The sequence below is a fragment of the Variovorax sp. MPBD4-3 genome (genome assembly GCF_058809745.1).
Window position 1 is genome coordinate 1 of sequence record NZ_JBXASW010000012.1, and the last position, 108,395, is coordinate 108,395.

At 68.3% G+C, this 108,395-nt stretch carries 115 protein-coding genes and 1 tRNA gene (1 of these 116 running past the window's edge); 41 read left to right on the plus strand and 75 right to left on the minus strand.

Annotated elements, in window-relative coordinates:
• Window positions 1-97: 97 nt before the first annotated feature.
• The 5 genes from AC1RVW_RS09660 (at window position 98) to AC1RVW_RS09680 (ending at window position 5,982) form a co-directional block, all read left to right on the plus strand.
• Window positions 98-1,027, plus strand: coding sequence for a branched-chain amino acid ABC transporter permease (locus tag AC1RVW_RS09660; protein WP_285414046.1), 930 nt, complete (start codon window positions 98-100; stop codon window positions 1,025-1,027).
• Between the two features lie 3 nt (window positions 1,028-1,030).
• A complete protein-coding gene (locus tag AC1RVW_RS09665) occupies window positions 1,031-2,095 on the plus strand; it encodes a branched-chain amino acid ABC transporter permease (protein ID WP_081267466.1) in 1,065 nt (354 codons plus the stop codon).
• A 63-nt stretch (window positions 2,096-2,158) separates the two neighbouring features.
• Complete coding sequence (locus tag AC1RVW_RS09670; RefSeq protein ID WP_285414045.1) at window positions 2,159-3,490, plus strand: ABC transporter substrate-binding protein; 1,332 nt, start codon at window positions 2,159-2,161, stop codon at window positions 3,488-3,490.
• 97 nt (window positions 3,491-3,587) lie between these two features.
• Entirely contained in the window at window positions 3,588-4,400 is an 813-nt protein-coding gene (locus AC1RVW_RS09675) for an ABC transporter ATP-binding protein (protein WP_081267464.1), read from the plus strand.
• 331 nt (window positions 4,401-4,731) lie between these two features.
• A complete protein-coding gene (locus AC1RVW_RS09680; protein WP_493199549.1) occupies window positions 4,732-5,982 on the plus strand; it encodes a phenylacetate--CoA ligase family protein in 1,251 nt (416 codons plus the stop codon).
• Here the strand turns inward: AC1RVW_RS09680 and AC1RVW_RS09685 are convergent.
• Complete coding sequence (locus AC1RVW_RS09685) at window positions 5,973-7,010, minus strand: hypothetical protein (protein ID WP_493199551.1); 1,038 nt, start codon at window positions 7,008-7,010, stop codon at window positions 5,973-5,975. The genes AC1RVW_RS09680 and AC1RVW_RS09685 overlap by 10 nt on opposite strands.
• Before the next feature lie 90 nt (window positions 7,011-7,100).
• Window positions 7,101-8,222: a citrate synthase/methylcitrate synthase gene (locus AC1RVW_RS09690; protein WP_493199553.1), complete on the minus strand. Its 1,122-nt coding sequence runs from the start codon at window positions 8,220-8,222 to the stop codon at window positions 7,101-7,103.
• Between the two features lie 82 nt (window positions 8,223-8,304).
• Here AC1RVW_RS09690 and AC1RVW_RS09695 point away from each other — a divergent pair, with 82 nt between their 5' ends.
• Entirely contained in the window at window positions 8,305-9,549 is a 1,245-nt protein-coding gene (locus AC1RVW_RS09695) for a citrate synthase (RefSeq protein WP_493199555.1), read from the plus strand.
• Here AC1RVW_RS09695 and AC1RVW_RS09700 read toward each other — a convergent pair.
• A complete protein-coding gene (locus AC1RVW_RS09700) occupies window positions 9,494-10,063 on the minus strand; it encodes a type 1 glutamine amidotransferase domain-containing protein (RefSeq protein WP_106936495.1) in 570 nt (189 codons plus the stop codon). The two genes, AC1RVW_RS09695 and AC1RVW_RS09700, sit on opposite strands and share 56 nt — an antisense overlap.
• A gap of 253 nt (window positions 10,064-10,316) precedes the next feature.
• Here AC1RVW_RS09700 and AC1RVW_RS09705 point away from each other — a divergent pair, with 253 nt between their 5' ends.
• Window positions 10,317-11,291, plus strand: coding sequence for a tripartite tricarboxylate transporter substrate-binding protein (locus AC1RVW_RS09705; RefSeq protein ID WP_081267459.1), 975 nt, complete (start codon window positions 10,317-10,319; stop codon window positions 11,289-11,291).
• Window positions 11,292-11,380: 89 nt separating this feature from the next.
• On the opposite strand, the gene AC1RVW_RS09710 is transcribed toward AC1RVW_RS09705, so the two are convergent.
• Window positions 11,381-13,525 (minus strand): carboxypeptidase regulatory-like domain-containing protein, encoded by a 2,145-nt coding sequence (locus AC1RVW_RS09710; RefSeq protein WP_493199558.1) that lies wholly within the window; start codon window positions 13,523-13,525, stop codon window positions 11,381-11,383.
• A gap of 193 nt (window positions 13,526-13,718) precedes the next feature.
• Here AC1RVW_RS09710 and AC1RVW_RS09715 point away from each other — a divergent pair, with 193 nt between their 5' ends.
• On the plus strand, window positions 13,719-14,699 hold the full coding sequence (locus tag AC1RVW_RS09715) for a helix-turn-helix transcriptional regulator (RefSeq protein ID WP_106936493.1): 981 nt from the start codon (window positions 13,719-13,721) through the stop codon (window positions 14,697-14,699).
• A 14-nt stretch (window positions 14,700-14,713) separates the two neighbouring features.
• Here the strand turns inward: AC1RVW_RS09715 and AC1RVW_RS09720 are convergent, their stop codons facing one another.
• Window positions 14,714-16,828 (minus strand): PQQ-dependent dehydrogenase, methanol/ethanol family, encoded by a 2,115-nt coding sequence (locus AC1RVW_RS09720; protein ID WP_106936492.1) that lies wholly within the window; start codon window positions 16,826-16,828, stop codon window positions 14,714-14,716.
• Window positions 16,829-16,961: 133 nt separating this feature from the next.
• Between AC1RVW_RS09720 and AC1RVW_RS09725 the strand changes: the two genes are divergently transcribed.
• Window positions 16,962-18,242 carry a helix-turn-helix domain-containing protein gene (locus tag AC1RVW_RS09725; protein WP_493199561.1) on the plus strand — a complete coding sequence of 427 codons (1,281 nt, stop codon included), beginning with the start codon at window positions 16,962-16,964 and terminating at the stop codon, window positions 18,240-18,242.
• 4 nt (window positions 18,243-18,246) lie between these two features.
• Here the strand turns inward: AC1RVW_RS09725 and AC1RVW_RS09730 are convergent, their stop codons facing one another.
• The 6 genes from AC1RVW_RS09730 to AC1RVW_RS09755 form a co-directional block, all read right to left on the minus strand.
• On the minus strand, window positions 18,247-19,410 hold the full coding sequence (locus AC1RVW_RS09730; protein ID WP_493199563.1) for an ROK family transcriptional regulator: 1,164 nt from the start codon (window positions 19,408-19,410) through the stop codon (window positions 18,247-18,249).
• A gap of 1 nt (window position 19,411) precedes the next feature.
• Complete coding sequence (locus tag AC1RVW_RS09735) at window positions 19,412-20,206, minus strand: ATP-binding cassette domain-containing protein (RefSeq protein ID WP_493199565.1); 795 nt, start codon at window positions 20,204-20,206, stop codon at window positions 19,412-19,414.
• A 303-nt stretch (window positions 20,207-20,509) separates the two neighbouring features.
• The gene (locus AC1RVW_RS09740; RefSeq protein ID WP_106936488.1) at window positions 20,510-21,700 is read right to left on the minus strand and encodes a sugar ABC transporter permease; all 1,191 of its coding nucleotides are present in this window, start codon (window positions 21,698-21,700) and stop codon (window positions 20,510-20,512) included.
• 109 nt (window positions 21,701-21,809) lie between these two features.
• Window positions 21,810-22,832, minus strand: a complete 1,023-nt coding sequence (gene xylF / locus AC1RVW_RS09745; RefSeq protein ID WP_493199567.1) for a D-xylose ABC transporter substrate-binding protein — start codon at window positions 22,830-22,832, stop codon at window positions 21,810-21,812.
• A gap of 185 nt (window positions 22,833-23,017) precedes the next feature.
• Window positions 23,018-23,521 carry a ferritin-like domain-containing protein gene (locus AC1RVW_RS09750; protein ID WP_081267450.1) on the minus strand — a complete coding sequence of 168 codons (504 nt, stop codon included), beginning with the start codon at window positions 23,519-23,521 and terminating at the stop codon, window positions 23,018-23,020.
• Between the two features lie 131 nt (window positions 23,522-23,652).
• A complete protein-coding gene (locus AC1RVW_RS09755; protein ID WP_493199570.1) occupies window positions 23,653-24,339 on the minus strand; it encodes an alpha/beta hydrolase family protein in 687 nt (228 codons plus the stop codon).
• 125 nt (window positions 24,340-24,464) lie between these two features.
• Here AC1RVW_RS09755 and AC1RVW_RS09760 point away from each other — a divergent pair, with 125 nt between their 5' ends.
• Window positions 24,465-24,896 carry a surface-adhesin E family protein gene (locus AC1RVW_RS09760; protein WP_493199572.1) on the plus strand — a complete coding sequence of 144 codons (432 nt, stop codon included), beginning with the start codon at window positions 24,465-24,467 and terminating at the stop codon, window positions 24,894-24,896.
• On the opposite strand, the gene AC1RVW_RS09765 is transcribed toward AC1RVW_RS09760, so the two are convergent.
• The 4 genes from AC1RVW_RS09765 to AC1RVW_RS09780 form a co-directional block, all read right to left on the minus strand.
• Window positions 24,893-26,173, minus strand: a complete 1,281-nt coding sequence (locus AC1RVW_RS09765) for a phospholipase D-like domain-containing protein (protein ID WP_493199679.1) — start codon at window positions 26,171-26,173, stop codon at window positions 24,893-24,895. The genes AC1RVW_RS09760 and AC1RVW_RS09765 overlap by 4 nt on opposite strands.
• A 31-nt stretch (window positions 26,174-26,204) precedes the next feature.
• Window positions 26,205-26,837 carry a response regulator gene (locus AC1RVW_RS09770; protein WP_081267540.1) on the minus strand — a complete coding sequence of 211 codons (633 nt, stop codon included), beginning with the start codon at window positions 26,835-26,837 and terminating at the stop codon, window positions 26,205-26,207.
• Window positions 26,838-27,014: 177 nt separating this feature from the next.
• Entirely contained in the window at window positions 27,015-27,812 is a 798-nt protein-coding gene (gene map / locus AC1RVW_RS09775; protein WP_493199574.1) for a type I methionyl aminopeptidase, read from the minus strand.
• Window positions 27,809-28,087, minus strand: a complete 279-nt coding sequence (locus AC1RVW_RS09780) for a ParD-like family protein (protein WP_493199576.1) — start codon at window positions 28,085-28,087, stop codon at window positions 27,809-27,811. Before AC1RVW_RS09780 ends, map begins: the two co-directional genes overlap by 4 nt.
• 150 nt (window positions 28,088-28,237) lie before the next feature.
• On the opposite strand from AC1RVW_RS09780, the gene AC1RVW_RS09785 reads away from it, so the two are divergent.
• Genes AC1RVW_RS09785 through AC1RVW_RS09795 form a run of 3 tightly spaced genes read left to right on the plus strand, consistent with a single transcriptional unit; the run spans window position 28,238 to window position 30,659 of the window.
• Complete coding sequence (locus tag AC1RVW_RS09785; protein WP_493199578.1) at window positions 28,238-29,254, plus strand: thiamine pyrophosphate-dependent dehydrogenase E1 component subunit alpha; 1,017 nt, start codon at window positions 28,238-28,240, stop codon at window positions 29,252-29,254.
• On the plus strand, window positions 29,245-30,213 hold the full coding sequence (locus AC1RVW_RS09790; RefSeq protein WP_493199580.1) for an alpha-ketoacid dehydrogenase subunit beta: 969 nt from the start codon (window positions 29,245-29,247) through the stop codon (window positions 30,211-30,213). The genes AC1RVW_RS09785 and AC1RVW_RS09790 overlap by 10 nt, the downstream gene beginning before the upstream one ends.
• 23 nt (window positions 30,214-30,236) lie before the next feature.
• Window positions 30,237-30,659 carry a MarR family winged helix-turn-helix transcriptional regulator gene (locus AC1RVW_RS09795; RefSeq protein WP_409194455.1) on the plus strand — a complete coding sequence of 141 codons (423 nt, stop codon included), beginning with the start codon at window positions 30,237-30,239 and terminating at the stop codon, window positions 30,657-30,659.
• A 128-nt stretch (window positions 30,660-30,787) separates the two neighbouring features.
• Here AC1RVW_RS09795 and AC1RVW_RS09800 read toward each other — a convergent pair whose 3' ends face one another.
• Entirely contained in the window at window positions 30,788-31,567 is a 780-nt protein-coding gene (locus AC1RVW_RS09800) for an SDR family oxidoreductase (protein ID WP_493199582.1), read from the minus strand.
• Window positions 31,568-31,691: 124 nt separating this feature from the next.
• On the opposite strand from AC1RVW_RS09800, the gene AC1RVW_RS09805 reads away from it, so the two are divergent.
• Both AC1RVW_RS09805 and AC1RVW_RS09810 read left to right on the plus strand, forming a co-directional pair.
• Window positions 31,692-32,630: a LysR family transcriptional regulator gene (locus tag AC1RVW_RS09805; protein WP_493199584.1), complete on the plus strand. Its 939-nt coding sequence runs from the start codon at window positions 31,692-31,694 to the stop codon at window positions 32,628-32,630.
• 62 nt (window positions 32,631-32,692) lie between these two features.
• Window positions 32,693-33,721 (plus strand): Bug family tripartite tricarboxylate transporter substrate binding protein, encoded by a 1,029-nt coding sequence (locus tag AC1RVW_RS09810; RefSeq protein WP_493199586.1) that lies wholly within the window; start codon window positions 32,693-32,695, stop codon window positions 33,719-33,721.
• 123 nt (window positions 33,722-33,844) lie between these two features.
• On the opposite strand, the gene AC1RVW_RS09815 is transcribed toward AC1RVW_RS09810, so the two are convergent.
• Window positions 33,845-34,168: a DUF1840 domain-containing protein gene (locus tag AC1RVW_RS09815; RefSeq protein WP_081267439.1), complete on the minus strand. Its 324-nt coding sequence runs from the start codon at window positions 34,166-34,168 to the stop codon at window positions 33,845-33,847.
• Window positions 34,169-34,179: 11 nt separating this feature from the next.
• Entirely contained in the window at window positions 34,180-35,448 is a 1,269-nt protein-coding gene (locus AC1RVW_RS09820) for a class I SAM-dependent methyltransferase (protein WP_493199588.1), read from the minus strand.
• A gap of 132 nt (window positions 35,449-35,580) precedes the next feature.
• Between AC1RVW_RS09820 and AC1RVW_RS09825 the strand changes: the two genes are divergently transcribed.
• The 6 genes from AC1RVW_RS09825 to AC1RVW_RS09850 are packed head-to-tail and all read left to right on the plus strand — an operon-like array spanning window position 35,581 to window position 42,512.
• Window positions 35,581-37,959: a bifunctional salicylyl-CoA 5-hydroxylase/oxidoreductase gene (locus AC1RVW_RS09825; protein ID WP_493199590.1), complete on the plus strand. Its 2,379-nt coding sequence runs from the start codon at window positions 35,581-35,583 to the stop codon at window positions 37,957-37,959.
• Window position 37,960: 1 nt separating this feature from the next.
• Window positions 37,961-38,440 (plus strand): MarR family winged helix-turn-helix transcriptional regulator, encoded by a 480-nt coding sequence (locus AC1RVW_RS09830; protein WP_081267436.1) that lies wholly within the window; start codon window positions 37,961-37,963, stop codon window positions 38,438-38,440.
• Window positions 38,437-39,291, plus strand: coding sequence for an enoyl-CoA hydratase family protein (locus AC1RVW_RS09835; protein ID WP_081267435.1), 855 nt, complete (start codon window positions 38,437-38,439; stop codon window positions 39,289-39,291). The genes AC1RVW_RS09830 and AC1RVW_RS09835 overlap by 4 nt, the downstream gene beginning before the upstream one ends.
• Before the next feature lie 4 nt (window positions 39,292-39,295).
• Window positions 39,296-40,489 (plus strand): acyl-CoA dehydrogenase family protein, encoded by a 1,194-nt coding sequence (locus AC1RVW_RS09840; protein WP_493199592.1) that lies wholly within the window; start codon window positions 39,296-39,298, stop codon window positions 40,487-40,489.
• A 5-nt stretch (window positions 40,490-40,494) separates the two neighbouring features.
• Window positions 40,495-42,117, plus strand: coding sequence for an AMP-binding protein (locus tag AC1RVW_RS09845; RefSeq protein ID WP_493199594.1), 1,623 nt, complete (start codon window positions 40,495-40,497; stop codon window positions 42,115-42,117).
• On the plus strand, window positions 42,114-42,512 hold the full coding sequence (locus AC1RVW_RS09850; RefSeq protein ID WP_081267432.1) for a RidA family protein: 399 nt from the start codon (window positions 42,114-42,116) through the stop codon (window positions 42,510-42,512). The genes AC1RVW_RS09845 and AC1RVW_RS09850 overlap by 4 nt, the downstream gene beginning before the upstream one ends.
• Before the next feature lie 111 nt (window positions 42,513-42,623).
• Here AC1RVW_RS09850 and AC1RVW_RS09855 read toward each other — a convergent pair.
• The 18 genes from AC1RVW_RS09855 to rplN all read right to left on the minus strand — a co-directional run bounded on the left by AC1RVW_RS09855 (window position 42,624) and on the right by rplN (window position 51,541).
• A tRNA-Met gene (locus AC1RVW_RS09855) sits at window positions 42,624-42,700 on the minus strand.
• A gap of 18 nt (window positions 42,701-42,718) precedes the next feature.
• A complete protein-coding gene (gene rplQ / locus AC1RVW_RS09860) occupies window positions 42,719-43,117 on the minus strand; it encodes a 50S ribosomal protein L17 (protein WP_081267431.1) in 399 nt (132 codons plus the stop codon).
• A gap of 91 nt (window positions 43,118-43,208) precedes the next feature.
• The gene (locus AC1RVW_RS09865) at window positions 43,209-44,198 is read right to left on the minus strand and encodes a DNA-directed RNA polymerase subunit alpha (RefSeq protein WP_009124827.1); all 990 of its coding nucleotides are present in this window, start codon (window positions 44,196-44,198) and stop codon (window positions 43,209-43,211) included.
• Between the two features lie 142 nt (window positions 44,199-44,340).
• Window positions 44,341-44,964, minus strand: a complete 624-nt coding sequence (gene rpsD / locus AC1RVW_RS09870; protein WP_009124826.1) for a 30S ribosomal protein S4 — start codon at window positions 44,962-44,964, stop codon at window positions 44,341-44,343.
• A gap of 131 nt (window positions 44,965-45,095) precedes the next feature.
• A complete protein-coding gene (rpsK, locus tag AC1RVW_RS09875) occupies window positions 45,096-45,500 on the minus strand; it encodes a 30S ribosomal protein S11 (RefSeq protein ID WP_009124825.1) in 405 nt (134 codons plus the stop codon).
• 12 nt (window positions 45,501-45,512) lie between these two features.
• Complete coding sequence (gene rpsM / locus AC1RVW_RS09880; protein WP_013544105.1) at window positions 45,513-45,878, minus strand: 30S ribosomal protein S13; 366 nt, start codon at window positions 45,876-45,878, stop codon at window positions 45,513-45,515.
• 23 nt (window positions 45,879-45,901) lie between these two features.
• Window positions 45,902-46,015, minus strand: a complete 114-nt coding sequence (rpmJ, locus tag AC1RVW_RS09885) for a 50S ribosomal protein L36 (protein WP_013544106.1) — start codon at window positions 46,013-46,015, stop codon at window positions 45,902-45,904.
• Window positions 46,016-46,079: 64 nt separating this feature from the next.
• Complete coding sequence (gene secY, locus AC1RVW_RS09890) at window positions 46,080-47,393, minus strand: preprotein translocase subunit SecY (RefSeq protein WP_009124822.1); 1,314 nt, start codon at window positions 47,391-47,393, stop codon at window positions 46,080-46,082.
• A 27-nt stretch (window positions 47,394-47,420) separates the two neighbouring features.
• On the minus strand, window positions 47,421-47,852 hold the full coding sequence (gene rplO / locus AC1RVW_RS09895; protein WP_009124820.1) for a 50S ribosomal protein L15: 432 nt from the start codon (window positions 47,850-47,852) through the stop codon (window positions 47,421-47,423).
• Between the two features lie 11 nt (window positions 47,853-47,863).
• Window positions 47,864-48,046, minus strand: a complete 183-nt coding sequence (gene rpmD, locus AC1RVW_RS09900) for a 50S ribosomal protein L30 (RefSeq protein WP_019653974.1) — start codon at window positions 48,044-48,046, stop codon at window positions 47,864-47,866.
• Window positions 48,047-48,070: 24 nt separating this feature from the next.
• Window positions 48,071-48,589 carry a 30S ribosomal protein S5 gene (rpsE, locus tag AC1RVW_RS09905; protein ID WP_081267430.1) on the minus strand — a complete coding sequence of 173 codons (519 nt, stop codon included), beginning with the start codon at window positions 48,587-48,589 and terminating at the stop codon, window positions 48,071-48,073.
• An 18-nt stretch (window positions 48,590-48,607) separates the two neighbouring features.
• On the minus strand, window positions 48,608-48,973 hold the full coding sequence (gene rplR, locus AC1RVW_RS09910; RefSeq protein WP_081267539.1) for a 50S ribosomal protein L18: 366 nt from the start codon (window positions 48,971-48,973) through the stop codon (window positions 48,608-48,610).
• A 14-nt stretch (window positions 48,974-48,987) separates the two neighbouring features.
• Window positions 48,988-49,521 (minus strand): 50S ribosomal protein L6, encoded by a 534-nt coding sequence (rplF, locus tag AC1RVW_RS09915; protein ID WP_081267429.1) that lies wholly within the window; start codon window positions 49,519-49,521, stop codon window positions 48,988-48,990.
• 24 nt (window positions 49,522-49,545) lie between these two features.
• Entirely contained in the window at window positions 49,546-49,941 is a 396-nt protein-coding gene (rpsH, locus tag AC1RVW_RS09920; RefSeq protein ID WP_081267428.1) for a 30S ribosomal protein S8, read from the minus strand.
• 20 nt (window positions 49,942-49,961) lie between these two features.
• Window positions 49,962-50,267, minus strand: a complete 306-nt coding sequence (rpsN, locus tag AC1RVW_RS09925) for a 30S ribosomal protein S14 (RefSeq protein ID WP_081267427.1) — start codon at window positions 50,265-50,267, stop codon at window positions 49,962-49,964.
• 8 nt (window positions 50,268-50,275) lie between these two features.
• Window positions 50,276-50,815 (minus strand): 50S ribosomal protein L5, encoded by a 540-nt coding sequence (gene rplE, locus AC1RVW_RS09930; protein WP_081267426.1) that lies wholly within the window; start codon window positions 50,813-50,815, stop codon window positions 50,276-50,278.
• Between the two features lie 11 nt (window positions 50,816-50,826).
• On the minus strand, window positions 50,827-51,159 hold the full coding sequence (gene rplX / locus AC1RVW_RS09935) for a 50S ribosomal protein L24 (RefSeq protein ID WP_056592808.1): 333 nt from the start codon (window positions 51,157-51,159) through the stop codon (window positions 50,827-50,829).
• A gap of 13 nt (window positions 51,160-51,172) precedes the next feature.
• Window positions 51,173-51,541, minus strand: a complete 369-nt coding sequence (gene rplN / locus AC1RVW_RS09940; protein WP_009124801.1) for a 50S ribosomal protein L14 — start codon at window positions 51,539-51,541, stop codon at window positions 51,173-51,175.
• 215 nt (window positions 51,542-51,756) lie between these two features.
• On the opposite strand from rplN, the gene AC1RVW_RS09945 reads away from it, so the two are divergent.
• Together AC1RVW_RS09945 and proC are read left to right on the plus strand one after the other, a co-directional pair.
• Window positions 51,757-52,917, plus strand: a complete 1,161-nt coding sequence (locus tag AC1RVW_RS09945) for an esterase-like activity of phytase family protein (RefSeq protein WP_493199599.1) — start codon at window positions 51,757-51,759, stop codon at window positions 52,915-52,917.
• Window positions 52,918-52,928: 11 nt separating this feature from the next.
• Window positions 52,929-53,786, plus strand: coding sequence for a pyrroline-5-carboxylate reductase (gene proC, locus AC1RVW_RS09950; protein ID WP_409194459.1), 858 nt, complete (start codon window positions 52,929-52,931; stop codon window positions 53,784-53,786).
• A gap of 2 nt (window positions 53,787-53,788) precedes the next feature.
• On the opposite strand, the gene AC1RVW_RS09955 is transcribed toward proC, so the two are convergent.
• The 10 genes from AC1RVW_RS09955 to AC1RVW_RS10000 form a co-directional block, all read right to left on the minus strand.
• Window positions 53,789-54,271, minus strand: a complete 483-nt coding sequence (locus tag AC1RVW_RS09955; protein ID WP_409194460.1) for a MaoC/PaaZ C-terminal domain-containing protein — start codon at window positions 54,269-54,271, stop codon at window positions 53,789-53,791.
• 5 nt (window positions 54,272-54,276) lie between these two features.
• A complete protein-coding gene (ubiA, locus tag AC1RVW_RS09960) occupies window positions 54,277-55,137 on the minus strand; it encodes a 4-hydroxybenzoate octaprenyltransferase (RefSeq protein WP_409194461.1) in 861 nt (286 codons plus the stop codon).
• Between the two features lie 74 nt (window positions 55,138-55,211).
• The gene (locus AC1RVW_RS09965; protein WP_081267422.1) at window positions 55,212-55,787 is read right to left on the minus strand and encodes a Dps family protein; all 576 of its coding nucleotides are present in this window, start codon (window positions 55,785-55,787) and stop codon (window positions 55,212-55,214) included.
• 141 nt (window positions 55,788-55,928) lie between these two features.
• Window positions 55,929-56,894, minus strand: coding sequence for a LysR substrate-binding domain-containing protein (locus AC1RVW_RS09970; RefSeq protein ID WP_493199602.1), 966 nt, complete (start codon window positions 56,892-56,894; stop codon window positions 55,929-55,931).
• 312 nt (window positions 56,895-57,206) lie between these two features.
• The gene (locus AC1RVW_RS09975) at window positions 57,207-58,940 is read right to left on the minus strand and encodes an acetyl/propionyl/methylcrotonyl-CoA carboxylase subunit alpha (protein ID WP_409194462.1); all 1,734 of its coding nucleotides are present in this window, start codon (window positions 58,938-58,940) and stop codon (window positions 57,207-57,209) included.
• A 14-nt stretch (window positions 58,941-58,954) separates the two neighbouring features.
• The gene (locus AC1RVW_RS09980; RefSeq protein WP_493199681.1) at window positions 58,955-60,541 is read right to left on the minus strand and encodes a 5-oxoprolinase subunit B/C family protein; all 1,587 of its coding nucleotides are present in this window, start codon (window positions 60,539-60,541) and stop codon (window positions 58,955-58,957) included.
• 2 nt (window positions 60,542-60,543) lie between these two features.
• Window positions 60,544-61,317, minus strand: coding sequence for a LamB/YcsF family protein (locus AC1RVW_RS09985; protein WP_106936472.1), 774 nt, complete (start codon window positions 61,315-61,317; stop codon window positions 60,544-60,546).
• 50 nt (window positions 61,318-61,367) lie between these two features.
• Entirely contained in the window at window positions 61,368-62,048 is a 681-nt protein-coding gene (gene pcp / locus AC1RVW_RS09990; RefSeq protein ID WP_493199605.1) for a pyroglutamyl-peptidase I, read from the minus strand.
• Window positions 62,049-62,057: 9 nt separating this feature from the next.
• Complete coding sequence (locus tag AC1RVW_RS09995) at window positions 62,058-63,014, minus strand: DUF979 domain-containing protein (protein WP_493199607.1); 957 nt, start codon at window positions 63,012-63,014, stop codon at window positions 62,058-62,060.
• A gap of 2 nt (window positions 63,015-63,016) precedes the next feature.
• On the minus strand, window positions 63,017-63,754 hold the full coding sequence (locus tag AC1RVW_RS10000) for a DUF969 domain-containing protein (RefSeq protein ID WP_081267416.1): 738 nt from the start codon (window positions 63,752-63,754) through the stop codon (window positions 63,017-63,019).
• 271 nt (window positions 63,755-64,025) lie between these two features.
• Between AC1RVW_RS10000 and AC1RVW_RS10005 the strand changes: the two genes are divergently transcribed.
• Window positions 64,026-64,730 carry a GntR family transcriptional regulator gene (locus AC1RVW_RS10005; RefSeq protein ID WP_493199609.1) on the plus strand — a complete coding sequence of 235 codons (705 nt, stop codon included), beginning with the start codon at window positions 64,026-64,028 and terminating at the stop codon, window positions 64,728-64,730.
• A 95-nt stretch (window positions 64,731-64,825) separates the two neighbouring features.
• Window positions 64,826-65,458 carry a LysE family translocator gene (locus tag AC1RVW_RS10010; RefSeq protein ID WP_493199610.1) on the plus strand — a complete coding sequence of 211 codons (633 nt, stop codon included), beginning with the start codon at window positions 64,826-64,828 and terminating at the stop codon, window positions 65,456-65,458.
• Window positions 65,459-65,464: 6 nt separating this feature from the next.
• Here AC1RVW_RS10010 and recG read toward each other — a convergent pair whose 3' ends face one another.
• The 3 genes from recG to AC1RVW_RS10025 are packed head-to-tail and all read right to left on the minus strand — an operon-like array spanning window position 65,465 to window position 69,767.
• Window positions 65,465-67,588 carry an ATP-dependent DNA helicase RecG gene (gene recG, locus AC1RVW_RS10015; RefSeq protein ID WP_493199612.1) on the minus strand — a complete coding sequence of 708 codons (2,124 nt, stop codon included), beginning with the start codon at window positions 67,586-67,588 and terminating at the stop codon, window positions 65,465-65,467.
• Between the two features lie 11 nt (window positions 67,589-67,599).
• Complete coding sequence (locus AC1RVW_RS10020) at window positions 67,600-69,096, minus strand: TIGR01777 family oxidoreductase (RefSeq protein WP_493199614.1); 1,497 nt, start codon at window positions 69,094-69,096, stop codon at window positions 67,600-67,602.
• Window positions 69,093-69,767 carry a DUF4166 domain-containing protein gene (locus AC1RVW_RS10025; RefSeq protein ID WP_081267411.1) on the minus strand — a complete coding sequence of 225 codons (675 nt, stop codon included), beginning with the start codon at window positions 69,765-69,767 and terminating at the stop codon, window positions 69,093-69,095. The genes AC1RVW_RS10020 and AC1RVW_RS10025 overlap by 4 nt, the downstream gene beginning before the upstream one ends.
• Before the next feature lie 147 nt (window positions 69,768-69,914).
• Between AC1RVW_RS10025 and queA the strand changes: the two genes are divergently transcribed.
• Window positions 69,915-70,958 (plus strand): tRNA preQ1(34) S-adenosylmethionine ribosyltransferase-isomerase QueA, encoded by a 1,044-nt coding sequence (queA, locus tag AC1RVW_RS10030; RefSeq protein ID WP_493199616.1) that lies wholly within the window; start codon window positions 69,915-69,917, stop codon window positions 70,956-70,958.
• A gap of 10 nt (window positions 70,959-70,968) precedes the next feature.
• Entirely contained in the window at window positions 70,969-72,141 is a 1,173-nt protein-coding gene (gene tgt, locus AC1RVW_RS10035; RefSeq protein ID WP_081267535.1) for a tRNA guanosine(34) transglycosylase Tgt, read from the plus strand.
• 13 nt (window positions 72,142-72,154) lie between these two features.
• On the opposite strand, the gene AC1RVW_RS10040 is transcribed toward tgt, so the two are convergent.
• A complete protein-coding gene (locus AC1RVW_RS10040; protein ID WP_493199618.1) occupies window positions 72,155-72,532 on the minus strand; it encodes a hypothetical protein in 378 nt (125 codons plus the stop codon).
• A 113-nt stretch (window positions 72,533-72,645) separates the two neighbouring features.
• On the opposite strand from AC1RVW_RS10040, the gene AC1RVW_RS10045 reads away from it, so the two are divergent.
• A complete protein-coding gene (locus AC1RVW_RS10045) occupies window positions 72,646-73,428 on the plus strand; it encodes an SDR family NAD(P)-dependent oxidoreductase (protein ID WP_493199619.1) in 783 nt (260 codons plus the stop codon).
• 126 nt (window positions 73,429-73,554) lie between these two features.
• Here the strand turns inward: AC1RVW_RS10045 and AC1RVW_RS10050 are convergent, their stop codons facing one another.
• The 7 genes from AC1RVW_RS10050 to AC1RVW_RS10080 form a co-directional block, all read right to left on the minus strand.
• Window positions 73,555-73,950, minus strand: coding sequence for a DUF3597 domain-containing protein (locus tag AC1RVW_RS10050; RefSeq protein WP_081267408.1), 396 nt, complete (start codon window positions 73,948-73,950; stop codon window positions 73,555-73,557).
• 60 nt (window positions 73,951-74,010) lie between these two features.
• Entirely contained in the window at window positions 74,011-75,096 is a 1,086-nt protein-coding gene (locus tag AC1RVW_RS10055) for a serine endopeptidase (protein WP_493199621.1), read from the minus strand.
• Window positions 75,097-75,115: 19 nt separating this feature from the next.
• Window positions 75,116-75,859: a DUF2145 domain-containing protein gene (locus tag AC1RVW_RS10060; protein WP_493199683.1), complete on the minus strand. Its 744-nt coding sequence runs from the start codon at window positions 75,857-75,859 to the stop codon at window positions 75,116-75,118.
• A 56-nt stretch (window positions 75,860-75,915) separates the two neighbouring features.
• Window positions 75,916-76,395 (minus strand): hypothetical protein, encoded by a 480-nt coding sequence (locus tag AC1RVW_RS10065; RefSeq protein WP_493199623.1) that lies wholly within the window; start codon window positions 76,393-76,395, stop codon window positions 75,916-75,918.
• A gap of 27 nt (window positions 76,396-76,422) precedes the next feature.
• The gene (locus AC1RVW_RS10070) at window positions 76,423-76,932 is read right to left on the minus strand and encodes a YiaA/YiaB family inner membrane protein (RefSeq protein ID WP_285413989.1); all 510 of its coding nucleotides are present in this window, start codon (window positions 76,930-76,932) and stop codon (window positions 76,423-76,425) included.
• 116 nt (window positions 76,933-77,048) lie between these two features.
• The gene (locus AC1RVW_RS10075; RefSeq protein ID WP_493199625.1) at window positions 77,049-79,010 is read right to left on the minus strand and encodes an MFS transporter; all 1,962 of its coding nucleotides are present in this window, start codon (window positions 79,008-79,010) and stop codon (window positions 77,049-77,051) included.
• A gap of 13 nt (window positions 79,011-79,023) precedes the next feature.
• A complete protein-coding gene (locus tag AC1RVW_RS10080) occupies window positions 79,024-79,878 on the minus strand; it encodes a hypothetical protein (protein ID WP_081267403.1) in 855 nt (284 codons plus the stop codon).
• Window positions 79,879-80,022: 144 nt separating this feature from the next.
• Here AC1RVW_RS10080 and AC1RVW_RS10085 point away from each other — a divergent pair, with 144 nt between their 5' ends.
• A complete protein-coding gene (locus AC1RVW_RS10085) occupies window positions 80,023-80,757 on the plus strand; it encodes a helix-turn-helix domain-containing protein (RefSeq protein ID WP_081267402.1) in 735 nt (244 codons plus the stop codon).
• Window positions 80,758-80,763: 6 nt separating this feature from the next.
• On the opposite strand, the gene pyrF is transcribed toward AC1RVW_RS10085, so the two are convergent.
• From pyrF to AC1RVW_RS10110, 5 genes are all read right to left on the minus strand, one after another.
• The gene (gene pyrF / locus AC1RVW_RS10090) at window positions 80,764-81,588 is read right to left on the minus strand and encodes an orotidine-5'-phosphate decarboxylase (protein ID WP_454905587.1); all 825 of its coding nucleotides are present in this window, start codon (window positions 81,586-81,588) and stop codon (window positions 80,764-80,766) included.
• Window positions 81,589-81,599: 11 nt separating this feature from the next.
• Window positions 81,600-82,439, minus strand: a complete 840-nt coding sequence (locus AC1RVW_RS10095) for a uracil-DNA glycosylase family protein (protein ID WP_493199627.1) — start codon at window positions 82,437-82,439, stop codon at window positions 81,600-81,602.
• On the minus strand, window positions 82,436-82,978 hold the full coding sequence (gene rimI, locus AC1RVW_RS10100) for a ribosomal protein S18-alanine N-acetyltransferase (RefSeq protein WP_493199629.1): 543 nt from the start codon (window positions 82,976-82,978) through the stop codon (window positions 82,436-82,438). Before rimI ends, AC1RVW_RS10095 begins: the two co-directional genes overlap by 4 nt.
• Window positions 82,975-83,703: a tRNA (adenosine(37)-N6)-threonylcarbamoyltransferase complex dimerization subunit type 1 TsaB gene (tsaB, locus tag AC1RVW_RS10105; RefSeq protein ID WP_106936463.1), complete on the minus strand. Its 729-nt coding sequence runs from the start codon at window positions 83,701-83,703 to the stop codon at window positions 82,975-82,977. The genes rimI and tsaB overlap by 4 nt, the downstream gene beginning before the upstream one ends.
• 114 nt (window positions 83,704-83,817) lie before the next feature.
• Window positions 83,818-84,582, minus strand: coding sequence for a DeoR/GlpR family DNA-binding transcription regulator (locus AC1RVW_RS10110; protein ID WP_409194474.1), 765 nt, complete (start codon window positions 84,580-84,582; stop codon window positions 83,818-83,820).
• A gap of 80 nt (window positions 84,583-84,662) precedes the next feature.
• Here AC1RVW_RS10110 and AC1RVW_RS10115 point away from each other — a divergent pair, with 80 nt between their 5' ends.
• From AC1RVW_RS10115 to AC1RVW_RS10125, 3 genes are all read left to right on the plus strand, one after another.
• On the plus strand, window positions 84,663-85,250 hold the full coding sequence (locus tag AC1RVW_RS10115; protein ID WP_493199632.1) for a GDP-mannose pyrophosphatase: 588 nt from the start codon (window positions 84,663-84,665) through the stop codon (window positions 85,248-85,250).
• 7 nt (window positions 85,251-85,257) lie between these two features.
• On the plus strand, window positions 85,258-86,682 hold the full coding sequence (dacB, locus tag AC1RVW_RS10120; RefSeq protein ID WP_081268812.1) for a D-alanyl-D-alanine carboxypeptidase/D-alanyl-D-alanine endopeptidase: 1,425 nt from the start codon (window positions 85,258-85,260) through the stop codon (window positions 86,680-86,682).
• A 170-nt stretch (window positions 86,683-86,852) separates the two neighbouring features.
• Window positions 86,853-88,439 (plus strand): alpha/beta hydrolase family protein, encoded by a 1,587-nt coding sequence (locus AC1RVW_RS10125; RefSeq protein ID WP_205367682.1) that lies wholly within the window; start codon window positions 86,853-86,855, stop codon window positions 88,437-88,439.
• A gap of 12 nt (window positions 88,440-88,451) precedes the next feature.
• On the opposite strand, the gene AC1RVW_RS10130 is transcribed toward AC1RVW_RS10125, so the two are convergent.
• From AC1RVW_RS10130 to purE, 3 genes are read right to left on the minus strand one after another with little or no spacing between them, the layout of a single operon-like run.
• Window positions 88,452-89,453, minus strand: coding sequence for an L-threonylcarbamoyladenylate synthase (locus AC1RVW_RS10130; protein WP_081268810.1), 1,002 nt, complete (start codon window positions 89,451-89,453; stop codon window positions 88,452-88,454).
• On the minus strand, window positions 89,450-90,640 hold the full coding sequence (locus AC1RVW_RS10135) for a 5-(carboxyamino)imidazole ribonucleotide synthase (protein ID WP_493199635.1): 1,191 nt from the start codon (window positions 90,638-90,640) through the stop codon (window positions 89,450-89,452). The genes AC1RVW_RS10130 and AC1RVW_RS10135 overlap by 4 nt, the downstream gene beginning before the upstream one ends.
• Window positions 90,637-91,188 carry a 5-(carboxyamino)imidazole ribonucleotide mutase gene (purE, locus tag AC1RVW_RS10140; protein WP_106936457.1) on the minus strand — a complete coding sequence of 184 codons (552 nt, stop codon included), beginning with the start codon at window positions 91,186-91,188 and terminating at the stop codon, window positions 90,637-90,639. The genes AC1RVW_RS10135 and purE overlap by 4 nt, the downstream gene beginning before the upstream one ends.
• 36 nt (window positions 91,189-91,224) lie before the next feature.
• Between purE and AC1RVW_RS10145 the strand changes: the two genes are divergently transcribed.
• Window positions 91,225-92,145 (plus strand): tetratricopeptide repeat protein, encoded by a 921-nt coding sequence (locus AC1RVW_RS10145; protein ID WP_081268807.1) that lies wholly within the window; start codon window positions 91,225-91,227, stop codon window positions 92,143-92,145.
• Between the two features lie 134 nt (window positions 92,146-92,279).
• Entirely contained in the window at window positions 92,280-92,735 is a 456-nt protein-coding gene (locus tag AC1RVW_RS10150; RefSeq protein ID WP_409194481.1) for an META domain-containing protein, read from the plus strand.
• 11 nt (window positions 92,736-92,746) lie between these two features.
• Here the strand turns inward: AC1RVW_RS10150 and AC1RVW_RS10155 are convergent, their stop codons facing one another.
• The 4 genes from AC1RVW_RS10155 to AC1RVW_RS10170 all read right to left on the minus strand — a co-directional run bounded on the left by AC1RVW_RS10155 (window position 92,747) and on the right by AC1RVW_RS10170 (window position 96,349).
• Window positions 92,747-93,652 (minus strand): phosphoribosylaminoimidazolesuccinocarboxamide synthase, encoded by a 906-nt coding sequence (locus AC1RVW_RS10155; protein WP_081268805.1) that lies wholly within the window; start codon window positions 93,650-93,652, stop codon window positions 92,747-92,749.
• Window positions 93,653-93,759: 107 nt separating this feature from the next.
• Window positions 93,760-94,824, minus strand: coding sequence for a class II fructose-bisphosphate aldolase (gene fba, locus AC1RVW_RS10160; protein ID WP_081268804.1), 1,065 nt, complete (start codon window positions 94,822-94,824; stop codon window positions 93,760-93,762).
• A 65-nt stretch (window positions 94,825-94,889) separates the two neighbouring features.
• A complete protein-coding gene (locus AC1RVW_RS10165; protein ID WP_081268803.1) occupies window positions 94,890-95,828 on the minus strand; it encodes an alpha/beta hydrolase in 939 nt (312 codons plus the stop codon).
• 35 nt (window positions 95,829-95,863) lie between these two features.
• Window positions 95,864-96,349, minus strand: coding sequence for an Lrp/AsnC family transcriptional regulator (locus AC1RVW_RS10170; RefSeq protein WP_081268802.1), 486 nt, complete (start codon window positions 96,347-96,349; stop codon window positions 95,864-95,866).
• A 136-nt stretch (window positions 96,350-96,485) separates the two neighbouring features.
• Between AC1RVW_RS10170 and AC1RVW_RS10175 the strand changes: the two genes are divergently transcribed.
• Window positions 96,486-97,502, plus strand: a complete 1,017-nt coding sequence (locus AC1RVW_RS10175; RefSeq protein WP_106936453.1) for a 1-aminocyclopropane-1-carboxylate deaminase — start codon at window positions 96,486-96,488, stop codon at window positions 97,500-97,502.
• Window positions 97,503-97,522: 20 nt separating this feature from the next.
• On the opposite strand, the gene pyk is transcribed toward AC1RVW_RS10175, so the two are convergent.
• The 3 genes from pyk to AC1RVW_RS10190 all read right to left on the minus strand — a co-directional run bounded on the left by pyk (window position 97,523) and on the right by AC1RVW_RS10190 (window position 101,248).
• Window positions 97,523-98,971, minus strand: a complete 1,449-nt coding sequence (gene pyk / locus AC1RVW_RS10180) for a pyruvate kinase (RefSeq protein WP_081268800.1) — start codon at window positions 98,969-98,971, stop codon at window positions 97,523-97,525.
• An 86-nt stretch (window positions 98,972-99,057) separates the two neighbouring features.
• Window positions 99,058-100,251, minus strand: coding sequence for a phosphoglycerate kinase (locus AC1RVW_RS10185; RefSeq protein WP_493199640.1), 1,194 nt, complete (start codon window positions 100,249-100,251; stop codon window positions 99,058-99,060).
• Window positions 100,252-100,342: 91 nt separating this feature from the next.
• Window positions 100,343-101,248 (minus strand): LysR family transcriptional regulator, encoded by a 906-nt coding sequence (locus AC1RVW_RS10190; RefSeq protein WP_493199642.1) that lies wholly within the window; start codon window positions 101,246-101,248, stop codon window positions 100,343-100,345.
• Between the two features lie 95 nt (window positions 101,249-101,343).
• Here AC1RVW_RS10190 and AC1RVW_RS10195 point away from each other — a divergent pair, with 95 nt between their 5' ends.
• From AC1RVW_RS10195 to AC1RVW_RS10220, 6 genes are read left to right on the plus strand one after another with little or no spacing between them, the layout of a single operon-like run.
• Window positions 101,344-101,883, plus strand: coding sequence for a VOC family protein (locus tag AC1RVW_RS10195; RefSeq protein ID WP_106936448.1), 540 nt, complete (start codon window positions 101,344-101,346; stop codon window positions 101,881-101,883).
• Window positions 101,876-102,997, plus strand: a complete 1,122-nt coding sequence (locus tag AC1RVW_RS10200; protein WP_081268796.1) for an alpha/beta hydrolase family protein — start codon at window positions 101,876-101,878, stop codon at window positions 102,995-102,997. Before AC1RVW_RS10195 ends, AC1RVW_RS10200 begins: the two co-directional genes overlap by 8 nt.
• 7 nt (window positions 102,998-103,004) lie before the next feature.
• The gene (locus AC1RVW_RS10205; protein ID WP_493199644.1) at window positions 103,005-104,654 is read left to right on the plus strand and encodes an FAD-dependent monooxygenase; all 1,650 of its coding nucleotides are present in this window, start codon (window positions 103,005-103,007) and stop codon (window positions 104,652-104,654) included.
• Complete coding sequence (locus AC1RVW_RS10210) at window positions 104,651-104,857, plus strand: DUF2783 domain-containing protein (RefSeq protein WP_285413972.1); 207 nt, start codon at window positions 104,651-104,653, stop codon at window positions 104,855-104,857. Before AC1RVW_RS10205 ends, AC1RVW_RS10210 begins: the two co-directional genes overlap by 4 nt.
• Window positions 104,854-105,831: an MBL fold metallo-hydrolase gene (locus AC1RVW_RS10215; protein WP_285413971.1), complete on the plus strand. Its 978-nt coding sequence runs from the start codon at window positions 104,854-104,856 to the stop codon at window positions 105,829-105,831. The genes AC1RVW_RS10210 and AC1RVW_RS10215 overlap by 4 nt, the downstream gene beginning before the upstream one ends.
• Before the next feature lie 44 nt (window positions 105,832-105,875).
• The gene (locus AC1RVW_RS10220) at window positions 105,876-106,847 is read left to right on the plus strand and encodes a Bug family tripartite tricarboxylate transporter substrate binding protein (RefSeq protein WP_493199685.1); all 972 of its coding nucleotides are present in this window, start codon (window positions 105,876-105,878) and stop codon (window positions 106,845-106,847) included.
• A gap of 9 nt (window positions 106,848-106,856) precedes the next feature.
• Here the strand turns inward: AC1RVW_RS10220 and AC1RVW_RS10225 are convergent, their stop codons facing one another.
• The 3 genes in view from AC1RVW_RS10225 to fmt are tightly spaced (at most 23 nt apart) and all read right to left on the minus strand, a layout consistent with a single transcriptional unit that may run on beyond the window.
• Window positions 106,857-107,168, minus strand: a complete 312-nt coding sequence (locus AC1RVW_RS10225; protein ID WP_285414058.1) for an AzlD domain-containing protein — start codon at window positions 107,166-107,168, stop codon at window positions 106,857-106,859.
• Window positions 107,169-107,191: 23 nt separating this feature from the next.
• Window positions 107,192-107,932, minus strand: a complete 741-nt coding sequence (locus AC1RVW_RS10230) for an AzlC family ABC transporter permease (protein ID WP_081268791.1) — start codon at window positions 107,930-107,932, stop codon at window positions 107,192-107,194.
• Window positions 107,932-108,395: the end of a methionyl-tRNA formyltransferase gene (gene fmt, locus AC1RVW_RS10235; protein ID WP_493199648.1), read on the minus strand. 493 nt of this gene lie beyond the right edge of the window; the window shows 464 of its 957 coding nt (coding positions 494-957); its start codon lies off the right edge, out of view; its stop codon occupies window positions 107,932-107,934. Before fmt ends, AC1RVW_RS10230 begins: the two co-directional genes overlap by 1 nt.

Below are 108,395 nucleotides of genomic sequence, written 5' to 3' on the forward strand. Positions count from 1 at the left end.
GGGCGGGGGCCACGCGGAGCGCCCGACAGATACGCCGCCTGCCCCCACCCCAACCCTCCCCCGAAAGGGGAGGGAGAAAAACAAGAAAGACACTGACATGGGCTTTTTCCTCGAAACCCTTTTCGGCGGCCTCATGGTCGGCATGCTCTATTCGCTGATCGCCATCGGCTTCGTGCTGATCTACAAGGCCTCCGGCGTCTTCAACTTCGCGCAGGGCGCGATGGTGCTGTTCGCCGCGCTGGCCATGGCGCGCTTCTCCGAGTGGTTCCCGCAGTGGTTCGGCTTCCAGAGCCAGATCCTCGCGAACATCCTGGCCTTCGTCGCGGCCATGGCCGTGATGGTGGTGGTCGCCTGGCTGATCGAGCGGCTCGCGCTCAGCAAGCTGGTGAACCAGGAAGGCATCACGCTGCTGATGGCCACGCTGGGCATCGCCTACTTCCTCGACGGCATGGGCCAGACGCTGTTCGGCAACGACATCTACAAGATCGACGTGGGCATGCCCAAGGAACCGCTGATGGTGCTCGAAGGCACCTTCCAGGGCGGCCTGCTGCTGAGCCAGGAAGACCTGATCGCCGCGCTGGTGGCGGCCGGGCTGGTGGTGGTGCTGGCCATCTTCTTCCAGAAGACGGCCACCGGCCGCGCCCTGCGCGCGGTGGCCGACGACCACCAGGCCGCGCAGTCGATCGGCATTCCGCTCAAGCGCATCTGGGTGATCGTGTGGTCGGTGGCCGGCTTCTCGGCGCTGGTGGCCGGGATCATCTGGGGGTCGAAGCTGGGCGTGCAGTTCTCGCTGTCGCTGGTGGCGCTGAAGGCGCTGCCGGTGGTGATCCTCGGCGGGCTCACCTCGATACCGGGCGCCATCATCGGCGGCCTGCTGATCGGGGTGGGCGAGAAGCTGTCCGAAATCTATCTCGGCCCCATGCTCGGTGGCGGCATCGAGATCTGGTTTGCCTATGTTCTTGCACTGGTCTTCCTGCTCGTCCGGCCCCAGGGGCTGTTCGGCGAGAAGATCATCGATCGGGTCTGAGCGATGTTCTACAGAGAAAACGGCCAGTTCAAGTCGAGCTACAGGGCCGACCAGCAGATCTTCCCGATCGCGCAGGACCGCATCGCGATCCTGGTGCTGCTGCTCGTGGCGTTCGTGGTGGTGCCGCTGGGCGTGTCCGACTACTGGATGCGCGCCATCCTCACGCCCTTCCTGATTCTTTCGCTCGCGGCGCTGGGGCTGAACATCCTGGTGGGCTACTGCGGCCAGATCTCGCTGGGCACCGGCGCCTTCATGGCGGTGGGCGCCTATGCGGCCTACAACTTCCAGGTTCGCATCGAGGGCATGCCGCTCATCGCGTCGCTGCTGCTGGGCGGCCTGTGCGCCACGGTGATCGGCGTGCTGTTCGGCATTCCGAGCCTGCGCATCAAGGGCCTGTACCTTGCGGTGGCCACGCTGGCGGCGCAGTTCTTCACCGACTGGGCCTTCCTGCGCATCCAGTGGTTCACCAACAATTCTTCGTCGGGCTCTGTGAGCGTGGCGGGGCTCAACGTGTTCGGCGTGCCGATCGAATCGCCGGTGCAGAAGTATCTGTTCTGCCTGGCCTTCGTGGTGGTGTTCGCGCTGCTGGCCAAGAACCTGGTGCGCAGCGCCATCGGCCGCGAATGGATGGCGATGCGCGACATGGACGTGGCCGCCGCGGTGATCGGCATCCGCCCTGTGTACGCCAAGCTCACGGCCTTTGCGGTGAGCAGCTTCATCGTCGGCGTGGCGGGCGCGCTGTGGGGCTTCGTGCACCTGGGGGCGTGGGAGCCGGCGGCATTCAGCATCGACCGCTCGTTCCAGCTGCTGTTCATGGTGATCATCGGCGGGCTCGGCTCGATCATGGGCAGCTTCTTCGGCGCTGCGTTCATCGTGCTGCTGCCGCTGTTCCTGAACCAGCTGCCGGCGTGGCTGGGCTTCTCGATTTCGACCGCGCTGGCCTCGCACCTGGAGACCATGATCTTCGGCGCGCTGATCGTGTTCTTCCTGATCGTCGAGCCGCACGGGCTGGCCCGGCTGTGGTCCACGGCCAAGGAGAAGCTGCGGCTGTGGCCCTTCCCGCATTGATCCGTTTCGAAAGTTCCCGTTCGTAAAAGCCCGGCACCGAGGTGCCCACAAAAGGAGACAGGCATGAAACTGAAATCGCTCGCTCTGACCGCCGCCCTGGTGGCCAGCACCCTCGGCGCCATGCTCGCGCCATCGGTCGCCCAGGCGCAGGCCAAGGAACAGTTCTTCCCGCTGCTGGTGTACCGCACCGGCCCCTACGCGCCCAACGGCACGCCCTGGGCCAACGGCAAGCAGGACTACCTGAAGCTGGTGAACGCGCAAGGCGGCATCAACGGCGTGAAGATCACCTTTGAAGAATGCGAAACGGGCTACGCCACCGACAAGGGCGTGGAATGCTACGAACGCCTGAAGGGCCGCCCCGGCGTTGCGTTGTTCGACCCGCAGGCCACCGGCATCACCTTCGCGCTGACCGACAAGGTGCCCACCGACAAGATCCCGCTGGTCACGCTGGGCTACGGCCTCGCGGCCTCGCAGGACGGCGGCGTCTTCAAGTGGAACTTCCCGCTGATGGGCTCCTACTGGACCGCGGCCGACATCCTGATCCAGCACCTGGGCAAGAAGGAAGGCGGCATGGACAAGCTCAAGGGCAAGAAGATCGCCCTCGTGTACCACGACTCGCCCTTCGGCAAGGAACCGATTCCGCTGCTGCAGGAGCGCGCGAAGATGCACGGCTTCGACCTGTCGCTGATTCCGGTGACGGCGCCGGGCGTGGAGCAGAAGTCGGCCTGGCTGCAGGTGCGCCAGCAGCGCCCCGACTTCGTGCTGCTGTGGGGCTGGGGCGTGATGAACTCCACCGCGCTGAAAGAGGCCGTGGCCACCGGCTACCCGCGCGAGAAGATGTACGGCGTGTGGTGGGCCGGCGCCGAGCCCGACGTGAAGGACGTGGGCGCCAACGCCAAGGGCTACAACGCGCTGGCGCTGAACGGCTCCGGTCCCGACAACAAGGTGATCCAGGACATCATCAAGCAGGTGCACGACAAGGGCCAGGGCACGGGTCCGAAGGAAGAAGTGGGCTCGGTGCTCTACACGCGCGGCGCGATCATCTCGATGCTCGGCGTCGAGGCGGTGCGGCGCGCGCAGGAGCGCTTCGGCAAGGGCAAGGTCATGACCGGCGAGCAGGTGCGCTGGGGCCTGGAGAACCTGGCGCTCGACCAGAAGAAGCTCGATGCGCTGGGCTTCGCGGGCGTGATGCGCCCGGTGAGCACCTCGTGCCAGGACCACATCGGCTCGACCTGGGCGCGCATGGAAACCTGGGACGGCGCCAAGTGGAACATCGCGCCCGACTGGTACCAGGCCGACGACCAGATCATCAAGCCGATGGCCAAGGCAGCGGCCGACAAGTACGCAACGGAGAAGAAGCTGACGCGCCGCGAGGCAGCCGACTGCCAGTCCTGATGCACCGCTGAGTTCCGTGGGGGGGGGCTCGCAAGACCCGCCATTCGACAGCGCGACGCCTTTTGCCGCGCCGTTGTCGAATGCTTCGGACCACACCATGAGCGAACCCAACATCCTCCTCAACGTCAACGGCATCGAGGTCATCTACAACCACGTGATCCTGGTGCTCAAGGGCGTCTCGCTCACGGTGCCCGACGGCGGCATCGTGGCGCTGCTCGGCGGCAACGGCGCGGGCAAGACGACCACGCTGCGCGCGGTGAGCAACCTGCTCGCGGGCGAACGCGGCGCGGTCACCAAGGGCACCATCGAGCTGCGCGGCGAGCGCATCGAGGCGCTGTCGCCTGCGGAGCTGGTCAAGCGCGGGCTGATCCAGGTGATGGAAGGCCGTCATTGCTTCGCGCACCTGACGATCGAGGAGAACCTGATGACCGGCGCCTACACGCGCACCGACGGAAAGGCCGCGGTGCAGCAGACGCTGGAGAAGGTGTACGCGTATTTCCCGCGGCTGAAGACGCGGCGCACTTCGCAGGCGGCCTACACATCGGGCGGCGAGCAGCAGATGTGCGCCATCGGCCGTGCGTTGATGGCCAACCCGACGATGGTGCTGCTCGACGAACCCTCGATGGGTCTCGCCCCGCAGATCGTGGAGGAGGTGTTCGAGATCGTGAAAGACCTCAACACCAAGGAGCGCGTGACTTTCCTGCTGGCCGAGCAGAACACCAACATGGCGCTGCGCTATGCCGACTACGGCTACATCCTGGAGAACGGACGCATCGTGATGGACGGCGAGGCGAAGAGCCTGCGCGAGAACGAGGACGTGAAGGAGTTCTACCTTGGCGTAGGCGGCGCGGACCGCAAGAGTTTCCGGGACGTGAAGAGCTACAAGCGGCGCAAGAGGTGGCTGGCTTGAGGCTTCTTCGTGTTGTGCTTCGCTGTTCGGGGCGCGATCAGGCCGACGGGGTACCTTGCTCCGCGAATGTCCCCCGGCCTGCGGCCTCCTCCTTTATTTCGCTGCGCAAGGCACCCCATCGGCCTGATCGTTCAGAGCACTGGTTGATCGGCCGCAAACCAACAGGGTGCCCTGTGCACAGGGCGTCGGGTGCTCCCCGCAGCGAAATAAAGGAGGAGGGGCGCAGCCCCGGGGGACATTCGCGGAGGGGAGTACCCGATGGCCTGTGCACACGTCCCGAACAAACACCGCTCGGTAAAGAACTGAACTGAACAGATTGAAGGGTACGGACATGACCGACCACTACGACAAGCTAGAAATCCGTGACCCCGCCGAACGCGAACGCGACCTGCTGGCCGCCTTGCCCAGGCAGATCGCGCAAGCCCAGAGCGCCGCACCCGCGTTCGCGAAAATCCTCGACGGCGTCAAGCCCGCCGACATCACCACGCGCGAAGCACTCGCCAGACTGCCCGTCACCCGCAAATCGGAACTGCTCGAACTGCAGAAAGCCCGCCGCGCCGACGACCCCTTCGGCGGGTTCTCATCGATCGCACGCGGCCCGCGCATGCCCCGCGTGTTCGCGAGCCCCGGCACCATCTACGAACCCGAGGGCGAAGCGCGCGACTACTGGCGCACCGCTCGTGCATTGCATGCGGCGGGCTTTCGCGGCGGCGAGCTGATCCACAACAGCTTCAGCTATCACATGACGCCCGCCGGTTCCATCATGGAAAGCGGCGCGCACGCATTGGGCTGCAGCGTCTTCGCGGGCGGCACCGGACAGACCGAACAGCAGCTCGAAGCCATGGCCGACCTCAAGCCCGAAGGCTACGCGGGCACGCCCAGCTTCCTGAAGATATTGCTGGAGAAGGCCGAAGAGAAAGGACTGAAGCTGCCCTCGCTCACCAAGGCACTCGTCTCCGGCGAAGCCTTTCCGCCGAGCCTGCACGACTGGATCGCCGCGCATGGCGTGAAGGGCACGCAGTGCTACGCCACGGCCGACCTGGGCCTCATCGCCTACGAGACCAGCGCGCGCGAAGGGCTGGTGATCGACGAGGGCGTGCTGGTCGAGATCGTGCGGCCCGGCACCGGCGACCCGGTGCCCGACGGCGAAGTCGGCGAGATCGTCGTCACCACCTTCAACCCCGACTATCCGCTGGTGCGCTTCGGCACCGGCGACCTGTCGGCGGTGCTCGCGGGCACCTGCCCCACGGGCCGCACCAACAAGCGCATCAAGGGGTGGCTCGGCCGGGCCGACCAGACCACCAAGGTGCGCGGCATGTTCGTGCATCCCTCGCAGGTGGCCGAGATACTGCGGCGCTTTCCCGAGGCGCGGCGCGCGCGGCTGGTGGTGTCCGGCGAGATGGGCGACGACCGCATGACGCTGCAGCTCGAATGCGACGGCGTCGTGCCCCAGGGGCTGCAGGCGCGCGTGGGCGACGCGATACGCGAAGTGACCAAGCTGCGCGGCGAAGTCGTGGTGGTGGGCGCGGGCGAACTGCCCAACGACGGCAAGGTGATCGAGGACGCGCGCAGCTACAAGTAGCGGCGGTACAGCCAGCGCGTGGCGGCGCGCATGAGCATCACCACGTGTATCGCATAGACCAGCGCGAACGCCAGCACGAAGCCGATGAGCCCTCCGAGGCCGTTGAGTCCGGAGGTGCTCGACGCGATGTACAGCCACGCGATGGCGATGACGATGCAGCTCACCTGCACCAGCACGAAGGCCAGCACCGAAGCGGCCACGGCCCTGAACGGCCGCGCCCTGGCGAGCCCCGGCGCGGCGCCGAGCCAGCCGCCCCAGAACGCGAGCGCGAAGACCACCAGCGGCGGCACCATCCAGGCGAAGAGCAGCTCGGGGCCGTCCACGCCGCGCCCCATAGAGCTCCAGCGGCTCATGGCCACGCCGCCCCACATCTGCAGCGCCGCGAACATCGCGGCGCCCACCAGCGCCACCGCGCGGCGTGGCGACGCACCGTCCAGGTCTTCCACACTGCCCGGCGCTTCGGCGGCGGGCTCAAGCTGCGCGGCACGCCCGGCGCGCAGCGCGACCCACGCCGCGGCCCACACGCCCAGCACGAGCACGATCAACTGCGCGATGGACTGCAGGAACACGAACACCGCCATCACCGTGCGAATGGAAGCCGGCTCGACAGCCTCGTGCAGGCGGCCGCCGGGCATGAAGAGCAACTGCACCTCGTACAGCAGCGGGCTCAGCGCATAGAAGTTGAGCAGCAGCACCACCAGGTACGCGGCGGCATAGCGCAGGCGCGGCCGCGCGAGCCGCGAGACGCTGTCGACGCCGCGCTTCTCCAGCGCATTGCGCCCGTGGCTCCAGGCCAGCGCCGCCGCCAGCACCCACGCCATGCCGATGCTGCACACCATCGGGATCCACACGCCCGGCAGCGCGTAGGTACCGCGCATCTGCGCGCCCTCGGGCGTATCGGGGGCGAGCTGCACAGCCAGGTTGACGAGCACCATGACGGCATCGATGGCCACGGTGACGAGCGCGAGGTCGCGCGGCAGTCGCCGTGCGGACTCGTGCGTCGGGGGATGGAGGGAGGTCGCCGTCATGGGGGAATACTTTCGCTTTGCATTGCGCATGCCGTGGCATGCGAGGAACAAAGCGAGCGTATCGGATGACAGCGCCCGCGCCCTGTAGGCTCAGTGCGCGAGTGCGGCTTCGCCCGCCTCCTCGGGCTCGGGCCCCACGTAGACCGACTGCGGACGGATCAGCCGCCCCTTCTTCACCTGCTCGCGCGCATGCGCCACCCAGCCACCCACGCGGCCGGCCGCGAACACGCAGGTGAAGCTCTCGCGGCCGAAGCCCAGCGCCTCCAGCAGCAGCGCGGTGTAGAACTCCACGTTGGTCTCCAGCGCGCGGCCCGGCTTCTTTTCGCGCAGGATGGCCAGCGCGGCCTGCTCCGCCGCCTCGGCCAGCGCGAAGCGCGCGGCATTGACGCTGCCCTCCTTGCCGAGCCGCCCGAGCGCGCCCTTGAGCGCATCGGCGCGCGGATCGCGCACGCGGTAGATGCGATGGCCGAAGCCCATCAGCCGCTGCCCCTCGGCCACGGCCTGCTCCAGCCATGCGCGGGCGTTGCCGGCGCTGCCGATGGCGTCGAGCGCATCGAGCACCGGGCCGGGCGCGCCACCGTGCAGCGGCCCCTTGAGCGCGCTGATGCCCGCGATCACGGCGGAGGCCAGGCCGGCGCCGGTGGATGCGACCACGCGCGCCGCGAAGGTCGAGGCGTTGAGGCCGTGGTCGCACACGGTGACGAGGTAGGTGTCGAGCGCGGCGCTCTGCGCCGGCGTGGGCGCACGGCCATGCAGCATGCGCAACATGTCGGCGGCGTGCGGCAGCGCCTCGTCGGGTGCGAGCGCCTGCACGCCCAGGCGCCAGCGGATCACCGCGGCGGTGTACACGGCGGGCGCGGCCACCAGGCGCAGCGCGGTCGGCAGGTCGTCGCCGTCCGGCAGCCGTGCCAGCAGCGCGCGCACCGCCTCGATGGGCGGCAGCCGGCGCAGCACGGCGTCGTCGTTGGGCTGCAGGCGCTCGAAGGCTTCGCGGCGCGCGCGGCCAATGGCGGTGCGCAGGCCTTCGGCGGCGGGCAGCGTGTCGAAGAAGCCTTCGAACAGCAGGCCCACCACGTCTTCATAGCGCCAGCGCTGCGCGATCTCGTCCAGCGCATGGCCGCGGATCACGAGCCGGCCGGCCTCGCCGTCCACCTCGGACAGCACGGTATGCGCGGCCACCACGCCTTCGAGGCTGCCATCGTCGTTGTTCATCGCTCTTTACTCCTGGGTTGTCACGATGACATTGATTCTGGCCCGATGGATATTGACGTCAATCTTGATCTATTCTGTCAACATGACGACGAAGAGAACCGCGCCGCTGTGGCTGCCGGCCGCCGAAGCCCTCGAACTGATGCAGGTGCGCCCGCAGACGCTCTACGCCAGCGTGAGCCGCGGCCGCATCCGCGCCAAGCCCGATGCCGCCGACCCGCGCCGCAGCCTCTACCACCGCGACGACGTGCAACGCATCGCCGCGCGCGCACGGGGCCGCCGCAGCAGCGAGGCGGTGGCGAGCGAAGCCATCCAGTGGGGCGAACCGGTGCTGGCTTCGGCTGTGTCCACGGTGGCCGAAGGCCGGCTGCTGTACCGGGGGCACGACGCCTGCGCGCTGTCGGAGCACGCCACGCTCGAGGAAGTGGCGGGGCTGCTCTGGGAAAGCGCGCCGCCGCACTTTCCGGCTTCCGCGGTGCCGGTGGCCTCGCAAGGCAATTCGTCACCGCTCCAGGCCGGCCTGCTCGCGCTGGCGGCGCGCGCCGCCACCGACCTGCCCGCGCGGGGCCGGTCACGCAACGTGCTGCAGGCCGAGGCTGCGGAAGCGATCGGCGCGCTGGCCGATGCATTGCTGGGCACCGCACCCGCACCCGCACGCGCCGTGCCGCTGCACATGCGGATGGCCTCGGCATGGCGCCGCCCGCGCGCCGCCGACGATCTGCGCCGCGTGCTGGTGCTGCTGGCCGACCACGAGCTCAATGCGTCCACCTTCGCGGCACGCGTGACGGCGTCGACCGGCGCGTCGATGGCGGCTTGCCTGCTCACCGGACTCTCGACCCTGACGGGCCCGCTGCATGGCGGCGCCTCCGCGGCGGTACAGGCGCTGATGCGCAGCGCGGCGGCCATCGGCACCGAAGCGGCGGTGCGCGAGTGGCTCGCGCACGACCGGCCGCTGGCGGCCTTCGGGCATCCGCTCTATCCGGATGGCGATGCACGCTGCCGCGCGCTGCTGGCCAACATCGAACTGCCGCCGGCATTCCGCGAGCTGCGCGATGTCGGTGAGAAGCTGCTCGGCGACGCGGTGAACGTCGACTTCGCGCTCGCAGCGCTGGCGGCGGTACACAAGCTGCCGCCGGGCGCGCCGCTCATGCTGTTCGCGCTTTCGCGCACCGTCGGCTGGACGGCGCACGTGCTGGAGCAGCAGGGCAGCGGCCAGCTGATCCGCCCGCGTGCGCGCTACACCGGCCCCACGGCCGATGCGGCCACGCAGGAGCTCAGTGAATCGACGCCTCGTGCGCGATCTCGAATGCCTTCGTCATCTCGCGGTTGAAAGCCGGCAGATCGTCGGGCTTGCGGCTGGTGACGAGGCTCTGGTCGACCACCACTTCCTTGTCGCTCCAGCTGGCGCCCGCGTTCTTCAGGTCAGCCTGCAGCGACGGCCACGAGGTCATCTTGCGGCCCTTCACGCCGCCCGCGTCGATCAGCGTCCAGGGCCCGTGGCAGATGGCCGCGATGGGCTTGCCCGCCTCCACGAAGGCGCGCACGAACGCGACCGCCTTCTCGTCGATGCGCAGGGTGTCGGGGTTGACCACGCCGCCGGGCAGCAGCAGGGCATCGAAGTCTTCGGGCTTCGCGCTCTGCAGCGGTACGTCGACCTCGAAGCTGTCGGCGGGGTCGTGGTGGTTCCAGCCGCGCACGCGGCCTTCGACCGGCGAGACGATCAGGGTCTGCGCGCCGGCATGGTCGAGCGCCTTGCGCGGCTCGGTCATCTCGACCTGCTCGAAGCCGTCCGACACGAGGATGGCGACCTTCATTCCGTCGAGGGAAGAAGAGGTGATGGGCATGTGTGAATCTCCTTTGGGGTGAAAAAAACCGGCAATGAAGGTTCACCCTAGGGCCTGCGTGCGGCAGCCGCATCGTCCGGCGCCGGCTCCGCCTGTCGGACAGTTCGACGGGCGGCCGATTTCAGCCGCGCACCCGTGCCCGGCATGCACCGGCAAGGGGCGGATCGTGCTTCCCGCATAAGGGCTATTGGGTATAGGTCAGCTTGCAGTCAGCCCTTAAGATCGCGGCCTTTTTACCCCTCTCGGAGACGAAATGAAGAAACTGTTCGCCCTCGCGGCGATTGCCGCCGCAGCAGCCGGTGTTCACGCCCAGGACTTCCCCGGGAACAAGACCGTCACGCTCGTGGTGCCTTTCGCGGCCGGCGGCCCGACCGACCGGGTGGCGCGCGACCTCGCCGAAGCCATGCAGAAGACGCTCGGCACCACCATCGTGGTGGACAACACCGCGGGCGCGGGCAGTTCCATCGGCACCGCCAAGGTGGCGCGCGCCAACCCCGACGGCTACACGCTGCTGCTGAACCACATCGGCATGTCGACGATGCCGGCGCTCTACCGCAAGCTGCCCTTCAACGTCGAGACCGACTTCGAGTACCTCGGCATGGTCAACGAAGTGCCGATGACGCTGATCGGCAAGCCCGGCCTGCCCGCCAACAACTACAAGGAACTGACGACCTGGATCGCCGCCAACAAGGGCAAGATCAACCTGGGCAACGCCGGCCTGGGCGCCGCGTCGCACCTGTGCGGCCTGCTGTTCCAGAGCGCGATCAAGGTCGAGATGACGCCCGTGCCCTACAAGGGCACGGCCCCGGCCATCGCCGACCTGCTGGGCGGCCAGATCGACCTGCTGTGCGACCAGACCACCAACACCACGTCGCAGATCGAGGCCAAGAAGGTCAAGGCCTATGCGGTGACCACGGCCAAGCGCCTGACCACCCCGGCGCTGAAAGACCTGCCCACGCTCGACGAGTCGGGCCTGAAGGGCTTCGAAGTGACGATCTGGCACGGCGTGTACGCCCCCAAGGGCACGCCCGCGCCGGTGCTGAAGAAGCTCAACGAAGCCATCAAGGCCGCCATGAAGGACCCGGGCTTCATCAAGCGTGAAGAAGCGCTGGGCGCGGTGATCACCACCGACAGCCGCACCGAGCCGGCCGAGCACAAGAAGTTCGTCTCGGCCGAGATCGCCAAGTGGGGCCCGATCATCAAGGCCGCCGGCGTGTACGCCGACTGATCGCCCTTCGGCTTCCTTCCATAGCCAACGAAAAAGCCGCCGGCCCTTCGGGACCGGCGGCTTTTCTCTTGCGCGGGCAACCTGCAGGATCAGGGCTGCGGCGTCACCGTCCACACTTCGAAGCTCTTGCGCTGGTCGACCTGGCGCGCGCTGCGCGCCGTGAAGATGAAGCTGCTGACCGAGCTGCCCTCCGCGTACTGGTAGGCGTTGGCCCCCACCTGCGCGCAGTGGTTGTCGGAGGATGAGTTCGCCACCGGCTGGCAATAGATGACGGCCTTGCGCGCGGTGTTGCGCAGCGTCACCGAATCGGCGAAGCGGTTGTTGTTGGGACCGCGGCCGCTGACGATGAACGTGGTCGGGGCGAGCGCGCCGGCGGGTACGAGCCAGCCGTCGAGGTTGCCCTCGGCGCTGAAGTCGATGTTGTTGGCGCCCGGATCCGAGGGAACCGGGGCCGGGAACACGATGCCACGACCCACGCCTTGAGTTTCCTGGAACAGTTCGGCGCGCAGCGCGGGCGTCATCTCCACCAGCGGCACTTGCGCTGCTTCCGCCATGCTCGGCGCGCGAGAGAAGGTGCGCACGTACTGCACCACGTTGTCGCCACCGGCGGCGTGGAAGAACTCCATGCGCCAGACCGTCTGGTCGGCGATTGCGCTCAGCTGGGTGTCCGTGTACGGCGGCGAGGCGAACAGGTTGCCGTTCTCGAAGGTCTTCGGCTCGGGCTGCTGCGCCGGCTCGACATACCGGGTCGCCATGCGCCAGATGGCGGAATTCATGGCCGTGCCGGTGGCCGTGCCATCCGCGGTGAGCACCAGCGTGTTGAGGCCGGCACGCGGCACGAGCACCAGTTGGCGGTCTCCCAGCACGCTGCTGGTCACCACCACCTTCGAGAATTTCGAGCTGCCCTGCTCCACCACGTTGTCCACGTTCAGGGTGTATCCGGACGCGCGGTACAGCAGGCTCGGATGCTTCAGGAAATCCTTCATCTCGAGCAGCGGCCGCACGGAGGCGCGGTAGGGGTTGCTGCTGCCGGTGAGCTTGAGCGCACCGCCCACGATCTTCGCGTTGAAGACGTCGTTGTCGGTGTTGCCCACGACGTCGGTCCAGCGGTAGGTCAGTGCGATGTCGCCGTTGGGATAGAAGTATTCGAAGTTGCCGCGGTCGTGCTTCAGGTTGGTGGGGCCGGTGCGGAACAGGCTCTCGAACGGGCGGCGCGCGCCGCTGCTGTCGCGGCCGATGGTCGCGCCGCCGGCCGAGACGTAGCTCGCCGGGTTGTCGTCCACGAACAGGCTGCGGCAGGCCGGCGCGACCACGTTGGCCGCCGTGCCGAAGGCGTTGCCGTCGCCGTTGATGGTGCTGTCCACGCGCTGCGCGAGCGGCAGCGCATAGCAGGCGTTGATGCGCTCGAGCAGCTCCTGCACCATGGCCGGCGTGGGCGGCTGCACGAGCGCGGCGGCGTCGACCGCCGGCAGCGGCGCGATGGTGGCGTCACCGCTGCGGAACACGATGGACACCGGCGGGCTGTCGTCCCCGGCCGGCTGCGCCTTGACGGTGATCTCGATGTTGGCGGCCGCGCCGTCGGGGCGCACCGACACGTTGATCGTGTCCAGCACGCGGTCCTGCCCGGTGCCGTTGGCCTTGAACTCTCCGCTCATCGGGTCGATGCTCATGTTGAGCGCATCCAGCAGCGGCTGCAGCGCGGACACGAGCTTCTTCACCTGGTCGGTGATCGCCCCCGCGGTCACAGCGCCGGGGTCGGCCTGGATGGCGGCGGCCAGCTTCGACGGGTCGCCGTTGGGCGCGAGCTGTGCCACCACGATGGTGGTCAGCGGCGTCACGTTGGTCGTGCCGGTGGCGGTGCTGGCGGTGGTGCTGTAGAGCGTGAGGTCGTCGCGCACGGCCTGGATCACCAGCGGCGCCTTGGTGCCGGCGGGCAGCGTGCAGCTGTAGGTGCCTTCGGCCGAGACTTTCACTTCGCAGACCTTGGCGCCGGTCTGGTCGAACACGGTGAGCGCCGCGTCCGCGAAGGCGGCACCGGTGGCGACCGTGCCGCTCAGCGTGGTGGCAGGGGCCGTGGTGTCGGCGGCAGGGGCGGCGGGCTGCTGGCCGCCGCCGAGCGAAACCGGCAAGCCGCCGATGCCGCCGCCGCCCCCTCCACCGCCGCCGCACGCGCCGAGAAGCGCGAGCGTCACAGCGGACAGGGCAACGGGAATTTTCTGGATGAATGCGGGCATGTCTGGTTCTTCTCCAAGGGGTTGGACCTCGCTTGACCGGAGGTTCCGCAAACCATAGCTTTCACTTTTGTGGAAACAAATGATGCAAATGCACCATTCTTGAAACGCCACGACGGGGTAACTTCCGAGCGGGCCACGGAAACCACCAGAACATGGGATGCGCGCTGCGCGGGAGCGAGGGAAAAAAGGCCAGATGAAAAAACCGGTCGCATTGCAAGACTTCAGCACGCTGCTGCTGCAGCTCTATCGGCTATCGCACGAGTTGCCGATAGACGCATTCCAGGACGCCGCGCTCGACCTCATCAAGCCGGTGCTGCCATTCGACTCGTCGATGTGGGGCACGGCCACCAGCACTTCCAGCGGCATCGACATCCACACCATCCACCTGCACAACCAGCCGGCGGAAATGCTCACGGCTTATGAAGAGGTCAAGCACCTCGACACCGCGGCGGTGGAAGTGGGGAAGCGGCCGACCTCGACGCTCGCGTTCAACGCCGACGCATGGTTCCACCGGCCGGACCAGTCGCAATTGCGCGACTACGGCCGGCGTTTCGAGCAGGCCAACTTCTTCATCAGTTCCGACGTGAACCGGCAGACCAACTTCGTGCACTGGGTCAGCCTGTTCCGGGCGGACCCCGACGCCCAGGGCACCGAAGACGAACGCCAGCTGCTCGCCAGCCTGATGCCGCACGTGATGCAGGCGCTGGCGCTCAACCGCATCGTGCACCTGGACCGGCTGGAACCCGGCGGGCCGCCGGCATGCGGCTCGGCCATCGGCGACCTGCGCGGCGTGCTGTATCACGCCGACGGTCTCTTCGAAGCCGCGCTGAAGGCGGAGTGGCCCGCGTGGCACGGGCGCACGCTGCCCGCGCCGCTGCTGAAGCACTTCCTGGAAGGGCACGCCCGCTACGGCGGCCACGGGATCGTGGTGACGCACCACGTCGAGCAGCGCCTGCTGTTCCTGAAGAGCCGCACCCGCTGCCGCGCGGACAGCCTCTCGCCGCGCGAGCGCACGATTGCCGAGCTGCTGGCGCGCGGCGACACGCACAAGGACATCGCCACCATCCTGAGCCGCTCGCCGGCCACGGTGCGCAATCACATCCAGTCGATCTACGACAAGCTGGAGGTGAGCAACGTGGCCGGGCTGATCCAGGAGCTGCGGCTCGCGGGCTGAGCCCTCCCTTCCCGCTACTTGGGCCGGATCGCGTCCGCCGTCCCCTGGATGAACGCCTTGATGCTCTCGATCTCCTCGCCCGAGAGCTTGCCCGTGAAGTCGGGCATGCCGCGCGACATGGCCGGGCCCTTGAGGATGAACTTGTCGAGGTTCTCGATGTAGGCCGCGTCCATGTAGCCGAGGTTGGGAATGTTGCCGCCGCGGTCGACGCCCGGCACGCCGTGGCAGAAGACGCAGTTGCTCACGTAGAGCATGGTGCCGGCCTGGACCTTGGCGGGGTCGTACTTGACGCCCTGCACCAGCTTGTCCATGCGGTACTGCACGAAGTCCGGCATCTTGGCCGTGCCGCCCACCGCGAAGGTGTAGACGGTGCCCGGCCCCTGCCGCTCGGTGGCACGCTGCGCGAGGCCGTACACGCCGCCCCAGCCCACCGCCACCGACACATATTGCTTGCCGTCCACCATGTAGGTGGAGGGTGCCGCCACCACGCCGGTGCCGGTGGGCGTTTCCCAGAGCTTCTCGCCGGTCTTGGCGTTGTAGGCCAGCAGGCGGCCGTCGGCCGTGCCCTGGAACACCAGGTTGCCGGCTGTGGTGAGCGTGCCGCCGTTCCAGGGCGACACATAGTCCACGCCCCAGGCTTCCTTCTGCGCCACCGGGTCCCAGGCCACGAGGCGGCCGAAGGGCTTGCTCTTGGGCGGCTCCACGTTGGCGAACTTGGCCAGGTTCCAGCCCAGGCCCGCATGCGGGCGGCCCGGCACGTCCTCGTTGAACTTCCAGTCCTTGTCGTCCATGAGGTTGATCGGCACATGCTGCGCCGGCAGGTAGGCGAAGCCGGTCTGCGGGTTGAACGACATCGGGTGCCAGTTGTGCGCGCCGAAGGGGCCGGGGATGGCGTCGTTGGGCTTGGTGCCGTCGCGCGCGGCGGCCACGCCGATCGGGCGGCCGTTCTTGTCGTAGCCGGTGGCCCAGTTCACTTCGGTGAAGTTCTTCGCCGAGATGAACTTGCCGTTGGTGCGGTCGATGACGAAGAAGAAGCCGTTCTTCGGCGCATGCAGCAGCACCTTGCGCGGCTTGCCGTCCAGCTTCATGTCGGCCAGGATCATCGACTGGGTGGAGGTGTAGTCCCAGTTGTCGCCGGGCGTCTCCTGGTAGTGCCACTTGTACTTGCCGGTGTCGGGGTCGAGCGCCACCACCGAGCCCAGGTAGAGGTTGTCGCCGCCCTTGGGGCTGCGCGCCTTGTGCGACCACGGCGAGCCGTTGCCGGTGCCCACGTACATCAGGTTGAGCTCGGGGTCGAAGGCGAAGCTGTCCCACGCGGTGCCGCCGCCGCCGGCTTCCCAGTACTTGCCGCTCGGGTCCCAGGTCTTCGCGGCCTTGGCCATGGAAGCGTCTTCGAAGGGCTTGCTCGGGTCGCCGGGCACCACGAACCAGCGCCACTTCTGGTCGCCGGTCTTCGCGTCGTAGGCGGTGACGAAGCCGCGCACGCCGTACTCGGCGCCGCCGTTGCCGATGATGACCTTGCCCTTGAAAACCCGCGGCGCGCCGGTGATGGTGTAGCTGCCCTTCTGGCCTTCGAGCGTGTCCTTCTCCCAGACCTTCTGTCCGGTGGCGGCGTCGAGCGCGATCAGGCGCCCGTCGTAGGCGGCCACGTAGACCTTGCCCTCATGGATGGCGACGCCGCGGTTCACCACGTCGCAGCAACCCTTGAAGCCCTTGGACTTGTCGACCTGCGGATCGAAGGTCCACAGCTTCTGGCCGGTGCGGGTGTCGATGGCGTGCACCACGCTCCACGAGGCGGTGACGTACATGATGCCGTCCACCACCAGCGGCGTGGCCTCCACGCCGCGCGTCGACTCGAGGTTGTACGACCAGACCAGCCCCAGGTCCTTCACGTTGCCGGTGTTCACCTGGTCGAGCCTGCTGAAGCGCGACTCCGAGTAGTCGAGGCCGACGCTGGGCCAGTCGGGGGTTTTCTTCTGCGCCGCGTTGGCGCGTATGAAATTGCCGTCGACGCGCGCGGTGGCGGCCGCTGCGCGCTCCTGTGCGTTCTGGGCCGTGGCCGCCGTCGATGCGCCCAGGCACAGCAGCGCGCCGGCGAGCATGAGCAGCCCGGAGTGTGTTCTTTTCATCGCAGGTCTCCTTTGTGCCGCAAGGATCGTTCGCGCCGGCCTCGCGTTCACCTTCGGGATTTCCCCAATCCGTCGCTGTTCCATTGCGGAACACATTCGCTGCTGGTCCCGAATACAGGGAGGCGGCGAACCCATGTCCCAAGGCAAGTTCGACAGCAGGCTAGGCACGGCGGATGCGCCGCGCCAGCTCTTTGCCAGCACGCCGGCGCAGCGCGTGGCGCTCGCGCGGCGGCAGTTCTTCGAAGAAGGCGTGCGGCCCTCGGGCCTGGTGGGCGAGGCGGTGATCCAGTCGTGGCTGCGCTGCAGCCGCACGCACACCGACCGCCAGCGCATCGTGCCCTTCGACGCGGTCACGCCGAGCCGGCTGCACGCCACGCTGGCGCGCAACCGCGAGCTGCTGGAGGTGGCACGACAGGAACTCGCGCAGATGGAGAACATGCTCGCGGGCACCGACTGCCGCGTGATCCTGACCGACCGCGACGGCGTGCTGGTGCACGTCACCGACCAGCCCGCCGCCGCGCACCAGCCGGTGCTGCGCAAGACCGCGCGGGTGGGCGTGAACATTTCGGAGCGCGTGGTGGGCACCACCGCGCCGGGCATCGTGGCCAGCACCGGGCAGGCCTGCACGGTGGACGGCGCGGAGCATTACTTCGACGTGCTGTGCCACATGCAATGCGCCGCCGCGCCGATCCGCGACGTCACGGGCCGGCTGGCCGGCGTGCTCGACCTCACGGTGGAGGCGCGGCGCTTCGGCTTCGATGCGGCGTCGATGGTGGCGCTCTACGCCACCACCATCGAGAACCGGCTGCTGCAGGCGCAGTCGCGCGACCACCTGATCCTGCGCTTCCAGGCGAGCCCCACGCTGCTGGGCACGCCGCTGGAGGCGCTGGCCGGCATCGCGCCGGACGGCACCATCGCCTGGCTCAACAACGCGGGCGCGCGGCTGCTGGGCCGGCTGCCCGAAGCGGCGGACGAACGCGATGTCGAATGCCTGCTGGGGCACGACCTCGCGAGCCTGATGCGGCTCGGCCGGCGCGAGGCGGCGCAGCCGCTGCGCCTGGCGAGCGGGCTCGGCGTGTGGGTGCAGGCGCAGCTGAAGGGCGCGAACGGCGCGGACTTCCGCCATGCCGTGGCGATGCCCGGAGAGACGGCGCCAGCGGCCCTGGAACGCATCGCGGTGCCGGCCATTGCAACCACCGCCACCGAAGGCCAGGCGGGCACCGACACCGCGGAGGCTGCGTGGCCCGCCGGCACGCTGCGCGAGCACAGCCGCAAGCTGATCGAGGACACGCTCGCCGCGCACGGCGGCAACGTCTCGCAGGCGGCGCGGCAGTTGCGCGTGTCGCGCGGCACGCTGTACCGGCGGCTGCGCGGCTGGCATGACGACGCCGCGCAGGCCGCCGCGGACGACTGAGCGTTCAGACGGCGGCGCGGGCCAGCGCGCGCGCGCGCCGCGCCTTCGCGTCGGGCTGCAGCGGCCGCAGGTATTCGTGCAGCGCCAGCGCGGCGGCGCCCACCGCCGGTGCCAATGCGTCGTAGCGCGCGGTGCGCAGTTCGGGTGCCGGCATGCCGGCGCGGTCGGCGTGCCGGTGGACGCTCTCGAACGCCGCCTGCACGAAGTCGCGGTGATCGGTGCAGGCCTTGCCGCCCAGCACGATCGCGCGCGGGTTGAAGGTGACCCACAGGTTCTGCAGCATCACGCCGAAGAAGGCGGCGGCGCGCTGCATGTCGCGGCCCTCGCGCAGCAGCACGCGCGAGCCGAAGAAAGCCTCGGCGCAGCCGCGCCGCCCGCATGAGCAAAGCGGCCCGTCGAGCTCGAGGATGGTGTGGCCGATCTCTCCGGCCATGCCCTGCGCGCCGGTGAAGAGCCGGTCGTTCAGCACCACGCCCGCACCCACGCCCACGTCGCAGTTGACGAAGATCAGCGGGTCTTCGCCCTCCTGGCCTTCCATCGCCGCGAACTCGTATTCGCCCAGCACGGCGGCATCGGCGTCGTTCTGCAGCTGCACGGTGACGCGCGGCAGGCCCACGGCGGCAAAGGCTTTCTCCAGCGCGGGCAGCAGGCTCACGTTGCGCCAGCCGAGGTTGGGCGCGAAGCGGACCACGCCTGTGCAGTCGTCCACCGCGCCGGGTATGCACACGCCGATGCTCGACAGGCGCAGGCCGAGCTGCTCGAGCCGCGCATGCGCGACCGAGGCCATGCGCGCGACCTGCGCGCAGACGCCGGCGGGCGCGCTGTCGGCCAGAGCCCGGGTGTCCGAATACAGCACCTCGCCCTGCAGCGACATGCACACGAGGCGCACCGTCTCCACGGCGATCTCCACGCCCATGAGCGCGCGCACGCCCACGTTGATGCGCAGCGGCGTCGAAGGCCGCCCCAGGCCGTCGGCCACGGCCGCGCCCGATTCGCTGAGCCAGCCCTCGTCGATCAGCTCGCGCACCAGCAGGCTCACGGTCGACTTGGTAAGGCCGCTCTCGCCGGCCAGCCGCGCGCGCGAGAGGCCGGGCCGCGCGCGCAGCAGCCGCAGCAGGACGCTGCGGTTCATGCGCTTCACGAGCTGCTGGTCGCCGATGGTGGTCACATCAGGCGGCCGCGGTGTGGGCGTGATGGGCCTGCTCTTTGCCTTCGGGCCGCTTGCCGGCAATGATCATGCCGAGCACTTCGTCCTCGGTGACGTCGGCGGTGCGGTAGGTGCCGACCAGCTTGCCGTTCTTCATCACGGCGAGGCGGTCGCTCAGCGAGAACACGTCGGGCATGTCGTGCGTGATGAGGAAGATGCCCACGCCGTCGGCCTTGAGCCGCTTCACGAGGCCGCCGACCATCGCGGTCTCCTCGGGGCCGAGCGCGGCGCAGGGCTCGTCCATGATGAGGATGCGCGCATTGAAGTACAGCGCGCGAGAGATGGCCACCACCTGCCGCTGTCCGCCGGAGAGACGACGCACGGGCACGCGGATGTTGGTGAAGTTCTTGTTGAGCCGGTGGAACACCTTGCGCGCCTGCACTTCCATGAAGTGGTCGTCCAGGGTGTTCCAGCGCGTCATCTTCTCGCGGCCGAGGAACAGGTTCGACACGGAGTCGAGGTTGTCGGCCAATGCAAGGGTCTGGTAGATGGTCTCGATGCCTTGCGCCTGCGCTTCGGCGGGCGTGCGGATGTTGACTTTCTCGCCGGCTATCAGGGTGTCGCCGGAGTCGATGGGGTAGGCGCCGGCGAGCATTTTCATGAGCGTGGACTTGCCCGCGCCGTTGTGGCCGAGCAGCGCGACCACTTCGCCAGGGTAGAGGTTGACGCTCACGCCGTCCACGGCCTTGACGCCGCCGAAGGACTTGCGGATCTCGCGCAGTTCGACGAGGGGTTTGGAGGTGTCGATGTCTGCCATTTCAGTGCTCTGCCTTGGTTTGGCGTTCTTGTTCGGGGCGCGTGCGAATGACACCGGGTACTCCCCTCCGCGAATGTCCCCCGCCTTCGGCTCCTCCTTTATTTCGCTGCGGGGAGCACCCGGCGCCATTCGCACAATGGGCACTGCCGCAATGCCGGCCGCGCGAGCGCTGCGTCCATCGATCACGCTGGCGGGGTGCCTTGCGCAGCGAAATAAAGGAGGAGGCCGAAGGCCGGGGGACATTCGCGGAGCAAGGTACCCCGTCGGCGTGAGCGCGTCCTGAACAGCAATGCAAGTTCATCCCTAGTTCTCCCCAAACTTGCGCCGGTAGAGAACGTCGAACACCACGGCCACGATCAGCACCTGCCCGATGATGACCATGCGCTTGCCGATGGGCACGTCGAGCAGCAGCATGCCGCTGTCGAGCGACTGCATGATGAGCGCGCCCAGCACCGAGCCGAAGATCGAGCCGCTGCCGCCCGCCAGCGCCGTGCCGCCGATGACGGCCGCCGCGATCACGTACAGCTCCATGCCCGTGCCCAGCGAATTGGTGCCCGCGTTGAGCCGCGCGATCGACACGATGGCCGCGATGGTGACCAGCACCGCCAGCAGCGCGAACAGCATCAGCGTGACGCGCTTGACCGGAATGCCCACCAGCGCCGCCGCGTCGGGGTTGCCGCCCATCGCGAACACGTAGCGGCCGAAGCGGGTGCGGTGCACGATGAACGACAGCACGATGGCCACCACCGCCCAGATCAGCACCGGAATCGGAATGCCCTGGGGCGCGTCCTTCGAATCGATCTTGTAGTGGTTCATGACCGCCGCGAACCCGATCACCACCGCCGCCGGCACTGCGGTGAGCAGCAGCTCCAGCCACAGCGGCTCGTTGGGCATCTCGTGGCGCGCGCGCGCCGCGCGCTTCTGGAACATGCGCGCGAACAGCACCACCGCCACCAGCCCGGCGATCACCCAGCTCGCGGTGACGCCGATGCCGCCGTCGTAGCCGCCGCCCAGGCGCTGGAAGAATTCGTCGTTCACCGGCTGCGTCTTGCCGTCGGCCACCAGGAAGGCCGCGCCGCGGAACGACATCAGCCCGCCGAGCGTGACCACGAACGAAGGCACGCCCAGCATCGCCGTGAGCCAGCCCTGGTAGATGGACACCAGCAGCGCCACGGCCAGGCCCGCCAGGCAGGCCGTGGGCCACGACCAGCCCGAGGTGTATTGCAGGTACGCGATGAGCACGCCGACGAAGCCCATCACCGAGCCGACCGACAGGTCGATGTGGCGCGCCACGATGATCAGCACCATGACGGTCGACACGATGCCGACCACCGCCGTCTGCTGCGCGACGTTGTAAAGGTTCTCGGGCGACAGGAACACGCCGCCCGACATGACGCTGAACACCACCGCCATCACGACCAGCAGCACGCACATCAGCACGAGGCGCAGGTCGATGCCCGTGCGGCGCCACCAGCCCGGTGTTGGATTGCTCATTTTTCAGACCCCCTTCGGGACAAAGACAGGAGCGCGCCCACCTCCGGCCGGGCCCGTGGACGGCCGGCCGATGGCGCGTTGCGCGGGTGATCCGTGCTGGCTTGCTTGCCTACTTGCAGGCCGCGGGCGCGCTGGCGCCCGTCACGCCCTTGCAGAGCTCGTCCTTCTTGATCCAGCCGGCCTTGACCACGACGTCGAGGTTGTCGCGTGTCACGGGCACCGGAGTCAGCAGGCGCGATTGCAGCGAGACCTTCTTCGGACCGGAGTTCCAAGTGCCGGCCTTTTCGACCGGCTTGCCCTGCGACAGCGCGATGGCCGCGGCGGCGGCTTCGCGGCCGAGTTCGCGCGAGTCCTTGAAGATGGTCGCGGTCTGGGTGCCCAGCGCGATGCGGTTGAGCGCCGCGAAGTCGGCGTCCTGGCCCGACACCGGAATGCCGCGCAGGCCCTTGGCCGTGAGCGCCGCCACCGCGCCGCCCGCCGTACCGTCGTTGGCCGCCACCACCGCGTCGACCTTGTTGCCGTTCTTGGTGAGGATCTGCTCCATGTTCTTCTGCGCGACTTCGGGCTTCCAGCCTTCGGTGTATTCGTCGCCGACGATCTTGATGTCGCCCTTCTTGATGGAGGCGTCGAGCACCTCCTGCTGGCCGGCGCGCAGGAAGTCGGCGTTCGGGTCGCTCGGCGAGCCCTTAATGATCACGTAGTTACCCTTGGGCTTGACCTTGAGCACCTCGCGCGCTTCCATGCGGCCGACCTCGACGTTGTCGAAGGTGATGTAGAAGACGCCCGGCGCCTCGATCAGCCGGTCGTACGCCACCACGGGCACCTTCTGGCGCGTGGCCTTGGTCACCGCCGGCAGGATGGCGTCCTTGTCCATCGCCAGCACGATGAGCGCCTTGGCGCCCTTCGACATCAGGCCCTCGATGTCGCCCAGCTGCTTCTCCGGAGAGCCGCCCGCATCGGCACTGATGTACTTGGCGCCGAGCTTCTCGAGTTCGGCCTTGATGGCAGCCTCGTCGGTCTTCCAGCGCTCTTCCTGGAAGTTGGACCAGCTCACGCCGACCACGGTCTGCGCCATCGCGCCCACGGCCGTGAGACCGAAGGCCATGGCGGCCAGGGTGTGTTTCAGTTGCATCGATGTCTCTCCTGAGTTGGTGCGCCCCACAGGGATAAGCCGTGTAAGAAATTAGTTAGTTTGAAGGGCGAACTAACTATCCCATCGCGGCAAGGTGCTGGGCATCCGGGAATTCCCGGAGCGCGGGGCGCCCATGAAAAAAGGCCGGGCAAGCCCGGCCTTCATGCGCTGGAGCGCGTGGGCGATCAGTCGCGGGCGCGCGCGGCGTTGCGCAGGTCGCGGATCTGGTCGTGGTTGCGCTGGGCGCCTTCTGCCTGGGCAGCAACCACGCTGCGCACGTCGGCGGGCAGGTTCTGCTTCAGGGCCTTGCGATAGCGCGCGACACCGGTGTCTTCGCCGCGCTCGCACGATTCGAGGATCGAGAGTTCGCTGTTGGCGCCCAGCGAGCCCTTCACGTGTACCCAGCCACGATGCAGCGCGCCGCTGGCGGTGCCGCCATCGGCCGGCTTGCCGCCGTAGGCCGTGATGAGCGCCATCAGTTCGCTGCCGGCCTTGCGGCACTCTTCCGCGCGGTTGGCGAACAGTTGCTTCGCCGCCGGGCTCTCCACTTCGTCGGCGCAGGCGCGGAAGCCGTATTCGCCGTCGCGCGAGTTCTCGAGCAGGTCGTTGAGCACGTCCACGACTTCGTCGTTGGCGAGCGCGGGGCCGGTTGCCTGGAGGGTGTCGAGGGATGCGTCTGTGTATGCCATGTCGGTGATCCTTTCAATTGATGATCTGTTTGCCGTCTGTCGAACACACATCGTTGAAAGATCCGCGATGCCGCGGCGTCGTCCCATCGGGCGACACGGCGTAGGCGAAGGACGACCCGCGCCGCCCGGCTTCAGCCGATGCGCCAGGCCTGCATCCACACGGCGATGCCGTCGAGCATTTCGTCCAGCGCCTGCTCGTCGGTGCGGCCGGTGCGCCTGAGCACGTGGAAGGAATGGTCGGCGCCCTCGATCTCCAGCACGGTGGCGATCGGACCCAGCGCCTGCACGGTGTCGTCGAAAGGCGCGGGCTCGGCCAGCGTGTCGCGCGGCCCGTGCGCGAAGAGCATGGGCACGTCCACCTCGCGCAGATGCGCCGCGCGCCCGGCCGCCTTCGCGGGCGCGCCCGACGGGTGCAGCGGAAAGCCCAGGAAGACCAGCCCTTCGACGGCCGCGAGCGGCTCCAGCGCCTGGGCCTGCGACGTCATGCGCCCGCCGAACGACTTGCCGCCCGCGAAGAGGCGCACGCCCGCAAAGCGCGCCGAGGCGCAGGCCACGGCCGCGCGCACCGTGGCATGCGCCAGCGGCGGTGCGTCCGTGCGCTTGCTGCCCTGCTCCATATAGGGGAACTGGTAGCGCAGCGTGGCGATGCGCCGCTCGGCAAGGCCGTCGGCCACGGCCTGCATGAACGGATGCGCCATGCCCGCGCCGGCGCCGTGCGCGAGCACCAGGCACGCCTCGGCCGAGGGTGGCGACATCGCAAGGGCCGACACCGCAGTGCCGGGCCTCACGTTGATGGAAAGTCTGTGCGGGGTGGTCATCGCGCGAGTTTGCCCCCGCGCGCCCGTCGTTCGGCACGGACCTTCGGCGTCGTCCGACACGCGAAGGGCCGGTGGCCAATGTAAATTCATGTTTCACCCTTTTCTTCTTTTCCTGGAGTTCCGTCGTGAAGCACTGGCTGTTGGCTATCGGCATGGTCGGCTGCATCGCGCATGCGCAGCCCGGCTGGTTCACGGTGACGGGAGATCCGCAGGACAAGCTGGCAGACACGGTCCAGGTCGACCCCGACCGCGTGACGCTCCAGGACACGCCGGGCGACGCCTCCAAGGCCATGAACTTGCGCGTGAGCCGCGCGGCGCAGCGCGTCAACTGGGACGGCATTCCGTACCGTTCGTACGAGTCTCGCGTGGTGTTCGACTGCCAGGCGGGCCGCGCCAGCTACGTGGCGGCTCGCTTTTACGCGCAGCCGCTGTGGCAGGGCGAGCCACACCGCAGCGCGGACTACAGCGACGCCCCCAAGCCGGTGCGCTTCCTGGACATGAAGCCCAACCCGACGGGGCGCATCGTGCGCGCGGCCTGCCGCCCGCGCAGCAGCTAGAGCTGCGACGACAGCAGCGCCGCCAGGTGCTCCATCGCCTTCTCGTGCAGCGGGCGATCCTTCCAGGCCTCGTACGTCAGGCGCTTCGACTGGCGCAGGTCGGCCTCGAACTGCGCGGTCTGCTCGGCGGCGAAGGCCTCGTCGTAGATGTTGAGGTTGGCCTCGTCGTTCAGGCGGAACGAGCGGTTGTCGAAGTTGGTGGAGCCCACCGACACCAGCAGGCCGTCGACCGTGAAGACCTTGCAATGGAACATGGTCGGCTGGTATTCGCTGATCTCGGCGCCCGCCTCCAGCAGCGGGCCCCACGCCGCGCGCGAGGCACCGCGCACGGTCTTCGAATCGATGATCGGGCCCGGCGTGATGATGCGCAGCCGTACGCCGCGCTTCATGGCCGCGACCAGCGCGCCCACCGTCAGGTCGTCGGGCACGAAGTAGGCGCTCGACAGGTCGATGGTCCTGGTGGCCGCCGCGATCGACAGCAGGTACATGAGATGCATGCTCTCGCTGCCGCCCGAAGGCGAACTGCTGAACATCTGGGCGCGTCCGTCGCCCATCGAGGGAATCGGCGGAAAGTAGGTTTCGCCGTGCAGCACGTCGCCCGACACCTTCACCCAGTTGTCCATGAACACGGCCTGCATCTGAGCCACCACCGGCCCTTCGACCTTGTAGTGCGAGTCGCGCCAGTGCTCGGCGTCCTGTGCGTGGCCGGTCCATTCGGGCGCGATGCCCACGCCGCCGGTGAAGCCGGTGCGGCCGTCGACCACCAGCAGCTTGCGGTGGGTGCGGTTGTTCATGCGCGCGATGTCGTACCAGTTCGGCTTGTGGAACTTGCGGATCTGCACGCCGGCGCTTTCCATCTCGCGGATGAAGTCGCCATCGACCTTGGCGCTGCCCACCCAGTCGAGCAGCACGTGCACCTTCACGCCGGCGCGGGCGCGCTCCGAGAGCGCGTCGGCAAACTCGCGCCCGATGTCGCCCGACCAGTAGATGTAGGTCTCGAAGGTGATGCTGCGCCTGGCGCCGCGGATGGCGGCGAGCATCGGCGGAAAAATCCGGTCGCCGTTCTGGAAGGCCTCGAAGCGGTTGCCGCCGGTGATGGGCGGCCCGAGCATCACGCCCAGTGCGCGCTGGTACTGCGCATCGTGCAGCGCGTACTCGCGCTTGACCTGCTCGTCGAGCTTCTTCTCCCCGCTGGTGAAGTTGAGCACCAGCAGCGTGGCGGCCAGCGTCAGGACGAAAGTCCAGACGATGGTCTTGAGCGTCCCTCGGCGCTGCACGTGAGGACGCGAAGGCTTTGTGCTCAAGCGATCAGTCGATCAGCTGCGTCTTGATCGCGTAGTAGGTCAGGTCGCTGTTGGTGGAGAGGTTCATCTTCTCCATGAGGCGCGTGCGGTAGGTGCTGATGGTCTTCACCGACAGCGACAGCGCCTCTCCGATGCTGCCCACCGACTCGCCCTTGGCGAGCTTCAGGAACACCTGGAACTCGCGCTCCGACAGGTGCTTGTGCGGCGGCGCGTTGTCCTTGCGCTCCAGCTGGCCGGCCAGCAGCTCCGCCACCGAGGGCGAGATGTAGCGGCGGCCCAGCGCCACCGTGCGGATCGCCTTGGCGATTTCCTCGGGCTCGCATTCCTTGTTGAGATAGCCCGACGCGCCCTGGCGGATCAGGTTCACCGCGTAGTGTTCCTCGGGATAGCCGCTGAGGATGAGCACGCCCAGGTCGGGCGCCTTGGCGCGCACCATGGCGAGCGCGTCGATGCCGCTCTGGCCGGGCATCGAAAGGTCCATCACGAGCACGTCGATGTCGGCCGTGCGAACGAGGTCGATGGCCTCGCGGCCGGAGCCGGCCTCGCCGACCACGCGGAAATCGACGAAGGTGGAGAAGAACGCCTTGAGGCCTGTGCGGACGACGGCGTGGTCGTCGACGATGCCGATCTTGATCATGGTGTTGTTCCTGCTTGAAGCGATGCGCGCCAGGAGGCGGCGCGACAGGGGAACGAAGATGCCACAGCCATCGGCCCGCAAGACACCCGAAAAGCAGGACGCGGCGTTGTCCTGCACGGCAATGCAGGATTGCCTGTCGCCCGCGTCGGACGGAAACGACGCGGGAGCGCCGCCCTCTCAGGCAATGGCGGGATAGCGCCCCGTGCCTTCGGGCCAGGGCGTCAGCACCTCGAAGCCGTCTTCCGTGACCGCGACCATGTGCTCCCACTGCGCCGACAGCGAATGATCGCGCGTGACCACCGTCCAGCCGTCGGGCAGTTCGCGGGTCTCGCGGCGGCCGGCGTTGATCATCGGCTCGATGGTGAAGACCATGCCGGCCTCCAGCCGCAGGCCCTGGCCGGGCTGGCCGTAGTGCAGCACCTGCGGATCGTCGTGGTAGATCTGGCCGATGCCGTGGCCGCAGTACTCGCGCACGACGCTGAAGCGCTCGCGGTGCGCAACGCTCTGGATCGCATGACCCACGTCGCCCAGCGTGGCGCCGGGACGCACCTGCAGGATGCCGGCGCGCATCGCCTCGTAGGTGGTGTCCACCAGGCGGCGCGCCAGCGGGCTGGGCTCGCCGACGAAGTACATGCGGCTGCAGTCGCCGAACCAGCCGTCCTTGTTGACGGCCACGTCGATGTTGATGATGTCGCCCTTCTTCAGCACCTTCTGCGCCGAAGGCACGCCGTGGCAGACCACGTGGTTGACCGAGGTGCACACCGTCTTGGTGTAGCCCTGGTAGCCGACGTTGGCGGGCACCACGCCCTGCACATTGACGATGTGGTCGTGGCAGATGCGGTCGAGCTCCTCGGTGGTGACGCCGGGCTTCACATGCTCCCCGATCATCGCCAGCACCTCGGCGGCGAGCCGGCCCGCAGCGCGCGCCATCGCGATTTCGTCGGGCGACTTGAGCGGTGCGGCGGCGGTCCTCATGCGCGCGCCCCGGCCAGCTTGCGTGCGGCGGGCGCGGCAGCGGGCGCGGGCGGCGGTTCGACGAGGCCGGAGACGGTGGCCAGGTCGAAGCCGCCGGCCTGCTCGGCGCGGATGAGCAGCTGGCAGATCTCGCGGTGATCGAGCTCGGGGTGCAGCTCGGCCAGCATGCCGATGCGCATCCAGTGCTCGGCCTGCGCGTTGATGGAACGGCTCAGCGCATTGCCCGCGACGCGCAGGTTCTCATGCATGAGGTCTGAAATCTTGACGATGCCCATGGTTTGTTTCTATATACGAAATGTATATGAATCATATCAAACCGGGCGGCGGGCTTCAACACCGCGACGGGGGTAAGCCCGGTGAAGCGGTTCGATCTCGTTTGATACGATTTTTCGCAAGGCGCCCACCTCGAGCGCGTTGGAGACAAGATGGACCCGAGCAGATCCGATGCGCAGGCGCTGTACCGCGTCATGGTGCGCATCCGCGCTTTCGAGAACGCCGCCGAAGCGGCCAGCCAGGGCGGCGTGAGCGCCTATGGCCAGCAGGCCGCGGGTGCCGCCAAGGTGCGCGGGCCGCTGCACCTGTCCACCGGCCAGGAGGCGGTGCCGGCCGGCGTGTGCGCCCACCTGCGCGCCAGCGACTACCTCACTTCCACCCATCGCGGCCACAGCCACACGCTGGCCAAGGGCGCGGACCTCGCGCGGATGATGTGCGAGCTCTTCGGCAAAGCCACCGGCTTCAACGGCGGCAAGGGCGGCTCGATGCACATCGCGGACTTCTCGGTCGGCATGCTGGGCGCCAACGGCGTGGTGGCGGCAGGGCTGCCGATTGCCGTGGGCGCGGCGCATGCGCAGAAGCTGCTCGGCAAGGGCGACGACATCACGGTCTGCTTCTTCGGCGACGGCGCCATCAACCGCGGGCCCTTTCTCGAAGCGCTGAACTGGGCGCGGGTGTACGAGCTGCCGGTGCTCTTCGTCTGCGAAGACAACCGCTGGAGCGCGACCACCGCGAGCGGGCCGATGACGGCGGGCGACGGCGCTTCGGTGCGTGCCGAGTCGCTCGGCATCGCCGCCACGCAGGTCGACGGCAACGACGTGTTCGCCGTGCACGAAACCGCCGCGCGGCTGGTGAGCGAGGTGCGCGCCGGCGGCGGCCCGCGCCTGCTGCATGCGCTGACCTACCGCGTGAAGGGCCACGTGTCGGTCGACCTCGCGGCCTACCGCGACCCGGCCGAACTGGCGGCGGCGCTGGAAACGGACCCGATCGCGCGGGCGCGCGGCCATCTTCTTTCGGCGGGCATCGCCGCCGCCACGCTCGACGCCATCGAGAACGCCGCGCGCGACGAGGTCGACACCGCGCTGGCCGTCGCCGACGCCGCGCCCTGGCCCGACGCCGGCGCCGCCTTCACCGACGTGCAGACCACCGGAGCCGGCCAATGGCATTGACGAAGCAGGACCTGAGCTATTCCGAAGCCGCCCTGCTCGCGCTGCGGCGCGAGATGGAGGCCGACCCGCGCGTGGTCGTGCTCGGCGAGGACGTGGGCCGCGGCGGCATCTTCGGCCAGTACAAGGGGCTGCAGCAGCACTTCGGCACCGGCCGCGTGATCGACACGCCGATCAGCGAGGCCGCGATCATGGGCGCCGGCGTGGGCATGGCGCTCGCGGGGCTGCGGCCTGTGGTCGAGATGCGCGTGGTCGACTTCGCGCTGTGCGGCATGGACGAACTGGTGAACCAGGCCGCCAAGAACCGCTTCATGTTCGGCGGCCAGGGCCGCGTGCCGCTGGTGGCGCGCATGCCGGGCGGCATCTGGGATGCGTCGGCGGCGCAGCACTCGCAATCGCTGGAGGCGTGGTTCGCGCACCTGCCGGGCGTGGTGGTGGTGTGCCCCTCGACGCCGCAGGACAACCACGGCCTGCTGCGCGCGGCGCTGCAGTGCGGGGACCCGGTGGTCTACATCGAGCACAAGACGCTGTGGGGCGTGCGCGGCGAGATCGACGAAAGCATCGCGGTGCCGCTGGGCAAGGCCGCGCGTGTGCGCGAGGGCGATGCGCTCACGCTGGTGAGCTGGAGCCGGCAGATGCAGGCCTGCGCGGACGCCTGCGATGCGCTGGCCACCGAAGGCATCGCTGTCGACCTGATCGACCTGCGCACCCTGTGGCCGTGGGACCGCGAGACGGTGCTGTCGTCGTGCGCGCGTACCGGCCGTCTGCTGGTGGTGCACGAGGCGGTGCAGGCGGCGGGCTTCGGCGCCGAGATCGCGGCCAGCGCGGCGGAGGCCACCGGCTGCCGCGTCGCGCGGCTGGGCGCGCCGCGCATTCCGGTCGGCTATGCGCCGGTGCTGGAGGCGCAGTCGCGCGTGGGCGTGCCGGCCATCGTGGCCGCCGCGAAGAAGCTGGCCGGCTGAGGTCCGGCCGCAGCGCAGGCGCGATGGACCCGCTCTTCTTCAAGCTGGTGCGGGTGGTCAACCTCACGGCGCGGCCTTTTCATGAGCGCGTGGGCCGCGAGCACCAGCTCACGCTGAACGAGTGGCGCACGATGGCCGTGCTCGGCGCCCAGCCCGGGCTCAACGCCACGCAGGTCGCCGACCAGACCGGCCTGGACAAGATGGCGGTGAGCCGCGCGCTGGCCGGACTCAAACGCCACAAGCGCGTGCAGCGCCATGAAGACCCGACCGACCAGCGCAGCAGCCGCCTCTACCTGACCGCGACCGGCAAGGCGCTGCATGAGCAGGTCGCCGCCCTGGGCCGCGAGCGCGAGGCAGCACTGTTCGCCGGAGTCGATGCCACCGAACTGGCCCAGCTGGACGCAACCCTGGACAAACTCATCAAGGCCGTCCAGCGCAGCAATTGACGAAGGCACGCCAGCCGTGCCCCCTTCCAGAACACCGAGGAACCGGCTCCGCCGGGCCTCAGGTGTTGCCCCCGGCAGGGGGAAGGCGAAGCGACACGAAGTGCGCGCAGCCTGGGGGCGAGCCAGTGTCATGCGGCAAAGCCGCCGTCGATGTTCAGGCCCGCGCCGGTCACGAACGCGGCTTCGGGGCTGGCCAGGTAAGCCACCATGCCGGCGATCTCGTCGGCGTGGCCATGGCGGCCGATGGCCATGAAGCCGTGCATGGTGGCGGCCATCGGGCCGCTGGAGGGGTTCATGTCGGTGTCGACCGGGCCGGGCTGCACGTTGTTGACCGTGATGCCGCGCGGCCCCAGGTCGCGCGCCAGGCCCTGCACCAGCCCGGTCAGCGCCGACTTGCTCATCGCATACACGCTGCCGCCGGCAAAGGGCATGCGCTCGGCGTTGGTGCTGCTGATGTTGACGATGCGCCCGCCCGTGCCCATGTGCGCCAGCGCCGCCTGGATCGCGACGAACACGGCGCGCACGTTGACCGCGATGGTGCGGTCGAAATCGGCCAGCGAGAACTGCTCGACGGGGCCGAGGTGCAGCACGCCCGCGTTGTTGACCAGGATGTCGATACGTCCGCCGAAGTACCCGGCGGCCCGGTCGATGCCGGCCTTGAGCGCGTCGGCGTCGGCACTGTCGATCTTCAGCGCGAGGGCGCGGCCGCCCTCGGCCTCGATGGTGCGCACCAGTTCGTCGGCCGGCGCGCCGGAACTGGCATAGCTGAAGGCCACGGCGGCACCGTCGCGCGCCAGCCGGCGAACGATGGCGGCACCGATGCCGCGCGAACCGCCGGTGACGAAGGCGACCTTGCCGGCCAGGACGGGGGAAGAAGAAGAAGCAGAAGAGACGTTGCTGGAAGCCATGATTTTTTCCGATCTGTTGGAGGAAGAAGGCCTCCAGTCTCTGCCTTTCATTGCATTGCCGGTAGCCGGCAATCGCGTCAATCAAATTCAACTGAAAGTTGAAAATCGGCATGAAAATGCGCGCATGGAACCGCTCAATCACCTCGAATCCTTCGTGCAGAGCGCGGAGGGCGGCAGCTTCTCGGCCGCGGCCCGGCGCCTGGGCCTCACGCCGGCGGCGGTCAGCAAGAACGTGGCGCGGCTCGAGGCGCGGCTGGGCCTGCGGCTGTTCCAGCGCAGTACGCGCAGCCTCACGCTGACCGAGGGCGGCGAGCGCTTCCTCGCGCAGATCGGCGGCGCGCTCGCCACGCTGCGCGAGGCCGTGGCCGGCATCGACACCGACGACGGCCAGCCCGCCGGCACGCTCAAGGTGAGCATGGGCCAGGCTTTCGGGCGCGCGCATGTGCTGCCGATGCTGGGCGACTTCATCGCGCGCTACCCGGCCATCGTGCCGGACTGGCATTTCGACAACCAGCAGGTCGACCTGGTCGGCGAGGGCTTCGACGCGGCCATCGGCGGCGGCATCGAACTGTCGGCGGGGCTGGTGGCGCGCGAACTGGCGCGCGTCCACCAAGTGGCGGTGGCGTCGCCGCGCTACATGGAAGGACGCAACATGCCCCGGCAGCCGTCGGACCTGGCGGCGCTCGACGCCTTGCTGCGCCGCTCGTCGCCCACGGGCCGCGTGCGCGGCTGGACGCTGCAGCGCGTGCGCGCCAACGCCCGCGAGGCCGAGATCACGGTCGAGCTGCCCCGCCCGCGCGCCGTCTTCAACGACCCCGAAGCCCTGGCGCAGGCCGCGCTCATGGGGCTGGGCGTGGCGATGCTGCCGATGCCCTTCGTCGAGCGCAGCCTGCGCGGCGGCGAGCTGGTGCGGCTGCTGCCCGAGTGGTACCAGGACACGGGCGCGGTGTGGCTCTACTACCCGAGCAAGAAGCTGCTGCCGCCGAAGACGCGGGTGTTCGTCGACTTCGTGCTCGAGCGTTTTCGCAGCGAACGCTTCGCCCAGCGCATGCAGGTGGCCTGACCGTTGCGCCCACGGGGTTTTCACCCGCGACGCAGGCAGCGCCCCCATGTACAAACGCGCGCATGACTTCTTTCTCTTTCCTTTCCTCGCCTTCCAATCGCCGGACCGCGCTCGCGGCCTCGGTCGCCACCGCACTCGCCCTCATGGCCGCACCGTCCTGGGCCCAGAGCAACTGGCCTACCAAGCCGGTGCGCATCGTCGTGCCGTTCGCGGCGGGCGGCACCACCGACATCCTGGCGCGCGCGATCGCGCCGGAGCTCTCCAGGGCCCTGGGCCAGCAGTTCATCGTCGACAACCGCGCCGGCGCGGGCGGCAACCTGGGCGCCGAGATCGTGGCGCGCGCGCCCAACGACGGCTACACGCTGCTGATGGGCACCGTGGGCACGCACGGCATCAACCGCGCGCTCTATCCCAAGCTGGCCTTCGACCCGATCAAGGACTTCGCGCCCATCACGCTGGTGGCCGCCGTGCCCAACGTGATGGAAATGAACGCCGACAAGGCCAAGGCGCTGAACATCCACAACGTGCAGGACTTCATCAAGTACGCCAAGGCCAACCCCGGCAAGCTGAACATGGCGTCCAGCGGCAGCGGCACGTCGATCCACCTGGCGGGCGAGCTGTTCAAGAGCATGACGGGCACCTTCATGGCGCACATCCCGTACAAGGGCTCGGGCCCGGCGCTGCTGGACATGGTGGGCGGCAACGCCGACGTGATGTTCGACAACCTGCCTTCGTCGATGGCGCAGATCAAGGCCGGCAAGCTCACCGCGCTGGCCGTGACGAGCGCCCAGCGTTCGCCGGCGCTGCCGGACGTTCCGACGGTGGCCGAGGTGGGGGGCCCGACGCTCAAGGGCTACGAGGCGAGCTCGTGGTTCGGGCTGCTGGCGCCGGCCGGCACCCCGCCCGAGATCGTGAACCGCATTCAGCAGGAAGTGGCCAAGTCGCTGGGCACGCCGGCCATCAAGGAGAAGATGCTCGCGCAGGGCGCGCTGCCGAGCGGAAATTCACCGGCCGACTTCACGAAGCTCATTGCGAGCGAACACGTGAAGTGGGCGAAGGTGGTGAAGGACTCCGGCGCCAAGGTGGACTAACCCCCAGGCTGCGCGCACTTCGTGTCGCTGCGCCTCCCCCTTGCAGGGGGCGACGCCTGCGGCCCGGCGAAGCCGGTTGTGCGGCGTTTCACGACGAAGACCGGGCGCGCGGCTGGGCTGGGATCAGGTCTTCCAGGTCACGTCCTTCTTGTCGGCCAGCGAATCCTTGAGCATGTGAAGCAGGGGGGCTGCACGCTGGTGCAGTCCCACATGCTGCTTCTCGGCCTCGTTGGCATGGCCCTCGACTGCGTAGTCGTCGTGGTTGTGGGCATTGCCGCCTTCGCGGGCCAGTGCGGCCTCCAGCGCGGAAATGGCGCCTGGGATCTGCTCGACGGTGATGATGCCTTGCGGCGCGGCCGGCTTGCCGACGATGTCGAGCAACTGGCGCGCGTGCACTTCGAGCATCACGAAATCGGCGGAAGCCCGGGACTGGAATCGATAGAGCATGGTGTTCTCACTTATTTGTAGATGTAATCACGGGCAAAAGGGTACACCGATTGCGCACCGCGCAAGACGCCATGCGCGACATTGCCGTCGGGCTTGGTCGACAGCATCTGGTGCAGCGAAATCCAGCCCTGCTCGAAGCTCATGGCCGAGCCCGCCAGGTACAGGCGGTAGGCCCGCAGCACGCGTTCGGCGTTCTCGCCCTGGCGGCCGCCGCTGCGCCTGAGCACCTCGCGCGCGGTGTCGAGCTGCGCTTCGAGCGCGTCCGACCAGGCCCACAGCGTGCGCGCGTAATGCGGGCGCAGGCTTTCGGTGTCGACCATCTCCAGGCCGGCCGCGGCCGTCTCGCGCAGCACGTGCGTCACGTGCAGCAGCTCGCCGCCGGGGAAGATGTATTTCTCGATGAAGTCGCCCATGCCAGCGCCGAGCTGGCGGTAGTTGAGCTCCCCCGAGGTGATGCCGTGGTTCATGACCAGGCCGCCCGGCTTGAGCAGCGAATGAATCTTCCGGAAGTAGGTCGGCATGTTGGCCGCGCCCACGTGCTCGAACATGCCGACCGACGAGATCTTGTCGAAGGGCTGCTCGGCCGACAGCTCGCGGTAGTCGCGCAGCTCGACGCGCACCCGGCCCTGCAGGCCCTTTTCCTCGATCAGCCGCTGCACGTGCGCATGCTGGTTCTTCGACAGCGTGATGCCGGTGGCATCCACGCCGTAGTGCTCGGCGGCCCACAGCAGCAGCGCGCCCCAGCCGGAGCCGATGTCGAGGTAGCGCTCGCCCGGCTGCAGCATGAGCTTGCGGCAGATGTGGTCGAGCTTGGCTTCCTGGGCCTGCGCCAGCGTGAGGTCGGGGGTGCGGTAGTACGCGCACGAATAGACCCGGCGCGGGTCGAGCCACAGCGCATAGAAGTCGTCGGAAACGTCGTAGTGGAACTCGATCTGGGCCGCGTCCTTGCGCAGCGAGTGCGAGCCGTGCGACTTGGCCATGTGCTGCAGGCGGCTCCACCAGCCGGTGTCGGTCTCGGCCGGGTTGCCCGGCAGCATGCCCACCGTGGCGTCGATCAGGTCGCGCATGGCGCCTTCGATCTGCACCTTGCCCTCGACGTATGCCTCGCCGATGGCCCCCACCTGCCGGGCCGCCAGCTTGGCAAGCACCGCCCACTCCTTGAAAGCGAGCGTGACGCGGGCCCCCGCCTGGGCGACGCGGCGGCCATCGGGCAACTCCAGCGCGATTGGAACAGGCAGCGAAGCCAGCTGCGACTCGATCTTGGGTATCAAGTGTTGCATGGGCCGATGGTATTGATTTTTCCAAGTTTTTGCATGGCTGCCCGTGTCGGCGGAAGCCTCGAAACGGTGCGCCCTGCCGTTGGTTGCCAACCCGCATTGACAGCAGATTGTTTATGTCTAAACTATTGAAACATGAACAGCCTCAACCCGGTTCAATCCGTCCGCCCCGCTCCAGCCGCGGATCTCCAACGCATCCTGTGCATCGGCGGCGGTCCGGCCGGGCTGTACTTCGCCCTGCTGATGAAGGCGCGCAACCCGGCGCTGCAGATCACGGTGGTGGAACGCAACCGCCCCTTCGACACCTTCGGCTGGGGCGTGGTGCTGAGCGACCAGACGCTGGGCAACCTGCGCGCGGCCGACGCCGAAACCGCGGCGCTCATCGGCAACGAGTTCCATCACTGGGACGACATCCAGGTGTTCTTCAAGGGCCGCCAGGTGCGCTCGGGCGGCCACGGCTTCTGCGGCATCGGCCGCAAGCGGCTGCTCAACATCCTGCAGGAACGCTGCCTGGCGCTGGGCGTCGACCTGGTGTTCGAGACCGACGCCACCGACGACCAGGCCATCGCCGCGAAGTACAAGGCCGATCTCGTCATAGCCAGCGACGGCCTCAACAGCCGCATCCGCCAGCGCTATGCCGACGTGTTCAAGCCCGACATCGATCTGCGCAACTGCCGCTTCGTGTGGCTGGGCACGCACCAGACTTTCGACGCCTTCACCTTCGCCTTCGAACAGACCGAACACGGCTGGTTCCAGGCGCATGCCTACCAGTTCGACGACAAGACCTCGACCTTCATCGTCGAGACGCCCGAGGCCGTATGGAAGGCCCACGGCCTCGACCAGATGGAGCAGCCGGAGGCCATCGCCTTCTGCGAGAAGCTGTTCGCCAAGTACCTGGGCGGCCACTCGCTGATCAGCAATGCCACGCACCTGCGCGGCTCGGCGAACTGGATCCGCTTTCCGCGCGTGGTGTGCGAACGCTGGACGAACCGCATCGAGGTCGACGGCCGCTCGGTTCCCGTCGTGCTGATGGGCGACGCCGCGCACACCGCGCACTTCTCGATCGGCTCGGGCACCAAGCTCGCGCTGGAAGACGCCATCGACCTGGCCAACGAATTCGCACAGGGCGGCACCGTCGACCATGTGCTCGAAGGCTACGAGGCACGCCGCAGCGTCGAGGTGCTGAAGATCCAGAACGCCGCGCGCAACTCGACCGAGTGGTTCGAGAACGTGCCGCGCTACACCGGCATGGAGATCGAGCAGTTCGCCTACTCGCTGCTCACGCGTTCGCAGCGCATCAGCCACGAGAACCTGCGCGTGCGCGACACGCAATGGCTCGGCGGCTACGAGCAGTGGCTCGCGGGCGGCAAGGCCGTGCCGCCGATGCTCATGCCCTACAAGGTGCGCGGTCTCACGCTGAAGAACCGCATCCTCGTGTCGCCCATGGCCACCTACAGCGCGGTCGACGGCGTGCCTCAGGACTTCCTGCTGGTGCACCTGGGCGCGCGCGCGCTCGGCGGCGCCGCGATGGTGTTCGTCGAAATGACGAGCCCGACGCCCGAAGGCCGCATCACCCCGGCCTGCACCGGCCTCTACAACGACACGCAGCAGGCCGCCTTCAAGCGCATCGTCGATTTCGTGCACACGCAGTCGAGCGCGAAGATCGCGATGCAGCTCGGCCACAGCGGCCCCAAGGGCTCCACGCGCGTGGGCTGGGAAGGCACCGACGAGCCGCTCGAAAGCGGCAACTGGCCGCTGCTGGGCGCCAGCGCCGTGCCGTACGGCGAACAGAACCAGCTGCCCGCCGCCATCACGCGCGCCGAGATGGACACGCTGCGCGACCAGTTCGTCGCCTCGACGCGCCGCACGCTGGAAGCCGGCTTCGACTGGCTGGAGCTGCACTGCGCGCACGGCTACCTGCTGTCGGCCTTCATCAGCCCGCTCACCAACCTGCGCACCGACGAGTACGGCGGCGACATCGAAGCGCGCTGCCGCTATCCGCTCAAGGTGTTCCGCGCCATGCGCGCCGTGTGGCCCGCGGACAAGCCCATGAGCGTGCGCATCTCCGCGCACGACTGGGCGCCAGGCGGCAACACCGACGCCGACGCGGTGGTGGTCGCGCGCCTCTTCAAGGAAGCGGGTGCGGACTTCATCGACGTTTCGTCCGGGCAGACGACGCGCGCCGCCAAGCCGGTGTACGGCCGCATGTACCAGACGCCCTTCTCCGACCGCATCCGCAACGAAGTGGGCATCGCGACCATTGCCGTGGGCGCCATCACCGACGCGGACCAGGCCAACAGCATCATCGCGGCCGGCCGCGCCGACCTGTGCGCCGTCGCGCGCCCGCATCTCGCCGACCCGGCCTGGACGCTGCACGAAGCCGCCAAGCTGCAGAGCCGCGAAGTCGACTGGCCGAAGCAATACCTGAGCGGCCGCGACCAGATGTACCGCGAGATCGCCAAGCAGCAGCAGATGGCTGCGGCAGCCGCGGCGAACCCCGAGGAGACGCACTGACATGGACCTCGAAGCGCGCGCGCACAGCGAACACCCCGAAGCCCTGCGGCTCTGGCTGCGGCTTCTCACCTGCACCCAGCTGATCGAGAAGCAGGTGCGCAACGAACTGCGCTCGCAGTTCGCGACCACGCTGCCGCGCTTCGACCTGATGTCTCAACTCGAGCGCTCGCCCGACGGCCTGAAGATGAACGAGCTCTCGCGCCGCATGATGGTGACGGGCGGCAACGTCACCGGCATCACCGACCAGCTCGTGACCGAAGGGCTGGTGGAGCGCATCAATGTCGAGGGCGACCGCCGCGCCTGGCGCGTGCGCCTCACCGCGCGCGGCCGCAAGCTCTTCAACGAGATGGCGCAGCAGCACGAAGACTGGATCGTCGAGGCCTTCGCGGGCCTCAGCGGAAAAGAGATCGCGCAGCTGCACAAGCTGCTCGGCAAGGTCAAGCAACACTCACACAACCAATCGATGGCGGAGACGGAATGAAGCACTACATTGGCGCAGGCAACCCCATGCGCGCGCAATTCGAAGCGAAGGCTGCCTACAAGGCCGAGCACTTCGCATGGAGCTACGAGGCGGGCGTCGGCACCATCACCCTGAACCGGCCCGAGCGCAAGAACCCGCTCACCTTCGACTCGTATGCCGAGCTGCGCGACCTGTTCCGCGCGCTGGCCTACGCGACCGACGTGAAGGTGATCGTGGTCACCGGCGCGGGCGGCAATTTCTGCTCGGGCGGCGACGTGCACGAGATCATCGGCCCGCTGACCGGCATGCGCATGCCCGAGCTGCTGGAGTTCACGCGCATGACGGGCGACCTGGTGAAGGCCATCCGTTCGTGCCCGCAGCCCATCGTCGGTGCGATCGACGGCGTGTGCGCCGGTGCGGGCGCGATGATCGCGCTGGCCTGCGACCTGCGCTACGGCTCGCCCGCCACGCGCACCGCATTCCTCTTCACCCGCGTGGGCCTCGCTGGCGCGGACATGGGCGCCTGCGCGCTGCTGCCGCGCGTGATCGGCCAGGGCCGTGCTTCGGAACTCCTGTTCACCGGCCGCGCCATGACCGCGCAGGAAGGCCACGCCTGGGGCTTCTTCAACGCGCTGCACGAAAGCGATGCGTTGCTCGAGGCCGCCACCAAGGTGGCGCGCGAGCTGGCCGAAGGCCCCACCTTCGCGCACGGCATGACCAAGACCATGCTCGCGCAGGAATGGTCCATGACCATCGACCAGGCCATCGAGGCCGAAGCGCAGGCACAGGCCATCTGCATGCAGACCGAAGACTTCAAGCGCGCGTACGAAGCCTTCGCGGCCAAGCGCAAGCCGGTGTTCGGCGGAGACTGAAGCCATGATGACCAAGGCACCTGCCCCACCGTCGACAGTGCACCTGGCGCTGCCGTTCTTCGACGACGCGCATCGCGCGCTGGCCGAAGGCCTCTTGCCCTGGGCTGCTGCGCAGGAGGTCGACGAGCACGACGACCGCGCCGCCTGCCGTGACTGGGTCCGCCGCCTCGGCGACGGCGGCTGGCTGCGCTACTGCGTGCCGGGCACATCGGGCGGCGCGCTCGAGCGGCTCGACTCGCGCGCCCTCGTGCTGCTGCGCGAGACGCTCGCATTCCATTCGCCGCTCGCCGACTTCGCATTCGCGATGCAGGGCCTGGGCAGCGGCGCCATCACGCTCGCTGGCACGCCCGAGCAGCACGCCGATTACCTGACGGCCGTGGCCAAGGGCAGCAAGATCGCGGCCTTCGCGCTCAGCGAACCCGAAGCAGGCTCCGACGTGGGCGCGATGGCGATGCGCGCCGAGCCCACCGCCGATGGCTGGAAGCTCAACGGCGAGAAGACCTGGATCAGCAACGGCGGCATCGCCGACTTCTACTGCGTGTTCGCGAAGACCGATCCTGCAGGCGGCACGCGCGGCATCACCGCGTTCATCGTCGATGCGACGACGCCGGGCCTCGACACCTCCGCGCACATCGACGTGATGGCGCCGCATCCGCTCGCCACCTTGCGCTTCGAGAACTGCGTGGTGCCGCGCACCGCCCAGCTCGGCGAGCTCAACGGCGGCTTCAAGCTCGCGATGCGCACGCTCGACATCTTCCGTGCATCGGTGGCCGCGGCCGCGCTCGGCATGGGGCGACGCGCACTGGCCGAAGCCATCGCGCATTCGAAGAACCGCCGCATGTTCGGCCAGACACTCGCGGATTTCCAGCTCACGCAAGCCAAGCTCGGCGAGATGGCCGCGCTGATCGACGGCGCCGCATTGCTCACCTATCGCGCGGCATGGATGCGCGACGACGCCGAACGGCGCGGCACTCCCGCTGTCGGCGACGTTTCGGCCGCCGCCGCGATGGCGAAGATGTGCGCCACGGAAAACGCGAGCCGCGTGATCGACATGGCGCTGCAGATGCATGGCGGCCTCGGCGTGAAGGTTGGCACGAAGATTGAGAGCCTCTACCGCGACATCCGCTCGCTGCGCATCTACGAAGGCGCGACGGAGGTTCAACAACTGATCATTGGCAAATCCGTTCTGCGGGGATAAATACCGTGTCTGCCCAAGTCGACCGCTTCGTTCACGACCGCCTGCCGCCAGCCGCGCAGCTGCCCGTCTTTCGCTACGACCTGCCCGAGTTGCAACTGCCCGACCAGTTGAACCTGGTCGAGGAACTGCTCGACAAGGCAACTGCCAGGGGCTTCGGCGACAACCCGATGCTGCGTTCGCCTCAAGGCACGCTCACCTATTCGCAAGCGGCCGTCGAGGTCAACCGCATTGCGCAGGTACTGACGGAAGACCTCGGGCTGGTGCCGGGCAACCGTGTGCTGCTGCGCGGCGGCAACTCGGTGGCGATGGCGCTGGCTTGGCTCGCAGTGGTGAAGGCGGGATTGATCGCTGTCGCCACGATGCCGCTGCTGCGCGCAAAGGAACTGGGCGAGATCATCGAGAAGGCACGGCCCGTCGCCGCCCTGTGCGATGGCCGTTTGCTCGACGAACTCGCGATCGCGCAGCGGGAGCATCCGGTGCTCGCCACCGTGATCGCATTCAACCAGCCCGATGCACCGGACTCGCTCTCGTCGCGCGCCGCGAAGAAGAGCGGCGTGTTCACCGCATGCCCCACGGCATCGGACGACATCGCGCTGCTCGCGTTCACGTCGGGCACCACGGGCAAGCCGAAGGCGCCCGTGACCACGCATCGCGACGTGCTCGCGATGTGCCAGACATGGCCGCGCCACGTGCTCAAGGCGCGCAGCGACGACATCGTGGTGGGCTCGCCGCCGCTGGCCTTCACCTTCGGGCTTGGCGGGCTGCTGGTGTTTCCGATGTGGGCCGGTGCCTCGGTGTACTTTCCCGATGCTCCGTTCTCGCCCGAAGGGCTCGTGAAGCTGATCAACGAGGTTGGCGCGACCATCAGCTACACCGCGCCCACGTTCTATCGCCAGATGGCGCCGTTCGTGAAGCAGCACGGCATGCCGAGCCTTCGCATCAGCGTGAGCGCCGGCGAGGCGCTGCCCGACGCCACGCGTCAGCTATGGAAAGAGGCCACGGGCATCGAGATGCTCGACGGCATCGGCGGCACCGAGGTGTTCCACATCTACATCTCGGCTGCAGGCAACGAGGTGCGCCGCGGCGCAGTCGGCAAGGCGGTGCCGGGCTTCACTGCGAAGGTGGTGGACGACGCCGGCAACGAGGTGCCGCACGGCACCGTCGGCAAGCTGGCGCTGCAGGGGCCCGTGGGCTGCCGCTACCTCGACGATCCGCGCCAGGCCGACTACGTGAAGAACGGCTGGAACTACCCGGGCGATTCGTTCGTGCAGGACGACGACGGCTACTTCTTCTACCAGGCGCGCGCCGACGACATGATCATCACGGCCGGCTACAACGTCGGCGGCCCGGAGGTGGAAGATGCGCTGCTGAAGCACCCCGCCGTGGCGGAGTGCGGCGTGATCGGCAAGCCGGACGCGGACCGAGGCATGATCGTCAAGGCCTTCTGCGTGCTCAAGCCCGGCCATGAAGGCGATGCAGCCCTGGTGAAGACGCTGCAGGACCATGTGAAGGCGACGATCGCGCCCTTCAAATACCCCCGGGAGATCGAGTTCGTCACGGCGCTTCCGCGCACCGAGACTGGCAAGCTCCAGCGATTCAAACTGAGACAACCCAACACAACATCATGATCAACAAACTCCTGCAGCCCGAAGGCTGGTTGCCTCCCAAGGGCTATGCGAACGGCGTCGCCGCACGCGGAACGATGCTGTTCGTCGGCGGCCAGATCGGCTGGAACGCGCAGCAACAGTTCGAGTCGGACGACTTCATCGACCAATGCGGCCAGGCGCTGCGCAACATCGCCGAAGTGCTCCGCGCCGGCGGCGCGGGCCCCGAGCACATGGTTCGCATGACCTGGTATGTGACGGACCGCGACGAGTACAGCCGCCGGCTCTCGGAGCTGGGCCCGGTCTATCGTGATGCGATGGGGCGCAACTTCCCGGCAATGACTTGCGTGCAGGTCGCGGCGCTGGTGGAGCACCGCGCGAAGGTCGAGATCGAGGTAACGGCGGTCATTCCGGACTGACGCCGCGTAAGGCAAATTCCAGAAACAGAAAAGCCCTCTTTGCGAGGGCTTTTTCAATTCATTTGCCAGCCAAGAAAAAAGGCCCTTTGAAATTCAAAGGGCCTTTTAAATTGGTTGCGCGAGCAAGATTTGAACTTGCGACCTTTGGGTTATGAGCCCAACGAGCTACCAGGCTGCTCCATCGCGCGGCAAGAATAAATTATAGCTTATTCAGCAGCGTTTTGCTCAGCTGCGTCTTCTTTAATTTCAGGACGGTCCACGAGTTCGACCAGCGCCATCGGCGCGTTGTCGCCCACGCGGAAACCCATCTTCAGAATGCGCGTGTAGCCGCCCGGACGGGCTGCGAAACGCGGGCCGAGTTCACCGAAGAGCTTCACCACGCTGTCGCGGTCGCGCAGGCGGTCGAAAGCCAGGCGCTTGTTGGCCAGCGTGGGCTTCTTGGCGAGCGTGATCATCGGTTCGATGACGCGGCGCAGTTCCTTGGCCTTGGGGACCGTGGTCTTGATGACTTCATGCTCGATGAGCGAGTTCATCATGTTCTGCAGCATCGCGAGGCGGTGCGAGCTGGTGCGGTTGAGTTTGCGAAGTCCGTGTCCGTGACGCATGGTGCTTTCCTTTACTTTATAAAAACAGGCAGCCGTGTCAGGTACTGCCCGGTGCACTGGCTCTTTGGGGAGCCAAATTCAAAAATTCAAATCAACGCTTGTCGAGACCGGCCGGGGGCCAGCTTTCGAGCTTCATGCCCAAGGTCAGGCCGCGGGAGGCAAGCACTTCCTTGATTTCGTTGAGCGACTTGCGACCCAGGTTCGGGGTCTTGAGCAGCTCGTTTTCGGTGCGCTGGATCAGATCACCGATGTAGTAGATGTTCTCGGCCTTCAGGCAGTTCGCCGAACGCACGGTGAGTTCGAGCTCGTCGACAGGGCGCAGCAGGATCGGGTCGAACTGCTGTGCGCTTCGCGGTGCCGGTGCGTCGAATGCAGCGAGTTCGCCGCCTTCGAGCTGCGCGAACACTGCGAGCTGCTCGACCAGAATTTTAGCCGAAGCGCGAACTGCGTCTTCCGCGGTGATCGCACCGTTGGTTTCGATTTCGACGAGCAGCTTGTCCAGGTCGGTACGCTGTTCGACACGGGCGCTTTCGACCGTGTAGCTCACGCGCTTGACGGGCGAGAACGATGCGTCGAGAACGATGCGGCCGATCGACTTGGTCGGCTCGTCCGCGTAGCGGCGCATCGTGCCGGGCACGTAGCCGCGACCCTTTTCGACCTTGATCTGCATGTCGAGCTTGCCGCCTTGCGACAGGTGCGCGATCACGTGGTCGGGGTTGATGATCTCGACGTCGTGCGGGGTCTGGATGTCCGATGCGAGCACCGGGCCTTCACCGTCCTTGCGCAGGCTCAGCGTGACTTCGTCGCGGTTGTGGAGCTTGAACACCACGCCCTTGAGATTCAGCAGGATGTTGACGACATCTTCCTGCACGCCGTCGATCGACGAGTACTCATGCAGAACGCCAGCGATCGTGACTTCGGTGGCCGAGTAACCGACCATGGACGACAGCAGAACGCGACGCAGCGCGTTGCCGAGCGTGTGGCCGTAGCCGCGCTCGAAAGGCTCGAGCGTGACCTTGGCCTTGTTGGCGGCAAGTTGCTCGACCTGGATGGTCTTGGGTTTCAGCAGGGTGGTTTGCATGCAGACTTCCTCTCAATACCCCCGGCTCGTTACACCGGTAAGGCTGGTGAAGCACCTGATCCGCGACGAAGCGCGGAGCAGGAACGTGAACAACAATATCAATCTCCCGCCGGCGCGAACGCGCCGAGGCGGGTAGAAAAAATCAACGCGAATACAGTTCGACGATCAGCGATTCGTTGATGTCGGCTGCGAATTCGTCGCGATCGGGCACCTTCTTGAACGTGCCTTCGGCCTTGTCGGCATTCACGTCGACCCAGGCCGGAATACCGACTTGCTGGGCGAGTTGCAGCGCTTCGACAATGCGGTTCTGCTTCTTCGACTTGTCGCGCACGGCGATCACGTCACCGGTCTTGACCAGGTACGACGGGATGTTGACCGACTGACCGTTCACCGTGATCGCCTTGTGCGACACGAGCTGGCGCGCTTCGGCGCGGGTCGAGCCGAAGCCCATGCGGTAGACAACGTTGTCCAGGCGCGATTCGAGGATGAACAGCAGGTTGGCGCCGGTGTTGCCACGGCGGCGGTCGGCTTCTTCGAAGTAGCGGCGGAATTGCTTTTCGAGCACGCCGTACATGCGCTTGACCTTCTGCTTTTCACGCAGCTGCAGACCGTAGTCGGAGGTGCGCTGACCCGAGGTGCGACCGTGCTGGCCGGGCTTGGAGTCGAACTTGGCCTTGTCCTGGATGGAGCGGCGGGCGCTCTTCAGGAACAGGTCGGTGCCTTCACGGCGGGAAAGTTTGGCCTTGGGGCCGAGGTAACGTGCCACGATTTTTCCTTTGTGTCATCTGCCGCAGTTGCCTGCGGGAGCCATCTGCGAAGCGCGGATGGCGGTGGGCTTAGATAAAAAACAAATGCGCAGCCGCTTGAAAAAGCCGGCTGCGCCTTGCGGACTGACGATCAGATGCGACGACGCTTCTGGGGACGGCAGCCGTTGTGCGGAACGGGCGTCACGTCGGCAATGGAATTGATCCGGATGCCGAGCGCAGCCAGTGCGCGCACCGACGATTCGCGACCAGGACCGGGGCCCTTGATCTCTACGTCGAGGTTCTTGATACCTTGTTCGACAGCAGCACGGCCGGCAACTTCGGAAGCGACCTGCGCAGCGAACGGGGTCGACTTGCGCGAGCCCTTGAAGCCCTGGCCACCCGACGAAGCCCACGACAGGGCGTTGCCCTGGCGATCGGTGATCGTGATGATGGTGTTGTTGAACGAGGCATGCACGTGGGCGATACCGTCCGCGACGTTCTTGCGAACCTTCTTGCGAACGCGCTGTGCGGCGTTGTTTGCAGGTGCTTTAGCCATGCTGGTCTATCCTTATTTCTTCAGGGACTGCGCAGCCTTGCGCGGACCCTTGCGGGTGCGGGCGTTGGTGCGCGTGCGCTGGCCGCGCATCGGCAGGCCGCGACGGTGACGGAAGCCGCGATAGCAGCCGATGTCCATCAAACGCTTGATGTTCATCGTCGTCTCGCGACGCAGATCGCCTTCGATGGTGAACAGAGCGATCTGGTCGCGGATCTTTTCGAGATCGGCGTCGGTCAGATCCTTGATCTTCTTCGAATACTCGATGCCGCTCGCTTCGCAGATTTGACGGGCGCGGGTGCGACCGATGCCGAAGATGGCGGTCAGGCCGATTTCAGCGTGCTTGTGCGGCGGGATGTTGATGCCAGCAATACGTGCCATGTGCGTCCTCTAATACTCTTCAATCAACCCTGGCGCTGCTTGTGGCGCGGGTCGGTGCAAATCACACGCACCACACCTTTACGGCGGATGACCTTGCAATTACGGCAGATGGTTTTGACCGAAGCCGAAACTCTCATTTCATTCTCCTAAAACTGTTTAACGTGGCGGTCTACCGCCCGGACTCAATACTGAAACACAGCCCTACGATGTCTTGAAGTTCGCCTTCTTCAGCAGCGATTCGTACTGCTGGGACATCATGTAGTTTTGCACCTGGGCCATGAAGTCCATCGTGACGACCACGATGATCAGCAGGGAGGTACCACCGAAGTAGAACGGCACGTTGTACTTCAGGATCAGGAACTCGGGCAGCAGGCAGACGAAGGTGATGTACACCGCGCCGGCCAGCGTCAAGCGAACCAGAATCTTGTCGATATAGCGAGCGGTCTGGTCACCCGGGCGAATGCCAGGAATGAATGCACCACTCTTCTTCAGGTTGTCGGCCGTTTCCTTGCTGTTGAACACGAGTGCCGTGTAGAAGAAGCAGAAGAAAACGATCGCAGCGGCATACAGCAGCACGTAGATCGGTTCGCCCGGACGCAATGCGCCCGCAACGTCCTTGATCCAGCGGAAACCGCCTTCACCGGTACTGAACCAGCCAACCACCGTTGCGGGCAGCAGGATGATCGACGAGGCGAAGATCGGCGGGATCACGCCGGCCATGTTCAGCTTCAGGGGCAGGTGCGACGACTGGCCGCCATAGACCTTGTTGCCGACCTGGCGCCGCGCATAGTTCACGAGGATCTTGCGCTGGCCGCGTTCGACGAACACCACGAAGTAGGTGACCAGCACCACGACGGCGATGATGAACAGCGCAATGATCGGATTCATTGCACCGGTCGTCACCAGCGAAGCGAGGCCGCCGATCGCGTTCGGCAGGCCGGCCGCGATACCTGCAAAGATCAGGATCGAGATGCCGTTGCCCAGGCCGCGTTCGGTGATCTGCTCGCCGAGCCACATCAGGAACATCGAACCTGCCGTCAGGCTCACCATGGCGGTCAGGCGGAAGCCGAAACCGGGGGCGATGACCAGACCGGCAGACGACTCGAGAGCCACCGCGATGCTGAACGATTGGAACAGTGCCAGACCGAGCGCGCCGTAGCGCGTGTACTGCGTGATCTTGCGGCGGCCGGCCTCGCCTTCCTTCTTCAATTGCTCGAAGGTCGGAAGCACGTAGGTCATCAGCTGCATGATGATCGACGCCGAGATGTACGGCATGATCCCCAACGCGAACACGGTAAAGCGCGACAGCGCCCCGCCCGAGAACATGTTGAACAGGCTCAGAATGCCGCCCTGCTGGCCCTGGAACAACGCTGCCAGCTGGTCCGGGTTGATACCCGGCACAGGAATGTGCGCGCCAATCCGGTAGACCACGAGCGCGAGCAGCAAAAAGACGAGCCGACGACGGAGGTCGCCGAACTTGCCTGTTTTTGCGATCGTTGCCGCGTTAGTTGCCACGAAGAACTTCTTTCAGTCCGATGGTGATCAGGCGATGCTGCCGCCGGCTGCTTCGATCGCAGCCTTGGCACCAGCGGTAGCGCCCACGCCCGTCAGCTTGACGGCCTTGGTCAGTTCGCCGGTCTTGACGACCTTGACGACCTTGGCCAGCTGGCCCACGAGGCCGGCTTGCTTCAGCGCCAGGACATCCACTTCGGCCAGGCCGAGCTGCTCGAGAGCAGTCAGCGTGACTTCGGCGTTGAACTTCAGCAGGTGCGACTTGAAGCCGCGCTTCGGCAGGCGACGCTGCAGAGGCATTTGACCGCCTTCGAAGCCCACCTTGTGGAAGCCGCCAGCACGCGACTTCTGGCCCTTGTGGCCGCGACCCGCGGTCTTGCCGATGCCAGAGCCGATACCACGGCCAACGCGACGCTTGGCGTGCTTGGCGCCGGCTGCCGGCTTGATGCCATTGAGTTCCATATCAGTCTCTCTTACAGAACTTTGACCAGATAACTGATCTTGTTGATCATGCCGCGCACAGCGGGCGTGTCTTGCAGCTCGCTCACGCTGTTGAGCTTGCGCAGGCCGAGGCCGCGCACGGTCGCGCGATGCGATTCCTTGGTACCGATCGGGCTCTTGACCAATTGGACCTTGAGGGTTTGTTGTTGCGTCATTTGAATGCTTCTTTCGGCTTGCGCTTAAGCGAAGATTTCTTCGACGGTGAGGCCGCGCTTGGCAGCCACTTGACCCGCGGTCGTCGAGTTCTTCAACCCGTCGAGCGTGGCGCGAACCATGTTGTAGGGGTTCGACGAACCATGGCTCTTGGCCACGATGTCGGTGATACCCATCACTTCGAACACGGCGCGCATCGGGCCGCCGGCGATGATGCCGGTACCCTTGGGAGCCGGGTACATCACGACCGTCGAAGCGCCATGGTGGCCTTGCACCTGGTGGTGCAGCGTGCCGTTCTTGATCGAAACCTTCAGCAGGTTGCGACGCGCTTCTTCCATGGCCTTCTGCACTGCAGCGGGCACTTCCTTCGACTTGCCCTTGCCCATGCCGACGCGGCCATCGCCATCACCAACGACGGTGAGTGCTGCGAAACCGAGGATACGACCACCCTTCACCACCTTGGTGACGCGGTTGATCGCGATCATCTTCTCGCGCAAACCGTCCTCGGGGCCTTCGTTCTGCGTTCTTGCCTGAATCTTTGCCATTTTGAATCTCGTGTCCGGTTAGAACTGCAGGCCGGCTTCGCGGGCGGCCTCGGCCAGCGCCTTGACGCGGCCGTGGTAAGCGAAACCTGCGCGGTCGAAAGCGACCTTCTCGACGCCGGCTGCCTTCGCCTTTTCAGCGATGCGCTTGCCGACGGCGGTGGCTGCGGCGGCATTGCCGCCCTTGCCCGAACCGCCGAGCGAGGTACGCACTTCGGCTTCTGCCGTCGATGCGGTTGCAATCACCTTGGAGCCGTCGTCGGAGATGACGGTTGCATAGATGTGCAGGTTGGTGCGGTTCACCGTCAGACGGGCCACGCCCTGCGTCGCGATGCGAATGCGGGTCTGGCGCGAGCGGCGAAGACGCTGTGCTTTTTTGGTCAACATCATTTTGCTGCCCCTTACTTCTTCTTGGTCTCTTTGATCACGATCTTCTCGTCCGAATAACGGATACCCTTGCCCTTGTAGGGCTCGGGCGGACGAACAGCGCGGATCTCAGCGGCGATTTGACCAACGCGCTGACGGTCAGCACCCTTGATCACGATTTCGGTCGGGGTCGCGGTGGCCACCGTGATGCCTTGCGGCATGTCGATGTTGACCGGGTGCGAGTAACCGACTTGCAGGTTCAGCTTGTTGTTGGAAGCCGCAGCCTTGTAGCCGACGCCGACCAGGTTGAGCTTCTTCTCGAAGCCCTTGGTCACGCCAACCACCATGTTGTTCACCAGCTGACGGATCGTGCCGCTCATCGCGTTCGCTTCACGCGACTCGTTGGCGGGCTCGAAGCTCAGCTTGCCGTCATTGCTGACGATCTTCACCAGCGCATTGCGGGCCAGGCTGAGCGAACCGCCCGTGCCCTTGACGCTGATCTGGTCTTCCTTGATCGACACATCCACGCCTGCGGGGATGGTGACCGGCATTTTTCCTACTCGGGACATTTCAGTAACTCCTCGATGTCTCGGTTAGGCGACGTAGCACAGAACTTCGCCGCCGACACCGGAGGCGCGAGCCTTGCGGTCGGTCATCACGCCCTTGGGGGTCGTGACGATCGCAACGCCGAGGCCGTTCTGGACTTGCGGAATGGAAGCACTGGCCTTGTAGACACGCAGGCCGGGGCGGCTCACGCGCTCAATGCGCTCGATGACCGGACGGCCAGCGTAGTACTTCAGCGAGATTTCAAGTTCGCTCTTGCCGGCTTCGGTCTTGACCTGGAAGCCGTCGATGTAGCCCTCGTCCTTCAGGACTTGTGCGATTGCGATCTTCACCTTGGAAGACGGAACCGACACGGTGGGCTTCGCCACCATCTGCGCGTTACGGATACGCGTCAGCAGGTCGGCAATGGGATCACTCATGCTCATGTTGTTTGCTCCTGCCTGGCTTACCAGCTGGCCTTGGTGACACCGGGGATGTCGCCGTTGAAAGCCAGTTCGCGGATCTTGGCGCGGGCCAGACCGAATTGACGGAAGGTGCCACGGGGGCGACCGGTGATTTCGCAACGGTTGCGCTGACGCGTGGGGTTCGCGTTGCGCGGGAGCTTTTGCAGCGCCAGACGGGCAGCTGCACGCTCTTCGTCGGTCTTCTTCACGTCGTTGGAAGCCGCCTTCAGTTCCGCATGCTTCGCAGCGAACTTGGCAACCAGCTTGTCGCGCTTGAGTTCGCGCTGGATCAAAGATGCTTTAGCCACGGATCACCTCAGTTCTTGAACGGGAAACGGAAGCCGGCGAGAAGCGCCTTGGCTTCTTCATCGGTCTTGGCCGTCGTCGTGATGCTGATATTCAGACCGCGCAGGGCATCGACCTTGTCGTACTCGATCTCGGGGAAAATGATCTGTTCCTTGACGCCGATGTTGTAGTTGCCACGGCCGTCGAACGCACGGCCGGAGATGCCGCGGAAGTCGCGAACACGCGGCAGCGCGATGGTCACGAAACGGTCCAGGAACTCATACATCTGCACGCCACGCAGCGTGACCATGCAGCCGATAGGCTGGTTTTCGCGGATCTTGAAACCGGCGATAGCCTTCTTCGACTTGGTGACCACGGGCTTCTGGCCGGCGATCTTGGTCAGGTCGGCGACAGCGTTGTCGAGAACCTTCTTGTCGGCGACTGCTTCACCCACACCCATGTTCAGGGTGATCTTGGTGAGGCGCGGAACCTGCATCGGCGACGTGTAGCCGAACTTTTCCGTCAGGTCTTTCGCGATCTTTTCGCGATAGTGTTGTTGGAGACGTGCCATGTGAGTACCTCTTAGGCGAACTTGATTTCGTCGCCGCTGGACTTGAAGACGCGAACAGCCACGCGCTTGCCGTCAGCACCCTGGGTGATCTTGATGCCCACGCGGTCGGCCTTGCCGGTCGCGGCATTGAAGATCGCCACGTTGGATTGGTGGATGGGCATGGACTTCTCGACGATGCCACCGGTCGTACCCTTGAGGGGGTTCGGCTTGGTGTGCTTCTTGACGAGGTTCAGGCCTTCGATGACGACGTGCGAGTCGTCCTTGCGCAGCGAGACGGTGCCCCGCTTGCCCTTGTCACGGCCGGCCAACACGATGACCTGGTCGCCTTTGCGAATCTTGTTCATGGCGTTGTTGTCCTTACAGAACTTCGGGTGCCAGCGACACGATCTTCATGAACTTCTCGGTGCGCAGTTCGCGCGTGACCGGTCCGAAGATGCGGGTGCCGATGGGCTCCAGCTTGGCATTGAGCAGCACGGCGGCATTGCCGTCGAACTTGACGAGCGAGCCGTCGGCGCGACGGATGCCCTTGGCGGTGCGGACCACCACTGCGCTGTAGATCTCGCCCTTCTTGACGCGACCACGCGGAGCGGCTTCCTTGATGCTGACCTTGATGACGTCGCCCACGCTGGCGTAACGCCGCTTGGAGCCACCGAGCACCTTGATACACAGGACGGATTTCGCGCCTGTGTTGTCGGCCACTTCTAGCCGGGATTCAGTTTGGATCATTTCTTGATATTCCCAACTTGTACCGATGTGCCTCCAGGAGGGAAACACCGCGGTCAGTCTTGGGCCCGTCGTCCGCACCTCGAACCACTCGAGGCACTTCCGCTTTGGGCTGAAAGCTTCGCCTTTTGGAAGCGAAGCCCGCGATTGTTGCACGCACTTGTGCCGATGTCAACAGCCCTATTACACCACTAAGCGCTGGCACTAGACTCTCGACGGTGCGCACCACTGCGAAATCCCACTTTTCAGCCCCGCATCCAGGCCGGCGCAGCTTTCTGGCCGGTGCTGCCGGCCTGCTGGCGCTGGGCCTTGGCGCCTGCCGCAGCGCCGCTCCGCAGCAGGACCCCGGCAGGCTGCGGCTGGTGGGCGAGGCGCGCTGGGCGCATCGCCTTCATATGGAAGGCACCACGGTGGGCGGCCTCTCGGGCATCGACTACGACCCGGCGCGAGGTGAGTACCTGCTCATCAGCGATGACCGGTCAGACTTCGACCCGGTGCGCTACTACACCGCACGCTGGCCGCTGCCACAGGCCGCGCCGCCCGAGCCCACGGGCGTGGTAAAGCTGCAACGCCCCGGCGGCGGCCCCTGGCCCAGCCGGCGCCATGCCATCGACGGCCTCCCGGTACCCGACCCCGAAGCCCTGTGCCTGCGCCCCTCCACCGACACCATCCTGTGGACCAGCGAAGGCGACATCGCCCGCGGTTTCGGCCCCGCGCTGTACGAATCGGCCCGCGACGGGCGCTTCCTGCGCGAATTCGCCATGCCGCCGATGTTCCAGCCCGACCCGGCAAAGCGCCGCGGCCCGCGCGACAACCTGACGTTCGAGGGCGTCGCCCTCACGCCGGACGGCAGCTTCGCCTGGCTGGGCATGGAGAACGCGCTGATCCAGGACGGCCCCGAGCCCACCACCGGCGCGCCCGGCGGCCCCTGCCGCTTCACCCAGGTCGACCTGGGCACAGGGCGCGCCGTGCGCCAGATCGCCTACGTGCCCGACGCCATTCCGCTGCGCCCGCTGGTGCCCGGCACCTATGCCGACAACGGCGTCAGCGAGATCCTTATGCTCGACGCCCACCGCATGCTGGTGCTGGAGCGCGCCTACGCCACCGGCACGGGCAACTCGCTGCGCCTGTATGAAATCGACACCCGCGCCGCCGGCGACGTGCTCTCCATCGACATGCTGGCGCCGGGGAACCACCGCCCGGCTGCCAAGGCCCTGGTGGCTGACTTCGCCGCCCTGGGCCTGTCGCGCCTCGACAACACCGAAGGCATGTGCTGGGGGCCGCCGCTGCCCGACGGCAAGCGCATGCTGGTGGTCGTGAGCGACGACAATTTCAATCCACTTCAGATCACCCAGTTCGCAGCCTTCGCCTTCGAATAACCCGACCGACCATGACCATCGCCGTCACTTTCCTGCCCCGTACCGCCCCCGCGCCGCTGCCGCCTGTCGCCTTCATCGGCGGCGGCAACATGGCGAGCGCCATCATCGGCGGCCTGATCCAGCAAGGCTCCGCGGCCGATTCGTTCGAGGTGGTCGAGCCCTTCGAGGAGGCCCGCGCCAAGCTGTCCCAGTCGTACGGCATCGTCGCGAAGGCGGAGGCCGGCGAGGCGCTGTCGCGCTGCGAGGTGGTGGTGTGGGCGGTCAAGCCCCAGACATTTGCCGAAGCCGCCCGCCCGGTGCGCGAATTCGCCGATGGCGCGTTGCAGCTCAGCGTGGCCGCGGGCATTCCGTCGGACAGCATCGCCCGTTGGCTTGGCACCGAGCGCGTGGTGCGCGCCATGCCCAACACGCCCGCGCTGGTCGGCAAGGGCATGACCGGCCTGTTCGCGCGCGCCGGCGTCACCGGCGCCGACCGCTCGCTGGTCGGCCAGCTGCTGGCACCCACCGGCGAGCTGATCTGGGTCGACGCCGAACCCGCGCTCGACGCCGTGACCGCCATGTCGGGCTCGGGCCCGGCCTATGTGTTCTATTTCATCGAGGCCATGACCGAGGCCGGCGTCGAGATGGGCCTGACGCCCGAGCAGGCCCAGCGCCTGGCCATCGGCACCTTCACCGGCGCCTCGGCGCTGGCGCACAGCGCGACCGAGCCGCCGTCGGTGCTGCGCGCGCGCGTCACCTCCAAGGGCGGCACCACTTACGCCGCCATCAGTTCGCTGGAAGAAGCCGACGTGAAGGCGCAGTTCAAGACCGCGATCCGCGCGGCGCAGAAGCGCGCCGCGGAGCTGGGCGAGGAATTCGGCCGGGACTGATTTCAGGCCGCGGGCAGCGCGCGCGGCCCCAGCAGGAAGAGCCACTCGGCCGCCAGCGTGACGGTGCCGTCTTCCAGTTCGAGCCAGACTTCCTCCTTCAGCAAGAAGCTGTCGCCGGGCCTGGGCGTCACCTCCGCGATGCGCACCCGCGCCCGGAAGCGCGCGCCCACGGGCATCGGCCGCACGAAGCGCAGGCGGTCGAAGCCGTAGTTGAGCGCGTGATTCGAGTCGAACGGCAGCAGCGTGCGCATGGCCTCGCCGGTCAGGCGGATCAGGTGCGACACCTGGAAGAAGCCCTGCACGATGGTGCCGCCGTAGTCCGCCTCGCGCGCCGCGCGCTCGGGGTCGAGGTGGATCCACTCACCCTCGCCGTCGCCCGACAGCTCCGAGTAGCGGTCGACCATCTCCTGTGTGATGCGGTGCCATTCGGAGAAGCCCTCCTGGCCGATCTTCCGCTTCAGCTGCTCCAGCATGGCGTCGGACATGGTGTTCAGCGCAGCGCGTAACCGGCCACGATGCCGGCGAACACGGTGAAGCCCAGCCAGTGGTTCAGGCGGAAGGCCTTGAAGCAGCCCTCGCGCGTACGGTCGTGAATGAGCCGCCAGTGCCACAGCGCCTGCGCCGCGGCCACGGCGATGCCGGCGTAGAACAGGACGCCCAGCGAACGGCTCGCGCCGGCCCAGATCCACACCGCGAGGAAGATCGCGTAGCTCGCCATCACCGCCGCCACGTCGAAGCGGCCGAAGGTGATGGCCGAAGTCTTCATGCCGATCTTGAGGTCGTCGTCGCGGTCGACCATGGCGTATTCGGTGTCGTAGGCCAGCACCCAGAACAGGTTGCCCGCCAGCAGCCACGCGGCGAACACGGGCACGTGCGACTGCACCGCCGCAAAGGCCATCGGAATGCCGAAGCTGAAGGCAATGCCCAGCACTGCCTGCGGGATCGACACGAAGCGCTTGGCGAAGGGGTAGATCAGCGTGATGGCCAGCGCCGCGAACGACCACAGCACCGTCGTGCGGTTGGTGGTGAGCACCAGGGCGAAGGACATCAGCGCCAGCACCGCGCCGAGCCCCAGCGCCTCCTTGACCGACATCGCGCCGCTGGTCACGGGCCGTTGCGCCGTGCGCTTGACGTGGCGGTCGAAGTCGCGGTCGGCCACGTCGTTGACGCAGCAGCCCGCGCTGCGCATGAGGAAGGTTCCGAGCGTGAACACCACCACCAGGTGCCAGCCCGGCCAGCCGTCGGCCGCGAACCAGAGCGCGCCCAGCGTGGGCCACAGCAGCAGCAGCCAGCCTGCGGGGCGGTTCCAGCGGATCAGGTCGAGGTAGAGCGCGAAACGACGGGCGAGCATGCGAAGGAAAGAGACGGGCAAAAAAAAGAGCGGCCATTGTGCCGCTCTTGTGCAGGTGCGAGGAAAGCGCGCGCTCAGTCTTCGAGCAGCGAACGCAGCATCCACGCGGTCTGGTCGTGCACCGTGCAGCGCGCGGTCAGCATGTCGGCCGTCGGGTCGTCGCCGGCTTCCTCGGCCACGGGGATGAATTCGCGCGCGATGCGCGACACGGTCTCGTGGCCCTTCACCAGGATGCGCACCATCTCCATCGCCTTGGGCGGGGTCTGGGGCACGTCGGGCACGGTGGCGATCTTGCTGAACTCGGCGTAGGAGCCCGGTGCGTAGTGGCCCAGCGCGCGGATGCGCTCGGCCAGCACGTCGGTAGCGCCCCACAGCTCGGTGTACTGGCCCATGAACATCGCATGCAGCGAGTTGAAGTGCGGGCCCGTCACGTTCCAGTGGAAGTTGTGCGTGGTGAGGTACAGCGTGTAGGTGTCGGCCAGCACGCGGCTCAGGCCTTCGGCGATGGCCGCGCGGTCCTGGCGTTCGATGCCGATGTTGATGATCGGCGCATTGCGGCTGCCCGACTCCTGCGCGACCACCGTGCCGCCCTTCTTGGGCACCTTGCCGGCGGAGGAAGCAGGCGATGATTTCTTCGAGGCTTTGGCCATGGCGGGAACTCTTTCTTCAAGTTTGGGTGGAACGCTTCGATTCTGGAAGCCGGCGTGCGGCTTCGCAACAGCGCCACTCTATCTCAGCGATCAACGATTCAAAACGGCCCTGGCGTAGGCCGATTCCCCGAATTGCCGCCTTCAGGACAGCCGCTTGACGCCCGGCAGCTCGCACGCGTAGATCGCGTTGCGCAGGGCTGCGATGGCCTCGTAGCGCGTGAAGGTGCGCCGCCAAGCGAGCACCACGCGGCGCGTGGGCGGATCGCGATCGTGCGCGTCGCGCACCGGCAGGTAGCGCACCATCTGCTCGGCCTCCTTGCGACCCTTGACCCTGGGCTTGAGCGCCTCGGCCGGCACCGACAGCCGCGGCACCAGCGTCACGCCCATGCCGGAGGCCACCATGTGCTTGATGGTCTCCAGCGACGAGCCCTCGAAGCTCTTGCGGATGCCTTCGGCATTGCTGGAGAAGCGCGCGAACTCGGGGCAGACCTCGAGCACGTGGTCGCGAAAGCAGTGGCCGGTGCCCAGCAGCAGCATGGTCTCGCTCTGCAGTTCCTCGGACGTGATCGATTCGCGGTCGGCGAACTTGTGCTTCGCGGGCAGGGCTGCCATGAAGGGCTCGTCGTACAGCGGCGCCATCGCCAGGCCGGCGTCGGGAAAGGGCTCGGCCATGATGGCGCAGTCGATCTCGCCGGCGCGCAGCATCTCGAGCAGCTTGACGGTGAAGTTCTCCTGCAGCACCAGCGGCATCTGCGGCGTGCGCTGGATCACCTGGCGGACCAGGTCGGGCAGCAGGTACGGCCCGATCGTGTAGATCACGCCGAGGTTCAGCGGGCCGGCCAGCGGGTCTTTGCCGCGCTTGGCGATTTCCTTGATGCTGGCCGCCTGGTCGAGCACGCTCTGCGCCTGCTGAACGATCTGCTCGCCCAGCGGGGTGACGGTCACCTCGCCGGCGCTGCGCTCGAAGAGCTTGACCTCGAGTTCGTCCTCCAGTTTCTTGATGGCGACCGAGAGGGTCGGCTGGGAGACGTAGCAGGCCTCGGCCGCCTTGCCGAAGTGCCGTTCGCGGGCTACTGCGACGATGTATTTGAGTTCGGTGAGAGTCATAGCTTGCGTCAATTATGCGCAAGCGCCCGCGACCCGGTGGGCCTGGGGCCTTGGCGGAACAACTCTGGGGACAGTTTCAGCACAAGGCCCCACTTGTCCACAGCGGCATCGTTCGCCCGCGAGTTGTCCTTTTTCCAGGGCGACCCCGAAACGGACGTGTACACAGTGACGCGCGCGCGGCAAGTCGTTGTCAGCCAAGAGAAAACCCCTGCTGTCCACAGCGGGGGTTTACCCTTATCTACTACTACTAACTTGAATAAGAAGAATAAACAAGAAAGAAGCGGCAGCCCGCCATGGGCGTCACGGGGCCCGTCAGCCGATGGTCGCGATCGCCGATCCCACCGCCACGTAGCCGCCTGCCGCCACGCCGAATGCGATGCGTCCCGCGCGGTGCGCGAGCACCTGCATTTCCATCTTCATCGCCTCCATGACGGCGATCACGGCGCCCTGCGCAACCTCGTCGCCGTCGGCGACCTTCCAGCCCTGCAGCGTGCCCGACACCGGCGCCGCCACCGCGGCCGGGTCCTGCACCGCTGCGGCCTCGGCCGGCACGGCGGTGGCGCCCCCCGCATCGGCCGACGACAGCCCGCGCAGCAGCTCGGGCGGCAGGCCCAGCGACAGGCGCCGGCCGTCGACCTCGATGGCGGTGCGCACCAGCGCGGTGTCGGGCCGCGGCTCGGGCCGCGCGGCGGCGGTCTCGTCGTTGGCGAAGTCGGTCTCGATCCAGCGCGTGTGGACCTTGAAGGCATCGCCGGACACGAAATCCGGGTGCGCCATCGCGGCACGATGGAACGGCAGCACCGAGGCCACGCCTTCGATGCGGAACTCGGCGAGCGCGCGGCGCGCCCGCGCGACGGCCTGTTCGCGCGTGGCGCCGGTGACGATCAGCTTGGCCATCAGCGAGTCGAAGGTGCCCGGCACGCTCGAGCCCGCCACCACGCCGGTGTCGATGCGCACGCCCGGGCCCGAGGGCACGTCGAACACCTTCACCGGGCCCGGCGTCGGCAGGAAGCCGCGGCCGACGTCCTCGGCGTTGATGCGGAACTCGAAGGCGTGGCCGCGCGGCGCCGGCGTTTCGGTGACCGACAGCGGCAGGCCGTCGGCAATGCGCAGCTGCTCGACCACGAGGTCGATGCCGGTGGTTTCCTCCGTCACCGGATGCTCGACCTGCAGCCGCGTGTTGACTTCGAGGAACGAGATCGCGCCGCTCGCGCTGAGCATGAACTCGACCGTGCCGGCGCCGGTGTAGCCGGCCTCGGCGCAGATGTCGCGCGCCGACTGGTGGATGCGCTCGCGCTGCGCGTCGCTCAGGAAGGGCGCGGGCGCTTCTTCCACCAGCTTCTGGTTGCGCCGCTGCAGCGAGCAGTCGCGCGTGCCCAGCACCACGACGTTGCCGTGCGTGTCGCCCAGCACCTGCGCCTCGACGTGGCGCGGCCGGTCGAGGAACTGCTCGACATAGCACTCGCCGCGGCCGAAGGCGGTGACGGCCTCGCGCACGGCCGATTCGTACAGGCCCTCGACCTCGTCCATGCGCCACGCGACCTTGATGCCGCGCCCGCCGCCGCCGAACGCGGCCTTGATGGCCACCGGCAGGCCGTGCTTCTCGGCGAAGGCCAGCACCTCGGCCGCGCTCTGCACCGGGTCGGCCGTGCCCGCGACCAGCGGCGCGCCGACCTTCATGGCGAGCTTGCGCGCCTGCACCTTGTCGCCCAGCCGCGCGATGGCGGCGGGCGACGGGCCGATCCAGGTCAGCCCGGCGTCGATGACGGCCTGCGCGAACGCCGCGCTCTCCGACAGGAAGCCGTAGCCGGGATGCACCGCGTCGGCGCCGCTGCGCGCCGCAACGGCCAGCAGCTTGGCGATGTGCAGGTAGGTATCGGCGGGGCGGTCGCCCTCCAGGCCGTAGGCTTCGTCGGCCATGCGCACATGCAGCGCGTCGATGTCGGCATCGGCGTACACGGCGACCGATTGCACGCCGTAGTCGGCGCAGGCGCGCGCGATGCGCACGGCGATTTCGCCTCGGTTGGCGATCAGGACTTTTTTCATCGGAAGACTCTCGATCAGTGTTCGACCGGGCCGAGTCCGGCCACGGGTTGGAAGCGGACGCGGGCGTTCACGGGAATCTGCCCCGCGCGGTCCAGGTGGTGGGTGGCGACCGAGGCGATCACGGGATAGCCGCCGGTCAGCGGATGGTCGGCCAGGAACAGCACGGGCTGGCCGCTGGGCGGCACCTGGATGGAGCCGCGCGCGGTGCCCTCGCTGGGCAGCTCGGACAGGTTGGCGCGCTCCATCGGCCGATCGCCGGCCAGGCGCAGCCCGACGCGGTTGGACTGCGGCGTGACCTGCCACGGCTGGCCGCACAGCTGCGCGATGGCCTCGGGCGTGAACCAGTCGGCGCGCGGGCCGGGCACGATGTCCAGCACGACTTCTTCCTGCACGGTGGGCAGGTCCGCAGGCGGCGTCTCGGGCGCGCCGACGACGGCGCCGACATGCACGGCACGCACCGGCAGCGCATCACCGGCAGCCAGCGCGGGCCGGCCGATGCGGGCCAGCGTGTCGCTCGAGCAGCTGCCCAGCACCGGCGCCACCGCGAAGCCGCCGCGCACCGCCACGTAGCTGCGGATGCCGGCGACGGGCTCGCCGAGCGAGAGCATGTCGCCGTCGGCCAGCGCGAAGGGCTGGTAGCGCGGCAGCGGCCACCTGGCGCCGTCGGCACGGGTCAGCGTAAGGGGGCCGTCGGCACCGGTGACGGCCAGCACCGCCTCGCCGCGGCACACGAGCTGGAAGCCGCCGTAGGCCACTTCGATGCAGGCTGTGTCGGTGGCGTTGCCGACGAGCCGGTTGGCGGCCTGCAGCGCGCGCTGGTCCATCGCGCCGGAGACCGACACGCCCTGGCGCGCCTGGCCGGGCCGGCCCCGGTCCTGCAGCAGCGCCTGCACGCCGGCGGCGCGGATCTCGAGTGCGCAGCCGCCGGGCGCGGCCGCCGCGAATGCGGAAGGCGCTTCGCTCGCGGGAACGGGCGGCGTCACCGGCGACGAGGTGACGTCCACGAAGCGCACGGAGTCGCCGGGTTGCAGCAGCGCCGGCGTTGCGCGCGACAGGTCCCACATCGGCGTGTCGGTCACGCCGATGATCTGCCAGCCGCCGGGGCTGGCCTGCGGGTACACGCCGCTGAAGCTGCCGGCCAGGCCCACGGCGCCGGCCGGGATGCGGGTGCGTGGCACCTTGCGGCGCGGCACGTCCAGGCTCGGATGGCCGCCCGACAGATAGGCAAAGCCCGGCGCGAAGCCGGTGAAGGCCACGGTGTAGTCGCTGCCGGTGTGGCGGCGCACCACGTCTTCGGGCGAAACGCCGAGCAGGCCGGCCACTTCGGCCAGGTCCTCGCCGTCGTAGCGCACGGGGATCTCGATGCGCTTTTCCGCGCGCGTCTCGCGGGCATCGAGGTTGCGCAGCCGCAGCTGGCGCGCAAGCTCCACCGCCGTCAGCGCGGCGGGCCGGAAGGTGATGAGCAGCGTGCGCGCGGCGGGCACCAGTTCCTCGATGCCGTCGATGGGCTCGGCGCGCAGCGAGGCCAGCAGCGCGAGCGTCTGCGGCAGGTCGTCGAGCTCGACCAGCACGGCATTCAGGTTGACCGACAGGCAGCGCATGGTCATGCGCCGGTGCCCGTGCCCACGAACGAAGCGATGGTCACGCCGGCTTGCGACAGCCGCTCGCGTACCTGCCGCGCCATGCCGACCGCGCCCGGACTGTCGCCGTGCACGCAGACCGACTCGGCACGGATGCGCACGGTGCTGCCGTCGATGGCCGTCACCACGCCCTCCTCGGCGAGCCGCAGCATGCGCTCGGCCACGTCCTGCGCGTCGTGCAGCACGGCACCGGGTTCGCGGCGCGACACCAGCGTGCCCTGCGGCGTGTAGGCGCGGTCGGCAAAGGCCTCGGCCACGGCGCGCAGGCCCTGCGCCTCGGCCCAGCCCAGCAGCGGCGAGCCGGCCAGCGCCACCAGGCACAGGCCGGGGTCGATCTCGCGGATGGCGGCGATCACGTCGCGCGCCTGGCGCTCGTCGTGGGCGATGGTGTTGTAGAGCGCGCCGTGAGGCTTCACGTAGCGCACGGTGGTGCCGGCGGCGGCGGCCAGGCCCTTGAGGGCGCCGATCTGATAGATCACGTCGGCGCGCAGGTCGGCGCTTTCCACGTCCATGTTGCGGCGCCCGAACCCCACCAGGTCGCGGTAGGCCACATGGGCACCGACCACCACGCCGCGCTGCGCGGCCTGGCGCAGCGTGCGCAGGATGCCGGCCGGGTCGCCCGCATGGAAGCCGCAGGCCACGTTGGCGCTGCTCACGATATCCAGCATGGCGGCGTCGTCGCCCATGCGCCACACGCCCAGGCTCTCGCCGAGGTCACTGTTCAAGTCGATGTTCATCGTTCGTCTTTTCCGGCGCGCGGCGGGCGCACGCCACAGGGGTCATCGGGTCAGTGCAGGCGGCCGCCGGTCTCGCGCACGTCGTCGCGCACGGTCAATGCGGTGCGGATCGCCACGCGGAAGGCCTCGACCTGCGTCGCGAGCGCCATGCTGGCGAAACCGGGTTTGGAAGCCGCCTGCTCGGGCAGGTAAGGCACGTGCACGAAGCCGCCGCGCGTGCGCGCGAGCGCGGGCTGCGTCGCGATGCGGTGCATCAGCGCGTAGAAGATGTGGTTGCAGACGAAGGTGCCCGCGCTGTTGGACACCGCCGCCGGCAGGCCGGCCGCGCGCATGTCGCGCACCATGGCCTTGATGGGCAGCGTGCTGAAGTAGGCCGCCGGCCCGCCCTCGACCACCGGAATGTCGATGGGCTGGTAGCCGGCGTTGTCGGGGATGCGCGCGTCGTCGACGTTCAGCGCGGCGCGCTCCAGCGATATCTCGGTGCGCCCGCCCGCCGCGCCGATGCACAGCACCAGCACGGGCGCCGTGCCGGCCGCCAGCGCCTCGTCGAGCCGGTCGATGGCGCGGCCGAACACGCAGGGCAGCTGCACCGCCTGCACCGCGGCGCCTTCGCAGGTCCAGCCGTCCAGCGTGCGCGCGATTTCCCACGCGGGGTTGACGGGGTCGTTCTCGAAGGGCTCGAAGCCCGCGAGCAGCACGCGGGGCGCGGCGGTACCGGTCGTCTTCTTCATTGCGGGGCCTCAGCGGAACATTAGGAAGTACAGCAGGAAGATGTTGACCACCAGCAGCGCGGCCGCCGTGGGCACCTGCACCTTGATGACCGCGTTCTTGTCGGGCAGCTCCAGCAGCGCCGCCGGCACGATGTTGAAGTTGGCCGCCATCGGCGTCATCAGTGTCCCGCAGTAGCCCGAGAACATGCCGATGGCCGCCATCACCGCCGGGTCGCCGTGGTACACGCCCACCAGCACCGGCACGCCGACGCCGCCCGTCATCACCGGGAAGGCCGCGAAGCCGTTGCCCATGATGATGGTGAACAGCGCCATGCCCAGCACGTACACCACCACCGCGACGAAGCGGATGTCCATGTTGATGTAGCTGGTGGTGATGTACGCCACCGCCTTGCCCACGCCAGCGTCGGAAAACACCAGGCCCAGCATGCCCAGCATCTGCGGCAGCACCACGGCCCAGCCCAGCGCGTCGGTCAGGCGGCGCGACTCGCGCATGCCCTGCACCGGCGTCTCGCGCGTCAGCCAGCATGCCAGCGCCAGCGCCACCACGCAGCCCACGCCCAGGCTCACCAGCGTGGTGTTCTTGGGGTCGAGCAGGAAGGCGTCGCCGATCTTGACCTTGCTCATCAGCACGGTGCCGATCACCGTGACCAGCGGAATCGCCAGCGCCGGCATGAAGAGCTTGTTGCCCAGGCGCGCGGCGCTGGCCTGGTACTGCTCGGGCGAGGGCTCGCGGTGCTTGCCCGCGCCGACGCCGCGCATGCCGGCAATGACGGCCATGGCCACGGCGCCCACGCCCACCCACGCGGGCGGCAGCTTGTCGCCCACCAGGAACACCAGCGAATAGAGCGCCCAGAACAGGCCGCTGGTGTAGCGCTTGGGGTGCTGGCGGTCGGTCAGCGTCATGATGGCCGTGATCGCGAGGATCAGGCCGACCAGGATGTAGAGGTGCTGGATCGAGAGAATCATGATCAGCGGCCCTCTTGCGTGGCGGGCACGGCCGGGGCGTCGGTGCCCGGGGTGCCTTCCATCTCGCGGGCGATGGCCTGGTCGAGGCGGCGCAGGCGCCACGAATGGATGACGAACGCGGCAATCGCGGTGGGAATGCCCCACATCGCGATGTGCAGCGGCTCGACGTCGATGCCCGCTTCATGCAGGAAGGTGGTCATCAGCACGATGGCGCCGAAGGCCACGAAGATGTCTTCGCCGAAGAACAGGCCCACGTTGTCGGTGGCCGCGGCATAGGCGCGCAGCTTGTGGCGCAGGCGCTCCGGCAGCTTGCCGTAGCGGGTTTCGGTGGCGCCTTCGGCCATGGGCGCGAGCAGCGGGCGAACCATCTGCGGATGGCCGCCCAGGCTGGTGAGGCCGATGGCCGCCGTGAGTTCGCGCGCGGCGAGGTAGACGATGAGCAGGCGCCCGGCGGTGGCCGACTTGATGCGCCCGATCCAGTTCTGCGCATGCTGGCGCAGGCCGTGGCGCTCCAGCAGCCCGATCACCGCCAGCGGCAGAAGAATGATCAGCGGCAGGTTGCGGGTCTTGATGAAGCCGGTGCCGATGGCCGTGAGGATGGCCATGGGGCCGAAGCCCGCGGCGGCGGCCGTCACGATGGCCGTGACGATCACCACCAGCATCGGATTGAAGCGCAGGATGAACCCCGCAATGATGACGGCCACGCCAATCAGCGGCCAGAGAGGGATGTCAGGAGTCATGTGGGTCTTTCGTGTTGGAGTTCACAGCCGCCTGGCGCATGTGCGCCGGCACGTCGGTCTACGCAAGCGCCGTGCCAATGAATGAGCAATTCAAACAACCTGAACCACTCATTTTCTTAAGATTGTTGAACAATCAGTGCGAGTGTGCCCAACAAAGGTGCCTGACTGACCCCATGGAAACCCTGATCGCGTTGCGATCTGGTGCACGGGCGGCCGGCGGAAATCTGCTACAAACGCGCGGCACCGACGCCCCCTCCACCTACCTCCCGGCATGAATCGACAGGTTTCCCCCACACAGCCCGCCTCGCCGGCCGCGGGCACGCAGACGCTCAACGACCGGGTGGCGGAGCTCATCCGCCAGAAGATCGTGAAGGGCGAGTTCTCGCCCGGGCAGCGGCTGTCGGAGGCCACGCTGGCCGACAGCTTCGAGATTTCGCGCAACACCCTGCGCGAGGTGTTCCGCACGCTGACCAAGGAAGGCCTGCTCAAGCACGCGCCCAACCGCGGCGTGTTCGTGGCCGTGCCCAGCATCGCGTCGATCATCGACATCTACCGCGTGCGCCGCCTCATCGAATGCCAGGCGCTGGCGCAGGCCTACCCCCGCCACCCGGCCAAGAAGCACATGCGCGAAGCCGTGGAACTGGCGCTGAAGTGCCGCGAGGCCGGCGACTGGCTGGGCGTGGGCACGGCGAACATGGAGTTCCACAAGGGCATCGTGGAGCTGGCCGACAGCGAGCGGCTGAACGTGCTGTTCGCGCACATCCTGGTCGAGCTGCGGCTGGCCTTCGGCCTGCTGAAAGACCCTGAGTTCCTGCACGCACCCTACGTGGACATGAACACCAAGCTGCTCGAACTCATCGAGGCCGGCAAGTTCGCCGAGGGCTCGGCGGCGCTGAACGACTACCTGATCCACTCCGAGCGCATCGTGCTCGCGGTGTACGCGCGGCAAATGCCCGAGGGCGGCGTCGACAGCTAGGCGGGGCTCGGGGAAGGGCCGCCCCGGTGTCGCGGCATTCCTCGGCGAGCTGAAATAATGGCGGTCCCGCCACGCAACGCCGACGGAGACGCGCCATGACACTGTCTGCCTACCTGCTGTTCCTGCCCGCCTGCTTCGCCATCAACATGGCGTTCGGCCCCAACAACCTGCTGTCCGTGACCAACGGCGCCAAGCACGGCGTGTCGCCGGCCGTCATCGCGGCCAGCGGACGGCTCGTGGCCTTCGCGATCATGATCGCCGTCGCGGGCCTGGGCATGGGCGCGGTGCTGGTGGCGTCGGAGCTGGCCTTCCACGTCATCAAGTACATCGGCGCGGCGTACCTCGTTTGGATCGGCATCCGCCTGCTGCGCGCCCCGGCGCCCACGGCCGACGTGGGTTCGCGCGACGCCTCCGCGCCGCCGTCCATGCGCGCGCTGGCGCGGCAGGAATTCACCGTGGCGGCCGGCAACCCGAAGGCCATCCTGGTGTTCACCGCCTTCTTTCCGCAGTTCGTGACGCCGGAAGCCTACGCCAGCAGCTACCTGCTGCTGGGCGCGACATTCCTGGTGTTCGAGCTGGTCGCGATCGCGCTCTACGCGCTGCTCGGCGCGCGCATGCGCCGCATGGCCAACGGCAGCCGCGCGATGCGCTGGTTCAACCGCATCAGCGGCAGCATGATGGTCGGCTTCGGGCTGATCCTCGCCTTCACGCGCCGGCCGACGACCTGAGTTCTCTCAGGCTTTGAGGTACTCGGCCTTGGTGCCGAGCCAGCGGTCGATGTGGCGCTGCGCAAGGTCGGGGTGCTTCTGCAGCATCACGGGCGCCAGTTCGCGCGCCCAGTCGAGCAGCAGCGTGTCGGTCGTCAGGTCGGCAAAGCGCAGCAGCGGCGCGCCCGATTGCCGCGCCCCCAGGAATTCGCCGGGCCCGCGAATCTCGAGGTCGCGCCGCGCGATCTCGAAGCCGTCGCCGGTCTCGGCCATGGCCTTGAGCCGGGCGCGCGCGGCCTCGCCCACGCGGCCGCTGTCGCCGGGCGCATAGAGCAGCACGCAGGCCGAGGCCGCCGCGCCGCGCCCCACCCGGCCGCGCAGCTGGTGCAGCTGCGAGAGGCCGAAGCGCTCGGCATGCTCGATCACCATCAGCGAGGCATTGGGCACGTCCACGCCCACTTCGATCACCGTGGTGCTCACCAGCACCTGGATCTCGTTGGCGGTGAACGCCGCCATCACCGCCTGCTTCTCGGCCGTGGGCATGCGCGAATGCAGCAGGCCAACCTGGATCGGCTCGCCCAGGGTGCCGGCCAGCTCGTCGCGGGTTTCGGTGGCGTTGCGCAGGTCGACCGCCTCGCTCTCCTCGATCAGCGGGCACACCCAGTACACCTGCCGCCCCTGCGCGATCTGCGCATGGATGCGGTCGATGACCTCGTCGCGCCGGTGGTCGGCCACCAGCTTGGTGACGATGGGCGTGCGGCCCGGCGGCAGCTCGTCGAGCGTGGACACGTCCAGGTCGGCGTAGTAGCTCATCGCCAGCGTGCGCGGGATGGGCGTGGCGCTCATCATCAGCAGATGTGGCTCGAGGTGCCCTTCGGCCTTGCCGCGCAAGGCCAGGCGCTGCGCCACGCCGAAGCGGTGCTGCTCGTCGATGATGGCCAGCGCGAGGTTCTTGAAGCGCACCTTCTCCGAGATGACGGCATGCGTGCCGATGACCAGCGCGGCCTCGCCGCTCTCCACCGCCGCCGACATCGCGTCGCGCTCTTTCTTCTTCTGGCTGCCCGTGAGCCACGCCACGCGCAGGCCGCGTTCGGCCAGCAGCGGATCGAGCCAGCCGACCAGCTTGCCGAAGTGCTGCGCCGCGAGGATTTCGGTCGGCGCCATCAGCGCGCACTGGAAGCCCGCATCGATGGCGCGTGCCGCCGCCAGCGCGGCCACCACCGTCTTGCCCGAGCCCACGTCGCCCTGCAGCAGCCGGTGCATGGGAATCTCGCGGCGGAGGTCGCGCGTGATCTCCTCGCCCACCCGCTGCTGCGCGCCGGTCAGGCCGAAGGGCAGCACCGCGAGCAACTGCGCATGCAGCGAGGCAGGCGCAGGCTCGGTCGGCGCGGGCAGTACCGGCGCGCGCTGCGCCGCGCGTTCCAGCCGTGCCTGCAATTGCGACAGCTGCTGCGCCAGCAGTTCCTCGGCCTTGATGCGCTGCCACGCCGGGTGGCTGTGGTCTTCGAGCGTGGCCATGGCCACGTCGGGCGTCGGGTAGTGCAGGAAGCTCAGCGAGGCGCGCAGGTCCCAGGCCCCGCGGAAGCCGATCTGCACCGGAATGGTCTCGTCGAGCACGGCCCGCGCCAGGCCCGAGCGCACTTCGCGCCGCAGCACCGGCTGCGGCAGCCCCGCCACGGTCGAGTAGATGGGCGTCAGCGCGTTGGGCAGCGCGGTGCCGGCCGCCTTCACCGTGGGATGCATGATCTGCCGCCCCACGAAGCCGCCGCGCATCTCGCCGCGCACGCGCACCCGCGCGCCGACCGCGAGCTGCTTCTGCTGCGACGGATAGAAATTGAAGAAGCGCAGCTGGCAGGTGTCGCTGCCGTCGTCGATGGTGGCGATGAGCTGCCGGCGCGGGCGGTACACCACCTCGCATTCGGTGACCACGCCCTCGACCTGCGCCATGTCGCCGTCGCGCGTGTCCACCAGGCGCACGATGCGGGTCTCGTCCTCGTAGCGCATCGGCAGGTAGAGCGCGAAGTCGATGTCGCGCACCAGCCCGAGCTTGCGCAGCGCGCGCTGCACCTGGCTCAGGCCGGCACCGGGCGGCTGCGGCGGTGCCGCGGCTGCGTCGGCGGTGGGCGGGGGAGCTTGTTTCTTGGGCGGCACGGGCGAAGCTTCTAGCGCGGGCGGCAAAGGTCCGTCAATGCGCTGCGCGCATCGGAAAACGCGAAGCGGAACCCGGTCTGCAGCAGGCGCGCGGGCACCACGCGCTGCCCTTCGAGCAGCAGGTCGGCCTGCTCGCCCAGCAGCAGCCTGACCGGCGCGGCGGGTGTCGGCATCCAGAAGGGGCGGTGCATCACGCCGGCCGCCACGCGGGTGAATTCCTCCTGCGAGAGCGCACCGGGCGCGGTGAAGTTGAAAGCCTGCGCTGCCGCCGCCTTGCCGCCGGCCTGCTCGGCCAGGCTCCACACATGGGCCATCGCGCGGATCACGTCATGCACATGCACCCACGACAGCCACTGCCGCCCGCTGCCCAGGCGGCCGCCCATGCCGAGCGCCACCGGCAGCAGCAGCTGCGGCAGCGAGCCCTGGTGGCCCAGCACGAAGCCGAAGCGCATGCAGGCCACGTGCACGCCGTGCGCGACCGCGCCCCGCGCGGCCTGCTCCCAGGCCTGGCACAGCGCCGACATGAAGATGTCCTGCGGCGGTGCGTCTTCGGCCAGCTCGGCGGTGTCGCCCTGCGGCTGCACGCCGTAGTAGCCGATGGCCGAGCCCGACAGCAGCAGCCAGGGCTTGCGCGCACGCGTGGCGATCCACGCGACCAGCGTGTTCGTGAGGCCCGCGCGGCTTTGCATCAGCTGGCGCTGGCGCCGCTCGCTCCAGCGCTGGCCGAGGATGCGCGCGCCCGCCAGGTTGATGACCACGTCGACATCGTCCGTGGCCGGGATCTGCTCGAGCGCCTGCACGCAGCGCACCGCGCCGCCGAAGCCCCAGGCGGCCGAGCGCGCATCGCGCGTCCACACCGTCACCGCATGGCCGTCGGCCAGCAGGTGGCGCACCAGAATCTGGCCGATGAAGCCGGTGCCGCCGGTCACCAGCACGCGCTGCGGCTTGCTGCCGAAACGCACCGGCGCATCGGCCGCGCGCTGTTCCTCCTGCGCGGTGCGGCGGAAAAGCGCGCGCGCCGCCAGCCCGTCGCGCAGCCCCGAGATGCCCACGCCCACGCCGCACAGCGCGAGGAACGCGCCGAGCCAGCCTTGCGGCTGCCACACCACCGCCGTGGGCTGCGCCGCCCAGTCGACCGCGTTCATGGCCAGCAGCGCGATGAACGCGCCCGCATTGATGGCCAGCACCGTGTGCGTGACGCGCTCGGTGGGCGGCAGCAGGCGGCTGCCGTCTTCCACCACGAAGTCCCACAGCGTGAGCACGATCTCGACGCCGAACACCGCGAGCAGCACCCAGGCCCACACGCCGTGCCAGGCCCACGACGACAGCCCTATGAACATGGCGCAGTAGATCGACGAGCGCACCGCGTGGATGGACAGCTCGCGCCGCGCGGTGTTGCGCTGCGCCAGCGCCTCGGTGCCTTCGTGGTGATAGAGCGTGTCGAACGCGCCCATCAGCCCCTGTGCGGCCATGAGCTGCAGCGCCAGCAGGTGTGTGTCGATCGTCATGCGGTCACCGCCTTGGGTTCAGTCACTTCCTCGAACACGCCGACCTGGGTGAAGGTGGTGCCCATCAGCCAGTGGCGGATCTCGATGCGGATGTTGAAGCGCTCCGGCGTCTCGTTGTGGTGCCACAGGAAAGTCTTGCCGGGCGTGAACACGCCGGGCAGCGGAATGCGCCAGCCCAGCACGTCCCAGAAGTAGCCGTCGCTCTGGAAATGCAGGCTGCCGTTTTCTTCGACGCTCAGCACCAGCTTCATGCCCAGGCCCATGCCCACGTACTCCAGCACCTCGCCGCGCTCGCTCTCGCGCATGAAGCTGGTGAACTGGATCGGCTTGCGGCCATGCAGGCGGTAGATGCGCTGCTTGTAGATGGCCGGGTCTTCGGGCTTGGCATAGACCTGTATCTCCACCGGAAAATTGGCGTCGCTGTACGGAATGAGCGCGCCCTGGATCATCGGCTGCGTCAGGTGCCCCAGCAGCTTGCCGAAGCGCGAGCAGCGCAGCTCGCTGAGCGCACCGAGGTAATGCAGCGCCCTGCCCGGCAACGGGTTCTTGTCGAAGCGACGTCGGATGTCGGGGTGCAGGCCCTGCCACTTGCTCCCCAGGATCTTCTTGAAGAGCTCGCCTTCGGAAGGCCCGGGCTGGGGTGCGGCGCGCGCGGCAAGTGAATCAGGCATGCGCCGATTCTGCCTTGGCAAGACACCGCCGATAGCCCCGCCTCGACGCCCCGTTTTCCGGGCATGGGACAATTCCGCCCGCCTCCCGGCTTTCTCTTTTCTTTTCCCATGCCTCCTTGGCACGGGCCTGTCCGGCCCTCAAGCAACATGCGCGCCTTCACGCTTTCCGATTTCGATTTCGCACTGCCACCCGAGCTGGTGGCGCAACACCCGGCCACCGAACGCACCTCCTCCCGCCTGCTCGACGGCACGGGGCCCGCGCCGGTCGACCGCATCTTCAGGAACCTGCCCTCGCTGCTGCGCGCGGGCGACCTGCTGGTCTTCAACGACACGCGCGTGGTCAAGGCGCGCCTGTTCGGCGAGAAGCCGACCGGCGGCAAGCTCGAACTGCTGGTCGAGCGCGTGCTGCAGGGCCACGAGGTGGTCGCGCACATGAAGGTCAGCAAGAAGCCGCCGGTGGGCACCACGCTCGACATGGTCGGCGGCTTCCGCGCCACCCTGCTGGGCCGCTGGCCCGACGAAGACGGCGCGCTGTTCCGCTTCGCCTTCGAGAGCGACACCGGCGAGAACCCCTACATGCTCATGGAGCGCTGCGGCCACGTGCCGCTGCCGCCCTACATCACGCACACCGATTTGGCCGAGGACGAGAGCCGCTACCAGACCGTGTTCGCGCGCGTGCCCGGCGCGGTGGCGGCACCCACCGCCGCGCTGCATTTCGACGAAGGCCTGCTGGCCGAGCTCGAATCGCGCGGCGTGCAGCGCGCCAACGTCACCCTGCACGTGGGCGCCGGCACCTTCCAGCCAGTGAAGACCGAGAACATCGCCGAGCACACCATGCACGCCGAACGCTACGAGGTGCCCGAGGCCACGCAGCGCGCCATTGCCGAATGCAAGGCGCGCAGCGGACGCATCGTGGCCGTGGGCACGACCACCGTGCGCACGCTCGAGTCGTGGGCCAAGAGCGGCGAGGCATCGGGCGACACGCGCATCTTCATCACCCCGGGCTTCGCCTTCGCGCATGTCGATCTGCTGGTGACCAACTTCCATCTGCCCAAGAGCACGCTGATGATGCTGGTCTCGGCCTTCGCGGGCTACGAGCGGGTGATGGGGTTGTATGCCCACGCCATTGCCGAGCGCTACCGCTTCTTCAGCTATGGCGACGCCATGCTGCTGGAGCGGCAACAAGATTGAGACGACCACCATGCTGAATTTCGAACTCCTCAAGACCGACCCTGACAGCCACGCGCGCCGCGCCACGCTCACGCTCAACCACGGCAAAGTTCAGACGCCGATCTTCATGCCGGTGGGCACCTACGGCACGGTCAAGGGCGTGATGCCGCGCAGCCTGGAGGAAATGGGCGCGCAGATCATCCTGGGCAACACCTTCCACCTGTGGATGCGCCCCGGCCTCGACGTGATGGCGAGCTTCGGCGGGCTGCACGGCTTCGAGAAGTGGAACAAGCCCATCCTCACCGACTCGGGCGGCTTCCAGGTGTGGTCGCTGGGCGCGATGCGCAAGATCAGCGAAGAGGGCGTGAAGTTCGCGTCGCCCGTCAACGGCGACAAGCTGTTCCTCACGCCCGAGGTCTCGATGCAGATCCAGACCATCCTCAACAGCGACATCGTGATGCAGTTCGACGAGTGCACGCCCTACGACACCAAGGGCCACATCACGACCGAGGCCGAGGCGCGCATCTCGATGGAACTGAGCCTGCGCTGGGCCAAGCGCTGCCAGGCGGAGTTCAACCGGCTGGAGAACCCGAACGCGCTCTTCGGCATCGTGCAGGGTGGCATGTTCGAGAACCTGCGCGAAGAGTCGCTGGCCGCGCTGGTGGACATGGACTTCCCCGGCTACGCCATCGGCGGCGTGAGCGTGGGCGAGCCCAAGGAAGAAATGCTGCACATCATGGGCCACACGCCGCACCGGCTGCCCGCGAACAAGCCGCGCTACCTGATGGGCGTGGGCACGCCGGAAGACCTGGTGCAGGGCGTGGCCGACGGCGTCGACATGTTCGACTGCGTGATGCCCACGCGCAATGCGCGCAACGGCACGCTCTTCACGCGCTTCGGCGACCTGAAGATGCGCAACGCGCGCCACAAGAGCGACCCGCAGCCCATCGACCCCAGCTGCACCTGCCACGCCTGCGCGGGCACTTCGGGCGTGAGCTGGAACGACGGCGGGCGCGAAGGCTTCAGCCGCGCCTACCTGCATCACCTCGACCGCTGCGGCGAGATGCTCGGGCCGATGCTCACGACCATCCACAACCTGCACTACTACCTGAACCTGATGAGCGAGATCCGCGAGTCGCTGGACGCGGGCACGTTCACGGAGTTTCGCGCGCGCTTTAAGTCGGAGCGCGCAAGAGGCGTCTGAAGAATAGCGGCCGCTACTTCAGCGGCTGTATGGGCAGCGGCGTGGCGTAGGGCTCGATGCGCAAGGCCTCGTTCCTGAAGACGACGATCTGCCTGAGCGGCGCCTGCACCAGCGCACCGCTCGCGTCCTTGTGGGAGGCGTACTGCCACAGCGTGAGCTGGCCCTTGGCCGCGAGCTGGGCGGCCAGCCTCTCGACGGCGGGACCGGAGCCGGTGCCGAGCAGCGCGGCATCTGCGCCCACGACAATCTCGTCGCGCGGCGAGACCACCTTGAAGAGCTGTACACCGCCCGCACCCGCCTGGGCGCGCACGGAGCGCACCGCCAGCGCGGCGGGAACGAGCATCGCGAACGCGATGAGGGTACGGCGGCGGGGCAGCGTCTTCGTGTTCATGAGAGCGAGCGTAGCCACGCCCGGATGCGCCGCCCATTTGCCGGAAGCCATACACCGGCCGGCCGCTATCCGCTACGCTTGCCGTCCGTCCCCATCGCTGTTGCCGCATTCACATGACCGACGCATCACAACTTTCGCCCTACACCGCCCGCTACCCCTCGCTGGCCGGGCGCACCGTGTTCATCTCCGGCGGCGCCAGCGGCATCGGCGAATCGCTGGTGCGGGCCTTTCATGCGCAGGGCGCGAAGGTCGGCTTCTGCGACCTCGACACCGCTGCCGGCAGCGCGCTCGCGGCGCAACTGCAGGGCGAGCATCCGGCGCTGTTCTTGCCCTGCGACGTGACCGATACGGCCGCGCTCGCCGCCGCCATCGACGCGGTGCGCCAGCGCTTCGGGCCGGTTTCGGTGCTGCTGAACAACGCCGCCAACGACCGCCGCCACGAGATGGCCGACGTGACCAGTGACGACTTCGACCGCCTCGTGGCCGTCAACTTCAAGCACCAGTTCTTCGCCGCGCAGGCGGTGGCCGACGACATGCGCGCGCTGGGCGGCGGCTCGATCATCAACTTCGGCTCCATCAGCTGGATGATCAAGGGCAAGGGCTATCCGGTGTACCAGGCCTGCAAGGCGGCGGCGCGCGGCCTCACGCGTTCGCTGGCGCGCGACCTGGGCAAGCAGAACATCCGCGTCAATTCGATCGTGCCGGGCTGGGTGATGACCGAGCGGCAGATCAAGCTGTGGGTCAAGCCCGAATCGGGCGCGGAGATCGATGCGGCGCAGTGCCTGCCGGGCCGCGTGATGGCCGAGGACATCGCGGCGATGGCGCTGTTCCTGGCGGCCGACGATTCGCGCATGTGCACCGCGCAAGATTACGTGGTGGACGCCGGCTGGACCTGAAATGGTCTCGCCCCCAGGCTACGCGCACTTCGTGTCGCTTCGCCAACCCCCTACCGGGGGCAACACCTGAGGCCCGGCAGAGCCGGTTCCTCGGTGTTCTCGAAAACTTCCGAGCGACTGTCCAGCTCAGTCCCGCAACTCTGCCGGAACCGTGCCGCCGTTGGCGGCCAGCTTGGTCATGACCTGGCGGTGCAGCCAGATGTTCATCTTGGCGCTGTCGCTGGTGTCCTGGCCGTAGCTCAGTTCCGCGGCCAGTTGCTTGCGTGCCTCGAGGCTGCTGTCCAGGCCCAGCAGCTTCATGAGGTCGACGATGGAGGTGCGCCAGTTGAGGTTCTTCGCGCCCGGCATGCCGTCGAGCACGGCGGCCACGTCGCCCAGCGGAATGGCGGGCGGGGGCGCGGCCACTGCGGGTGCGGGTGCATCGGCCGGTGCCGCGGCGGTGGGCGCCGGGGCTGGGGCCGGGGCCTCGGCTGCCTTGGCGCCCGGGAAGATCTTGGAAAGGATGCTGCCGAAAATGCTCATGCTTTAGCTCCGTCTGGGGTTGGGAATCCATCGTTGTAGCACGGCCTCGCGGCGCGCCGGCTACATGGTGTGTCGATTGGCGCGCGGGGGCGTGACCGAATCCGCAGACTGCGCCGCGGCCGGGGTGCCGCAGGCGTGGCAGAACCTGGAGAACGCGCTCTTGCGCGTCTCGCACACGCCGCAGTGGTCGAACAGGCCGATGCCGCAGTGCGGGCAGAAGTCGATCGCGTCGTTCTTCAGGTCCACCGGCCGCTCGCAGCCGGGGCACACGCCCTTGCCCAGGCGGGTCAGCGCGGTGTCGTAGCTGAGCTCTTCGCGCCGCACCTGGTCGGGCTGCTGCTCGGCGAGTTTCTGGCGCGCCAGGTAGCGGTTGAGCGCGACGATGGCATAGCGCCCCACCAGCACCGTGAGCACGATGCCCACCAGGTAGCGCACATAGCCGCCGTAGCTCGGCAGGTAGGGCACCAGCTCGACGAAGAACGCGAACAGCGCGAAGAAGATGAAGCCCCACACGAAGGGCCAGTACGTGCTCCTGCGCTTCTTCGCGAACAGCCAGCCGGCCACCACCAGCAGCGGCAGCGTGAGCGCCAGCCGGTACAGGAACACGCGCAGCTCGATGCGGCGGTATTCGGCCTCCAGCTTCACCTGCGCGTCGCGCTCCAGCTCGGCGAGCGCGGTGCGCGCGCGCTGCTCGGCCTGGCGCGCGTCGAGCGTGATCTGCTGCTGCGCGCTGACCTGGCGCTGCACCTGTTCTTCTTTCTGCTTGAAGGCGTCGAGCGCCTTGGTGCGCGCGATGAGCTCGGGGTCCTGGTCGGGCTGCGCGGTGGCACGGCGCGTGGCGAGCCAGTTGCCGAAGGTCTCGCGCGCATTGGCGTTGGCCTGCTGCGCGGCCTGCAGCTGCAGGCGTATCTGGTCGAGGTCGCGCGCGGCCTGCAGCTCGGTGGCTTCAGAGGCCGCGATGGTCGCGCGAAGCGGCTGCGCGGCGCGCAGGTCGATGAAGTCGTCGATGCCGCGCACGCGCTCGACCTGCGGCAGGTCGCTCACGATGGTGCTGCCCAGCCCGATGAGGAAGCTGGCGAACACGAAGGCCACCAGCCAGAGGCCGCGGCGGAACCATTTTTCGGAAAGGCGAAGGGATTTGCTCATGTCGTTGTCCCGCTCCTGGTCATTGAAGCCTCAGCGTCACCGGCGCGGCGCCCAGCCCGGCACGCGGCAGCCAGGCGAACACGGAGTCGACGGTCACCGTCTCGATGCGGTCGCTGAAGCGCTTGTCGTTCGGGTGGTCGTCGAAGGCCACGTTGGCCGAGCTCACGCGCCCGCCCAGCCGCGTGAGCGGCCCGAGCTTCAGCGTGGTGGGCTCGTAGCCCTTGAACTGCATCCAGGCCTGCGCCTGCGCGCGGTTGCCGATGGTGGCGGGCTCCATCGCGGCGGCCAGCGTCTCGACGGCCCACTGGTTCGATTGCTGGTACTTCCGGCCCCAGGCGTAGCTCACGATGCTGTAGGGCGCCACGTTCATCCGCACGATGCGCGCGGGCGGCTCGTCCAGCGCGGCCATCAGCTGCGCCTGCACGGCCGGCGTGGGCACGACCCAGGCCGCCTCGTAGCGCCACAGGTCGTCGAGGAAGAACTCGCCGAGCCCCTGGCGGTACACCGCCGCCACCGCCGTGCCGCACTGGTTGAGCTTGTGCACCACGCGCCACCGACCGGCATCGGTCTTGTAGGCGATGCCCAGATGCGAGTAGCGCAGGCCGTACTTGCCCAGGTCCTGCCCGGCGCGCGCCAGGAACACCACGCGCGCGCCGCTGGCGTCGAGCGCCTGCGAGGTGCGCTCGGCCAGCTCCATGCCCTTGACGATCACGGCGGGCGTCGGCTTGGCCTGCTCGCACGAACGGCCGGCCCTGGCCTGCATCGGCAATGCCGCTGCAAGCGCAAGCCCGAGCGCGGTGCAAGCCAGCAGCGCGCGCTTCACGAGAGCCTCTCGTTGTAGAGCAGCGCACGGCCGATGGCGTTGGGCACGAAGGCCAGCACCTCGCCGGCGGCCGACAGCACCACGCCCGAGCCGATCACGCTGACGGTGACGCCGGTGCCCACGGCAGCCGACATGCCGTTGGCGGCGCGCCCGGCCACCCTGATGCTGGCGCGCGCGCCGTCCGAAGCACGCTCCAGCACATAGACCGTGCCGTCGGCCGAGGCTTCGACAGCCACCACCGTGAGCACGGAGCCGGCCACCGACAACGCAGCGGGCAGCGCCACCGATGCCTTGGCCATCCCACCTGCGGCGTCCGCCGAAGCACCCACGGCCGACGCCGTGACGAGGACGGAGGCCACCGGCATCAGCGAGATGGCCGTGGAGGCGTCGCTCTGCGCCTGTGCATGCAAGGGGACCGATACGCCGGCGAAGGCGGTGCACGCGGCGACGAGGACGGCGGCAATCGACTTCTTCATGATGGTCTTTCATTGGTCTGGCACGGGTTATTCGGCGGTGGAGGAAGCAGACGCGGCGGCTTCGGCGCGTGCCAGCCGGCGGCCTTGCAGGCGGGCTTCGGCCATGTCGGCTTCGTGGCGGTCACGCAGCGTCTTGGCCAGCGTGAAGGCCGAGCTGATGAGGAACAGCCAGCTCACGCCCAGGAAGGCCTTGTAGGCGTCGTTGATCTCCATGCGCACGAGGCCCCAGCCGGTCAGGGCCATCGCGGTGAAGAAGCTGCCCCAGACGACCAGGCGCCACATGGGCACGTCGCGGCCTGCCGAGAGGCCGGCGGCGGCCTGCTCGCCGTCGCGGATGAACTTGGCCAGCATGAAGGCGGTGCTCAGGCAGAACACGTAGCCCATCACCATGAACGCCCGGTCCAGCGCCTGCCCCGGCAGCCAGCTCAGGCCGGTGGCGCACAGGAAGACGGCGATCGCGAACGAGGCCCAGGTCTGGAACTGCCAGGCCCGCGTGTCGCGCTGGATGGAAACGGTCGAGGATGAAAGGGGTTGCATGTGTGCCTCGCGGCGTAGTGAAGGTGAGCGAATGATGGTTCGCTCCCGCACCGCGGGGCTTGAATGCTTGCACCGGTGGCGGTTTGCAACGCCGCCGGTATCTCGGGGAGGTACTTTTAGGCGCCGAGCAGGCCGCCCACGCGCTGGCGCAGCGACTCGGGCTGAATCTCGGACGACGGCACGGCCGCGCCCACGTTCAGGCCCACGCGGCTGAAGAAACCGCGGCGGAAGGGCTTGGCCATGGCCACGCGCTCGCCGCCGCGCAGCTCGATGCGGCTGAAGTACGAGCCCCAGAGGTTGGTCAGCGCCATCGGGATCACCGGCGGCTCGATGCCTTCGGCGCGCGCGCTGTCGACGATCTTCATCACGCCGCCCTTGAAGGGCTGCAAGGTGCCGTCACGCGTGATCGCGCCCTCGGGGAAGATGGCGAGCAGGTCGCCTTCGCGCAGCACGCCCAGCGCGCTGGCGAAGGCGGCTTCGTAGGCGGCCGGGTCTTCCTTCTGCGGCGCGATGGGAATCGCCTTGGCCAGCTTGAACAGCCACCCCAGCACCGGCACCTTGAAGATGCGGTGGTCCATGATGAAGCGGATGGGCCGCGGGCTCGCCGCCATCAGCAGCACCGCGTCGATGAAGCTCACGTGGTTGCACACCAGCACGGCCGCGCCCTCGGTGGGAATGTGCTCGTCGCCCTTGATGTCGAAGCGGTAGACGAAGCGCGACAGCACCCAGGCCACGAAGCGCAGCATGTACTCGGGCACCAGCATGAAGATGTAGAACGCCACCACCGCGTTGGCGATGCCGGTGAACAGGAAGATCTGCGGAATGGTGAAGCCCGCGCCCAGCAGCGCGCCGGCGATGACCGAGCTGCCGATCATGAACAGCGCGTTGAGGATGTTGTTGGCCGCGATGATGCGCGCGCGGTGCGTGGGCTGGCTGCGCAGCTGGATCAGCGCGTACATCGGCACGCTGTACAGGCCCGCGAACAGCGACAGCAGCGCCAGGTCGGCCATCACGCGCCAGTGGGCGCCCTGGCGCACGAAGCTGCCGATGCCCATTTCGGCCACCTTGGGCAGCCCGCGCGAGGCGAAGTACAGGTCGATCGCGAACACGCTCATGCCGATGGCGCCCAGCGGCACCAGGCCGATCTCCACCTGCCGGCGGCTCAGCGTCTCGCACAGCAGCGAGCCCACGCCGATGCCCACCGAGAACACCACCAGCAGCAGCGAGGCCACCTGCTCGTCGCCGTGCAGCACTTCCTTGGCAAAGCTCGGGAACTGGCTCAGGAACACCGCGCCGAAGAACCACATCCACGAAATGCCCAGCAGCGAGCGGAACACCACGATGTTCTCGCGCGCAAGCTTGAGGTTGCGCCAGGTCTCGCTGACCGGGTTCCAGTTGATGACCAGCCCGGGGTCGGTGGCCGGCGTGCGCGGAATGGCCTGCGCCACGCCGCGCCCCACCAGCGCGAGCAGCACGCAGGCCACGGCCACCGTGAGGTGGCCGATCTGCGGCACCGCCACCAGCAGCCCGCCCGCCACCTGCCCCAGCAGGATGGCGACGAAGGTGCCCATCTCGACCATGCCGTTGCCGCCCGTGAGCTCGCGCGGGTCCAGCACCTGCGGCAGGTAGGCGAACTTGACCGGCCCGAACAGCGTGGAGTGAAGCCCCATGAGGAACACGCAGCCCAGCAGCACCACGGCGTTGGCCGTGACGAAGCCCCAGGCGGCGATCAGCATGATCGCGATCTCGAGGTTCTTGACGAAGCGGATCATCTTCGTCTTGTCGAACTTGTCGGTCAGCTGGCCCGAGGTGGCCGAGAACAGCAGGAACGGCAGGATGAACAGCGCGCCGATCACCAGGCCCGCCATGGCCGGCGGCATCCAGCTGAGCTGGAGCTGGTAGGTCACCATGACGGTGAAGGCGAACTTGAAGAGGTTGTCGTTCGCGGCGCCCGCGAACTGGGTCCAGAAGAAAGGCGCGAAGCGCCGCTGCCCGAGAAGGGCGAACTGGTTGGCGTGCGCGTTGGCCTCGTGGGGCGCGGACGTCGCGGGGGCTGCAGCAGCGGCGGGGGTGGTCATGCGAAGGATTTCCTCAGGCCGCTACGGCGGCTGCGCCCGGATTGTGCCGCAGCGCGGCTTGCCAGCGCATCTCGAGTTTGCGCAGCGCCAGCACCACCGGCAGTCCCGCGAGCGACGCCGTCAGGTGCTTGAGCGTGTGGCCCGAAACCGCGTGCTGCGTGAACTCGTAGATCGAGTGGTCGGCCATCTCGAAGGCCTTGGCCACCACGTAGAAGAAGATCACCCAGCCCAGCTTGAGGCCGACCGAATTGCGCATCGGGGTGGACAGCGCCAGCGTCAGCACCAGCGCCATGCCGCCGAACTGCACCAGCGCCCAGGGCATGACGTTGCCGGTCTCCTGGAACACCTCCGCCGAGAGCAGGCCGGCCGTGAGCACGAACCACGCGGCGGGCCAGCCGGCGCGCTGGCTCACCCGCTCGCAGACCGCCACGCCGATCAGCCCCGCGAACGCCACCGCCATGCCGGCGCGGTCGGCCGCGAGGCGCGGGGCGTCGGGCACGAGGTGGAAGAAGGCGGAGCCCGCGGCGGTGGCGATCAGGCCCGCGAAGAAGAGCCAGGCGCAGTCGAGCGTGTTGTCCGGCGGGTCGCTGGCGGGCGGGGCCAGCGGGAACCGCGACAGCGCTTCCTGGTGCGAGCGGTCGATGCGGTTGAGCCGGTACAGGCCCCACAGGCCGATCACCACGAAAGGGATGTTGCTCAGCACGTCCATGGCGTTCGGCAGGCCGTGCCAGGCGCGGTCGTCGGCGAACACGGTGGCGATGGCGACGTCGGCCGCCGGCAGCGCCGGGCCGAAGACGGCGATCGCCGTGAGCAGGACCAGGGTGAAAAGCAACCCGCGTTCGCGGCGGCTGAGAGAGGGCAGAGGCATGGCGTTTCTCGGTGGTGGTCGGTACGTGCCGCGGAATTTAGGGGCCGGCCCCCTCCACGGGCATCGAGAATCGATACGAGGTACTAATTCACACCCAGCGGTATCTCCAATTGATACTTGCCTGTGCCCGTGTACGCTCGAACGATGAGCACCACCGTCGACCTCGTCCAAGCCCTCAAGAACGAACTCAAAAGTGCGCGCATGACCTACGCCGACTTGGCGCGGTCGCTCGACATGGCCGAATCCAGCGTCAAGCGGATGCTGGCCAAGAGCGACATGCCGCTGTCGCGCGTCGACGCCATCTGCCGCGCGCTGAAGATCGATTTCGCCGAACTCGCCCGCCGCGTGGCCGACGCCCAGCCGCTGCTGAAGGAGTTGACGCACGAGCAGGAAAAGGCCGTGGTCAAGGACAAGAAGCTGCTGCTGGTGGCCATCAGCGTGCTGAGCCAGTGGACGCTGGAGCAGATCGTGGCGGCCTACCGCATCAGCGAGGCCGAGTGCATCGGCTGCCTGGCGCAGCTGGACCGCATCGGCATCATCGAGCTGCGGCCGCTGAACCGGTATCGCCTGAAGCTGGCCAAGACCTTCCGCTGGCGCCCGCACGGCCCGGTGATGGAGTTCTTTCGCGAGAACGTGGTGCTCGACTACTACCGCGGCGGCTTCGACGGCCCGGCCGAGGGGCTGCTGCTGGTGCACGGCTCCATCAGCCGCTCGCTGGCGCCGGCCTTCCTGGAGCGCCTGCAGCGCGTGGCGCAGGACTTCGCGCAGCAGCACCAGACCGACCAGAAGCTGTCGGCCAAGGACCGCGAGGGCTACACCCTGCTGCTGGGCATGCGCAACTGGGAGTTCGAGCTCTTCACCCGCCTGCGCCGGAACTGACGGGGCTCAGGGCTTGGCGGCTTCCAGCGCGTCGCGCGTGGTGCGCGCGGCGTTCTTCGCAGCTTCGGCGAAGTCTTCGCCCGACGAGGCGTAGCAGATGGCCCGCGACGAGTTCACGATGATCGGCGCATCGGCACGCCAGCCGGCGCGCACGGTGGCGACGGCGTCGCCGCCCTGGGCGCCGACGCCCGGAATCAGCAGCGGCACGGTCGGCGCGAGTTCGCGCACGCGCTCGATTTCCGCCGGGTAGGTCGCGCCCACCACCAGCCCGAGCTGGCCGTTGAGGTTCCACGGGCCCTGCGCCAGCCTGGCGACGTGCTCGTACAGGAAAGGCTGGCCCTCGACGTCGGCCAGGCGCTGGCCCTGCAGGTCGGAGCCGCCGGGGTTGCTGGTGCGGCACAGCAGGAAGGCGCCCTTGCCCTCGTGCTTGAGGTAGGGCGCCACCGAATCGAAGCCCATGAAGGGCGACAGCGTGACCGCGTCGGCGCCGTAGCGCTCGAAGGCTTCCAGCGCGTACTGCTCGGCGGTGGAGCCGATGTCGCCGCGCTTGGCGTCCAGGATCACGGGCACGTCGGGCGCGTTGCGGCGCATGTGCTCCATGAGCTGCTCGAGCTGCGCTTCGGCGCGGTGGGCCGCGAAATAGGCGATCTGCGGTTTGAAGGCGATGACCAGGTCGGCCGTCGCGTCGACGATGCGCGCGCAGAAATCGAAGATGCGGCTGGCGTCGCCCTTGAATTGCCCCGGGAATTTGGCCGGCTCGGGATCGAGCCCCACGCAGAGCAACGAACCGTTTTTTTGCTGTGCGGCGGCCAGCTTGTCGAGGAAAGTCATGGGCCGGGATTTTAGGCGGGCGTGTGCTGCTCGGCCGCCAGGCAGAGGTCGGCCCAGGCGCGGGCCTTGTCGGCCGGGTTGCGCAGCAGGTAGGCCGGGTGATAGGTGGCCACGACGACCGCCGCGCCCGGCTCCCCGTTCGTCGCCAGCGGCACCGCGCGGCCGCGCAGCTTGCCCAGCGGGTCGCCGCTCTGCATCAGGGTCTGCGCGGCCAGCGGCCCCATCGCCAGCACGACGCGGGGCGCGAGCGCGGCGGCGTGCTCGCCGAAGGCCTCGGCCATGGGGCGCGGACTGCCGGGCTGGCCGGCGGCCACGCCGCGGTGGGTGCGCATGAGGTGCACAGGCGTCTTGCCGTCGTGCAGCTTCAGGGCGCGCAGCATGTTGTCGAGCAGGCGGCCGGCGTCGCCCGCGAAGGGCTCGCCGTGGCGGCCGTCGGCCTCGGGCGGCATGTCGGCGACGACCAGCCAGCCGCCTTGCGTCGCGGCCATGTCGTGTGGCGTGCCGGCATCGGCATAGAGGCGGCAGGGCGCCTCGAGCAGCACCGCGGCGCCCATCGACGCCGGGGCGGCGGGGGCGGGGCGCGCAGCCGGCGAGGGTGCCGCCACTGGGCGAGCGGCCGGCGCGCGCGGCGGGCGCGGCGCGGAGACGGGCATTTCCGCCTCCATGCGCTCCTCGGCGCTCGGGATGTATTCCTCGTCGTCGGGCGGTCCGGCTTCGGGCGCGGTTTGCACCGGTACCGGTTCGGGCTCGGCTTCCGCCACCTGGGGCACGGGCCACCAGACCTTCACGCCCATTTCGTCGAGCATCGCGCGCTGGCGCGCGTCGAGCTTCAATGTCTGCACCGCGCTCATCGCAAGGCTCCCCAGGCGGTGCCTGTTTCGTTCAATCGCAGGCTCATGACGACGGCGTCCTCGCGCTTGCCGTCATGGGCCGGGTAGTAGCCCTTGCGCACGCCCACGCTGCGGAAACCCTGCCGCACGTAGATGTCGAGCGCGCGCTGGTTGCTCTGGCGCACTTCGAGCCACAGCCACTGCGCGCCCTGGCCGCGCGACCAGCCGCCCAGCGCCTCCAGCATGAGCGGCGCCCAGCCCTGGCGCTGGAAGGCCGGGGCCACGGTGATGTTCAGCAGGTGCACCTCGTCGACGCCCTTCATGGCCACGAAATAGCCGATGAGCGTTTCGCCCAGGCTGGTGACGGGCGAGGCGACTCCTTGCGCCACGCCGGGCGCCAGCAGGCACTGGCAGTGGTAGCCCACGGCCATGGAGTCGGTGAAGTTGGCGCGCGTCCAGGGGTGGCTGTAGGCCGTCTGCTCCACCGCGCAGACAGCGTCGATCCGCTCGATGGTGAGCGGTTCGAGGCGGGCTTCGACGGGCTGGAGGACGGCGCTCATGCGTGGCTGGAAGGGGCTGCTGCTGCCGCCGATGCCGCGGCCGCCTTGATGGCGGCGCGTTCTTCGGTGGTCTGCGCCACTTTATCGCGAACATAGAGCGGCCAGGCCTGTGCCGCGGGCACGGTGCGGCCGGCCGCGAGCAGCGCGGGCGCGAGCCGCAGCATGGCGGTGGCGCTCGGCAGGGCCTCGTGGCGGGCGGCGGCCGGCGCAAGGCGCGGGCCGTAGGCGGCGAAGGCGTTGCCGGCCAGCGCATGGCCAGCGGGCACTTCGAGGGCCTCGGGCGACAGCAGCAGGAGCTCGTCCTCGCCGGCCAGGCCACCCAGGGGGCCGGCGGCGAAGTCGTAGCGTGCGGCGTAGACCTGGTCCATGCGGGCGTCGAGCACCGCCACCACCTGCCGCGCGCCGAAGGCATGGCGCGCTTCCTCGGCCACGGCCAGCAGGGTGTCGACCGGCAGCAGCGGCACGCCGGCACCGAAGGCCAGCCCCTGCGCCACCGAGCAGGCGGTGCGCAAGCCGGTGAACGAGCCGGGGCCGCGGCCGAAGACGATGGCATCCAGGTCGGCCAGCGCCAGCCCGGCCTCGCCCAGCAGTTGCTGGATCAGCGGCAGCAGCGTGGTCGAGGCCTGCGCGCCGCCCACGCCGTTGTGGGCCAGCAGCCGCTCGCCGTGCAGCACCGCGACCGACAGGTGCTCGGTGCTCGTGTCGAAGGCCAGCAATCTAGGCATTGGCGGGACACCCCGGGGCCGCGCCCGCGGCGGGCGGGCGGAGAAGGAAACGGGGCGAAAGAGGCATGCCCCGATTATCGAGGGGCGGCCAATCCCGGTCGCCGCCCTGCGATATCAGGCCTTTTCGCTCAGCAGCACGGCCAGCCCGGCCTTGCGCAACGGCGCCAGCGCCTTGGCGGGCGCATCCGGCGACACCAGCAGCGTGGCGGCCGAGGCGACCGGGTTGACCACCCAGGCCGAGGCCGCGCCCAGCTTCTCGGACGAGGCCAGCACCACCGTCTCGGCCGACGCGGCCATCAGGGCGCGCTTGATCTCGGCTTCCTCGAGGTCGCCGGTGGTCAGGCCGGCCTCGGCGTGCACGCCGGTGACGCCCATGAAATACGTGTCGGCGTGGATGCGAGAAATGGCCGCCATCGCCGCCGAGCCCACGGCCACCACCGAGTGCTTGAAGAGGCGCCCGCCGATCAGCACAACCTCGATGCCGGCATGCGACACCAGCTCGACCGCCACCGACGGGCTGTGCGTGACCACCGTGGCCTGCAGCGTGAGCGGCAGGTGGCGCGCGAGCTGCACGGCGGTGGTGCCGCCGTCGATGAACACCACCTGCCCCGGCTTCACCAGCCGCGCGGCGGCGCGGCCGATGGCGACCTTCTCGCCGGAGGCCAGCTGCTGGCGACCCGCGAAATCGGCCTCGGCCGGCGCCAGCGGCAAGGCACCGCCGTGCACGCGCTGCAGCAGGCCCTCGGCGGCCATCTCGCGCAGGTCGCGGCGCAGCGTGTCTTCCGACAGGCCGAGTTCTTCGCTGAGCGCCTTGGCGACGACGTTGCCGTCGCGCCGCAGGACCGAAAGGATGTGTTGCTTGCGCTGGCTGGTGAGCATCGGGCGATGGTATCGGGCTTGCACGCTTTCTGCATGAATTTTCTTGTTATTGCACGAAGATGCACATATGCTCGCCGCCCATGACACTCCAAGACCGCGTCCGGGTGCACGAAGTCACCCTGCTTTCCGACAACTGGTACACGCTGCGCACCACCGCCTTCGACTGGCAGCGCAACGACGGCCGGTGGCAGCGCATGCACCGCGAGACCTACGATCGCGGCAACGGCGCCACGCTGCTGCCGTACAACCTCGCGCGGCGCACGGTGCTGCTGGTGCGGCAGTTCCGCTACCCGGCCTTCGTCAACGGCCATGACGACCTGCTGATCGAGGCGGCCGCCGGCCTGCTCGACGACGCGGCGCCCGAAGAGCGCATCCGCGCCGAGGTCGAGGAAGAACTCGGTTACCGGCTCGGCGAGGTGCGCAAGATCTTCGAGAGCTTCATGAGCCCCGGCTCGGTGACCGAGAAGCTGCACTTCTTCGTCGCGCCCTACGAGGCCTCGATGCGCGTCGGCGCGGGCGGCGGGCTGGCCGAGGAAGGCGAGGACATCGAGGTGCTGGAGCTGGACATCGACCAGGCGTTGGCCATGGTGGCCGACGGTCGCATCGCCGACGCCAAGACCGTGATGCTGCTGTACCACGCGAAGCTGCATCTTTTCGCGCCGGGATAATGGGCGCATGCCTCTTGCCTCCCGCCGCGCCGCTCGCGCACTGACCCTCGTCGCGATGCTGGCCCCGGCCGGCGCCGCCCTCGCCCAGCAAGCCTTCCCGACCCAGGTCGACGCCGCCCTCGCCCGCGCCAAGGTGCCGCGCGACGCGGTGACGATGCTGGTGGCCGACGCCGACGGCTCCCGCCCGCCGCGCCTGGCCTGGCGCACGCAGGTGCCGGTGAACCCGGCGTCGATCATGAAGCTGGTGACGACCTACGCCGCGCTCGACCTGCTCGGGCCGGCCTACAACTGGACCACCCCGGTCTACACCGACGGCACGGTGAGCAACGGCGTGCTCAACGGCAACCTCTATATCAAGGGCCAGGGCGACCCGAAGCTGGTGCTCGAGCGCATGTGGCTGCTGCTGCGCCACGTGCAGGGGCTGGGCATCACCACGGTGAGCGGCGACATCGTCATCGACCGCAGCGCCTTCGAGAACACGGTCGAGGGCGACCCGGCCGCCTTCGACGGCGAGCCGCTGCGCCCGTACAACGCCTCTCCGGACGCGCTGCTGGTCAACTTCAAGTCGGTCAACATGAGCTTCGCGCCCGACCGCGCGGGGCAGTTCGCCCGCGTGAACTACGAGCCCCCGCTGGCCAGCGTGGCCATGCCGGCCACGGTGCCGCTGGTGCCCGGCGAATGCGGCGACTGGCGCACCGCGCTGCGCGCCGACTTCACCGACGTGAACCGCATCCGCTTCAACGGCGGCTTTCCCGCCGGCTGCGGCGAGAAGAGCTGGGCCGTGGCGTACGCCGACCCGCGCACCTACAGCCTGCGCGCCATCGGCGGCATGTGGGCCGAGATGGGCGGGCGCGTGGGCGGGCAGATGCGCGAGGGGCGCGTGCCGGCGGGGCTGAAGCCGGCCTTCGAGTTCGAGTCGCCGCCGCTGGCCGAGGTGGTGCGCGACATCAACAAGTACAGCAACAACGTGATGGCGCAGCAGCTGTTCCTCACGATCGGGCTCACGCAGAAGAACCGCGGCACCTTCGAGGCCTCGCGCACCGCGCTGGGCCAGTGGTGGCGCGACCGCATCGGCACGGGCGAGGCGCAGCCGGTGTTCGAGAACGGCTCGGGCCTGTCGCGCGACGAGCGCATCAGCGCCGCCGCGCTCGGCAAGATGCTGCAGGTGGCGTGGCGCTCGCCGGTGATGCCGGAGCTGGTCTCCTCGCTGCCGGCCATGGGCGTGGACGGCACGCTGAAGAAGCGCACGCTGCGCTCGGGCGGCTCGGCCCACCTGAAGACCGGCACGCTGCGCGACGCCTCGGGCGTGGCCGGCTTCGTGGACGGCGCGAGCGGCCGGCGCTACGTGCTGGTGGCCATCGCCAATGCCGAGAACGCGGCGGCCGCGCGCGCCGCGTTCGACGCGCTGGTCGACTGGGCCTCGCAGGACTGACCTGCGGCCCCAGCGGCCGGGCTGCTACAGCGGTGTACTGAAAAAATCTACCGGGGTGCGCCGCTTGCGCGCAGCCCGGCCCCTGCGCAAAATCGCTGCGGGTCATGCGAACGACCGTTCGTTTCGGCCTTCCGGCACGACAACAAACATTCACGCAGGAGACATTCCCGATGAAAAGACCGTTGCACATTCCCGCATCCGCGTTCGCGCTGGCGGGCGTCGCGTTGCTGTTGACCGCCTGCGGCGGTGGTGGTGGAGGCGGCGGAGGCATCGGCTTCGGCGGGCTGCCGATCGGCGGCGGTGGCGGCGGCGACACCGGGCGCGGCTCGGTTGTCTCGGGGCCGCCCGCGCAGACGGCCAACCTCACCGCCTCCCAGTTCAATGCCAGCCTGCAGGCCAGCGACCAGGGCAAGGCGCTGCTGCAGGTGGCCGGCGCGCCCAAATGCGGCATCGACCTGCGCTACCTCGAGTACCGCACCATCGGCGGCAAGAACGAAGCCACCAACGCCACCGCCGCCATCATGGTGCCCACGGGCAGCGACGCGGCCTGCAGCGGCGCGCGGCCGGTGGTGCTGTATGCGCACGGCACCACGCCGGCACGCAACTACAACCTGGCGAAATGGACCGACACCACCCAGCCGGCCGCCGGCGAGGGCCTGCTGGTCGCGGCCATGTTCGCGGCGCAGGGCTACATCGTGGTGGCGCCCAACTACGCCGGCTACGACAAGTCGACCCTGCCCTACCACCCGTATCTCAACGGCGACCAGCAGGGCAAGGACATGGTCGATGCGCTCACGGCGGCGCGCAAGACCTTCGGCGACATCGGCGCCACGGATGCGGGGTCGCTGTTCATCACCGGCTATTCGCAGGGTGGCTACGTCGCGATGGCGGCGCACCGCGAGATGCAGGCCACCGGCAAGACGGTGACGGCGGCGGCGCCGCTGTCGGCGCCCTCGGCCATCAGCCTGCTGACCGACTACACCTTCCAAGGCTGGCCGGCGCTGGGCGCCACGCTGTTCGTGCCGCTGCTGTCGACCAGCTGGCAGCAGCAGTTCGGCAACGTCTACAACGCCACCACCGACGTCTACGAGAACCAGTACGCCAGCGGCATCGACACCCTGCTGCCGAGCAACACGCCCATCGCCACGCTGTTCCAGACCGGCAAGCTGCCGCAGCTGGCGCTGTTCCCGGCCGACGCGGTGCCGGGTCCGCTGAATCCGCAGCTGTCGGTCTTCTACGGCGCCAACAACCTGATCCGCCAGAGCTACCTGACGCAGGCGGCGAGCGACATCCAGTCGAATCCCTGCGCCGGCAACGCGCTGCCGACCACGGCGGCCTCGGTGGGCACGGCCACGCCGCTGGACTGCAAGCCGACCACGGGCTTTCGCAGGGCGGCGGTGGCGAACGACCTGCGCAACTGGGTGCCGGCCAAGCCGGTGCTGATGTGCGGCGGCGCCAACGACCCGACGGTGAACTTCGCCAGCACGCGCGCCACCGCGGGCTACTTCCGCGCCAAGGGCATGCCCGCTGCTGCGCTGACGGTGGTCGACCTGGAGGATTCGGGCGCCAACGACGCTTATTCAGCCGCCCGCGCCGGCTTCGCACAGGCCAAGAGCCTGCTGGCGCAGAACACGCCGGGCAGCGCGACCGACAAGGCCACGGCCGTCACCCAGGCGTACCACGGCACGCTGGCGCCGCCGTTCTGCCTGGCGTCGGCCCGAGGCTTCTTCCAGGGCGTGCTCGCCGCCGGAGGCTGACCGGACGGGGGATCAGGCGGCCGCTGCGCGCTGCAGGCGGTCTTTGACGCCTTCCCACTCGGGCGTGTCGGGCGGGGTCTCGACCCAGATCAGCTTGACGCCCTCGGTGTCGAACGCGCGCAGCACGGCGAACAGCTGCTGCGCGCTGGCCGCTGCGTCGTCGGGCATGCGCCGCAGCAGCACGCGCTGCGAACGGCTGCGCATCACGGCGCGCGACCACACGGCGATGTGCGCGGCGTTGGCGCCCAGCACGTCGAGCCCGGTCTGGATGGCCTTGGCGTCCATCAGGCGCACCTTGGCGTCGGGCGCGTAGTGCGCCTCCAGCGTGCCCGAGGCGCGCGGGTCGGGTGTTTCGAGCACTTCGCGGTCGGCCAGCTTCTCGCCGCAGGCCGCCTCGATCTGCGCGCGGGTGATGAGGCCGGGGCGCAGCAGCACGGGCGCGCCGCGGCTGCAGTCGACGATGGTCGACTCGATGCCGACCTCGCAGGCCCCGCCGTCGACCACCGGCAGCGCGTCGCCGAATTCGTCTTGCACATGCTGCGCCGTGGTCGGGCTGACGCGGCCGAAGCGGTTCGCGCTGGGGCCCGCGAGCCCCGGCACGCCCTGCTCGGCGCAGGCCTGCAGCAGCGCCTGCGCCACCGGGTGCGAGGGGCAGCGCAGGCCGATGGTGTCCTGCCCGCCGGCCGCCGCCGCGCCCACGCCGGGCTGGCGCGTGACGATCAGCGTGAGCGGGCCGGGCCAGAAGGCCTGCACCAGCTTCTGCGCGAAAGCCGGCAGCGGCTGGGCGAAGCGCGACAGCGATTCGGTGCCCTTGACGCCGGCCGCCACGTGCACGATCAGCGGATGGTCGGCGGGCCGCCCCTTGGCCTTGAAGATGCCGGCCACGGCGGTGTCGCTGCTCGCGTCGGCGCCCAGGCCGTAGACGGTCTCGGTCGGGAAGGCGACCAGCCCGCCCGCGCGCAGCACGCGCACGGCTTCGGCGATGGCGTCCGGGGAGCGGCCGTCGAGGATCATGCGAGATCGGTGGAGGTCACCGCCGGCAGGCCCAGCAGCAGCGCCGCCTGCGAGGCCGTGGCGCGCACCGCTTCAAGGGTGGCGCCGGTGAGCGTGAGGTGGCCCATCTTGCGGCCGCGTCGCGGTTCCATCTTGCCGTAGAGGTGCAGGTGCACGCCCGGCAGGGCCAGCACTTCGCTCCAGCGCGGGGAGACCGGCTTGTCGGCATCGGCCGGGAACCACAGGTCGCCCAGCAGGTTGAGCATGATGGCCGGGCTGTGCTGGCGCGGCGCGGCCAGCTGCAGGCCGGCGAGCGTGCGCACCTGCAGCTCGAACTGCGACACGTCGCAGGCTTCCATCGTGTAGTGGCCGCTGTTGTGCGGGCGCGGCGCCATTTCGTTCACCACCAGCGAGCCGTCGGCCAGCGCGAAGAACTCGACGCACAGCACGCCTACGTAGCCCAGCCCGTTGGCGATGCTCTTGGCCGAATTGATGGCGCCCTGCGCCACCGTCTTGGGCATGTTCTGCGGATGCACCTCTGTGACGGCCAGGATGCCGTCGCGGTGCAGGTTGCGCTGCGGCGGAAAGTGCACGATCTGCCCGTCGCGGCCGCGCGCGAGGATCACCGAGCACTCGAATTCGAGCGGCAGCATCTTCTCGAGCACGCAGGGCACGCAGCCCGTGGCCTGCCAGGCGTCTACCAGCTCGGCGCGCGTCTTCACGCGCTGCTGGCCCTTGCCGTCGTAGCCCAGGCGCGCGGTCTTCAGGATGCCGGGCAGCAGGCTGTCGTCCACCGCGGCCAGCTGGGCCGCCGTCTCGATGGCCGCATAGGGCGCGCAGGGCACGCCGCAGCGGGTGAAGTGCGCCTTCTCGGCGATGCGGTCCTGCGCGATGGCGATGGCCGGGGCGCCCGGCGACACCGGCCGCGCCACGGCCAGGTGCTCCAGCGAGGGCGCGGGCACGTTCTCGAACTCGGTCGTCACCGCGTCGGCCAGCCCGGCCAGGCGGGCGAGGCCGTCGACGTCGTCGTAGTCGGTGTGGATGTGGTGGTGGCTCACGCGGCCGGCGGGGCTGTCGGTGTCGGGGTCGAGCACCGCCGTGAAGTAGCCCATGCGCTGGGCAGCGTGGACGAACATGCGCCCCAGCTGTCCGCCGCCGAGCACGCCGAGCGTGGCGCCCGGAAGAATGGGCAGGTCAGCGTCGCTCACAGGGCACCTCCGCCCTGGGGCGAGAAGGGGGACACGGGGGGTGCTTCGCCAGCGGGCGCCGGCGGCAGCGTCATGGCTTCGGCGGCGGCGGTCTGGGCCGTGCGGAAGGCGTCGAGCTTCGCGCGCAGCGCCGGGTCGTTCACCGCCAGCATCGACACCGCGAACAGCGCCGCGTTGGCCGCGCCGGCGTTGCCGATGGCAAAGGTGGCCACGGGCACGCCCTTGGGCATCTGCACGATGCTGTAGAGCGAATCGACGCCCTGCAGGTGGCGGCTGGCCACCGGCACGCCGAGCACCGGCACCGTGGTCTTGGACGCCAGCATGCCCGGCAGGTGGGCCGCCCCGCCCGCCCCGGCGATGATCGCGGCGAGCCCGCGCCCGGCGGCGCTTTCGGCATACGCGAAGAGCGCATCGGGCATGCGGTGGGCCGAGACCACCTTTGCCTCGTGGCTGATTCCGAATTGCTGGAGAATCTCGACCGCGTTGCGCATCGTCTCCCAATCGGAGCTCGAGCCCATCACTACACCGACCTGAATGGTTTCGTTCATGGTTTCAATTTTACGTTTCACCCTCAGTTGGTTCCGATGATCGACATCACTCTCGAAAATTTCCAGGCCGAACTGATCGAAGGCTCGGTCGCCACGCCGGTGCTGCTGGACATCTGGGCCGAATGGTGCGGCCCCTGCAAACAGCTCGGCCCGGTGCTCGAAAAGCTCGAAGTCGAGTACGGCGGCCGCTTCACGCTGGCCAAGCTCGACGCCGACAAGGTGCCGCAGATCTCCTCCCAGCTGTCGGAGATGTTCGGCGTGCGCAGCATCCCGTTCTGCGTGATGTTCAAGGACGGCCAGCCCGTGGACGGCTTCGTCGGCGCCATTCCGGCCGAGAAGATCCGCGAATTCCTCGACAAGCACGTGCCCGGCGCCGACGAAGCCGAGGCTGCCTCGGAAGAAGCCGCCGCGCAGGAAGCGCTGGCCGGCGGCGACACCCAGGGCGCGCTCGAGAAGCTGCAGCACGCGGTGGCCACCGACCCCGCCAACGACGACGCCCGTTTCGACTACGTCAAGCTGCTGCTGCAGGAAGGCCGCCACGACGACGCCAAGGTCGCGTTCGCCCCGGTGATCGCCAAGACCACGCTGGTGCGCCGCTTCGACGCGCTGCAGCGCTGGATGGATGCTATCGATTTCGCAGCGCCGCCCACCGGTGCCGCGCCAGCCGTCGCCGATTTCGACGCGAAGATCGCGGCCAACAAGCGCGACTTCGACGCCCGCTTCGGCCGCGCCCGCCTGCTGATGGCCGCCCAGCGCTGGACCGACGCGATGGACGAGCTGCTCGACATCCTGATGCGCGACAAGACCTGGAGCGAAGACCTCGCGCGCAAGACCTACATCGCGATCCTCGACCTGATCGAGCCGCCGAAGGTCAAGGTGGCCGACGGCCAGATCCCGCCGGACGATCCGGTGGTGGCCACCTACCGCCGCCGCCTCAGCAGCGTGGTGCTGAGCTGATCCTCCAAAGCGGCCTCCGGGTCGCTTTTTTCATGGCCCGGCCGCACGCGGGGACGGCATTGGCGCGGCCGGCGCCGTCGCATACGATCACGCCCGATTCAACTTGTTGCAGATTTGAAAAGGAAAGACAGGCCATGCGCTCATTCGCCCGCCCCACCAGCCGCATCGCACTGCTTGCCCTCGCGGCGGCGGCGCTGTCGACCACCCTGGCCGGATGCGGGAGCGGCATCAGCCTGGACGAACCGATCGAGGGGCCGACCTGGCGCCTGGTGCAGCTGGGCGACGAGACCATCGCGCCCAACAGCGGCGCGCAGGTTCAGTTCGACCGCAGCAGCGGACGGGTCAGCGGATCGGGCGGCTGCAACCGTCTTTCGGGTTCGTTCACGCGCGCTGGCATCTCGCTGAAGATCGGCCAGCTGGCCTCGACCCGCATGGCCTGCCTCGACCCGGCGCGCGGCGCCAACGAGGCGCAGTTCATTTCGGCGCTGCAGAACACCGCGAGCTACAGCCTCGCGGGGCCGGGCCGGCTGGCGCTGCTGGACGCCGGCGGCCGGACCGTGGCGACCTTCAGCTCGGCCGGAGCGCGCTGATCAGCCGCTGATCAGCCGGTGAGGCGCTCGAGCGCCTCGCGGTACTTGGCGGCGGTCTTCTCGATGACCTCGGCCGGCAGGCGCGGCGCCGGCGGCGTCTTGTCCCAGGGCTTGCCGTTGATCTTGGTGGCTTCGAGCCAGTCGCGCACGAACTGCTTGTCGTAGCTCGGCGGGTTGGCGCCGGCGGCCAGCGCGGCCTGGTAGCCCTCCACCGGCCAGTAGCGCGAGCTGTCGGGCGTGAGCACCTCGTCCATCAGCACCAGCGTGCCGGCTTCGTCGAGGCCGAACTCGAACTTGGTGTCGGCAATGATCATCCCCTTGGCCAGGGCGATCTGCGCCGCGGTTTCGTAGATGGCGATGCTGGTCTCGCGGATCTGCTGGGCCAGCTTGGGGCCGACGATCTCGACCACGCGCTCGTAGCTGATGTTCTCGTCGTGCTCGCCGGCCGCGGCCTTGGCCGCGGGCGTGAAGATGGGACGCGGCAGCTTGCTGGCGTTGGTCAGGCCCTCGGGCAGCGGCACGCCGCAGACCGACTGGCTTTCCTGGTATTCCTTCCAGCCGCTGCCGGCCAGGTAGCCGCGCACCACGGCCTCGACCGGGATCGGCTTCAGGCGCTTGACCAGCATCGAGCGGCCGGTGACCTGCGGCACCTCGGCCTCGGTGACCACGCTCTCGGGCGCATCGCCGGTCAGGTGGTTGGGGCACAGCTGGCCGAGCCGCTCGAACCACCACAGCGCCATCTGGGTCAGGATCTCGCCCTTGCCGGGAATCGGCTCGCCCATGATCACGTCGAAGGCGCTCAGCCGGTCGCTCGCGACCATCAGGATGCGGTCTTCACCGACGGCGTAGTTGTCGCGCACCTTGCCGCGCGCAAGCAGGGGCAGGCTCTGGATGGAGGAGGTGTGGACGGTGGTCATGGGCAATTGCGGTGGGGAAACGACGGAAACTGAAAGACGGTGAAAGCGGATTGTGCGCGCAGAAAAAAGCCACCGCGAACGGTGGCCTTCGAATCGCGGGAAGGTTTTTAAACGACTTCCTGAGCGAGTTCGCCCTTGGCGTACTTGGCGGCAACCACTTGCAGCGTGTCGCCCTTGATCTTGGCGCCCTGGCCTTCGCAGCCGAACTCGATGTAGCGCTGCTTGCAGATCAGCTTGGCGGCTTCACGCGCGGGCTTGAGCCATTCGCGGGCGTCGAACTTCTCGGGGTTCTCGAACAGGAACTTGCGCACCGCGCCGGTCATGGCCAGGCGGATGTCGGTGTCGATGTTGATCTTGCGCACGCCGTGCTTGATGGCTTCCTGGATTTCCTTGACGGGCACGCCGTAGGTTTCCTTCATGTTGCCGCCGTACTGGCGAATGATGGCCAGCAGCTCCTGCGGCACGCTCGACGAGCCGTGCATCACCAGGTGGGTGTTGGGAATGCGGCGGTGGATTTCCTTGATGCGGTCGATGGCCAGGATGTCGCCGGTGGGCTCGCGCGTGAACTTGTAGGCGCCGTGGCTGGTGCCGATGGCGATGGCCAGCGCGTCGATCTGGGTGCGCTTGACGAAGTCGGCGGCCTGCTCGGGGTCGGTGAGCAGCTGTTCGCGCGTCATGGTGTCGTCGGTGCCGTGGCCGTCTTCCTTGTCGCCCTTCATGGTCTCGAGCGAGCCGAGGCAGCCCAGCTCGCCTTCGACCGTCACGCCCAGGCGGTGGGCCATGTCCGACACCTTCTTGGTGACGTCGACGTTGTAGTCGTAGCTGGCGATGGTCTTGCCGTCGGCCTCGAGCGAGCCGTCCATCATGACCGAGCTGAAGCCCAGGTCGATGGCGCCCTTGCAGACGTCGGGGTTCTGGCCGTGGTCCTGGTGCATGACCAGCGGGATGTTCGGGTACTGCTCGATGGCGGCCTGGATCAGATGCTTGATGAAGGCTTCGCCGGCGTATTTGCGCGCGCCTGCGCTGGCTTGCAGGATGACGGGGGCGCCGGTTTCCTTGGCGGCCTCCATCACGGCCTGGACCTGTTCGAGGTTGTTGACGTTGAAGGCCGGAATGCCGTAGCCATTGGCTGCGGCATGGTCGAGCAGTTCGCGCATCGAGACGAGTGCCATGGGGAAATACCTCGCGGGAAATTGGAAAGAGAGAAGGCTGGAAGACGAGAAAAACTACTCCAATTCTACCGAGCGGCCTTGTCGGACGGCACTGACGCCAACCCGAGGAACTCCATGACCGGCGGCAGCACCGGCCCGCCCAGCCACTGGATCGGCTTGGCGAAAGCGCCGATCAGCGTCACGTGGCTCAGGTTGTCGTACAGCCTGACCTGCACCGGAACGCCCGCCGCGCGCAGCGCCTGGGCCATCCGCCCGGTGTTGCGGTCGGGATAGACCAGGTTGTCCTTGGAGGCCGCCAGGAGCAGCGCGCGGGGCGATGCGGACGTGACGTGCGCCAGCGGCTGCGAGTCGGGCGGGGTGTCCGGCCAGTTGAAGGCGGCCTGCGCCTGCGGGTCGCCGATGGGCAGGAAGTCGTAGGGCCCGGCCAGGCCGATCCAGCCCGCGAGCTGCCTGGGGCTGGCGCCCACCTCGGCCAGCCAGCGCTCGTCCAGCGCCACCATCGCGGCGTTGTAGCCGCCCGAGCTGTGGCCCATCACGTAGACCTGCTTCGGGTCGGCGCCCAGCTGCGCAGCGTTGTCGAGCGCCCATTTCACGGCCAGCGCGCTGTCGCGCACGAAGACCGGATAGGTGAAGGTGGGCGACAGGCCGTAGTCGGGAACCACCACCACCGCGCCGCGCGCGGCCAGTGCCTCGCCGACGAACTTGTAGCTCGCGCGGTCGCCGTTGGTCCAGGTGCCGCCGAAGAAGAACACCACCAGCGGGCGGGAGCCCCGCGCCGGTTGCGTGGACGGCAGCGGCTGGTACACGTCGAGCAGCTGGCGCGGCGCCTGGCCGTAGGCGATGCCGCCCTGGAACTGGTAGGTGTCGCCGGGCACCAGCCCGTTGAGCACCTTGACCGGCGAACAGGCCGAGAGCACGGCGGCGGCGGTGACTGTGAAGGCGGTGAGGAAAGCGCTGCGGCGCCGGCGGAGGGACTCGAAGGTGGCGAAGGTGGGAAAGCTCATCGCACCAGTACGCACGAAGGCGGGCAGCGGTTTCGTCAGATCGGAAGCTGCGTGGTTGACAGCACCTGCTTGAGAACGACGAAGGTGCGGATCTGGCGCACCCCGGGCAGGTAGAGCAGCTGCTCGGCGTGCAGGCGGTTGAAGCTGTCGTTGTCGCGGGTGCGCACGAGCATGAAGTAGTCGAACTCGCCGGTCACCACGTGGCATTCGAGGCAGCCCAGGACCTTCTGCGCGGCCTTCTCGAAGTCGGCGAAGGAGTCGGGCGTGGAGCGGTCGAGCACCACGCCGATCATCACCAGCATGCCGAGGTCGAGCGCATCGGCATCGAGCAGCGCCACCACGCCCTTGATGAGCCCCGCCGCCTTGAGCCGCTCGACCCGGCGCAGGCAGGCGGCGGCGCTGAGGTTGACCTTGGCCGCGAGCGCCACGTTCGACAGCGAGGCGTCGCGCTGCATGGCGCGCAGGATGGCGCGGTCGATGCGGTCCAGCTCGGGCGGCGTACGCAACTTTGTTGTGTTCATCGGCAGCCTTGCAGATTGAAAATCCTGAAGATGGCGATCCTGCCTTTTTTTCTTACGGGAAACCACCAAACTTCGCAAGCACGTTGCGAAGCCTTCTTCCTACGATCGATGGCTTCAACGCACCGGAGCCAGCCTCATGAACCTGAAGAAATTTCCCCGCCACGCCCTGACCTTCGGCCCGACGCCGATCCACCCGCTGAAGCGGCTGAGCGCCCATCTGGGCGGCAAGGTCGACCTGTACGCCAAGCGCGAGGACTGCAACAGCGGCCTGGCCTTCGGCGGCAACAAGACGCGCAAGCTCGAATACCTCATTCCCGAGGCGCTGGAAGGCGGCTACGACACGCTGGTGTCGATCGGCGGCATCCAGTCGAACCAGACGCGGCAGGTGGCCGCGGTGGCCGCGCACCTGGGCCTGAAGTGCGTGCTGGTGCAGGAGAACTGGGTCAACTACTCCGACGCGGTGTACGACCGCGTGGGCAACATCGAGATGTCGCGCATCATGGGCGCCGACGTTCGGCTCGATGCCTCCGGCTTCGACATCGGCATCCGCAAGAGCTGGGAAGACGCGATGGAGAGCGTGCGCAAGGCCGGCGGCAAGCCGTTCCCGATTCCGGCGGGCTGCTCGGAGCATCCGCGCGGCGGGCTCGGCTTCGTGGGCTTTGCCGAGGAAGTGCGCCAGCAGGAGGCCGAGCTGGGCTTCAAGTTCGACTACATCGTGGTCTGTTCGGTCACCGGCAGCACGCAGGCCGGCATGGTGGTGGGCTTCGCGGCCGACGGCCGGGCCGACCGGGTGATCGGCATCGACGCCTCGGCCAAGCCGCAGCAGACCTTCGAGCAGATCGTGCGCATCGCGAAGAACACAGCCGAGCTGGTCGAGCTGGGCCGCGACATCACCGAAAAAGACGTGGTGCTCGACCGCCGCTTCGGCGGCCCCGAATACGGCCTGCCGAACGAAGGCACGCTGGAGGCCATTCGCCTGAGCGCGCGCTTCGAGGGCATGCTGACCGACCCCGTGTACGAGGGCAAGTCGATGCACGGGATGATCGAGAAGGTGCGGCTGGGCGAATTCCCGGCGGGCTCGAAGGTGCTGTATGCGCACCTGGGCGGGGTGCCCGCGCTGAACGCCTACAGCTTCCTGTTCCGCAACGGCTGAGCAAGCTCAGCCGGGCGGGTTCAGCTCGCCCTGCAGATCTTGAGCATGTTGGTGCCGCCGGGGGCACCCATCGGCTCGCCGCAGGTGATGGCGTAGACGTCGCCGGTCTGCACGATGCCGCGCTTCTTCAGGTGGTTCTCGGCCTGCAGCAGCGCGGTGTCGCGGTCGCTTTCCGAGTCCATCAGCAGCGGGCGCACGTTGCGGTACAGCGCCAGCTTGCGCTGCGTGGCCAGCCGCGAGGTCAACGCGTACATGGGAATGTGCGCGCGGTGGCGGCTCATCCACAGCATGGTGGCGCCCGACTCGGTCAGCGCCACGATGGCCTTGGCGCCCAGGTGGTGCGCCGTGAACAGCGCGCCCATGGCGATCGACTGGTCGATGCGGCTGTAGGTCTTGCCGCTGAAGTCGGCGTCGAGCGTCTTGTCTTCGGCCGCTTCCGCGGCTTCGCAGATGCGGCTCATCTCCTGCACGGTCTCGAGCGGGTAGCGGCCCGAGGCGGTCTCGGCGGAGAGCATCACGGCGTCGGTGCCGTCGAGCACGGCGTTGGCCACGTCGCTCACCTCGGCGCGCGTGGGCACGGGGTTGGTGATCATCGACTCCATCATCTGGGTCGCGGTGATGACCACCTTGTCCATGTCGCGCGCCATGCGGATCATCTTCTTCTGCAGCGCGGGCACAGCCGCGTTGCCCACTTCCACGGCGAGGTCGCCGCGCGCGACCATGATGCCGTCGCTGGCGCGCAGGATCTCTTCCAGCTTGGGAATGGCTTCGGCCCGCTCGATCTTGGCGATCATGCCGGGCTTGTGGCCGTACTCGGCCGCGGCCACGTTGCACAGCTGGCGCGCCATTTCCATGTCGGTGGCGTTCTTGGGGAAGCTCACGGCCACGTAGTCGGCCTGGAAGCTCATCGCGGTCTTGATGTCTTCCATGTCCTTGGCCGTCAGCGCGGGCGCCGTGAGGCCGCCGCCCTGCTTGTTGATGCCCTTGTTGTTCGACAGCTCGCCGCCGAGCTTGACGGTGGTGTGCACCGCCTCGCCCTTGACGGCGTCGACCGTGAGCACGATGAGGCCGTCGTTCAGCAGCAGCTTGTCGCCGGGCTTCACGTCGCGCGGCAGGTCCTTGTAGTCGAGGCCCACGGCATCGACGTCGCCGGGCTCGGTGCGCGAGGCGTCGAGCACGAACTTGGCGCCCGGCTCCAGCCAGACCTTGCCCTGCGCGAACTTGCCCACGCGGATCTTGGGGCCCTGCAGGTCGGCCATGATGGCCACTTCGCGGCCCGTCTTGCGGGCGGCTTCGCGCACCATGGCCGCGCGGTCGATGTGGTCCTGCGCCGTGCCGTGGCTGAAGTTCAGCCGCACCACGCTGACCTTGGCCAGGATCATCTTTTCCAGCAGTTCCGGCGTGTTGGACGCCGGACCGAGCGTGGCAACGATCTTGGTGGCGTGGCGGGGAATGCGGTCCGTGCTCATGAGGGTAGTCTCCGTTTTGTATTCGCTACTGTATACACTTTGTGTGTCTGACGGAAGTCACCCCACGGGCTTTCCCGCCGCCGGCATCAGCCGGCCGCGCGCCTGGACAGGATCTCGAAGGCCGGCAGGGTCTTGCCCTCCAGCACTTCCAGGAAGGCACCGCCGCCGGTCGAGATGTAGCCGACCTGCTTCTCGATGCCGTACTTGGCGATGGCCGCCAGCGTGTCGCCGCCGCCGGCGATCGAGAACGCGCTGCTTTCCGCAATCGCCTGCGCGATGGCCTTGGTGCCGCCCGCGAAGGCGTCGAACTCGAACACGCCCACCGGGCCGTTCCAGACGATGGTGCCGGCTTCGCGCAGCTGCGCGGCCAGGATCGCGGCGGTCTTGGGGCCGATGTCCAGGATCAGGTCGTCGTCGGCCACGTCGCTCGCGTCCTTGACGGTGGCGGCCGCGTCCGCCGCGAAGGTCTTGGCCGTGACCACGTCCACCGGAATCGGCACGTCGGCGCCGCGCGCGCGCATGGCGTCGATCACCGCCTTGGCCTGGTCGACAAGGTCGGGCTCGGCCAGCGACTTGCCGATCTTCAGGCCGGCGGCCAGCATGAAGGTGTTGGCGATGCCGCCGCCCACGATCAGCTGGTCGACGTTGGCCGACAGGCTCTTGAGGATGGTGAGCTTGGTGCTGACCTTCGAGCCCGCCACGATGGCCACCAGCGGCCGCTTGGGCTGCGCCAGCGCCTTGGTGATGGCGTCGATCTCGGCGGCCAGCAGCGGGCCGGCGGCGGCGATCTTCGCGAACTGCGCGATGCCGTAGGTGGTGGCCTCGGCGCGGTGGGCGGTGCCGAAGGCGTCGTTCACGTAGATGTCGGTGAGCGCGGCCAGCTTGCGGGCCAGCGCCTCGTCGTTCTTCTTCTCGCCCTTGTTGACGCGGCAGTTCTCGAGCAGCACGACCTGGCCGGGCTTGACGTCGACGCCGTCGACCCAGTTGGCGACCAGCGGCACTTCACGGCCGAGCAGCTCGCCCAGGCGCTTGGCGACGGGGGCCAGGGAGTCTTCGGGCTTGAATTCGCCTTCGGTCGGGCGGCCCAGGTGCGAGGTGACCATCACGGCCGCGCCGGCGTCGAGCGCCAGCTGGATGCAGGGCACCGAGGCGCGCACGCGCGTGTCTTCGGTGATGTTGCCGGCGTCGTCCTGCGGCACGTTGAGGTCGGCACGGATGAAGACGCGCTGGCCGGCGGCTTTGCCCTGTGCGCAGAGGTCGGTGAATCGAATGACGTTCATGGGTCTGGAAGAGGTGGAAGACGGGTCGGCCTGCATTGTAGGTTTTGCACTTTGCCCGCCCTGAGCGCCTGTTGCCGCGGGCCGATGCTTTTCAGGCCTTTTGCTGCGCGTTGGCGAACTGCTCCAGGATCTCGACGAAGCCCGCGGCAGCCGGCGAAAGGCTGCGCCGAGCCGCGCTGTAGACGCAAACCTCGCGGTGGAAGTCGGGCGACTCGAGCCGCACCATGCGCAGCCCGTGGGCGCGCACCAGCGGCGCGGAATAGGTCGGGCACACCGTGAGCCCCAGCCCCGAGGCCACCATGCCGAGCGCGGTGGTCATGTACGAAACCTCCTGCGTGCCGGGGCGCAGCATGTAGTCGCGCTCGGCCGGCGCCAGCTCGGGCAGCACGCGCTGGCGGAAGTCGCGCGTGGGCGCGATGAAGGTGTAGGGGCCCAGTTCGTGCCAGCGCACCTTGCGGCGGTTGGCGAAGGCGTGTTCCGGCGGGCAGATCAGCCAGTGCCGGTCGCGGAACAGCGTGCGGCGCTCGATGGCGCTGTCCACCGCCACGTCCTGGCCCACGGCCAGCTCCACGTCGCCGGCGCTCACGCCCGCCAGCAGGTGCTCCGGCAGGGTGTCGGCCAGCCGCACGTCCACGTCGGGATAGGCCTCGCGGTAGACCGCGATGACGCGCGGCATCAGCGTGCAGGCCATGAGCTGCGGCGCCGCAAGCCGCAACAAGCCTTTCTTCTTGTCACGCAGGTCGGTGACGCCGGCCACCGCGCCCGCCAGGTCGCCGAGCAGCCGGTGCACCGACGGCAGGAACTCGCGCCCCGCCTCCGACAGCTGCACGCTGCGGGTGTTGCGGTCGAGCAGCTGCACGCCCATTTCGCGTTCGAGCTCGCGCACCAGCACGCTGAGCGCCGACTGCGTGAGGTGCAGCTGCCGCGCCGCGGCGGTGAAGCTGCCGCTCTCGGCCACGGCGGCGAAGGCGCGCAACTGGCGCAGGGTGAGGTTCATATATATATGGTTATTTCATCAATCGATGAATTAATTTCGATTGCATCATAAGACCCGGCGTCGCCCAATACCGGCTCAACGGAGACACCAGAGCCATGCCAACCCCACCACCGCCCGTGCGCGGGCTGCACCACTTCGCCTGGCGCTGCCGCGACAGCGAGGAAACCCGCCGCTTCTACGAAGACCTGCTGGGCCTGCCGCTGGCCCACGTCATCAAGAGCGACCACGTGCCGAGCACGGGCGAGTACTGCCCCTACGTGCACATCTTTTTCCAGATGCGCGACGGCTCGTACATCGCCTTCTTCGACCTGGGCGACGACGTTGCAGCGCTGCCCTCGCCCAACACGCCCGCATGGGTGAACCACATCGCGCTGCGCGTCGATTCGGTGGACGACCTGCTGGCCGCCAAGGCGCGGCTCGAGGGCGCGGGCGTCGAGGTGCTGGGCGTGACCGACCACCACATCATCGAGTCGATCTACTTCTTCGACCCCAACGGCATCCGCGTGGAGCTGACCACGCCGACCGTGCCTCAGTCCGAGATGGACGCGCATGCGCTGCGCGCCCGTGCCGACCTGGACGCCTGGACCGCGCGCAAGGCCGAGCTGCGCGCTGCGAGGAGTGCGTCGAATGCCTGAGCTGCAACTTGCCGTCATCGACGTGAAGCCCGGCGCCTCGATGGAGAGCCAGTCGGGCCTGCAGCTGCTGCGCCCGCGCATCTATGGCGCCTGCCAGGCACCGCAGGGGCCGAAGAAGGTCGCGGCCATCGTGATGCACCCGACCAGCAACTTCATGGGCCACTACCTGATCGGCCCGCTGGCCGAGCGCGGCATCTGCTGCATGGGGCTGAACTCGCGCTTCGTGGGCAACGACACGGTGCTGCTTATGGAACGCGCCATTCAAGACCTGGGCGCCGGCGTGCAGTACCTGCGCGCGGCGGGCTACGAGAAGGTGTTCCTCGTCGGCAACTCCGGCGGCGCCGCGCTGTCGGCCTTCTACCAGGCGCAGGCCGAGAAGCTCACCGCCACGCACCTCCCGGACGGCGACCCGACGCACCTGCACCCGGGCGACCTGCCCCCGGTGGACGGCATCGCGCTGTGCGCCGCGCACCTGGGCCGCACCCGGCTGATGCGCGACTGGATCGACCCCTCCGTCACCGACGAGCACGACCCGCTCTCGGTGGACCCCGAGCTCGACATGTACGACCCGCGCCACCGCGTGCCCTACGACAGCGACTTCCTCGCCCGCTTCAGCGCCGCGCAGAAGGCGCGGCTGGACCGCATCGAGCAGTGGTGCCTCGACCGCCTCGCGCTGCTGCGCAACACGCCCGGCGCGCCGCGCGACCAGACCTTCATCGTCTACCGCACGCATGCCGATCCGCGCTGCGTCGACCTCTCGCTCGACCCCAACGACCGTCTTCCGGGCAGCGTGTGGGGCGACGCGCGGCAGGTGAACTACTCGGCCAACGCGATGGGCCGCACCACCTCGCTGACGGCCTTCCTGTCGCAGTGGTCGTCGCGCTCGCAGGCCGATGGCCCCACCAACCTCGCGCGCACCACGGTGCCGAAGCTGCTGCTGACCTACACCGGCGACCAGTCGACCTTTCCGAGCACGCGCGACGCATGGATGGCGGCGGGCGGATCGCGCATCCGCAACGTCGACATCGTGGGCGGCAACCACTACCTGGCGGGCCAGCCGCACCTGATTCCGCAGGCGGCCGACGCCATCGCCGAGTTCGCCCACGCGCTGTAGAAGAGACATGGAAAACTTTGCATTCGCACCGGCCTACGAGCTGCCGGTCTGGCCCTTCACGCCCCCGCCCGAGCTGAACAGCGCGAAGGTCGTGCGCCACCCCATCGTGATCGTCGGCGCCGGCCCCTCGGGCCTCACGCTGGCCTGCGACCTCGCGCAGCGCGGCGTGCATGCCGTGCTGCTCGACGAGGACGACACCGTCGGCGTGCGCGGCGCCTCGTCGCGCGGCATCTGCTACGCGCAGAAGAGCCTGGAGATCTTCGAGCGCCTGGGCGTCTACGAGCGCATCGCGGCCAAGGGCATCACCTGGTCGTTCGGGCGCACCTTCTCGGGCGAACAGGAGGTCTACAACTTCAACCTGCAGGCGAACAGCGTCTCCAGGCAGCCGCCGTTCATCAACCTGCAGCAGTTCTACGTCGAGTGGATCCTGGTCGAGCGCATCCTCGAACTCGGCCGCACCGACGTGCGCTGGAAGAGCCGCGTGACGCGCGTCGAGCAACTGGCCGACGGCGTGCGCCTGGACATCGAGACGCCCGCGGGCAGCTACACCATCGAGGCCGACCGGCTGATCGACGCGACCGGCGCCAACAGCCCGATACGCGCGCAGCTCGGCATCGAGGCGCACGCCTCGCGCAGCACCGACCGCTGGTGCATCAGCGACGTGCGCTTCAGGAAGCCGCTGCCCACCGAGCGCTGGACCTGGGTCGACGCGCCCTTCAACGAAGGCCGCGGCGTGTGGCAGCACCTGATGGCCGACGGCGTGTGGCGCATCGACTACCAGATGCCCGAAGACTGCGACACGGCCCACATCAGCAAGCCCGAGGTGGCCGGCGCGCGGCTGCGCGAGCAGCTGGGGCCGGACGTGGAGTTCGAGTTCGTGTGGATCGGGCCGTACGGCTACCGCGACCATCTGCTCGACAGCTTCCGGCACGGCCGCGTGTTCTTCATCGGCGACGCGGCGCACGTGGTGAGCCCGTTCGGCGCGCGCGGCGGCAACAGCGGCATCCAGGACGCTTCCAACCTCGGCTGGAAGCTCGCGCTGGTCGCGCAAGGCAAGGCCGGCGATGCGCTGCTCGACAGCTACGACGCCGAAAGGCAGCCCGCCGCCGCGCAGAACCTGCAGGTGACCAGCCGCTCGGCGCGCTTCCTGGCGCCGCGCTCGCCGGCCGAGCACACGCTGCGCCGCGCCGTGGTAGCGCTGGCGGCGCGCCATCCGTTCGCCCGGGCGCTGGTGAACACCGGGCGCATGTCGGTCGCCAACGACTACCCGCCCGCGCCCGCGCTGCCCGAAGGCGGCCGCACGGTGCAGAACCTGCCGCTGCGCTGGACCGACGGCCGCGGGACGACGCTGATGCAGCTGCTGGCCGAGGGCACGCAGTGCATCGGCATGTGGTTCGCGCCGACGCGCGAACAGGCACGGGCCGCGCTCGACGCCACCGCCGCATTGCCGCTGCGCCTGCTGGCAGTGGGCGGCGACAGCGGCCTGCCCACGCTGCAGGCCGACGAACAACTGGCGCGCCATCTCGGCATCGGCCATGCGGGCGGCTTCGTCCTCGTGCGGCCCGACGCCTACCGCGCCGCCGTGCTGACGCAAACCACGCCCGAAGTCATCGCCGCCGCGTTGCGCACCGCCCTCGCCCACGACACCGCCCCATGAACACAGCGCCCCGCATCCCCGACCCCGACGGCTTCTACGCCGCCCTGCTTGCCGCACACGAAGGCCTGAGCGAGGCGCACAGCGCCGACCTCAATGCCCGCCTCGTGCTGCTGCTGGCCAACCAGTGCGCCGACCAGGACGTGCTGCTGGCCTGCATCCGCGCGGCCGCCGAAGACAACCCCACGACCAACCACACCCCATGACCGCCAACGTCTCTTTCGCTTCTGCCTCGGACACACGCGAGCAGAAGCCGCAGCTGCGCGAGCTCGCGCCCGGTGCCTACGGCTACATCAGCGACTTCGATCCCAACTGCGGCTTCGTCGTCGGCGACGACCACGTGGTGCTGATCGACACGCGCCCCACGCCGCGCATGGCGCGCGACTTCCTCGCCGCCATCCGCACGGTGACCGACAAGCCGATCAGGACCATCGTGCTCACCCACTACCACGCGGTGCGCGTGATGGGCGCGAGCGCCTTCGACGAGGTGGAGCAGATCATCGCGAGCAACGGCACGCTCGACTGGATACGCACCCGCGGCCAGGCCGACTTCGATTCGGAGGTGGGCCGCTTCCCGCGCCTGTTCGCGGGCGTGGAAGAGATTCCGGGCCTGACCTTCCCGACGATGAGCTTCCAGGGCGAAATGAGCCTGTGGCTCGGCCCGCGCCCGGGCACCGGCCGCGAACTGCGGCTGATGGCGCTGGGCCGCGGCCATTCGAGCGGCGACACCGTCGCCTGGCTGCCCGACTGCGGCGTGCTGTTCTCCGGCGACGTGGTCGAGAACCACTGCGGCGTGTACGCAGGCGACGCCTACATCGGCGACTGGGCCCGCACGCTCGACGCGGTGCATGCGCTGAACCCGCGCGTGCTGGTGCCTGGCCGCGGCGCGGTGCTGCAGGACGAAGCCGCATGCGCCGAGGCGATCGGGCTGACCAAGGCATTCCTGTCGACGCTGCTCGACAGCGTGAAGGCCGGCATCGCGGCGGGCGACACGCTCAAGGGCTGCTTCGCGCGCGCAGAGGCGGCCATGACGCCGCGCTTCGGCGGCTGGCCCGTGTTCCAGCATGTGCTGCCCTTCGACGTGTCGCGCGCCTATGACGAGCTGCGCGGCATCGAACACCCCGTGGTGTGGACCGCCGAGCGCGACCGCGAGCTCTGGCAGGTGCTGCGCGGCGACTGAACCGAACCGATTTCTAGACAGGCAAACGGAGACAAAAGACGATGATGAAACGCTTCCTTCCCCTGCTGGAAGCGACCCTCGCGCTGGCTGTTTCCTTCGCGTCGGCGCAGCCGGCGGCCTACCCGAACCAGCCGGTCAAGTGGATCGTGCCGTACTCGGCCGGCGGCGGCACCGACAACCTGGCGCGTTCGCTGGCCGAGGCCATGCAGCCTTCGCTGGGGCAGCCGCTGATCATCGACAACCGGCCCGGCGCGTCGACCAACATCGGCGTGTCCGTGATGATGCAGGCCAGGCCCGACGGCTACACGATCATGCAGGCCGAGAACGCGGCGCTGCTCTTCAACGAGCACATGTTCACCAGGCTGCCGTACAAGCCCGCGAGCGACTTCACCTACATCGGCACCATCGGCCGCTTTCCGGTGGCGCTGGTGGTGCACCCCGACTTCCCCGCGAAGAACGTGGCCGAGTTCGTGCGCTACGTGAAGGCCAACCCCGAGAAGGTGAGCTATGCCTCGCCGGGCAACGGCTCGCCGCATCACATGGCGATGGAGCTGTTCAAGCAGAAGGCCGGGCTGAGCATCGTGCACGTGCCGTACAAGGGCGCCGCGCCCGCCATGTCCGACGTGATGGGCGGACAGGTGCCGGTGATGATGCTCGACCTGGCCTCGGGCCTGTCGATCATCAAGTCGGGCAAGGTGCGGGTGCTGGCCATCGCGCTGCCGCAGCGCGCCAATGCGCTGCCCGAGGTGCCGACCTTCGTCGAGGCCGGCTTTCCCGATGTCAACGCCTACGCCTTCCACGGCCTGATCGGTCCGGCCGGCATGCAGCCGGAAGCGGTGGCGCGGCTCAACGCCGAACTGCACAAGGCCATGAAGGCGCCGAAGGTGGTGAAGCTGTTCGCGGACTTCGGCTTCGAGGCGCTGCCGGGCTCGCCGCAGGACTTCTACAAGCTCTCGCGCGCCGAGAGCGAGCGCTGGGGCAACATCATCAGAACAGCCGGCGTGAAGCTCGACTGAAGACGCGAACTACCAGCCGAGGCCCAGGTGCAGCGGCAGGTACACCGCCATGCCCGCGAGCATGGTGCCGAGCACGCCGCGCCGCCAGTAGTAGTAAGCCGCGCCGACGACCGCCGCATAGAGGCGGGCGTCGTGCAGCGTGCCGATCAGGTGGCCCTGCGTCATGACGATCTCGGGCGCGATCACCGCCGCGAGCGCGGCGGCCGGCGCGTAGTGCAGCGCACGGTGCGCCCACTCGGGCAGGCCCCAGGGGCGGTCCAGGATGAAGAAGAAGCAGCGCGTGAGCACGGTGACGAGCGCCAGCCCGACGATCACGCCCATGGTCCACAGGTCGGTGGTTCCACTCACTTGTCGTCCTCCGCCGCCGGGTCGAGCCCGAACTGCTTCTCCAGCCAGAAGCACAGCAGCACCGCGACGCCGATGGCGACCACGATGTTGAGCTTCAGCGGCAGCGCATAGGCGGCCACCGCGGTCACGCCGGCAATCAGCGCGGCCAGCACGCGCAGCCGCGTCGTCGCCATCGAGCAGACGATGGCCACCAGGCTCAGCACGCCCGCGAAGCCCAGGCCCCAGTTCTGCGGAATGAAGTTGGCGAGCGCCACGCCCAGCATGCTCATGCCCATCCAGGCGCACCAGGTCACGAAGTAGTTGCCGGTGAGGTAGGCCTCCTGCGAATGCTCCTCGGCAATGGTGAGCGGCGGCTTGGGGTACTTCCTGGTGAAGAGCGCATAGCTCATGTCGGCCGTGAGGTAGCCGTGCAGCATGCGGCGCCAGCGCGGCATGTGCATGAGGTAGGGGCGCAGGTGCAGGCTGAACACGACGAAGCGCAGGTTCACGCAGAAGCCCGTGGCCAGGATCACCCAGGCCGGCGCGCCCGCGGCCAGCAGCGGAATGGCCGCCAGCTGCGAGCTGCCCGCGTAGACCAGCAGGGTCATCGCAATCGCCTCGATCACGCTCATGTCCGACTTGACCATGGCCACGCCGGTCATGAGGCCCCAGGCGCCGATGCCCAGCGCCACGGAAGACATGTCGCGCACGCCCGTCCGGAATTCGGGCCGCGAGCGGATGGCGGTCGACAGGAACATCAGCCGAACACCTGCCCGGGCTTCAGGTCGAAGCCGCGCAGGAAATCGGCCACGGGCAGGCGCTTGCCGCCCGCGCGCTGGAGTTCGGTGATGGTGACGGTCGAGCCGGAAGCCGCCACGGCAACGCCGGCGTCTGTGACGGCCAGGATCGTGCCCGGCGCAGCCGACGCATCGGTGGCCGCAGTCGCGTGGGCGGCCCACAGCTTGATGGCCTCGCCGTCGAGCGGGCTGTTGGCGCCGGGGAACGGGTCGAAGGCGCGGATGCGGCGCACGATGGCGTCGGCGGCCTGGGCCCAGTCGATCAGCGCTTCGTGCTTCTCGACCTTGTGGGCGTAGGTGATGCCTTCGGCGGGCTGGGGCGTGCGGGTGAGGCCGCCGATGTTCGCCAACGCCTCGACGATCATGCGGCCGCCCAGCCCGGCCAGCCGGTCGTGCAGGCGCGCCGTGTTGTCGTCGCCGATGT

Coding starts and splice junctions, on each gene's coding strand:
- AC1RVW_RS10085 (WP_081267402.1), top strand. CDS start 80,023: ATGAGCACCACCGTCGACCTCGTCCAAGCCCTCAAGAACGAACTCAAA.
- AC1RVW_RS09800 (WP_493199582.1), bottom strand. CDS start 31,567: ATGGCTTCCAGCAACGTCTCTTCTGCTTCTTCTTCTTCCCCCGTCCTG.
- ubiA (WP_409194461.1), bottom strand. CDS start 55,137: ATGCTCGCCCGTCGTTTCGCGCTCTACCTCGACCTGATCCGCTGGAAC.
- AC1RVW_RS09685 (WP_493199551.1), bottom strand. CDS start 7,010: ATGACGGCGACCTCCCTCCATCCCCCGACGCACGAGTCCGCACGGCGA.
- AC1RVW_RS09700 (WP_106936495.1), bottom strand. CDS start 10,063: ATGCCCATCACCTCTTCTTCCCTCGACGGAATGAAGGTCGCCATCCTC.
- AC1RVW_RS10020 (WP_493199614.1), bottom strand. CDS start 69,096: ATGACGATCGACACACACCTGCTGGCGCTGCAGCTCATGGCCGCACAG.
- AC1RVW_RS09780 (WP_493199576.1), bottom strand. CDS start 28,087: ATGGGCATCGTCAAGATTTCAGACCTCATGCATGAGAACCTGCGCGTC.
- tsaB (WP_106936463.1), bottom strand. CDS start 83,703: ATGCCTAGATTGCTGGCCTTCGACACGAGCACCGAGCACCTGTCGGTC.
- AC1RVW_RS09840 (WP_493199592.1), top strand. CDS start 39,296: ATGATGACCAAGGCACCTGCCCCACCGTCGACAGTGCACCTGGCGCTG.
- AC1RVW_RS09795 (WP_409194455.1), top strand. CDS start 30,237: ATGGACCCGCTCTTCTTCAAGCTGGTGCGGGTGGTCAACCTCACGGCG.
- AC1RVW_RS10190 (WP_493199642.1), bottom strand. CDS start 101,248: ATGAACCTCACCCTGCGCCAGTTGCGCGCCTTCGCCGCCGTGGCCGAG.
- rplF (WP_081267429.1), bottom strand. CDS start 49,521: ATGTCCCGAGTAGGAAAAATGCCGGTCACCATCCCCGCAGGCGTGGAT.
- AC1RVW_RS10115 (WP_493199632.1), top strand. CDS start 84,663: ATGACACTCCAAGACCGCGTCCGGGTGCACGAAGTCACCCTGCTTTCC.
- AC1RVW_RS09705 (WP_081267459.1), top strand. CDS start 10,317: ATGAAGAAACTGTTCGCCCTCGCGGCGATTGCCGCCGCAGCAGCCGGT.
- AC1RVW_RS09665 (WP_081267466.1), top strand. CDS start 1,031: ATGTTCTACAGAGAAAACGGCCAGTTCAAGTCGAGCTACAGGGCCGAC.
- AC1RVW_RS09675 (WP_081267464.1), top strand. CDS start 3,588: ATGAGCGAACCCAACATCCTCCTCAACGTCAACGGCATCGAGGTCATC.
- AC1RVW_RS10175 (WP_106936453.1), top strand. CDS start 96,486: ATGAACCTGAAGAAATTTCCCCGCCACGCCCTGACCTTCGGCCCGACG.
- rplO (WP_009124820.1), bottom strand. CDS start 47,852: ATGGAACTCAATGGCATCAAGCCGGCAGCCGGCGCCAAGCACGCCAAG.
- AC1RVW_RS09825 (WP_493199590.1), top strand. CDS start 35,581: ATGAACAGCCTCAACCCGGTTCAATCCGTCCGCCCCGCTCCAGCCGCG.
- AC1RVW_RS10095 (WP_493199627.1), bottom strand. CDS start 82,439: ATGAGCGCGGTGCAGACATTGAAGCTCGACGCGCGCCAGCGCGCGATG.
- AC1RVW_RS09830 (WP_081267436.1), top strand. CDS start 37,961: ATGGACCTCGAAGCGCGCGCGCACAGCGAACACCCCGAAGCCCTGCGG.
- rplN (WP_009124801.1), bottom strand. CDS start 51,541: ATGATCCAAACTGAATCCCGGCTAGAAGTGGCCGACAACACAGGCGCG.
- AC1RVW_RS09770 (WP_081267540.1), bottom strand. CDS start 26,837: ATGATCAAGATCGGCATCGTCGACGACCACGCCGTCGTCCGCACAGGC.
- AC1RVW_RS10045 (WP_493199619.1), top strand. CDS start 72,646: ATGACCGACGCATCACAACTTTCGCCCTACACCGCCCGCTACCCCTCG.
- queA (WP_493199616.1), top strand. CDS start 69,915: ATGCGCGCCTTCACGCTTTCCGATTTCGATTTCGCACTGCCACCCGAG.
- AC1RVW_RS09790 (WP_493199580.1), top strand. CDS start 29,245: ATGGCATTGACGAAGCAGGACCTGAGCTATTCCGAAGCCGCCCTGCTC.
- AC1RVW_RS09660 (WP_285414046.1), top strand. CDS start 98: ATGGGCTTTTTCCTCGAAACCCTTTTCGGCGGCCTCATGGTCGGCATG.
- rpmD (WP_019653974.1), bottom strand. CDS start 48,046: ATGACGCAACAACAAACCCTCAAGGTCCAATTGGTCAAGAGCCCGATC.
- AC1RVW_RS10230 (WP_081268791.1), bottom strand. CDS start 107,932: ATGTTCCTGTCGACCGCCATCCGCTCGCGGCCCGAATTCCGGACGGGC.
- AC1RVW_RS09995 (WP_493199607.1), bottom strand. CDS start 63,014: ATGATTCTCTCGATCCAGCACCTCTACATCCTGGTCGGCCTGATCCTC.
- map (WP_493199574.1), bottom strand. CDS start 27,812: ATGAGGACCGCCGCCGCACCGCTCAAGTCGCCCGACGAAATCGCGATG.
- AC1RVW_RS10145 (WP_081268807.1), top strand. CDS start 91,225: ATGATCGACATCACTCTCGAAAATTTCCAGGCCGAACTGATCGAAGGC.
- AC1RVW_RS09710 (WP_493199558.1), bottom strand. CDS start 13,525: ATGCCCGCATTCATCCAGAAAATTCCCGTTGCCCTGTCCGCTGTGACG.
- AC1RVW_RS09695 (WP_493199555.1), top strand. CDS start 8,305: ATGACGACGAAGAGAACCGCGCCGCTGTGGCTGCCGGCCGCCGAAGCC.
- AC1RVW_RS10200 (WP_081268796.1), top strand. CDS start 101,876: ATGCCTGAGCTGCAACTTGCCGTCATCGACGTGAAGCCCGGCGCCTCG.
- AC1RVW_RS10220 (WP_493199685.1), top strand. CDS start 105,876: ATGAAACGCTTCCTTCCCCTGCTGGAAGCGACCCTCGCGCTGGCTGTT.
- AC1RVW_RS09680 (WP_493199549.1), top strand. CDS start 4,732: ATGACCGACCACTACGACAAGCTAGAAATCCGTGACCCCGCCGAACGC.
- AC1RVW_RS09985 (WP_106936472.1), bottom strand. CDS start 61,317: ATGAACATCGACTTGAACAGTGACCTCGGCGAGAGCCTGGGCGTGTGG.
- AC1RVW_RS10110 (WP_409194474.1), bottom strand. CDS start 84,582: ATGCTCACCAGCCAGCGCAAGCAACACATCCTTTCGGTCCTGCGGCGC.
- pyrF (WP_454905587.1), bottom strand. CDS start 81,588: ATGACTTTCCTCGACAAGCTGGCCGCCGCACAGCAAAAAAACGGTTCG.
- AC1RVW_RS10050 (WP_081267408.1), bottom strand. CDS start 73,950: ATGAGCATTTTCGGCAGCATCCTTTCCAAGATCTTCCCGGGCGCCAAG.
- AC1RVW_RS09690 (WP_493199553.1), bottom strand. CDS start 8,222: ATGAACAACGACGATGGCAGCCTCGAAGGCGTGGTGGCCGCGCATACC.
- rplQ (WP_081267431.1), bottom strand. CDS start 43,117: ATGCGTCACGGACACGGACTTCGCAAACTCAACCGCACCAGCTCGCAC.
- AC1RVW_RS09955 (WP_409194460.1), bottom strand. CDS start 54,271: ATGTCCGACGCCATGCTGGAGCAGCTGAAGCGGAAGATCGGCCAGGAG.
- AC1RVW_RS09850 (WP_081267432.1), top strand. CDS start 42,114: ATGATCAACAAACTCCTGCAGCCCGAAGGCTGGTTGCCTCCCAAGGGC.
- rpsE (WP_081267430.1), bottom strand. CDS start 48,589: ATGGCAAAGATTCAGGCAAGAACGCAGAACGAAGGCCCCGAGGACGGT.
- AC1RVW_RS09715 (WP_106936493.1), top strand. CDS start 13,719: ATGAAAAAACCGGTCGCATTGCAAGACTTCAGCACGCTGCTGCTGCAG.
- AC1RVW_RS10210 (WP_285413972.1), top strand. CDS start 104,651: ATGAACACAGCGCCCCGCATCCCCGACCCCGACGGCTTCTACGCCGCC.
- AC1RVW_RS09740 (WP_106936488.1), bottom strand. CDS start 21,700: ATGAGCAATCCAACACCGGGCTGGTGGCGCCGCACGGGCATCGACCTG.
- AC1RVW_RS10205 (WP_493199644.1), top strand. CDS start 103,005: ATGGAAAACTTTGCATTCGCACCGGCCTACGAGCTGCCGGTCTGGCCC.
- AC1RVW_RS09835 (WP_081267435.1), top strand. CDS start 38,437: ATGAAGCACTACATTGGCGCAGGCAACCCCATGCGCGCGCAATTCGAA.
- AC1RVW_RS10165 (WP_081268803.1), bottom strand. CDS start 95,828: ATGAGCTTTCCCACCTTCGCCACCTTCGAGTCCCTCCGCCGGCGCCGC.
- AC1RVW_RS09815 (WP_081267439.1), bottom strand. CDS start 34,168: ATGCTCTATCGATTCCAGTCCCGGGCTTCCGCCGATTTCGTGATGCTC.
- proC (WP_409194459.1), top strand. CDS start 52,929: ATGACCATCGCCGTCACTTTCCTGCCCCGTACCGCCCCCGCGCCGCTG.
- AC1RVW_RS09965 (WP_081267422.1), bottom strand. CDS start 55,787: ATGGCCAAAGCCTCGAAGAAATCATCGCCTGCTTCCTCCGCCGGCAAG.
- AC1RVW_RS10185 (WP_493199640.1), bottom strand. CDS start 100,251: ATGAACGTCATTCGATTCACCGACCTCTGCGCACAGGGCAAAGCCGCC.
- xylF (WP_493199567.1), bottom strand. CDS start 22,832: ATGCAACTGAAACACACCCTGGCCGCCATGGCCTTCGGTCTCACGGCC.
- AC1RVW_RS10025 (WP_081267411.1), bottom strand. CDS start 69,767: ATGCCTGATTCACTTGCCGCGCGCGCCGCACCCCAGCCCGGGCCTTCC.
- AC1RVW_RS10170 (WP_081268802.1), bottom strand. CDS start 96,349: ATGAACACAACAAAGTTGCGTACGCCGCCCGAGCTGGACCGCATCGAC.
- AC1RVW_RS09810 (WP_493199586.1), top strand. CDS start 32,693: ATGACTTCTTTCTCTTTCCTTTCCTCGCCTTCCAATCGCCGGACCGCG.
- AC1RVW_RS10065 (WP_493199623.1), bottom strand. CDS start 76,395: ATGAAGAAGTCGATTGCCGCCGTCCTCGTCGCCGCGTGCACCGCCTTC.
- AC1RVW_RS10225 (WP_285414058.1), bottom strand. CDS start 107,168: ATGGGCGTGATCGTCGGGCTGGCGCTCGTCACCGTGCTCACGCGCTGC.
- rpsM (WP_013544105.1), bottom strand. CDS start 45,878: ATGGCACGTATTGCTGGCATCAACATCCCGCCGCACAAGCACGCTGAA.
- AC1RVW_RS09805 (WP_493199584.1), top strand. CDS start 31,692: ATGGAACCGCTCAATCACCTCGAATCCTTCGTGCAGAGCGCGGAGGGC.
- AC1RVW_RS09750 (WP_081267450.1), bottom strand. CDS start 23,521: ATGGCATACACAGACGCATCCCTCGACACCCTCCAGGCAACCGGCCCC.
- AC1RVW_RS09980 (WP_493199681.1), bottom strand. CDS start 60,541: ATGCGCTGCCTGTCGGTCAACCTGAATGCCGTGCTGGTCGAGCTCGAC.
- AC1RVW_RS09970 (WP_493199602.1), bottom strand. CDS start 56,894: ATGACTCTCACCGAACTCAAATACATCGTCGCAGTAGCCCGCGAACGG.
- AC1RVW_RS09755 (WP_493199570.1), bottom strand. CDS start 24,339: ATGACCACCCCGCACAGACTTTCCATCAACGTGAGGCCCGGCACTGCG.
- AC1RVW_RS09865 (WP_009124827.1), bottom strand. CDS start 44,198: ATGCAAACCACCCTGCTGAAACCCAAGACCATCCAGGTCGAGCAACTT.
- AC1RVW_RS10125 (WP_205367682.1), top strand. CDS start 86,853: ATGAAAAGACCGTTGCACATTCCCGCATCCGCGTTCGCGCTGGCGGGC.
- AC1RVW_RS10060 (WP_493199683.1), bottom strand. CDS start 75,859: ATGCAGGCCAGGGCCGGCCGTTCGTGCGAGCAGGCCAAGCCGACGCCC.
- AC1RVW_RS10195 (WP_106936448.1), top strand. CDS start 101,344: ATGCCAACCCCACCACCGCCCGTGCGCGGGCTGCACCACTTCGCCTGG.
- dacB (WP_081268812.1), top strand. CDS start 85,258: ATGCCTCTTGCCTCCCGCCGCGCCGCTCGCGCACTGACCCTCGTCGCG.
- AC1RVW_RS10070 (WP_285413989.1), bottom strand. CDS start 76,932: ATGCAACCCCTTTCATCCTCGACCGTTTCCATCCAGCGCGACACGCGG.
- AC1RVW_RS09785 (WP_493199578.1), top strand. CDS start 28,238: ATGGACCCGAGCAGATCCGATGCGCAGGCGCTGTACCGCGTCATGGTG.
- AC1RVW_RS10010 (WP_493199610.1), top strand. CDS start 64,826: ATGACACTGTCTGCCTACCTGCTGTTCCTGCCCGCCTGCTTCGCCATC.
- AC1RVW_RS09820 (WP_493199588.1), bottom strand. CDS start 35,448: ATGCAACACTTGATACCCAAGATCGAGTCGCAGCTGGCTTCGCTGCCT.
- AC1RVW_RS09720 (WP_106936492.1), bottom strand. CDS start 16,828: ATGAAAAGAACACACTCCGGGCTGCTCATGCTCGCCGGCGCGCTGCTG.
- rplX (WP_056592808.1), bottom strand. CDS start 51,159: ATGAACAAGATTCGCAAAGGCGACCAGGTCATCGTGTTGGCCGGCCGT.
- rplE (WP_081267426.1), bottom strand. CDS start 50,815: ATGGCACGTCTCCAACAACACTATCGCGAAAAGATCGCGAAAGACCTG.
- AC1RVW_RS10055 (WP_493199621.1), bottom strand. CDS start 75,096: ATGAGCAAATCCCTTCGCCTTTCCGAAAAATGGTTCCGCCGCGGCCTC.
- AC1RVW_RS10040 (WP_493199618.1), bottom strand. CDS start 72,532: ATGAACACGAAGACGCTGCCCCGCCGCCGTACCCTCATCGCGTTCGCG.
- AC1RVW_RS09670 (WP_285414045.1), top strand. CDS start 2,159: ATGAAACTGAAATCGCTCGCTCTGACCGCCGCCCTGGTGGCCAGCACC.
- AC1RVW_RS09725 (WP_493199561.1), top strand. CDS start 16,962: ATGTCCCAAGGCAAGTTCGACAGCAGGCTAGGCACGGCGGATGCGCCG.
- tgt (WP_081267535.1), top strand. CDS start 70,969: ATGCTGAATTTCGAACTCCTCAAGACCGACCCTGACAGCCACGCGCGC.
- AC1RVW_RS10080 (WP_081267403.1), bottom strand. CDS start 79,878: ATGCCTCTGCCCTCTCTCAGCCGCCGCGAACGCGGGTTGCTTTTCACC.
- rpmJ (WP_013544106.1), bottom strand. CDS start 46,015: ATGAGAGTTTCGGCTTCGGTCAAAACCATCTGCCGTAATTGCAAGGTC.
- rimI (WP_493199629.1), bottom strand. CDS start 82,978: ATGAGCGCCGTCCTCCAGCCCGTCGAAGCCCGCCTCGAACCGCTCACC.
- AC1RVW_RS10000 (WP_081267416.1), bottom strand. CDS start 63,754: ATGACTCCTGACATCCCTCTCTGGCCGCTGATTGGCGTGGCCGTCATC.
- pyk (WP_081268800.1), bottom strand. CDS start 98,971: ATGAGCACGGACCGCATTCCCCGCCACGCCACCAAGATCGTTGCCACG.
- AC1RVW_RS09735 (WP_493199565.1), bottom strand. CDS start 20,206: ATGGCAGACATCGACACCTCCAAACCCCTCGTCGAACTGCGCGAGATC.
- fba (WP_081268804.1), bottom strand. CDS start 94,824: ATGGCACTCGTCTCGATGCGCGAACTGCTCGACCATGCCGCAGCCAAT.
- purE (WP_106936457.1), bottom strand. CDS start 91,188: ATGAACGAAACCATTCAGGTCGGTGTAGTGATGGGCTCGAGCTCCGAT.
- AC1RVW_RS10215 (WP_285413971.1), top strand. CDS start 104,854: ATGACCGCCAACGTCTCTTTCGCTTCTGCCTCGGACACACGCGAGCAG.
- AC1RVW_RS09975 (WP_409194462.1), bottom strand. CDS start 58,940: ATGAAAAAAGTCCTGATCGCCAACCGAGGCGAAATCGCCGTGCGCATC.
- AC1RVW_RS10155 (WP_081268805.1), bottom strand. CDS start 93,652: ATGACCACCGTCCACACCTCCTCCATCCAGAGCCTGCCCCTGCTTGCG.
- rpsK (WP_009124825.1), bottom strand. CDS start 45,500: ATGGCTAAAGCACCTGCAAACAACGCCGCACAGCGCGTTCGCAAGAAG.
- AC1RVW_RS10150 (WP_409194481.1), top strand. CDS start 92,280: ATGCGCTCATTCGCCCGCCCCACCAGCCGCATCGCACTGCTTGCCCTC.
- AC1RVW_RS10130 (WP_081268810.1), bottom strand. CDS start 89,453: ATGATCCTCGACGGCCGCTCCCCGGACGCCATCGCCGAAGCCGTGCGC.
- AC1RVW_RS10075 (WP_493199625.1), bottom strand. CDS start 79,010: ATGACCACCCCCGCCGCTGCTGCAGCCCCCGCGACGTCCGCGCCCCAC.
- pcp (WP_493199605.1), bottom strand. CDS start 62,048: ATGAAGAAGACGACCGGTACCGCCGCGCCCCGCGTGCTGCTCGCGGGC.
- rpsH (WP_081267428.1), bottom strand. CDS start 49,941: ATGAGCATGAGTGATCCCATTGCCGACCTGCTGACGCGTATCCGTAAC.
- rplR (WP_081267539.1), bottom strand. CDS start 48,973: ATGTTGACCAAAAAAGCACAGCGTCTTCGCCGCTCGCGCCAGACCCGC.
- AC1RVW_RS10005 (WP_493199609.1), top strand. CDS start 64,026: ATGAATCGACAGGTTTCCCCCACACAGCCCGCCTCGCCGGCCGCGGGC.